The sequence below is a fragment of the Azospirillum doebereinerae genome (assembly GCF_003989665.1).
Classification (GTDB): Bacteria; Pseudomonadota; Alphaproteobacteria; order Azospirillales; family Azospirillaceae; genus Azospirillum; species Azospirillum doebereinerae.
The window spans coordinates 1-114083 of record NZ_RZIJ01000002.1 but is presented as its reverse complement, the minus strand read 5'-3'; the positions used below and the strand labels follow the sequence as shown (position 1 = coordinate 114083).

Below are 114083 nucleotides of genomic sequence, written 5' to 3'. Positions count from 1 at the left end.
GCGTTGTAGGGCGCGCGGCCCCGCGTGCCGCAGCTTTCCAGCAGCGAGGAGTGGAACCAGCCGCGATGCTGGTCGGACCCCTCAAGATAGAGGTCCGCCGGCCACGCCAGCTCCTCCAGCCGCTGCTCCAGCACGAAGGCGTGGGAGGAGCCGGATTCGAACCAGACGTCGACGATGTCCTTGACCTGCTCGTACTCGTCGGCGCGGTAGCCGTTGCCCAGGAAATCCTGCGGGTCGCGGGCGAACCAGGCGTCGGCGCCCTCGCGCTCGAAGGTATCGGCGATGCGGGCGAAGACCTCCGGATCGCGCAGGATGGCGCCGTCCTCCTTGCGGACGAACAGCGCGATCGGCACGCCCCAGGCGCGCTGGCGGCTGATGCACCAGTCCGGCCGGCTCTCGATCATCGAGCGGATGCGGTTCTCGCCCTGCTCGGGCACCCAGCGGGTGTCGGCGATGGCCTGCAACGCCGTCTTGCGCAGGTCGTTCGTCTCCATCGAGATGAACCACTGCGGCGTGGTGCGGAAGATCAGCGGCGCCTTGGAGCGCCAGGAATGCGGGTAGCTGTGCTTGATGCGGTTGCTGGCGAGCAGCGAACCGGCCTCCTCGAACTCGGCCAGCACGGCCTTGTTGGCCGGGCCGGGCTTGCCCTGGTCGGTGTAGACCGCCAGACCGGCGAAGAGCGGCACGTGGTCGTAGTAGCGCCCGTCCTCGCCGACCGTCTGCGGCACCTCGATGCCGTTGGCCTGACCGAGGTGGAAGTCGTCCTCGCCGTGGCCGGGCGCGATGTGGACGAAGCCGGTGCCGGCGTCGGTGGTGACGAAGCCGCCGGCCAGCAGCGGCACCTTGAAGTCGTAGCCCTTGCGGGTCAGCGGGTGGTGGCAGAAGGTGCCGGCCAGACGCGAACCGGGGAAGCGGTGCAACTGCTTCCACTCGGTGATGCCGGCCTCCTTGAACACCGATTCGGCCAGCGCGGTCGCCAGCACCAGACGCTCGCCGACCACGCCCTTGCTGCCCTCGGCGACGGCGGTCACCTTGAAGGTGGCGTATTCGATCTCGTCGCCGTAGGCGATGGCGCGGTTGGCCGGCAGGGTCCAGGGCGTCGTCGTCCAGATGAGGACGCTGGCGTCGTCGACCTCGGGCGTGCCCGATCCCCACACCGCGAAGCGCGCGAAGACGGTGGTCGAGGTGTGGTCGTGGTATTCGATCTCGGCGTCGGCCAGCGCGGTCTTCTCGACCACCGACCACATCACCGGCTTGGCGCCCTTGTAGAGGCCGCCGTTGGCCGCGAACTTGTGGATCTCGCGGACGATCTGCGCCTCGGCCGGGAAGGTCATGGTGGCGTAGGGCTGCTTCCAGTCGCCCTCGACGCCGAGCCGGCGGAACTCGGCGGCCTGGATGGCGACCCATTCCTCGGCGAATTGGCGGCATTCGGCACGGAACTGGATGAGCGGCACGTCGTCCTTGTTCTTGCCGGCCTTGCGGTACTTCTCCTCGATCTTCCACTCGATGGGCAGGCCGTGGCAGTCCCAGCCGGGGACGTAGTCGGCGTCGAAGCCCTGCATCTGCCGGGTGCGGACGATCACGTCCTTCAGGATCTTGTTGACCGCGTGGCCGATGTGGATGTTGCCGTTGGCGTAGGGGGGGCCGTCGTGCAGCACGAACTTCTTGCGGCCCTTGGCCCCGGCGCGCAGCTTGCCGAACAGGTCCATCTCGGCCCAGCGCTTGAGCAGCTCGGGCTCGCGGGTCGGCAGGCCGCCGCGCATGGGGAAGTCGGTGCGGGGCAGGAAGACGGTCGATTTGTAGTCGCGGGTCATGTCGGATCCCTGGGAGAAGGCGTCACCATCGGGCGGCGACGCTCCGCCACCCGACGCACATGGAGTCTCGATCCCGACCCTCCTCAGAGGGCCGGGCCGGTAATTCGCGCGTCTCGCGCAAGGATCCACGGTGAGTCGGTCATCGCGCGCGATATTAGCGGCGTGTGCGGTGCGGTCAAGGACGGCTCATGCCGCTCCTCCGTTCCTTCCTTCTATAAAAGGAGTGAAGGAGCGGCAGGCTGGCTTCTCAGCTCAGGCTTGTCTTGCCGCCATGGGCGGCCGACCAGCCCACCGGGTCGTTCAGAAACTTCTCGACCTCGGACAGGGTGTTTTCGTCGAAGTACCGGTTCTCGCGGGCGACCTTCAGCACGTCCCACCACGTGCACAGCGCGTGCAGGCGGACGCCGATGGCGTCCATGTTGACCTTGGACTGCGGGAAGATGCCGTAGTGGAAGATCACGAAGGTGTCGGTCACCTGGGCGCCGCCGTTGCGCAGCGCGGTGACGAAGTTCTCCTTGCTCTTGCCGTCGGTCGCCAGATCCTCGACCAGCAGCACGCGCTGGCCCTCGGTCAGCACGCCCTCGATCTGGGCGTTGCGGCCGAAGCCCTTGGGCTTCTTGCGGACATACTGCATCGGCAGTTCCAGCCGGTCGGCGATCCAGGCCGAGAACGGGATGCCGGCCGTCTCGCCGCCGGCCACCGCGTCGATCGACTCGTAGCCGATGTCCCGCTCAATGGTCTGCACCGCGAAGTCCATCAGCGCCTTGCGGGCGCGCGGGAAGGACACGATGCGGCGGCAGTCGGTGTAGACCGGGCTGGCCCAGCCCGAGGTGAAGATGAAGGGCGTCTGCGCGTTGAAGTGCAGCGCCTTGATCTCCAGCAGGATCTTGGCCGCGGTGGCGGCGATGGTCGCCTGATCGGGCAGGGTGGACATCGGGATGGCTCCGAAGGACGGGGATGCGGGATTTTCCCCTGTGTAGCGGCGCGGTCGGCGTTTCGCAACGGAGACGGCGGCGCGGACGCTTCCTCGCCATGGGTTTCGCGTTTAATGTCGGAGGGAAATTCAACCGGGAAGGAGCGTCGGGTGATCGTCTTGACTTGGAACATGCAGGGCGCGGGCAGCGGTACGGGAACGTCGAACGCGTCGGATGCGCTGAGCGCTCTTCGCAAAGGGGCCGATGTGCTGCTGCTTCAGGAGGCCGGCGGCGTGCCGGATTGGGGGCTCAAGAAAACCAGCTGCGGCGGCGTCAAGCTTCTCCATGGCTTCCGCAATTTCGGCAGCGACCGGAAAGCCATCGAGGCGCAGGTCATCTGGTTCGATTCGACCGAGAACACCAACGCCATGCACGATCGTTGCAGCATGGGCATCATCGCCACCAACTTTTCCGGCACCTACGGCGTCGTCACCCACAACAGCAACGGTTTGCGGCCGCTGATCGGCATTCTGACCAACGACGGCGTGTGGGTTTACAACATCCATGCACCTTCCGGAAACCACAAGGCCGCTTCCGGTGTCGCGGCGAACTTGCTGGGCCAGATCGGCGGCAAGGAGAAATTCATCTGCGCCGGGGACTACAACTGCACCCCGGCCGACATGATGCTGCGCGGATTCAAGGCGGTGTCGGGAGGCGGAGCCACGCACCAGAATGGCAACACTCTGGATTTCGCGGTCGGACAGAAGGTGACCGTTACACCCTATGTATCGATGTTCTCGACCATGCCGACCCTGGTTTCCGATCATTACAGCCAGTGTTTCAGCGTTCAGTGAACACAGGACTTCGCAAAGGAGGGCCCGCGCGTCCCATGCGGACGTCGCGGGTCTCCGGGAAGCGCTTCTGGCCGACCCGGAGCGGTTTGGGCGGCCGGTGCCGCGATTCGCTTTTTCCGGTCCGTTTTGACAGGGTGGGGAACGCTCAGACCGGAATGTTCCCGAACACCCGGCCTTCCACAGCCGCCGCCGCGCAGGGCGTCTCGTCGTCTCCCCGCAGCCAGCGGGCGAACTGGCGGTCGGCCGTGTTGATGTGCAGCATCAGCCATTGCGGCAGGAAGTCGGCGAGGTTCTCGCGCAGATCCTCCTCCCCACCTTTGCCGTCGAAGGCGTGGACCCGTTCCCAGGCCAACTGGTGCTGTTCGATGTGATCGTCGAGAAAGGGATAGCCGGCCTCGCCCATCACCCGCTGTTCGTCGGCGAAGTGGCTTTCGGTGTAGGCGACGGCGGCGGCCAGCGCGCGCCGCACCTCCTCGGCCGATCCGCCATCCCGCACGGCCCGCTCGTAAGCCTGGACGAGGGCGATCCACTCCTGGTGCTGGGTGTCGATCTCCTCGATCCCGAGAACCAGATCGTCGCTCCAAACCAGGGCTCCGTAATCGACGCCGTCGCTGTGCATGGTGGGAAGGGCATCCTGAAGATGAGGGGGCGGAACCCCGCACCTCTAGGATGCCCCGCGGCGGGCGGCAAGCGAACCCGTTGCTACGAATTGACGCGGCGTTCGCTCCGTGTCAGGCGCCGCTGCGGACGCCGGCCAGGAAGCGGTCCACCTGGGTGCGCAGCAGATCCGCCTGCTTCGACAACTCGCCCGACGAGTTCAGCAGCCGGGTGGCGCCGCCGCCCGTCTCCGACGCCGCGTGCAGCACGCCGTTGATCGACGACGACACCTCGTTGGTGCCGGCGGCGGCCTGTTGGACGTTGCGGGCGATCTCCATCGTCGCGGCGTTCTGGCCGTCCACCGCCGAGGCGATGGTGCCGACGATGGCGTTCACTTCGCCGATGGTGGCGGCGATGCTCTGGATCGCCTGCACCGCGTCGGCCGTCGCCCCCTGGATTTCGGCGATCTGCTGGGAGATGTCGCCGGTCGCCTTGGCGGTCTGGTTGGCGAGGCTCTTCACCTCGCTCGCCACCACCGCGAAGCCCTTGCCGGCTTCTCCGGCCCTGGCGGCCTCGATGGTCGCGTTCAGCGCCAGCAGGTTGGTCTGGCCGGCGATGCTGCTGATCAGGTTCACCACGTCACCGATCTGGTTCGCCTTGGCCGAGAGGCCGTCGACGATGCGGTTGGTGCCGTCGGCCTGATCGGCGGCCTGCTTGGCCTTGCGGGTGCTCTCGCCGATCTGCCGGCCGATCTCGGAGATCGAGGCGGCCAGCTCCTCGGCGGCGGCGGCGACGGTCTGCACGTTGACCGAGGCCTCTTCCGACGCGGCGGCGACGGTGGTCGCCTGGCTTTCGGTCTGCTGGGCCGTGGTGCTCAGCGTGCTGGCCAGCGCCCGCACCTCGTCCGAGGAGGAGGAGACGCTGTTCACCACGCCCTTCACCTGGGTCTCGAAGCGGTCGGCCAGCGCGTTCATCTCGGCCCGCTTGCGCGCCTCGGCGTCGTGCTCGGCGTCGGCTTGGCGGCGGCGGAAGGCGTCGGCCTCGATGGCGTTGGCCTTGAAGACCTCCACCGCGCCGGTGATCTGGCCGATCTCGTCCTTGCCCTCGGAATGCGGCACCGCGACCGTCAGGTCGCCCTTGGCCAGCACCGTCATCGCGTCGGTCAGGCGGCGCAGCGGGCGCAGCGCGTTGACCGTCCACAGCCCGAAGCCGATGGACAGCAGCGCGGCGACGGCGCAGAGCGACAGCATCAGCGTCTGGAAGCCGCGCGCCATGCCGCGCGCCCGCGCCGCGACCTCCTGGTTGCGGTGCTCTTGCAAGTCGATGAACTTGTTGATGCGGGCCAGCCATTCGGTGAAGACCGGGCGGGCGTCACGGGTCAGCGTCGCCTGGGCCTTGGCGGCGTCGCCGGCCTTGCGGGCGTCGACGACCGCCTTGGCGAACGGCATGGCCCGCGCTTCCGTCTCCTTGATGTCGGCGAGCAACGACCGCTCCTCGGCCGTGATGTCCGGGCGCTGGGCGAACATCGCGTCCAGCGGCTTGGCCGAGTCGGCGTAGAAAGCCGCCAGCCGGTCGATGTCGGCCAGCACGGTGGTCAGGGCGGCCCCGTCGGGCATCAGCACGACGTCGCGCAGCGCGATGGCGCGGTCGTGGACACTGCCCCGGAAATTGATGGCGTAGCGCTGCTTGACGCTGTTCACGTCATTGATGTGGGTGAGATCGGTGTCGATCTTCCTCACTTCGTTGACGCCGATGACCGTGAGACTCACGAGAAGCAACAGAACCGCGCCGAACCCCAGAAACAAGCGCGCGCGGATGGAGGCGTGCTGAAGCGTGGCCATTTTGGCTTTCCCGGCTAAGACATTTCGATGGGACACTAATCGAAAAACTCTACAAAATGTTTACCGCCGTCGCGCGTTCCGGAATGCCCCTGTCGCCTTCCGAAACGGACGGATCGGGCGGGATCGCCTTGCGCGTCGCCCGTGCCGCCGCAATATGCGGGCGGATCGTCCCCGTTCGAGAGTGTCTTCATGCCGTCCATCCGCCGCCCATCCCGTTCGCTGCCGTTGGCCGTGATGCTTCCCCTGCTGCTTGGCCCGGCGCCGGGCTGGGCGCAGGACCGCCACGAGCGCCCGGACCGGTCCGAGAAGGGGGATTCGGCGTCGGAAAAAGGGGGGGACGCCGCCTTCGACGCCCAGCGCAGCGTGACCCGCCACAGCTTGGCCCTGGCCGCCGGTCCGCTCGCCTATGGCGCGACCGCCGAGTTCCTGCCGCTGCGCGACGGCGCGAAGGAGGAGGTGGCGGCCCACGTCTTCGCCGTCTCGTACACCGCCGGCCCCGACTCCGCGCCGTCGAACCCGGCCCGCCCGGTCACCTTCGTGTTCAACGGCGGGCCGGGCGCCGCGTCGGCCTACATGCATCTGGGGGCGGTGGGACCGAAGGTGGTCGGCTTCGGGCCGAACGGCGCGCTGGCCGGGCCGCCGGCGCCGCTGCTCGACAACCCCGACAGCTGGCTGGCCTTCACCGATCTGGTGTTCATCGATCCGGTGGGCACCGGCTACAGCCGGGCGACCAAGACCGACGGCGACGCCGAGAAGCGCTTCTGGTCGGTCGAGGGCGACACCCGCTCGATGGCGGAGATCGTGCGGCTGTGGCTGACGCGGAACGGCCGTTGGTCGTCGCCGAAATTCCTGGCGGGCGAGAGCTACGGCGGGTTTCGCATCGCCAAGATGGCGGACGAGTTGATCCAGCGCACCGGCGTCGCCGTCAACGGGCTGATCCTGGTGTCCCCGGTGGTCGATTTCGCCGCCATCGACGAGGACAGCATCCTCGGTCCGGCGCTGAAGCTGCCGGCGATGGCAGCCACCGCCGCGGCGCTCGGCCGGGCGCCCGGCACCCCGCAGCAGGCGGCCGAGGCGGCGGAGCGTTTCGCCCTCGGCCCCTACCTGACCGGGCTGGCCGGGCTGGATTACGGGAAGCTCGGCGAATCCGCCGGCTTCTTCGGCGAGGTGGCCCGGCTGGTCGGGCTGCCGGCGGAGCAGATCGCCCGGCAGCGCGGGCGGGTGCCGATGAGCGTCTTCACGCGGGAACTGCTGCGCGACCAGGGGCGCGTGCTGAGCATCTACGACGGCACTTTCACGGCGCCCGATCCCGATCCGGGGGCGTCGCGGGTGCCCTTCGACGCGTTCCTGCGAGGGACCGTTCCGACCTACACCACCGCGTTTGCGGCCTACGCGACAGCGGAACTCGGGGTGCGCACCGAGGTGCCCTACCGCCTGCTCAGCGATCCGGTGAACCGGAGCTGGGAGTGGCCGCGCATGTCGGTGCCGAGCGCGGTGGAGTCGCTCCAGACGGCGCTGACCCTGCAACCGTCGCTGCGGGTGCTGATCGCGCACGGCCGCACCGACCTGATCACGCCCTACATGGCCTCGCGCTGGATGGCCGCGCGGCTGGAGTTGCCGCCGGCCGAGCGGGACCGCGTGCGGGTGACGGTGCACGAGGGCGGCCACATGATGTACACGCGGGAGAGCGGGCGCGCCTCGCTGGCCGCCGACGCCCGCGCCTTGGTGGAAGAGGCGTTGCGGGCCGCGAACCCACGCTGATTTGCCGTTCCCGCGAACACGTCCACCCCAAACGCGAACGGACGCCCCCGAAGGGGCGCCCGTCGACGCGGCACGTTTGCCGGGAAGGCTCCGGCCTTAGAACAGGCGCAGGATCGACTGCTGCGACTGGTTGGCCAGCGAGAGGGCGATGGTGCCGAGCTGCTGCCGGGTCTGCAGCATCAGCAGGCTGGCGCCTTCCTCGTTCTGGTCGGCCAGCGTCAGCTTGCTGGCACCTTCCGTCAGCACGTCGCTGAACTCCTTGGTGAAGGTCTCGCGGGTCGTGATGATGTTCAGGTTGGTGGACAGCTGCTGCGAGGCCGAACGGATCGTGGCCTTGGCGTAGTCGAGGCCGGCGACCGCGTTGTCGATGTCGGAGCGGTCGGTCCAGTCGTTCTGCGCCTCGTCCAACCGCAGGCCCTGGCCGCTGGAGGTCAGGTTCAGCGCCGTCACGCTGATCGAGTTGGTGTTGCGCTCGTTCAACTGCACGGTCAGATCGTTCGACGTGTTGGCGTCGGAGGTCTGCTTGGTGATGATGTTCGCCGCGCAGTTCGCCGAAGCCGCCAGCTTGATGGTCTTCTCGTCCAGCTTGAAGCGCACCGTGCCGCTGTCGAAGGCGAAGGATTGGTCGCCGTCGGCCAGCTTGCCCTCACCGCGCTTGGACATGCCGTCGCGGGTGATCTGCGAGCCGTTCAGGTTGGTGACCTGGACCTGGATGTCGACGTTCTTCTCGATGGTCGAGATGCCGTTGCCCTGGTTGTTGGCCGCCTCCAGCAGCGTGCGGTCGACGGTGAAGGACACCACCGTGCCCGAGGCGAAGCTTTCCGAGATGTGCTTGGTCAGCGCGTTGGTCGTGCTGGCCGACAGCGTCACCTCGCGGGCGGCGCCCGAGGAGGTGGCGCCGGTCAGGGTGATGGTGCCGTTCGCGCTGACCGAGATCGTGGCGAGATCCTTGCCCTGCAGACGGCCGCTGGCGCCAAGTGCCGTGCTGATCGACGCGCTGAGCTTCGTGGCGATGTTCGCCTTGCCGTTCTGACCGATCGCCACGTCCGCCGAGGTCGCGGTGTAGCTGAAGGTCTGCCCCTCGACCGTGATCGAGAAGATGTCGCCGGCTTCGATGGTGCCGCTGCCGACCGTGACGGTCGAGACCTGCGCCGTGCCCGAGGTCGCCGCCGTGGACAGGCTCGTCCCGATCGACTGGTTGTTGTCGAAGTAGCTGATCGTCCGGCTTTCCTTGCCGTCCGTGATGACGAAGGAGCGCTCGCGGCCGGTGGCGCCGCGCACTTCGATCTGCACGTCGGAGAAGCTGCCGGCGGTGGTGGACATCGTGCCCGACAGCTTCAGGCCGGTCAGGCCGTGCGCCGTCTCGGTCTTGGAGATGTCGCTGACCGAACCCTCGATCGACGCGTCGCCCTTGAAGCGGATCGAGTAGGTGTCGGACGAGACGACGTTGGTGACGCGGGCGTTGTCGACGCCCGCGATGGTGTTGACCGCCATGCGCGACGCGCTGGTGCTGTCCAGGCGCAGGCCGTTGCCGCCGATCAGGTTCTTGCCCTGGTAACCGCTGTCGCCGGCGAGCTTGTCGATCTGGGTCTTCAGCGTGTTGAACTGGCTGGCCAGCGACTTGCGGGTGGCGACCGACGCGGCGTCGGTGCCGAGCGCGGCGTAGGCGGCGGTGGTCAGGCCCTTGGCCTGGTCGATCATGCTGTCGATCGAGGTCAGGCCCTTGTCGGCCGCCTTGATGGTGCTGATCGACTGGCCCATCGCGTCCTTCAGCGACGAAAGGTCGCCGGCGCGCTGGGAGAGGCCTTTGGCCGCGAAGAACGCCGTGGGACCATCCAAGGCCGAATTGATCTTGTTTCCGGTCGAGAGGATGTTCTGCTTCTTGTCGATACCCGCCTGCGTGCTTTGCAGCTGGAGCAGGTTGGTCCGCATCGAGGCGGTCAGCGTCACTTCGTTGGCCATGGCTCCTAGTCTCCTTCTGAGGCTGTCCTCGCGGCTGGTCTTTGACCGAGCGAGGCAACGTGCGTTTGCGTGACACCCACCTTTCAAATGTCGTGCCAATTTTCAGAAAATCGGCTATCACATTGAAAAATAACGATAAAATAAGAAGTTTCCGCGCAAATGCCCCGCGTCCCCTTGGGAGTAGCCAAGGAGGGTGAAAAAGATTCCCGGAAAACTTTGCCGGGGTCGGACGGAACTGCCGGTGAGTCCGGTGGAGGATTCTTCCCATCGGCGGATCGGCGCGGCTATGGTCGCGGTAGCACCAACCACCCGAAACCCGCAACGGAACCAGGGATAAGGATCAGAATCATGACCGGTCGGATCGACGCGCGCCTCGCGGAGCTGGGAATCGAATTGCCGCAGGCGGCGGCCCCGGTGGCGGCCTATGTGGCCTACACGCGCTCGGGCAACACCCTGTACATCTCCGGCCAGATCACCGTCTGGAACGGCGAGCGCAAGTTCGTCGGCAAGGTCGGCCAGGATTTCACGGTCGAGCAGGGCAAGGAAGCGGCCCGCCTCTGCGCGCTGAACATCCTGGCGCAGGCCAAGGCCGCGTTGGGCGGCGACCTCGACCGGGTGACCCGCGTGCTGAAGCTCGGCGGCTTCGTCAATTCCGGCGCTGATTTCCATGACCACCCGGCCGTGATCAACGGCGCGTCGGAGTTGATGCAGGACGTGTTCGGCGACGCCGGCAAGCACGCCCGCGCCGCCGTCGGCGCGCCCTCGCTGCCCGGCAACGTCGCGGTCGAGGTGGAAGCGGTTCTCGAAGTGGCCTGAAGACCGGGACGGCGCTGCGCGTCTCGCGCTGGACGCGGCAGGGGAGCCTTGCCGCGGCGCGGCGCGAGACCCACGTCTTTCGGCGATGCAAGGGGGAAGACTTCATGCCCGACGGCCGTGACGCCATCACCGTCAAGATCCTGTCCGGGATCGGATTGGCGGACGCCCAGGCGTGGGACGCCTGTGCCGGACCCGGCAATCCTTTCCTCTCCCACGCCTTCCTGCTGGCGCTGGAGGAATCGGGGTCGGCCACCGGCAAGACCGGCTGGCAGCCCAGCCATCTGGCGGCCTACGACGCCGCCGGCCGCATGGTGGGGGCGGTGCCGGCCTATCTGAAAAACCATTCCTACGGCGAGTACGTCTTCGACCACGCTTGGGCCAACGCCTACGAACGGGCGGGCGGCAGTTACTACCCCAAGCTCCAGGTCGCGGTTCCCTTCACCCCGGTGCCGGGGCCGCGTCTGCTGGTGGCGCCCGGCGGCGGGGAGATGGTGGCTGCTGCCCTGATCGATGCGCTGGAGCAGGTCGCCAAGCGCTACGGCGTGTCCTCCGCCCACGTCACCTTTCCGGAGGAGGCCGACTGGGAACGGCTGGGCGAGGCCGGCTGGCTGCAACGCACCGGGGTGCAGTATCATTGGGAGAACCGGGGCTACGCGAGCTTCGACGCCTTTCTCGACACGCTCAACTCCCGCAAGCGCAAGGCGATCCGCAAGGAGCGGCGGGAGGTCGCCGACAGCAGCGTGCGCCTGCACACCCTGACCGGCGACGCCTTGATGCCGGAGCATTGGGACGCCTTCCACACCTTCTACATGGAAACCGCCGACCGCAAATGGGGCGGCGGCTATCTGAACCGGCGTTTCTTCGATCTGCTCGGGCGGACCATGGCCGACCGGGTCGTGCTGGTGATGTGCGAGGACGGCGGCGAATGGGTGGCCGGCGCCCTGAACCTGCTGGGCGCGGACACGCTCTACGGCCGCAACTGGGGCTCGGACGGGCGCTACCGCTTCCTGCATTTCGAGGCCTGTTATTACCGCGCCCTCGATTTCGCCATCGAGCGCGGACTGAAGCGCGTCGAGGCCGGCGCGCAGGGAGAGCACAAGATCCAGCGCGGCTATCTGCCGGTTCCCACCTACAGCGCGCATTGGGTCGCCGATCCGGGGTTCCGCCGGGCGCTGGACCGCCATCTGGCCGAGGAGCGCGCCGCCGTCGCCGCCGAGATCGAGGCGCTGGCCGGGATGTCCCCTTACCGCCAGGAGGGCGGGGCGGCCTCCGCCGGATGAGTCCTCATCGTAATTTCGCGACGTTTCTGGGCGAAATGCCGGGGAATTGTTTAGGAACGTGACATTTTGCAATGGGGACTTCCGCGTGTCCCCGAGTTTCGGGTATCCTGGCGCTCAGCGAGGCATTGTGTGGAGACGCCTCCATGACAGACCGCGCCATGGAGTTCCTGAAACAGGTGCGCGATCACCTGTTCTACCTGAAGCTGCGACCGGGCGGAATCCGGCTGCAAGCCAAGGGCGCGGATCTGTCGGGGTTGCGGCTGAGGGGGTTCACGCTGAAATCCTCGGTGCTGACCCAGGTCGATTTCACCGACGCGGAGCTGGAAGAGGTCAGCTTCGACATGTCCGACCTGTTCGGATCGAATTTCACCCGCGCGGTGCTGGTGGGGTCGCGCTTCGTGCGCGCCGACCTGCGGGGCGCCAATTTCCTGAAGGCCAACCTCCGCCGCACCGATTTCGAGGAGGCCGATCTGCGCCCCGGCCAGATCCTGAACTTCTCGTCGGGCAAGCAGGAAGTGCGGCAGCGCACCAGCCTCCAGGACGCCACGATGGAGGGGGTGAACTTCAAGAACGCCGATCTCAGCCACGCCGACCTGACCAACAGCGGCATGCGCGGCACCGATTTCGCCGGGGCCAACCTGTTCGCCGCCAATCTGGCCGGCGCCGACCTGCGCGAGGCGAACTTCACCGGGGCCAAGCTGAAGCGCGCGATCCTCAACGGCGCCGCGCTGGGCCAGTCCATCCTGCGCCACGCCGATCTGCGCGAGGCGGTGCTGCGCAACGTCGATCTGGCCGAAAGCGACGTGTACGGCGCCAATCTGGACGGCGCCATCTACATGAAGGGCGCTGGCAGCCTGCCACCCGAGGTCCGCCAGATGCTGGACGCCCACATCCAGTGGATCAACAGCGGCGGCCGGCAGGGGCTGCGCGCCGACTTCACCGGCATGGACCTGCGCGGCGTCGACTTGACCGCCGCCGATCTGTCGGGCGCGGTGTTCCGGGGCGCCCGGTTGAACGACGCATCGCTCGCCAACGCTTTCCTGTCGCTGGTCGATTTCGGCGGGGCGACGCTCTGCGGGGCGAAGTTGGATCAGGCGATCCTGACCGGCGCCAACCTGATGGACGCGGACCTGTCCGGTGCCCACGCGGGCGGCGCCGACCTCGGCATGGTCGAACTGCGCCAGCCCAACGGCGCGCCGACCGGCCGGATGTGGCCCGCCAACCTGTCGGGCGCGACGTTGACCGGCGCCGATCTGCGCGGCGCCCGACTGACCGGCGCCAAGATCGCCGGGGCGGTGTTCGAGAACGCCAACCTCGCCTCCGCCGATCTGCGCGGCTGCGACGAGAGTTCCGCCAATCTGACCCGCGCCTATCTCTCCGGCGTCCGCCGGGGCGCGTTGAGCACGCCGGCGCACACCGAAAAGCTGGCGCTTCTGGCCGTTTAGGCCGTTGTCCAGGCAGAAAGCACCGCCGCCGCGTCGCTTTCTCGCCACGCCTCGCGTCGCGGTGGGGGACCTCCATCGACGCGCAACCCCATCAGCGTTTCGACCAGCGGTTCCGGTCCCGGCGTGACGTGGATTTGCCCGCGCGCCGCGACGTGGGGGTGTGCGGCGATCTCGGCGATGGCAGGCAGCGCTTCGAAGCAGCAATCCACCGGGTCGAGCAAGTCTCTCCACGCCGCCAGCGTACGGTCGGCGAACAGCGTGTCCAACTCTGCGATCAGCGCGGTCTGGGGCAGGGCATCGGCCTGCCGGGCGGTCCAATCGGGGCGGCCGACCGCCTCGCAGAAGCCGCGCCAGAACTTTGGTTCCAGCGCCGACAGGGTGATGAAGCGCCCGTCCGCCGTCCGGTAGAGGCGGTAGCAGGCGACGCCGCCCGACAACAGCGCCGCGCCGCGCCCCGGCATTTGGCCGCGCGCGGCGGCGGTCAGGTTGAGGCCCTGCCAGCCCAGCACGGTCTCCATGATCGACAGGTCGAGGAAGCAGCCCACGCCGCTCCTCTCCCGTCCGAACAGCGCTGCCGCCACCGCCAGCGCCGTCTGCTGGGCCGAGGCGAAATCGGCGACCGGCAGATAGGAAATCACCGGCCGGTCGGGCAAACCCGACGCGTCCAGCCCACCGCCGACCGCCATGTAGTTCAGGTCGTGCCCGGCCCGCGTCGCGTAGGGACCGTCGTAGCCCCATCCCGACAGGCTGGCGTGGACCAATCGCGGGTTCAACGCGCGCAACCGCTCGCGCCCCAGCCCGAGCTTGTCCATAACGCCGGGGCGGTAGCTTTCGATTAGGGCATCGGCCTTGGCCAGCAGGGCTTCCAGCTTGGCGCGGCCGTCCGCCGTCTTCAGGTCGAGCGCCACGACGGTCTTGCCGGCGGTGAGGATCTTGTAGGCGGCGGTGACCCCGTCCGAATCGGTCGGCCCGAGGAAGCGGAGCGGATCGCCGTCGGGCGGTTCGACCTTCACCACCTCCGCGCCGAGGTCGCCAAGAAGCTGGGCCGCGTGCGGACCGGGCAGATACTGGCCGAGGTCGATCACGCGCAGACCGGACAGGAAAGGCAGGGGCATTGGAGACTCAGGAGGCTTGTCGGCGTTCGGCGGCAGTCCTCTCCCGTCAAAGGCGGGAGAGGGTTGGGGAGGGGGCTTCGTCAGCCGACGCTCACCCCCCCGTCACGCTCATGTGCCGGGGCACCGCCGGGCCGCTGTGGCGACGGTCGATGATGAAGTCGTGGCCTTTCGGCTTGCGGGTGATCGCCTCGCGCACCGCGTCGATCAGGGGGCCGTCCTCGTCGCTCAGCCGCATCGGCGTGCGCAGGTCGGCGGCGTCCTCCTGGCCCAGGCACATGTAAAGCGTGCCGGTGCAGGTCAGCCGCACGCGGTTGCAGCTTTCGCAGAAATTGTGAGTCAGCGGCGTGATGAAGCCGATCCGCTGCCCGGTCTCGGCGACGCGGACGTAGCGCGCCGGCCCGCCGGTGTTGTAATCGGTCTCGTCCAGCGTCCAGCGGGTCTGCAACTCCGCCTTCAGCATGCTCAGCGGCCAGTACTGGTCGAGCCGGGCGGTGTCGCCGATCTCGCCCATCGGCATCACCTCGATGAAGGTGAGGTCGAAGCCCTGCTCGCCGCACCACGCGACCATGCGGTGGATCTCGTCGTCGTTGACGCCCTTCAGCGCGACGCAATTGATCTTGATCTTCAACCCGGCCTCTTTGGCCGCCTGGATGCCGCCCAGGATCTTGTCGAGCTTGCCCCAGCGGGTGATCGCCTGGAATTTGTGCGGGTCGAGCGTGTCCAGCGACACGTTGATCCGCCGCACGCCCGCCTCGACCAGACCGGCGGCGTGCTTGAACAGCATGGTGCCGTTGGTGGTCAGCGTCAGCTCGTCGAGATCGCCGGACTTCACATGGCGGCCCAGCGCGTGGATCAGCCGCATCACGTCGCGCCGCACCAGCGGCTCGCCGCCGGTCAGCCGCAGCTTGCGGGTGCCGAGCTTCACGAAGGCGGAGCAGAGCCGGTCCAACTCCTCCAGCGTCAGCACCTCCGCCTTGGGGAGGAAGCTCATGTCCTCCGCCATGCAGTAGACGCAACGGAGGTCGCAACGGTCGGTCACCGACACGCGCAGATACTGCACGGCCCGGCCGAACGGATCGACAAGGGGGGCGGGATGCGCGGTGGTCATCGGGTTGCCGGCCATTGGTTGTTGTATCGGTCGCTGGGCTTGGTGGTTGGGTGGACGCATCATACAGAGATGGTGTCGCCTTGTCCCATGGGGGAGGGGGAGGGCGCCTTGATTCCCATCAAGTGGAAATCCGGCGGGCGGGGAAACTTTGCCGCCACCCTTGCCGTCGCGTCCGCGCGCCGCCAAACTCGGCCCATGAACACGCAGATCTTGGCGAATAGACCCGTGCCGATGAATGAACCGATCGTGGGCGTCCTGCTGGCCGGCGGCCTGTCGCGCCGCATGGGGGGCGGGGACAAATGTCTGCGCCGCCTGGGTGATCGGACGATCCTGGAGCGAATCGTCGCGACCCTGCGCCCGCAGGTTGGCCCGCTGGTGCTGAACGCCAACGGCGACCCGTCGCGCTGGGCCGGCTTCGGCCTGCCGGTTGCGGGCGACGTGGTGGAGGGCCACGCCGGGCCGCTGGCCGGGGTGCTGACCGGGCTGGACTGGGCACGGGATCACGCGCCGGACGCTCGCTGGGTCGCCAGCGTCGCCACCGACGCGCCCTTCCTTCCCGGCGATCTGGTCATCCGTCTGGCCGAGGCGCTGAAGCGCGAGGGCACCGATCTCGCCTGCGCCCGGTCGGGAGGGCGGGTACATCCGGTCTTCGCGCTGTGGCCGGTGCGATTGGCCGAGGATCTGCGCCGCGCGATGCTGGAAGAGGATATGCGCAAGGTTGGCGCCTGGACGGCGCGCTATCGGACGGCGGTGGTGGATTTCGCGGTCGAGCCTGTGGATCCCTTCTTCAACGCCAACCGCCCGGAGGATCTGAAGGAGGCCGAACGACTGCTGGAATCGGGAGTCGTGCGATGAGCGATTTCCTTGCCGAACGCCGTGCTGTGATCGACGCTTGCCTCGCCATGAACCGGCTGGGAATCAACCAGGGTTCGTCCGGCAACCTGTCCCTGCGGGTGGAGGACGGCTTCCTCGTCACCCCGACCAGCCTTCCCTACGACGAGACGACGCCCGAGGACATCGTCGCGATGGGGTTCGACGGCACCTATCGCGGCGCCCGGCGGCCGTCCTCGGAATGGCGCATCCACCGCGACATCCTGCGCGCCCGCCCCGACGTGGAGGTCGTGCTGCACGCCCACCCGACCTTCGCGACCGCGCTGGCGGTGCATGGGCGCGGCATCCCGAGCTTCCACTACATGGTGGCGCTGGCCGGTGGCGATTCGATCCGCTGCGCGCCCTACGCCACCTTCGGCACCCAGGAACTGTCCGACCACGCGCTGGCCGCGCTCGACGGCCGGCTGGCCTGCCTGCTCGCCAATCATGGCATGATCGTGTTGGGCCGGACGGTGAAGGCGGCGTTGGCGCTGGCCGTGGAGGTGGAGACGCTGGCCCGGCAGTACCTTTACGCCCAGCAGCTCGGTGAGCCGGTCATCCTGCCGCCCGACGAGATCGCCCGCGTGGCGGAGCGGATGCGGCGGATGAAGTACGGCCAGCCGCTCGACGACGGGGACGGACCCGAGGACACCGCCCGCCCGCGTTCAGCCTGACGCGGCCGGTCTGACCGGCTATTGGGTAAGCTGCGCGACCGGCTTGTAGGAGGCGACGCGCAGCAGCGGCTTGGCGTTGCCGACCGCCTCGACCTGCAACGGGCGCTCCTCCGCCGGGGGCTGGTAGACCGCCGGCAGGGTCAGGGTGATGCGGGTGCCCTGGCCGGGTTCGCTGGCGACCTCGATGTCGCCGCCCAGCATGGCGGTGTAATGCCCGACCAGCGTCAATCCCAGCCCGGCGCCGCGCCGCTTGCCGTTGGCGTTGGGGGCGCCGCCCTGGGCGAAGGGCTGGAACAGCCGCGCGGTCTGCGCGGTGGGGAAACCCTTCCCGGTGTCGGCCACGGTGAAGCGGAACCATGTGGCGCCGTCGCGCTCGATCTTCTCCGCCGACAGGATCACGGCGCCGCCCTGGGTGAACTTGCAGGCGTTGTCCAGCAGGTTCAGCAGCGCTTGGCGCACCTTGGTGAAGTCCGAATGCATGGCGCCAAGCCCGGCCGGCGCCGCCACGGCCAGCGAATCGCCGTAAAGATCGGCGGCGGGCAGCGAGCGTTCGCGCACCTCGATCAGCAGGCGGTTCACGTCGAAATCCTGGAGGCAGACGTCCATCGCCCCCGCCTCGATCTTCGCGTAGTCGAGCAGGGCGTCGACCAGCCCGGCCAACTGCTCGCCGGTCCACTGGATGTGCTCGACGTCGACCGCCAGCTCCTCGACGCCCAGCCGGTGCAGCTCGGTCATCAGCGCCTGGCTGGAGTTGACGATGTCGCTCAGCGGGCCGTGCAGCTCCTGGCCCATGTTGACCAGGAAGTTCGACTTGGCGTGGCTGGCCTTTTCGACTCGGTCCTTCTCGCGCAGCAGGCGGGCGTGCGCTGTCTCCGCCTCCTGGCGCTGGCGTTCGGTCTCCCCGGCGGTGGCGCGCAGGGAGTGGACCGCGCGGGCCATGGCGGCGATCTCGTTGTCGCCCTGCACCACCGGCAGCGCCACGTCGGTCCGTCCGGCGGCCAGCGCGGTGACGGCGCCGGCCATGGCGTGGACCGGGCGGGCGACGCTGCGCTGGACGAACCAGACCGCCAGCAGCCCGACCAGCAGCACGCCGCCGCCGACCCACAGCGCGACCTTGGTGTAGCCGCTCATCCCGTCGGCCAGCGCCCCGCGCAGCCCGACGGCCCCGGCGTCGGCGCGTCGGCGGATCTCGCCGATGTTGGCGGCGATGCCGGCGGCGTTGGGGGCCATCGTCTCGGCGCGGACCGTGTCCTCCTCGACCACCGCCGCCTCGGCCTTGCCGGCGGCGTCGGCGGCCTTGGTCAGCAGGTCGCCGACCTCGCCGATGGTCTGGCGGGTGCCGGGAACCCAGAGGTAGCGGTTCATCTCGCTCAGCTTGCCGCGCGCGGTGTCGAGTTGCGCGCGCATCGCGTCCGAATCCTGCGGGTCGCGGCGTTCGATGAAGCGGGACAGGTGTTCCTGCATCAGCAACACGGCGATGGCGGCGTCGCTGGCGAGCGCGGTCGAATCGACGCCCCCGGCGCTCTTCAACAGGCCGAGCTTCTCGCGGGTCTGCGCCACCACCGGTTCCAGCACGGTGATCAGCAGCGTGGCGCGCTCGTTGCGGAGCGCGATGGCGCGCTGGACCCCGGTCCAATACTCGTTCAGCGAGGCCTTCGCCTTGGTCACCGCCGTCACGTCGGCGGGGTCCGAGGCGCTTTTCGTCAGCGCGTCCAGCCGCTCCACCACGGTGTCGTGGCGCCACGTCGCGTCGAGCAGGCTCTGGTCGTCGCCGTAGGTCAGATGGTCGCGGACCGCGACCTCCAGGTCGCGGAAGCCGATGTCGGCGTCCGCCGCCGCCTGGGACATGTCGGCGCTGTTGGAAAAGGCGCCGACGTCGCGCGTCACCGCGTGGAACCAGCCGAGCCCGACCATGGCCAGGACCAGCACGAGGGCCAGGACGACGCCGAATCCGGCGGTGATCCGCGCCGCCACGGTCATTTCGCGGAATCGGGGCAGCCCGCCGCTCCGGGACAGAATGCCGCTCCGCTTCACGCCAACACCCGCACGCGCTGTCCAATCCGAAAGCCGCGCGGGCGAAAGGCCCGCCGCGCGGGCGGGATTGTAGCTTGGCGCGTCCGCACCGCAAACAGACAAGTGCGGGTCAGGCCGCGTCCGCCGCGTTGGAAAACGCGTAGGCCTGCATGCCCAGACTGCCATGCTCGAAGCCGGCGTGCAGCCGTTCGGCCCGCGCGCCCTCCCCGGCGGCGCCGAGCGCCACCGGCAGCGGCAGGAAATGCTCGTCGGTCGGGTGGGCGTGGCGGGCGTCGGCGCTGACGGTCAGCCAGTTCGCCACCGCGTCGGTGTCGCCGGCGGTCAGCGCGGCGTCGAGCCAGTCGGCGAAGCCGGTCGCCCAACGGGCGGTGCCGCCGGTGCCGTAGACGAACTCCCGCAGGTTGTGGACCGCGCCGCCGCTGCCGAGCACCAGAACGCCCTGGCGCCGCAGCGACTCCAACTGGCGGCCGAGCGCGATGTGGTCGGCGGCGCTGCGCCGGGGCTGCACCGCGAACTGGGCGACCGGGATGTCGGCGTCGGGGTACATCAGCATCAGGGGAACCCAGGCGCCATGGTCCAGCCCCTGGGCCGGGTCGATGACGGCGCCGGTCAGCGCGGCGACGCGGTCGGCCAAAGCCGGGGCGCCCGGTGCCGGGTAGCGCAGGCGGTAGAGTTCCTCGGGGAAGCCGTGGAAGTCGTGGACCGTCTCGGGCGCGGCGGCGCCGCTGACGGCGGGCTGGCGGGTGTTCCAATGGGCCGAGACGGCGAGCACCGCGCTGGGGCGGCCGAGTCGCGCGCCGAGCGTGGCGAGGAAGGCGCGGGCGGCGCTGTTCCTTTCCATCGTCAGGGTCGGGGCGCCGTGGGACACGAAGACGGACGGGAAGACGGGCATGAGGCGATACGGACTCCAGCCGGGCGGAAGGGCGGGGCGGTGGCGGTCCGTCATTCGACCAAAGAAAAACCCCGGCGCCTAGGCCGGGGTTTTCCAAAACTCCGTTGCTGTCCCCGCAACAAAGGCGGGGTCAACGCCGGTTCAGTGCAGGTGCTTGGGCAGCTCGGCGATCGACTGCTCGATCAGCCGGTCGGCCTGGACCGCCTGGAGACCGCCGGACAGGATGCGGCGGCTGGCGCCGATCGCAACGTCCACCGTCAGGTTGCGAACCTCGGTCACCGCCGCGGCTTCCGCCTGGGCGATGCGCTCCATCGCCTGGGCCTCGCGGCGCTTGAGCGAGGATTCGAGGTCGGTGCCGGCCTGGGCGCGGAGGCGGGCGGCCTCCTCGCGGGCGTGGGACAGGACGGCCTCGGCCTCCTTCAGCGCGTCGGCCTGACGGCGCTGGTAGCCGTTGAGCAGGGCCTGGGCGTCCTTGTGCAGACGCTCGGCCTCGTCCAACTCGGCGCGGATCTTCTCGGCGCGGCCGTCGAGGACGGAGCCGATGGCGGCCCCGGCCTTCTTCCAGACCAACGCCATGAAGATCACGAAGGAGACGAGAACCCAGAATTCAGGCGTGTTCATCCCTGGCGCTCCTCGATCACGGCCGCCACGGCGGCCTCGGCCTGGGCCTGATCGACGTCGATCCCGGCCAGACGGCCGGCGATGTCGCGGGCGATGTCGGCCGACGCGGTGCGGACGTTGGCGAGAGCCTGCTCCTTGGCCGTGGCGATGGACGCCTCGGCGGTGCGCAGACGCTCGGCGATGTCGGCGCCGAGCGCGGACTGGCGGGCCTGGTTGTTCGCCTCGATGTCCGCGCTGGCCTGACCGATCAGGGTCAGGGCCTCGGCGCGGGCGCCGGCGAGGGACGCCTCGACCTTGGCCAGGACGGCCTGGGCCTCTTCCTTCAGCTGCGCGGCCTTGGCGAGGTCACGCGAAATGCGCTCCTCGCGCGCCTCCAGAACCTCGGCCACGCGCGGAAGCGCTTTCTTGGACAGGAGGTAGTAGAGAACGCCGAAAGTCAGCGCCAGCCAGAAGATCTGGGTCGGAAAATTGGCGGGATTGAGCTGCGGCAGGCCGCCGGAAGCGTGCTCGCCGCCATGCGCCGCGTCCGGAGCGTGCTCCGCCGCAGCCGCCAGGACGGTGCCGGCCATCGTGGTGAGGGTGACGAGCGAAGCGCCCGCCACACCCGACCAGCGGGCCAGCCGGCCTTTGGCCAACAGGTTCGGCATGATCGGTCCCCCTAGGCAAAGGAGCGGCGCCGCAACTTCCGCGAAGAAGCCCGGCGCCGCGTCGTCAGAGCTGTTTTTTTGAAAAGCCGCTCTGGCCTTAGGCGAACAGGATCAGGAAGGCGATCAGCAGGGCGAACAGCGCGACGGCTTCCGTCAGCGCGAAGCCCAGAATGCCGATCGGGAAGACCTTCGGCTGGACGGCGGGGTTGCGGGCGATCGAGCCGATGAGCGTCGAGAAGATGTTGCCGATACCCATGCCGACGCCGGCGAGAGCGATAACGGCCAGACCGGCACCGATGTACTTTGCGGCTTCAGCTTCCATGGTACTCATTCCTCTAGGTAAGTATTGAACGCGATGGAACGGGGTGACGTCAGTCCGGAAGGCAGGGCTGCTTAGTGCAGTTCCAGCGCGTCGCGGATGTACAGGCAGGTCAGGATCGAGAAGACGTAGGCTTGCAGGAACGCGACCAGGAACTCGAAGCCGGTCAACGCGACGTTGATGGCGAGCGGAACCAGACCGGTGACGAAGCCCAAAGCGCCGAGACCGCTGATCATCATGACCGTGAAGCCGGCGAAGACCTTCAGCATCGTGTGACCGGCCATCATGTTGGCGAACAGTCGGATCGAGAGGCTGACGGGGCGCATCACGTAGGAGATCACCTCGATCGGGATGAGGATCGGGGCGAGCGCCACCGGCGCGCCGTGCGGCATGAAGAAGGAGAAGAAGTGCGTCCCGTGCTTGATCAGGGCCAGCACGGTCACGAACACGAACACCACAGCCGCCAGCGTGAAGGTCACGATGATGTGGCTGGTGAAGGTGAAGGTGTAGGGGATCATGCCGATCATGTTGCCGAAGAGGACGAACATGAAGATCGCGAACACGAACGGGAAATAGGGCTTGGCGTCGTGGCCGGCGTTGTCGCGCACGAGGTTGGCGACGAACTCGTAGAACATCTCGGCCGCCGATTGCAGGCGGCCCGGGACCATCGACTTGTTCGCCATGCCGACGACCAGCAGCGCATAGATCAGCGCCACGGCCACGACCATGAAGAAGGCGGATTTCGTGAACGAAACGTCGTAGCCGCCGAGGATGATCTGGAACCACGAACTGATTTGAAACTGGTGCAGCGGATCCAAGGTCGTCCTCGCTCAGTGTGCGTCGCCGTCTTGGCGCTCGTTGTCCCCAGTGGGCCGGCTGTAGCCGGCGGCGATGCCGAGGCCGGTGACGGCCCGGTAGACGTTCAGCACTCCCGCCGCCGCCCCGAGGAAGAACATGACGATCAGTCCCCAAGGCGCCGTGCCGAGCCAGCGGTCGAGCAGAAGCCCGCCGCCGACGCCGACGATCATGGCCGCGACCAGTTCGGTCCCGATGCGAAGGGCGGTGCCCAACACTCCCTGGGGGGGACGGTGGTATTTGCTACCAGGTCCGCCCGACCAGCCGCGTTGTCCATCACGCGCCTTGCGCAAACGGGCTTCGAGGTCTTCCAAGGGATCGGGGGGCGGTTTGTCGTTCATGCCGCCCTCATTTCCCTTGTCCCGCAGCCACGCGAAAGCGGCGAGACCATACGGTTGGGGCTCAACCCTGTCAAGTCGCAAAACCCTCTTGTTAAGTTATTGAAAGGATTGAAGAAGAAAGGAAATAACACGGTTTTCGCCGCAGTGCGGCGTGTTGTCCCGTTCCGGCTTGCAAAAAAAACGTGCGACGGGACCGCAAGCGAGGGCTTTTTCGGGTCATCCCGCGATGCGGGTGCCCAGATCCTGGGCGATGCGGTCGGCGGTGGTGCCGGCCGGATAGACGCCGACGAAACCGCCGTCCGGCCCCATCAGGTAGATGAAGCTGGAATGGTCCATCAGGTATTCGTCCGGCTTGCCGTCCTTCTGCGGCGCCTTGGCGTAATAGACGCGGTAGGCGCGCGCGGTGTCGCGGACCTGGTCCGCCGTGCCGGTCAGCCCGATCAGGCTGGGGTGGAACAGCGCGACGTAGTCGTTGAGGTGCGCCACCGTGTCGCGCTCCGGATCGACCGAGACGAAGAGCGGCTGGACCCTGTCCGATTGCCGGCCGAGCAGGTCCAGCGCCTGGGTCATCACGCCGAGTTCGGTCGGGCAGACGTCCGGGCAGTAGGTGTAGCCGAAATAGATCAGCAGGTATTTGCCGCGATAGTCGGCGTCGGTGACCGTCCTGCCCTTGTTGTCGGTCATGGTGAAGGGACCGCCGATGGGGACGGCGCTCTTCGTGGCGCCGGCCACCGTCTCGGTCATGTTGTTGACCTGCCACCAAGCGATGCCGGCGGACGCGGCAAGGGCCAGGACGGAGGCGGCGGCGATGCGGAGGAGTCTTGCCTTCATGATGCGACAGGAATGGGCCCGACCGCCGCCGGGGTCAAGGGGAGCGGCGCCGGCCGCAGGGCAACGGGTTCAGATTGACGAGGGGCAGGGGTTCGGATGAGGTGCTTTGAGACACGGATGAACACGGATATCCACGGATGAACACGGATAAGATTTTCTGTTCATCCGTGGGCCGGCACCGCCGGCATCCGCGTCAAAAATCCCCTCGCATGGATGTCCGGAGCGCGAATCACGCCGCGTGGCGCCGTTCGGCGAGGTGCTGGCCGATCCGCTTGTCGGAGCGCTGGATGTGTTCGAACAGCCAGTCGCGGACCAAGGCCAGCAGATCGTCGCCGATGGCGGATTCGCCCGTGTCCAGCCGGTGCTTCAGCTCGGTGACGCGGTCGAGCAGCGCGTCGTGCTGGGCCTTGTGGGCGGTCCGGTCGGGGTAGCCGCTGCTCTCCATCCACCGCTCCTCCTGCTCGAAATGCAGGATCGTGTAGGTCAGCAGGCGCCCGACGGCGTCGGCCAGCGCCGAGCGGTCGGCGCCGTCGCGGATGCGGGACGCGGCCTCGTTCAGCAGGGCGATCAGGATCATGTGGTCGGTGTCGATTCCCTCGTCGCCGACCGCCAAATCCTCGCTCCACGCCATGTAGACGGTGGGGCCGCCGGCGGCCGGATCGGTGTCGTGCAGCGCGGCGAGCGGGGCGGCGTTGATCGCCTCGACGTTGACCAGGAAGGCGTCCACCATCCCGCGCAGGGCGCCGGCCTGCCGCGACAGGCCGCCGGCCGCGCCCAGCAGGTCGCCGACGGAGCGTTCCGTCTCCAGCGCCGCCGCCGACACCGAATCGATGCTGGCCGAGACCTGCCGGGTGCCGTCCGCCGCCTCCGTCGCGCTGCGGGCGATCTCGCCGGTGGCGGCCCCCTGCTGCTGGACGGCGTCGGCGATGGAACTGCCGATGGCGTCGCTGCGGGCGACGATGGCGCCGATCTCGTGGATGGCGGCGACGGCGGTGCGGGTGGCGTCCTGGACCTCGGCGATGTGGTGGGCGATGTCCTCCGTCGCCTTGGCGGTCTGGTTGGCGAGCGTCTTCACCTCGCCGGCCACCACGGCGAAGCCCTTGCCCATCTCGCCGGCCCGTGCCGCCTCGATGGTGGCGTTGAGCGCGAGCAGGTTGGTCTGGCTGGCGATGCCGGCGATCAGGTCGGCGACCTCGCCGATTCGCCGCGCCGCGCCGCCGAGTCCATCGACCTGCGCGCCGGCCCGGTTCGAGGCCGCGACCGCCTGGGTCGCGATGGCCGAGGAGGCGACGGCCTGCTCGCCGATCATCGCGATGGAGCCGGTCAGCTGCTCGGCCGCCGCCGCCACGGTCTGCACGCTGTGCGAGGCCTGCTGCGAGGCGTCGGCGACGGAGGTCGCCTCGTGCCGGTTGCGGTCGGCGGTGGCCGACAGGGTGCGGGCGGTGCTTTCCAGCGTGCCGACGGCGCCGCCGACCGTGCGGATGGTCTCGGCCACGGTGGCGTCGAATCGGTCGGTCAGCCGTTTCAGGGCGCGGGCGCGCTGCTCGGTCACGCGGTGTTCGACCTTCTGGCGTTCCCAATGATGGGCGAGGTCGATCTGCTGGACCCGGAAGATCTCGACGGTGCGGGCCATCGCGCCGATCTCGTCGGCGCGGGCGGTGCCGGGCACCGCCACCGCGCTGTCGCCGCCGGCCAGCGCCTTCATCGCCCGCGCCATGCCGTCGAGCGGACGGACGATGGCCCGGCTGACCAGCAGCGCCACCAGGGCCGCCACCGCGCCGATCAGCAGGCCGACGGCGCCCAGCCGGAGCGCGGCGTCGCGGAAGGCCGCGTCGACGTCGTCGACGTAGACCCCGGATCCGATCAGCCAGCCCCAGGGCTGGAAGCCCGTCACGTAGGAGATCTTCGCCACCGGCGCCGCCGATCCGGGCTTGGGCCACAGGTAATCGACGAAGCCGGCGCCGTCCGCCTTCACCACGCGGACGAATTCGACGAACAGCGCCTTGCCGTTGGGGTCGGTGTTGCGCGACAGGTCCTGGCCGTCCAACTCCGGCTTGATCGGGTGCATGATCATGCGGGGGGACAGGTCGGTGACGAAGAAATACTCGGTGCCGTCGTGGCGCAGCGCTTTCAGGGCGGTCTTGGCCGCTCCTTGCGCCGCGTCGCGGGTCAGGGCGCCGCTGCGCTCCTGCGCCTCGTAATGGGCGACCAGGGTGTGGGCGACCTCCACCACGCTGCGGGTCTTCGCCTGCCGGTCGAGCATCATCTCGGCCCGCAGGCCCAGCAGGCTGACCGCCGCCACCAGGACCAGGCCGGCCCCGGCCGCCGCCAGGATCAACCCGATCTTGCCCTTGATGCTGATGCGTTCGAACAGGACGATGGTCGAGGTGGCGGTCGAGGTGGCGGTCAAGGCGGCGGTCCTCCGGTCACGGAATTTTTATTTCCATAAAAATTTCATGACTTCTTGCCCGGCACGTTTTGTTCGTCAAGACATATTGTTTGTGTCGCGGACTTTCATTTTGTCGCACAGGGAGCCGCGCGCCCCCGGCCGATGGGCCGGAGGCGCGCGGGGGCATGGTCGGAGACGCGGTTACAGTACGGTCAGCATGCTCGCCACCAGCGGATGGCGGACGATGTCCTTCTCGGTCAGGCGGGCGACGGCGATTCCCTCCACCGCCTCAAGCCGGCGGGCGATGTCGGCCAGACCGGACAGGTTGTCGAGCAGGTCGGTCTGGTCCGGGTCGCCGGTCAGCACCATGGTCGAGTGCCAGCCGAGCCGGGTCAGCAGCATCTTGATCTGCGAGTAGGTGCAGTTCTGCGCCTCGTCGATCACCACGAAGGCGTTGTTCAGGGTGCGGCCGCGCATGTAGCCGATCGGGGCGATCTCGATGGTGCCGTCCGCCATCAGGGCGCGCAGCCGCTTGGCCCCCATGCGGTCGGTCAGCGCGTCGTAGAGCGGGCGCAGGAAGGGCGCCATCTTCTCGTGCATGTCGCCCGGCAGGAAGCCGATGCTCTCGCCGGCCTCCAGCGCCGGGCGGGACAGGACGATGCGGTCGACGCTGCCCTCCTCCAGCGCCTCGACGGCGGCGGAGATCGCCAGATAGGTCTTGCCGGTGCCCGCCGGACCCAGCGCCATCACGAGGTTGTGCGCCTTGATGGCGTCCATCAGCAGCTTCTGGTTGGCGTTCTGCGGCTTGACGGTGCGGAGATAGCTCTGGTCACGACGCTCCTCGCCGCCCAACGGATCCCAGCCGGAGGCGGCGGGAAACAGCGGGTGAACCTTGGATTCGGTCGCTGTGGCGACAATGCCTTTGCTCGAACGCTTGGCCATGACGCATCTCCTCGAAGGGTGGGGGTGGCGCCGAACTCCGGACACAAAAAAGCCTCCCGCAAGGGGGAGGCTCGTAACGGTCGCGCGCCAGGATGAAGGTCGGGGCGGAGGCCGGGATGTGTGCCGGTTTCGGGTCTGCCGGTGCGGGCCGCAGACGGCCGGGCACCCAGGGATGGGGGCCGGTCGATCGTTCTGCGAAGGTCGGAACAAGGTGCAAGAGAACCTCGTCGTCGTTGGGAACCACGCACGCCAACAGTATCGTTTGCAACGCGAAACGTCAGGCGAAATTGCGGTCGGCACAAAATATTCATACAAGATGTGGTGTGGTTGCCGCAGGAGAGCCGCCCGCCCGGTCAGGCTACCCCAAGCTTCCAGAGGGATAGGAACGGAGCGGGGAAGCATCCCCTGCAAAGGTTCTAGGACCGGCGAAAGGCTTTGCCGCCGCCTGCCGCTTTGGTTACTATATCCTGTGGTCGGGGGATTCACGGACGCAACACGTTGCCTTGTCGGCCGATCGGGTGAGGAACCCGGTCCGGGGCGGTGGTGTGTGGCTTTCGAATGTCACCCCGGAGAACTGGATTCGCTTGTATCCAATGGGCACGGACGGCTAGAAGGCGCGGTAGGAACCGGCTTCATGCGCACCGCTCCGCCTTCCGCACCCGGCCGCCGGACGGGGTGAGGTCGGTCGGGCGACGCGGATCGGCAGAAACGAACGGGAAAGCAACGGTGAGCAGCGCCATTCAGGTTGCCGAACGGGACGCCCCGTTCCAGTTGCGGGGCAATTCCTTCACCATGATGGTGTTGAAGGTCAACGCCCCCGCATCCCCCGATTTCTTCACGCAGCTGAACGTCAAGGTTCGGCAGGCGCCGAACTTCTTCCGCAACGCGCCGGTCGTGCTCGATTTCGACGAATTGCCCGAGTCGGTGGTCTTCGACCTCGGCGCCTTCGTGGCGCAGGTGCGGGCGCATCACCTCTTGCCGGTCGGCTTCCAGGGCGGTCCCCGCCCGGTGCAGGAGGCGGCGCTGGCCGTCGGCCTGACGCCGATGCCGACCGGCCGGGTCGCGCGGCTGGAGGATGTGGTCAAGGGACCGGACCCGCGCGCCGCCGCCACGGCGACCGCGCCGCAGGTGATGGTCGAGGTCGTCCACCGTCCGGCGATGGTGGTGACCGAGCCGGTGCGGTCCGGGACCCAGCTCTACGCCGAGAAATGCGACCTGATCATCGCCGCCTCGGTGTCGCCGGGGGCGGAGCTTCTGGCCGACGGCAACATCCATGTGTACGGCGCGCTGCGCGGCCGTGCGCTGGCCGGCGTGTCGGGGGACACCACGGCGCGCGTGTTCTGCCAGAGCCTGGAGGCCGAGGTCGTTTCTGTCGCGGGTGTTTACCGCGTCAGCGAAGACATCGGCAGTGACTTTTTCAAGAAGCCGGTGCAGGTTTTCCTGCGCGACGGGGTTCTGCGCATGGAACCGTTGAAGACGGCCTAAAGGGAAGCGTGGTCCAAGGACAAGGGCTGGGCTTTCCGTTTCGGTGACGGCAACTTTGGGATTTAGGGGAGAGGCTCCGTTGAGCAAGATCATCGTCATGACCTCCGGCAAGGGCGGTGTCGGCAAGACGACCTCATCCGCCGCGTTCGCGACCGGGCTGGCCCTGCGCGGATTCAAGACGGTCGTCATCGATTTCGACGTGGGCCTGCGCAACCTGGACCTCGTCATGGGCTGCGAGCGGCGCGTCGTCTTCGACTTCATCAACGTCATCAACGGCGAAGCCAAGCTGAGCCAGGCGTTGATCAAGGACAAGCGGATCGACAACCTCTACATCCTCCCCACCTCGCAGACGCGCGACAAGGACGCGCTGACCCGCGAGGGGGTGGAGCGGGTGTTGAACGACCTGTCGAAGGAGTTCGACTACATCCTGTGCGACAGCCCGGCGGGCATCGAGCGCGGAGCGCTGATGTCGCTGTACTTCGCCGACCACGCGATCATCGTGACCAACCCGGAAGTCTCGTCGGTGCGCGACAGCGACCGCATCCTGGGCGTGTTGAACTCGCGCTCGCGCCGGGCGGAGCAGGGGCTGGAGCCGGTCTCCCAGCAGCTTCTCCTGACCCGCTACGACCCGGACCGCGTCGAGCGCGGCGAGATGCTGAAGGTCGACGACGTGCTGGAGATCCTGGCGATCCCGCTGCTCGGCGTGATCCCGGAAAGCCAGGCGGTGCTGCGCGCGTCCAACGTCGGCATGCCGGTGATCCTGGACGAGGCGTCGAACGCCGGCCAGGCCTACACCGACGCGGTCGGCCGGTTCCTGGGCGAGGAGATCGAGCACCGCTTCGTCAGCCCCCAGAAGAAGGGCCTGTTCAGCCGGCTCCTGCGGAGGAGCGCATGAGCATCTTCAGCTTCTTCCGTTCGGCTCCCCGCCCCTCGGCGGTCCAGGCCAAGGAGCGGTTGCAGATCGTCATGGCGCACGAACGCGCCGGCCGCACCGGTCCGGATTACCTGCCGATGCTCCAGCAGGAGCTTCTGTCGGTGATCGCCAAATACATCGACATCGACCAGAACAAGGTCGAGGTGAAGCTGGACCGTGGCGGCGACTGCTCCACCCTGGAGCTCAACATCGAGCTTCCGGCGCGCGAGCAGCTGAAATCGGCGATGGCCGCCGTCAAGGGCGCCAAGCCGGAGCCGAAGCCCGCCGACACGGCCGACGGGGAGGCCAAGCGCTCGGCCGCCAACGGCCCGCTGACCGACGGCGGCGTCAAGAAGCGGCACTGACGCCGCGCGTTCTTGACGCACCCGCGCGCTTCCGGCGCCGCCATGCCCTTGGGGTTGCCCAAGGCGCCGTGGCGGCCGCCCGTTTTTCCCGACCCTGCGCGCCCATCCCGTCACGGGCATAGGCCGTCCTCCCCCTCCGTCCGGGTTTACGCCCGGCGCGCGACGGGGTATCAACGAGGACAGAAGCGCCGCGAAAGACCAATTCCGCCAAGGATCTGCACCGCGCCGCGCCGCCAACGGGAAAAGAGGCTGTCCATGTTCCTCGATTGCTCGTCGCTGATCGCCGACAACCCGCCGCGTCTGTCGAACGGGATCGCGGTCACGGACATCGACGGGGACGGCGCGTTCGAGCTTGTGGTCGCCGGTCACGGCACCAACAACCTCGTCCTGAAATGGCGCGACGGCCAACTGGTGGACATCGCCGGGCCGCTGCTGGCCGACCCCACCGGGCACGCGGTCGGGCTGGCCGCCGCCGACGTCGACGGGGACGGGCGCGAGGAGCTGTACGTCGTCAACTCCGACCGGGCGACCGGGCCGAAGGACATGGCCGACCGGCTGTTCGCCTGCTTCGGCAAGCATTGGATCGACCTTCTGGCGCAGTCGGAGAACATCGGCGTCGCCAACCGGACGGCGGCGCGCTCCGTCGCGGCGCTCGACCGCTGGGGGCATGGCCGCTACGGCTTCGTGGTGGCGACCGACGGCGCGCCCCTGCGCCTCTACGAGCTGACCCGCCGCGGCCGGCTGGAGGACGCGGCGGAGGAGGCCGGGCTGGACGTGATCGCCGCCGTGCGTGGCTTGACCGCGCTGCCCATCGTGTCGGACCGCATGGATCTGGTGGCGATCAACGATTGCGGCCCGAACCAACTGTTCCGCAACTTGGGCGACGGGAATTTCGAGGAGATCGCCGAGGAGCGCGGCATCGTCGATTCGCGGCCATCGGGCCGGGCGGTCGTGGCGCTGGACGCCGAGGGTGACGGGTTGTTCGGCCTGCTGGTCGGCACTTGGGATGGGGCGCAGCGGCTGTTCCTGCAACGCTCCGGCGGCGGCTTTGTCGAGTCGGCGGGCAGCGAGCTGTCGATGCCGGGCAAGGTCTTCACCGTGGTGGTCGCCGATTTCGACAACGACGGCCACGAGGAGTTGTTCTTCCACACCCAGGGCGAGCCCAACCGCCTGTTCGGCTGGCGCCACGACCAGTGGCAGGAGCTGGACCTTGGCGACGCCGCCGAGCCCAAGGGCATGGGCACCGGCGCGGTGGCGGCGGACATCGACGGCGACGGCCGGCTGGAGCTGGTGCTGGCGCATGGCGACGGCACGGCGCAGCCGCTGTCGGTCTACCGCACGGCGGGCAACCACAACGGCTGGCTGCGGGTCCTGCCGCTGACGCCCTTCGGCGCCCCGGCGCGCGGGGCGGTGGTCATCTGCACGGCCGGCGGCCGTCGGCAGCGCCGGGCGGTCTGCGCCGGGTCGGGCTATCTGTGCCAGGGCGAGCCGGTGGCGCATTTCGGGCTGGGCGCCCTGCACGCGGTGGAGCAGGTCGAGGTGCGCTGGCCCGACGGCACCGTGGTGGTGGTGGAGAACCCGCCGGCCGACCGCCTGCTGACGGTCACCTACCCGCCGGAGTAGCGGTGCCCGCCGCCGTCTTTGCTGCGACGCACAATTCACAGGGCAGACATTTCAACGCATCAACCAGTTTGACCTTTTCTGTCGCCTCCGGTCTCTTTAGATTGAGGTTTCTTGCGCTGCCCGTTCTCTGCGAGTGGCGTGGGCGAACGAGGGAGCGTCTCCGTCCTCCCGTTCGCCGGCCGGCATCAGCAGGCGGACACCGGCGGCGCCAGCGCTGCCCGGCGCCCGCGGGGATCACCAAGCCTATGTCACGACGCGATGTGCCCCTGACGGGGGTGGAGCGGTTCTTCGAGCCGGACGAGGTCATCGTCTCCAAGACGGATCTCAAGGGGCGGATCACCTACGCCAATAGGGTCTTCCAGCGGGTCGCCGGCTACAGCGAAGCCGAGCTGATGGGCGCGCCCCATTCCATCGTCCGCCACCCGGACATGCCGCGCTGCGTCTTCAAGCTGCTGTGGGACACGCTGGAGGCGAAGCAGGAAATCTTCGCCTACGTCGTGAACCGCGCGCGCAACGGTGACCATTATTGGGTCTTCGCCCATGTCACGCCGAGTTTCGACGCATCCGGCCGCGTGATCGGCTATCACTCGTCCCGCCGGGTGCCGGAACGGTCGGCGCTGGACAAGGTCGTTCCGCTGTACCGCACGCTCCTGGACATCGAAAACAGCCACGCCGACCGCAAGCAGGGCATGGAGGCGGGGTTCGCGACGGTCGTCGGCCTGCTGACCGAAAAGGGTATCGGGTATGACGAATTCGTCTTCTCTCTCTAGGGCCGCGCTGGCGGTCGCCGTCGCCGGGGCGGCGACCGCCGCTCTGCTCGCCGTCGAGGCGGCGGGTTTGGGCGGTTCGGCGCTCCGCCTCGGGCTGGGCGCCGTGGATCTGGCGGCGCTCGCCGGGGCCGGGCTGTTCCTGCGCCGCGCCGGCGCCGCCGTGGACCAACTGGCCGAGGTCAACCGCGCCGTGGCGCGCGGCGATTTCGAGGCCCGCGTCATCGGCATCCGCGAGGGCGGGACGCTGGGCGAGGCGATGCACGCCGCCAACGACGCCATCGACCGCACCGACGCCTTCGTGCGCGAGGCCACCGCCTCGATGCATGTCGTGTCGGAGCACAAGTATTTCCGCCGCATCGTGCTGCGCGGGATGCAGGGCGGCTTCCTGCACGCCAGCCGCACCATCAACACGGCGACCGACAGCATTGCCGCGAAGGTCACCGGCTTCGCCGACGTGACCGTCCGTTTCGAGGGCCAGATCCGTCAGGTCTGCACCGAGGTCGCCGGCACCGCCCACAAGCTGGAGGTCTCCGCCCGGACCATGGAAACCGACGCCGACCAAGCCACCGGCAAAGCGTCGTCGGTCGCCGCGTCGGCGGCGCAGACCGGCTCCAACGTCGGCAGCGTCGCGGCGGCGACGGAGGAGCTGTCGACCTCCATCGCCGAGATCGCCCGCCAGATCGGCGAGGTCGCCAAGGTCGCCGAGGACGCGGCCGGCGAGGCCGAGCGGTCCAACGCGCTGGTTGCCCAGTTGTCGGGCGCCGCCCGCACGGTGGGCGACGTGGTCACCCTGATCAACGACATCGCCAGCCAGACCAACCTGCTGGCGCTCAACGCCACCATCGAGGCGGCCCGCGCGGGGGAGGCCGGCAAGGGCTTCGCCGTGGTGGCGCAGGAGGTCAAGCGGCTGGCCGACCAGACCGCCAAGGCGACCGGTGACATCGCCGGCCAGATCGCCGGCATCCAGCACTCCACCGACGAGGCGGTCGACGCCATCGTCGGCATCGGGCGCACCATCCAGACGATCAACGGCATCGCCGGCGGCATCAGCGCCGGGATCGAGCATCAGGGCACGGCGGTCCACGAGATCGTCGCCAACATGGAACAGGCCGCCGCCGGCACCCGCGCCGTGTCCGACGACATCCGCGACGTCACCGACGCCGCGACCCGCACCAGCGGCGCCGCCCACGACGTTCTGGCTGCGTCCGAGCGGATGGCCGCCGAGGCCGACCGCATGACCCGCGAGGTTCAGCATTTCCTGGATGAAATGCACCGTGTGGCCTGATCCGCGCCAGCTGCCCGGCGAATGAGCACACGCGCCGGGCGTGTCCAAGCTTCTCGGATTGATTGTGGCTTATTTCAGGCATTTCCTGAATTTTTGTTACGATTTTGTCTCGTAACTGTGTTACATCCCAACCATGTGAACGCGGCGTTCACACACCGTTGTCTGCCGGGATATCACACTGCTGTTTGTTTCAGCATGTTAACCGGCTGCGATCCCACAGGAAGACTACGGCCATAAACGGTCCCGCGAGCGAAACGCGCGGAAAGAGCGGACTTGAGCGAATTTTCGTCGGTTCGAAGGGGTTGGCACGGCTTTTGATGGGGCAAGGGGGGTAACGAGGCGGTCATGACGGGGGACACAAAGATGAGCATGGCGGGCACCGATCTGTTCGAGCTGTCGCGCGGCGTGCTGGATGTGGCGTCCAAGAAGGTGTCCCTGATCGAGGACATCACCCGCCGCACCAAGATGCTGGCGATGAACGCCCTGATCGAGGCGGCCCGCGCGGGCGACGCCGGCCGGGGCTTCGCCGTGGTGGCCAACGAGGTCTCGGAGATCTCGACCCAGGTGAACAGCATCACCAAGGAGCTGCGGTCGGAGATCGTCGCCCGCGTCGATCACCTGACCACCACCGGCAGCGCCATGGTGCAGGAGATGCACGGCAAGCGTCTGGCCGACCTGTCGCTCAACATGATCGAGATCATCGACCGGAACCTCTACGAGCGCTCCTGCGACGTGCGCTGGTGGGCGACCGACAGCGCGGTGGTCGATTGCGCTGTTTCCCCGACCGAGGAGGCACGCCGCCACGCCTCGCACCGGCTGGGCGTGATCCTGGAATCCTACACCGTCTACCTCGACCTGTGGATCGCCGACGCCAGCGGCAACGTGATCGCCAATGGCCGCCCCGACCGCTACCGCCACGCGCGCGGCGCCAACGTCTCGGACGAGCTGTGGTTCCGTCAGGCGATGGCGACGCGGGACGGCGGGGAGTTCACGGTGGGCGACGTGGCCCGCAACAACAAGCTGGACGACCGCGTGGTGGCGACCTACGCCACGGCGATCCGCCAGGGCGGCGAGGCCAACGGCGCACCGGTCGGCGTGCTCGGCATCTTCTTCGACTGGGAGCCGCAGGCGGCCGCCGTGGTCCAGGGCGTGCGGCTGGAGGAGAACGAGCGCGAGCGGTCGCGCTGCCTGTTGCTCGACGCCCGCCACCGGGTCATCGCCTCGTCGGACGGGCGCGGCATCCTGTCCGAGACGGTGCCGCTGCGGCGTGGCGGCGACGCCATGGGCTTCTACGCCGACCCGCAGGGCAAGCTGGTGGGTTACGCGCTGACGCCGGGCTACGAGACCTACAAGGGGCTCGGCTGGTATGGCGTCATCGTGCAGGACCGCTGAGTTCGGGACGGCTGAGTTCAGGACCGGCCAAGCCGGGGGTCGATTGACGAACGGGGCCGGGATACACTCCCGGCCCGTGTCGTTTCCAGGGTCCTGCCCACCATGCCCGCTCCCCGCCTCACGGTCCTCCGCGAGACCTTTCCGATTCGTGGCTCCTTCCGCATTTCGCGCGGCGCCAAGACCGAGGCCGCCGTCGTGGTCGCCGAGGTGATCGACGGCCCCCATCGCGGCCGGGGCGAATGCGTGCCCTACGCCCGTTACGGCGAGAGCGTGGAGGGCGTCGCCGCCGCGTTGGAGGCGATGGCCGGCGCGGTGGCCGGTGGGCTGGACCGCGCCGGGCTCGCCGCCGCGATGCCGGCCGGAGCGGCGCGCAACGCGCTGGACTGCGCGCTGTGGGATCTGGAGGCCAAGCGCTCGGGCGTTCCGGTCTGGCGCGCGGCCGGGCTGGCGGCGGCGCCCGGCCCGCTGACCACCTGCTACACGCTCAGCGTCGACGAGCCGGAAGCGATGGCGGCGGTGGCGCGCGAGCGGGTGGCGCGGCACCCGCTGCTGAAGATGAAGCTGACGGGGGAGGGCGACCTCGACCGCGTCCGCGCCGTCCGCGCGGCGGCCCCGGCGGCCCGTCTGGTGGTGGACGCCAACGAGGGCTGGACGCTCGACCAACTCGACCGCTTCGCGCCGGTGCTGGCCGGTCTGGGCGTCGAGATGATCGAACAGCCGCTCCCCGCCGGCCAGGACGAGGCGCTGCGCGGCGTGCGCGGCCCGGTGCCGCTGGGGGCCGACGAATCCTGCCACGGCCCCGAATCGCTGGAGCGGCTGCGCGGGCTGTACGCGGTGGTCAACGTCAAGCTGGACAAGACCGGCGGGCTGACCGACGCCCTGGCGATGAAGCGGGCGGCCGAGGCGATGGGCTTCGACGTGATGGTCGGCTGCATGGTCGCCACCTCGCTCGCCATGGCCCCGGCGATGCTGGTCGGGCAGGGCGCCCGCTACGTCGATCTCGACGGTCCGCTGCTGCTGGCGGAGGACCGCGCGCCGGGGCTGGTCTATGACGGGGCGGCCGTGCAGCCGCCCCGGCCGGAGCTGTGGGGGTGAAGCGGCGCCGCGCCTACGCCTTGCCCTGCACGTAGGGCGGCGGCTCCGTGCCGACCGAGGCCGGGACATAGGGGGCGTCGGCGATGCCGTTGACCTTGGCCGCCATCACGAAGTCGTTCTCGTGCAGGCCCTTGATCTTGTGGGTCCAGAACGCGACCGTGCAATGGCCCCAGCCGTAATGGATCTCGGCGTGATGGCCCTCCGCCTCGCACAGGTCGCCGACCTGCGCCGCGAAGGCCTGGGCCTGGGCGAAGTCGGGGAGGCGGAAATCACGCTCGATCCGCATGGGCTGGTCCTTCAGCGTCCAGCCGGGCACCTGGACCAGATAGTCCTCGGCCATGCCCCGGTCCATCGGGGGGACGCCGCCCCGGCAGGGCTCGCATCGCCGGGCGGCCAGATCCTCTTGCGCCATCGTCTGTTCTCCCTTGTTGGTCTGTCGGCCCGGACTGGGCTAGAACTGCTGGAGGAAACACGCTGGAGGAAACTTTGGGTTCGCGGCACCGGTTCGGCAAGCCGGACTCCCGTCCCTTCCGCACTAGCCCCCGGATGACCCGATGACCGACGCCGCTCTGCCCTTCGCCGATTACCAGTTCCCGACCAAGACGGTCTCCGGCCCGCGCCTGGCCATCGTCGGCGAGGCGCCGGGCGCCGAGGAGGCCAAGCAGGGCAAGCCCTTCGTCGGGCGCAGCGGCAAGCTTCTCGACGACTCGCTGGCGGCGGTGGGGATCGAGCGGGCGGAGTGTCTGGTCGCCAACGTCTTCCGCTACCAGCCGCCGGGCAACAAGGTCGGCCATTTCTTCGCCTCGCGCGCCCGCGCCAAGAAGGAAGGCCGGACCATCGACGAGCGCTGGGGGGCCTTCGGCACCTCGGACCGCCTGCTGGCCGAATACACCGCCGAGATCGAGCATCTGCGCGCGACGCTGGCCGCCTACGCACCCACGGTGATCGTGGCGCTGGGGCGGACGCCGACCTGGGCGCTGACCGGCGAGAACGGCATTCTTTCCCTGCGCGGCACGGTGCTGCCCTGCCGTCTGGTCGAGGGGGTGGAGGTCGTGCCGACCTTCCACCCCAGCTATCTGCTGCGCGGGCAACTGGTGGATCTGCCGGTTTTCCAGGCCGACCTGCGGCTCGCCGTGTCGCGGCTGGGGGGCTGATGGCGGAGCCGCGTTCCACTCCGGTGCGCATCGCTCCGCTCGACGCCCTGCGCGGGCTGGCCATCGGCATGGTGGTCGTCTCCCACGTCGCCGGGCCGCATCTGCCGGGCATCGGGATCGATCTGGGCAACAACGGACTGGGGACGGCGGGGGTGCTGCTGTTCTTCCTGCTCAGCGGCTATCTGATCCAGGGCAACCTCGAACGCCAGCCGCTGCCGGTCTTCCTGTCGCGCCGCCTGTTCAAGATCCTGCCGGCCTATTGGCTGAACGTCCTGGCCATCCTGGCGCTCGACGCGCTGGGGGTGGGGGGCGAGCGGTTCGCCGTCATCTCCTACGTCGCCAGCGCCTTGATGGTGACCGATCTGCTGGGGATCGACGCGGTCAGCGGCGTCTACTGGACCCTGCTGATCGAGGTGAAGTTCTACCTGTTCATCGCGCTCTACCATCGGGTCTTCGGCGAGCGCGGCATGGGTTGGGTGGTGCTGGGGTTGATCGCCCTGAACGGGCTGTCCTGGGGCTTGCGCGGCCATGGCAGCGCCCTGATCGTGTTCTTTCCCGCCTTCTACGTCGGCGTCGCGGTCCACCGCGCGGAGCGGGCGGGCTGGACCGGGCGGGCGCTGGCTCCGGTGCTGGGGGTGGTCGCGGCGCTGGCGGCCAGCCTGACCCTGTTCGCCGACCCGCATTTCGCCGGGGCCGGGCTGCTGCTGATCCTCGACACGACTCTGTTCGTCGGCGCCCTCCGGCTGGGGTTGTCGAGTCGGGTGCTGGAGTTCCTGGGGCGGACCTCCTACAGCAACTATCTGTTCCATCCGCTGATCGTGCTGGCGCTGCACGCGGCGTTCGGACGGGGGGAGACGCTGCTGGCCGACCTGCCCCGGATGGCGGCGGCGCTGGCGCTGTCGGTCGGGGTCGGGGCCGTGCTGCACCGTGCGGTCGAAGAGCCGATGGTGCGGTGGGGAAAGAGCCTGGAAGGCTGGCGGCTTCGACGTTCGGCGGCCTCCGCCGCGTGAGGCGGACCGTGACGGATGATTGATTGCCCGAGTATTCAGTTCGCACACGAAACCGTTGCTTGACAGTAAGCGGGGCTGGGCTAATGTCGGTTTTTGAAACCGACGGGTTCCATTCATGCCTCTGGATATGGAAGAGATGCCCGACTGGCGGGCCAAGCGGCGGGAAACCATCCTCACCGCCGCCGCCGAGCTGTTTGCCGGGCGCGATTACGCCGACGTGCAAGTCGATGAGGTGGCCAAACGCGCCGGAGTCGGCAAGGCCACCCTCTATCGCTATTTCCCGTCGAAGGAAGAGTTGTACCTGGAATCGCTGGAGCGCGCGCTGGGCGGGTTGGAGCAACGGCTCCACGGACACGCCGCGCCCGGCGCCACGGCGGTGACACGGTTGACGGTCATGGTGTCGGCGCTGATCGACACCTTGAGCGAACAATTGCCGACGCTGAAGCTGCTGGGCGGCGACCAGTCCGATCTGGCCGACCGCATGCGCCGCATCATCCGCCGCCGCAGCGAGCAGATCGCCGCAGCGCTGCGACGGGTGCTGGACGACGGCGTCGCCACCGGGGAATTCCGCGCGCTCGACACCGGCATGACCCCGGCGCTGATCATCGGGATGGTGCGCGGCGGCATCATGATGGCGGGGGATCGGCCGAGGGAGGCGCTGGAGAGCGCCGTGCTCGACATGATCCTCAGCGCCACCGCCGTGACCAACGTTGCCGCCACCATGACCACCCCCGCCTTCGCCCCCGCCCCCCACTTTGCGTCCGGGAGTTCGACGTGACGACGAGACGGATTCTTCTCCTGCTGCCGGTCCTGGCCGCCCTTGGCGCCGGGGGCTACTGGTACGCCCAAAAGGCTGGCGGCGAGGCGCAGACCGCGAAGGCGGCGTCGCCGGCCGGCGGGTCGCGCGCCATCCCCGTCGTGACCCGTCCGGCCGAAGCCCGTGCGGTGCCGGAGCGGATCGCCACCATCGGGTCGGTGCAGCCCATCGCCGCCATCGCCATCAAGGCGCGGGTCGATAGCGTGGTGGAAACGGTTCACTTCACCGAGGGGCAGGAGGTGAAGGCCGGCGACCCACTCTTCACGCTGGACGCTCGCGCGCTGGACGCTCAACTGCGCCAAGCCCAGGCCAATCTGGAGCGCGACCGCGCTAGCCTGGAAAAGGCCAAGGGCGACGTGAAGCGCTACGCGGAGCTGGTTCGCACCAGCGCCATCTCGCGCACCCAGTACGACGCCGCCGTCGGCACCGCCGACGCGCTGGAGGGCACGGTGAAGGCCGATCTGGCGGCGATCGAGGCGGCCAAGGTGTCGCTCAGCTTCACCCGCATCGCCGCGCCGATGGACGGCCGTACCGGCACGGTGAACGCCAAGCCCGGCACCATGGTCCGCGCCGCCGACGCCCTGCCGCTGGTGACGCTGACCCAGCTGCGCCCGATCAACGTCTCGTTCAACGTCCCGGAAAAGCGGCTGCCGGCGATCCGTCGCGCGATGGGCGAAGGCACGCTGGCGGTCGCCGCCGGCATCCCCGGCAGCCGCGACGCGGCGGCCGAGGGGCTGCTGACCTTCGTGGACAGCCAGGTCGACCAGCAGAGCGGCACCATCCTGGTGAAGGGCGAGTTCCCCAACACCGACACCCGGCTGTGGCCCGGCCAGTTCGTCGACACGGTGCTGACCCTGCGAGTCGATCCGCAGGCGGTGACCGTTCCCGACGTGGCGGTGCAGACCGGCCAGCAAGGCCGCTTCGTCTACGCCGTGAAGCCGGACAGCACGGTGGAGGTCCGCCCGGTGACGGTCGCGCGCAGCCAGGACGGGCTGACGGTGATCGCGTCCGGGGTCAAGGCCGGCGACCGGGTGGTGGTGGACGGCCAGTCGCGCCTCTACCCCGGCGCCAAGGTGGCCGAGCATAAGCCAGACGAGCACAAGGACGCGCCGGCGGCGAACGCCGGGGACAAGAAGACCGACGCGGGCGCCGCGCCGGGAGGCGCCTCGTGAACCTCTCCGAACTCTGCATCCGCCGTCCGGTGATGACCATCCTGCTGACGGCGGCGCTGGTGCTGGGCGGTCTGGCGGCCTACCGCCAGCTTCCGACGGCGGCGCTGCCGCGCGTGGACTTCCCGGTGGTCAGCGTCACCGCGACGCTGGCCGGCGCCGCGCCGGAGACCATGGCCGCCTCGGTCGCCAGCCCGTTGGAGCGCGAGTTCTCCACCATCGCCGGCATCGACACGATCACCTCGTCGAGCACGCTGGGCAACACCTCGATCATCATCCAGTTCGTGCTGGAGCGCGACATCGACGCCGCCGCCGCCGACGTGCAGGCGGCCATCGCCCGCACGCTGCGCCGCCTGCCGGCGGAGATGACGACCCCGCCCAGCTACCGCAAGGTGAACCCGGCCGACCAGCCGATCCTGTTCATCTCGCTGAACTCGCCGACGCTGGAGCTGTCGGCCCTGAACGAGATCGCCGAGACGACCATCCAGCCCAAGGTCGGCACGCTGCCCGGCGTCGCCCAGGTGCAGATCTACGGCTCGCAGAAATACGCGGTGCGGGTCCAGGTCGATCCCAACGCGCTGGCGGTGCGCGGCATCGGCATCGACGAGCTGCAGAAGGCGATGGCCGCCGCCAACGCCAACACGCCGGTCGGCACGCTGACCGGGGCGCGGCAGCAGCTCGTCATCGCCGCCAACCCGCAGCTTCCCGACGCCGCCGCCTTCCGCGACCTGATCATCGCCTACCGCAACAACGCGCCGGTCCGCCTCAGCGACGTGGCGCAGGTGCTGGACAGCGTCGAGAACAACCGCACGGCCAGCTGGCTGAACGGCACCCGCACCATCATGCTGGCGGTCCAGCGCCAGCCCGACGCCAACACGGTGGAGGTGGTCGACCGCGTCCGCGCCCTGATCCCGAATTTCCAGGCCCAGCTTCCGGCTTCGGCCAGCATCAAGATCGTCAACGACCGCTCGACCTCGATCCGCGAGGCGGTGGAGGACGTGCAGTTCACGCTCGGCCTGACCATCGCGCTGGTGGTGATGGTGATCTTCCTGTTCCTGCGCCGGCTGTCGGCGACGCTGATCCCGGCGCTGGCCGTGCCGATCTCGCTGATCGCGACGGCGGGCGGCATGCACCTGTTCGGCTTCTCCATCGACAACATCTCGTTGATGGCGCTGACGCTGGCGGTGGGGCTGGTGGTGGACGACGCCATCGTGATGATGGAGAACATCGTCCGCTACGTCGAAGAGGGGATGAAGCCCTTCGAGGCGGCCATCAAGGGCTCGCGGGAGATCGGCTTCACCATCCTGTCGATCACCCTGTCGCTGGTCGCGGTGTTCATCCCGATCCTGCTGATGGGGGGCGTGGTCGGGCGGCTGTTCCACGAGTTCGCCGTCGTCGTCACCCTGTCGATCGCCGCCTCGGCCTTCGTGTCGCTGACGCTGACGCCGATGATGTGCTCGCGCTTCCTGACCCACCATGCCCACGACGAGAAGGAAAACATCTTCGGCCGGGTGCTGGAGGGCGGGTTCAACGCGCTGCTCAACGGCTACGCCTCCAGCCTGCGCTGGACGCTGCGCCACCGGCCGCTGATGGGGCTGCTGATGATCGGCACGGTCGTCGCGTCGGTCCTGCTGTACCAGGCGATCCCCAAGGGCTTCTTCCCGACCGAGGACATCGGCCAGATCCAGGTGACGACCGAGGCCTCGCCCGACATCGCCTTCCCGTCGATGGCAGAAGGGCAGCAGCGGATCGCCGCCATCATGCAGGCCCACCCGGCGGTGGCCGACGTGACCTCCTCGGTTGGCGTCGGCGGCAGCACCGGCAACCAGGGCCGTATGTTCCTGGTTCTCAAGCCGCGCGACGAGCGTCCGGGCGCAGCCGAAGTCATCCAGCAGCTCCGCCGGCAGGTCAACGGTATCCCCGGCATGGCCGTCTTCATGCAGCCGGTGCAGAACCTGCGCATCGGCGGGCGTTCGTCCAAGGGGCTGTACCAGTACACCATCCAGGCGCTGAACCTCGACGAGCTGTACCAGTGGTCGGCGAAGCTGGAGGGCGTGCTGCGCGGCACTCCGTCCTTGCAGGACGTGACCAGCGACCTTCAGCTCAACAACCCGCAGGCCTACGTCCACATCGACCGCGAGAAGGCGGCGACGCTGGGCATCGGCGTCGATCTGGTGCGCTCGACGCTCTACAGCGCCTTCGGGCAGCGGCAGGTCTCGACCATCTACACGCCGTCGAACGACTATCAGGTGCTGATCGAGCTGGAGCCGAAATACCAGCAGGACGACGCCGCCCTGTCGCGCATCTACGTCCGCGCGGCGTCCGGCAAGCTGGTGCCGCTCGACGCCTTCGCGCGGGTGGAGCGGACGGCCGGCGCGCTGGCGGTCAACCACCAGGGGCAGTTGCCGGCGGTGACCCTCTCCTTCAACCTCGCCCCCGGCGCCTCGCTGGGCGACGCGGTGTCGACGATCCGCGTGGCGGAGCGCGAGCTTGGCATGCCGGCCAGCGTCTCGACCGGCTTCGCCGGCACCGCCCAGGTGTTCGAGGACGCGCAGGCGGGGCAGGCGCTGCTGCTGGCGGCGGCGGTGGTGGTGATCTACATCGTGCTGGGCGTGCTGTACGAGAGCTTCGTCCACCCGCTGACCATCCTGTCGGGCCTGCCGTCCGCCGCCATCGGCGCGCTGGCGACGCTGCTGGTCTTCGGGCACGAGTTGAGCGTCATCGCGATCATCGGCATCCTGATGCTGATCGGCATCGTGAAGAAGAACGCGATCATGATGATCGACTTCGCGGTCGAGGCGCGGCGCAACGGCACGCCGGCTCCCGAGGCCATCGAGCAGGCGTGCATCCTGCGCTTCCGCCCGATCATGATGACGACGATGGCGGCGATCATGGGTACGCTGCCCATCGCCGTGGCCCATGGTGCGGCGGCGGAACTGCGCCAGCCGCTGGGCCTCGCGGTGGTCGGGGGGCTGTGCGTGTCGCAGATCCTGACGCTCTACATCACGCCGTCGCTGTATCTCTACATGGAGGATCTGGGCAACGCCGTCGGTCGCCTGATCCACGGTCGTCCGAAAGCGGAGGTGCCGCCGGGCTCGATGCCGGCGGAGTAGTTTGCCCCACCCCTGACCTTACGAAAGGCGCTAACATGCCCCTCTCCCCTTGAGGGAGAGGAGGTGGGGTGAGGGGGAGCCGGCTTTAGCCGGCTGGAAACATCCTCGACCTTTCCGCCTTTACAGGCGGAATACCCCTCATCCCAAACCCTTCTCCCGCAAGGGGAGAAGGGCTTCCTTGCGCATGGGGGATGGCGTGGGGGCAAGCGGAGCCAAACCCACACAGCCCCGCCTAGACCCGCGCTTTGGCCAGCGCGGAGACCCGTTCAACTTCCTGTACCACGAGGTCGGGGTCGGCGTGATGCACCATGTGCCCGACGCCGGGCAGCCGGTGCAGCGTGCTCTGCCGGACCACCTCGTGCAGGCGGCTGCTCTGCCCCTCGGCCCCGACGACGCGGTCCTCGGTGCCGGTGAAGATGGCGACCGGCAGGGCCAGCGCGCCGTAGCGGTGCTGCATGGCGTCGGCGGAGGGGACCATCGTCACGCCGTCCTGGGAACTGGCGAGAATCTGGCCGGGCCGCACCGCCAGCGAGGCCGGGAACTGTTCCATGAAGTCGTCCGGCACCTCTCTCGGGGCGAACATCGTCTTCACGAGCAGCGGCAGGGACGCCGCGCCGAACGGCGGCGACAGCGTGTAGCGCAGCACGTCGCCCAGCACCGGGATGGCCGGCGGTGCGGCCAGGACCACGTCGATGCGCTTGGTCGGGAAGTAATAGCCGGCGAGCAGGACGATCCCGCCCAACGCGTCGGGATGATCGAGCGCCAGCGCCATCGCGACCGTCGCCCCAAAGGAATGGCCGACCACCACCGGGCGTTCGAGCCCCAGACGGCCGATGGCGTGCCGCAGCAGCGCGGCCTGCTCGCCCGGCGTCCAGGACGGGCCGCGCGGGCGCTCGCTGTGGCCGAAGCCGGGGCGGTCGATGGCGATGACACGGTGGGTCCGGCTCAGCCGCTCGAACACGCCGCTGATGAGAAAATCGTCGGAGGTCGACACGTTGCCGTGAATGAGGACGACCGGCGGTCCCTCGCCCTCCTCCAGATAATGCAGCCGGACGCCGTCCACCGTGAGGAACCGGCCCTTCGGCGGGTTGCGGCGTTCCGCCTCGCGGGCGGCCAGCACGTTGGCGGCGGCCAATCCGGCCAGCGCCGCCGCGGTGACGCCGAGCGCCAGCCCGACTCGGACGGCGGTCGAGCGGGGGGCCGCGCGGTGGCCCGCGGCCGAGGGGTAACGCTGTTCGAGGGTCATGATGCGGTAAGTCCTCTTCCGGCGGATTGGGCGGCGAACGGTTTACGTTGCGCCGCAGCATTGCCGGAAGAGAACCGGAGCCGGGGGAAAGCGTTCCTTCCCCTTGCGGCTTACTTCACGCTCTTCAGTTGGTCGCGGGTCAGCCAGAAGACCTCGCCGAAGCTGTTGGCCGTCTCCAGCCACAGGAAGTCGAGGTTGGGGTATTCGGCCTCCAGGATCTCGCGGCCGGTGCCGAACTCGCAGAGCAGCCCGCCTTCCGGAGTCAGGTGCTTGGCCGATTCCTTAAGGATGCGGCGGACGATGTCCAGCCCGTCGTCGCCGCCGGCCAGAGCCAGGGATGGTTCGTGGCGGAACTCGGCGGGCAGGGCGTCCATCGCCTCGGCGTCGACGTAGGGCGGATTGGTGATGATGACGTCGTATTTGCGGGTCTTCAGCGGCGCGAACAGGTCGCCCTGATGCAGCGCGATCCGGTCGCCGAAGCCGCTGTCGGCGACGTTGCGCTTGGCGACCTCCAGCGCGTCGGCGGAGAGGTCCACCGCGTCCACCTGCGCCTCGGGGAAGATGCGCGCGGCGAGGATGGCGAGGCAGCCCGACCCGGTGCAGAGGTCGAGCACCTTCTCGACCGAGGTCGGATCCTCCACCACCGTGAAGTCGTCGCCGCCGAACAGGTCGGAGAACAGCAGTTCCCCGATGAAGGAGCGCGGGATCAGCACGCGCTCGTCCACGTAGAAGGGGATGCCCTGGATGTAGGCCTTGTTCAGCAGGTAGGGCGCCGGCTTGCGGGTGTCGACGCGGGTGTGCAGGATCTCCGCCACCGCCTTGCGCTCCGCCGCCGTCAGCCGGGCGTCGAGGTAGGGATCGAGCTGGTCGATGGGCAGGTGCAGGGTTTCCAGCACCAGGAAGACCGCCTCGTCGAAGGCCGTGGTGGTGCCGTGGCCATAATCGAGCTCGGCGTGGTTGAACCGGCTGACGGCGTAGCGCAGGAAGTCGCGGATGGTGGACAGCTCGGCGGCGGCGGTCGCGGCGTTGAAATCGGTCACGGGGCGGTGTCTCCGGTGGCGGGGCGGCGGCTTGGAGGAGGCGGCTTAGAGGAGGTCGAGCACCGACTCCGGCGGGCGGCCGATCCGGGCGCGGTCGCCCTTCACCACGATGGGCCGCTCGATGGCGCTTGGGTTGGCGGACAGGGCGGCGACCAGCGCGGCGCCGTCCAGATCGGGGGCGATCCCGGCCTCGGCGGCCTCCTTGGCGCGGGTGATGTCGCGCGGCGCCTTGCCCAGCTTGGCGAGGATCGCGGTCAGCTCGGCGGGCGAGGGCGGGGTCTTCAGATATTCGACCACGGTCGGCTCGACGCCCTTTTCACGCAGCAGCTCCAGCGTCTGGCGCGACTTGGTGCACCGGGGGTTGTGGTATATGGTCACGTCGCTCATCGGATGCCCACGTCCTTGTTCTCCGACAGGGTTTCCCGACAGATACACCCAACCCGCGCCGCACGCCATTCCGGCATGCGAAAACGGTTGCGGCGGCGCAACATCGGTTGGGTGACAAGCCCTGGCTTTGGTATTATTTTGCGCGCTCGCTTTTCCGTGGCCCGACGCGACGCCCACACGCGTGGCGAGGGGGCCGATGACCAGGACGGATGCCGGCCGTGACCAAGCTCTCGCTCTCCAAGGACAAGATCAACATCCTCCTGCTGGAAGGTGTCCACGACAACGCCATCGACGAGCTGGCCCGCGGCGGTTACGCCTCCGTCGAGCGCCTGCCGCGCGCGTTGGACGAGGCGGAGCTGCTGGAGCGCATCGGCTCCGTCCACATCCTGGGCATCCGGTCGCGCACGCAGCTGACCGCGAAGGTGCTGGAGGCGGCGACCAGGCTGATCAACGTCGGCTGCTTCTGCATCGGCACCAATCAGGTCGACCTGAAGGCGGCGCGCCGTCTGGGCATCCCGGTCTTCAACGCGCCCTATTCCAACACGCGCTCGGTCGCGGAGCTGGTGATCGGCGAGATCATCATGCTGATGCGCGGCATCTTCGAGAAGTCGGCGCTGGTCCATGGCGGCGGCTGGATGAAGTCGGCCAAGGACTCTTACGAGATCCGCGGCAAGACGCTGGGCATCATCGGCTACGGCCACATCGGCACCCAGGTGTCGATCCTGGCCGAAGCCATGGGCATGCAGGTCCGCTACTACGACACCGTGCGCAAGCTGGCGCTCGGCAACGCGCGCCCCTGCGACTCGCTGGAGGAGCTGCTGTCGGTGTCGGACGTGGTGACGCTGCACGTTCCCGACACCCCCCAGACCCGCAACATGATCGGCGCGGCCGAGCTGGCGGCAATGAAGCCGCGCAGCCACCTGATCAACGCCGCGCGCGGGCAGGTGGTCGACATCGAGGCGCTGGCCGCCTCGATGAAGGCCGGCCACGTCATCGGCGCCGCCATCGACGTGTTCCCCAAGGAGCCCGGCTCCGACAACGAGGTGTTCGAGAGCGCGCTGCGCGGCATCAAGACCGCCATCCTGACCCCGCACATCGGCGGCTCGACGATGGAGGCCCAGGCCAACATCGGCACCGAGGTGGCGCAGAAGCTGATCGAGTATTCGGACAACGGCTCGACCGTGGGCGCGGTGAACTTCCCGCAGGTGGCGCTGCCGGTGCAGTTCGGCTGCACCCGCTTCCTGCACGTCCACGAGAACCGTCCGGGCATGCTGCGCAAGGTCAACGAGGTGTTCTCCGGCCGCAACCTGAACATCGCCGCGCAGTTCCTCCAGACCGACCCGGAGCTGGGCTACGTCGTGGTCGACGTGGACGGCGACGTGGATGAGTTGGAGGTCACCAACGAGCTGCGCGCCATCGAGGGCACGTTGAAGGCGCGCTTCCTCTTCCCCGGCAAGCGCTGAAGCGCAGGCGGGGTCTTGTCGGTGGGCGTCGTCGTCGCGACATTGGTCGCATGACCGTCCGCCGGCTGTTGCTTTCCCTGTTGGCCGCCGTGCCGGGGGCGCTGTTCGCGCTTCCGGCCGCAGCTCAAGGTATGGGCCAGGGCATGGAGTGCGGGGGTTTTCCGCCCGCGTCCCTTTCCCTCGATATCGCGGTGGCGCCGCTCCAGCGCAACGACGGCTTGGCGATCGCCCAGCTCACCCGGCTGCCGGGGCGCACGCCGGGACCGGCGGGGTCGGCGCGCGGCCATGTGCTGGGGCTGACCCTGGCGCGCTACGGCGAGCAGTCCCAGGTCTCGGCGCTGTTCCAGCGGCTCCCGGACGGAAGCTATTGCGCGTCGGCCAAGACGCTCAGCGTCTCCTTCGGTTACCAGGAGCGCACCGTGTTCATTGCCCGCGAATTGCCGGCGGGAAGCTGCGTCCATGGCGAGGTGCTGGCCCACGAGATGCGGCACGTCGCCGTGGACGAGGCGTTGCTGCGCGAGTTCGCGCCGGTGATCCGCCAACGCCTCGACGAGGCGGTGGCGCGCATGGCGCCGGTCCGCTCCCGCAGCCAGCAGCAGGCGATGGCGGCGGTCCGCCGCCCGCTGGAACAGGTGATGCGCGGCGTGATGCAGGAGTTCGGCCGCGAGCGCGACCGCCGTCAGGCCCAGGTCGACACCGTCGAGGAATACGCGCGCATCCGTCAGGTCTGCAACGGCGAGGTCACCAAATACCTGCCGCAACCGCCGGTGCGCCGGCGGGCGTGAGCTTGGTGCCTCACCGCCGCCGGCGCTTGTCCGTGGCGTGGCCGTCGACGAACTCCGGCGGCTTGCGCCGCACCCAGCGGATGAAGGCGGCGAGGTCGGGATGGCCGCGCAGGCTGTCCAGGTCGCGGTAATGGTCGCGCAACTGCTGTTCGGTGAGCACGGCGTGGATCTTGGCGTGGCAGATGCGGTGCATCGTCACCGTCTCGCGCCCGCCATAGGTGCGCGGCACCAGATGGTGCTCGTTGACGCTGGGGCCGGGCACCATCGGGCGACCGCAAAGGGGGCAGAGGGGCGTCGAAAGGGGCATGGCGTTCGGAACCCGGTGGGGCGGGGGATGTTGGATCCTGGGATGGATCAACAATCGATCTGGCAATCGATATGGTCCGCATCCCACGGGAGGTCACCATGAACGACCGGAACACCGACCCACCACCTCGACCGTCTCCGCAGCGACCCCAAGCCGATCGGCCGCAACCCGACGCCACCGACTACGGCCAGCCCGCCGGCTCTCCCGGCGGCCGGGGCGGCACCACCTGCTACGGCGGCATCCGCCGGGTCGCACCGCGCAACGCCGCGAAGGACACCCCGCCCACCGAAACATAAAGGGGGAAGCCGCAGCGCGACTTCCCCCTCTTAGCCTCAAGCGTGCTGTCCGGTGAGCCTTACGCGGCCGCCTTGCCGGCCATCAGTTCGACGAAGCGGTCGAACAGATAGTGGCTGTCCTGCGGACCGGGCGAGGCTTCCGGATGGTACTGCACCGAGAACACCGGCTTGCCCTTCAGGCGGATGCCTTCGTTGCTGCCGTCGAACAGGCTGACGTGGGTCACCTCGGCGTCGGCCGGCAGCGATTCGGGGATCACGACGAAGCCGTGGTTCTGGCTGGTGATCTCCACCCGGCCGGACGCCAGATCCTTCACCGGGTGGTTGGCGCCGCGATGGCCGAGCGGCATCTTGGTGGTCTTGGCACCCAGCGCCAGCGACAGCATCTGGTGGCCCAGGCAGATGCCGAACATCGGCACGCCGGTGTCGAGCAGCCCCTTGATGGTCGGCACGGCGTATGCACCGGTCGCGGCGGGGTCGCCGGGGCCGTTGGACAGGAAGACGCCGTCCGGCTTGTGGCGCATCACGTCCTCGGCCGTCGCGGTGCTCGGCACCACCGTCACCTTGCAGCCCGACGCGGCGAGGCAGCGCAGGATGTTGCGCTTGGCGCCGTAGTCGATGGCGACGACGTGGAACTTCGGCTGCTCCTGGGTGGCGTAGCCGGCGCCCATGGTCCAGCCGGCCTCGGTCCAGTCGTAGGTCTGGCGGCAGGACACGTCCTTGGCCAGATCCATGCCTTCCAGCCCGGCCCAGCCCTTGGCCTTGGCGATCAGCGCGTTCAGGTCGAAGTTGCCGTCCGGCGCGTGGGCGACGACGCCGTTGGGCGCGCCCAGGTCGCGGATGCGGCGGGTCAGGCGACGGGTGTCGACGCCGGCCAGACCGATCAGGTCGTGCGCCTTCAGCCACTCGTCGAGGCGGCGGGTGGAGCGCCAGTTGGACGGGTCGGTGATGTCGGCGCGTAGGATCAGGCCGCGCGCCGCCGGGGTCACCGTCTCGATGTCCTCCAGGTTGGCGCCGGTGTTGCCGATGTGGGGGAAGGTGAAGGTGATGATCTGTCCGGCGTAGCTGGGATCGGTCAGGATCTCCTGGTAGCCGGTCATGGAGGTGTTGAAGCACACCTCGCCCACGGAATCCCCCACGGCCCCGATGCCTCGGCCGCGGAACACCGTGCCGTCGGCCAGAACCAGCACGCCGGTGTGAACGGCATCCTCGGAGGGGGGGGTGGCGAGAGTCATTCCAATGGACCTTCCCAAAAACCGCGGCCGGCGACGGAACGGGCGATGCGGCGGAACGGCGACGGCCAAGCGTCCCACCGGGCGCGCACACGGACCCGCTCGCACCCCACCTCCGCCGGATGGGCGGTTGACGGGATCGAGTGGGCGGATCAGGGTGGGCCGGACACCGTATATGACGATTGGTCGCGCGATTTCCAGCAATAGCTTTGCAGGGCGGCCTTGCGGCGGGTCTTTTGGGGGAGGGGGTTGCCGGGAGCGGCGCGGCGTTAACCCTTTAGTCGTGGCAATCGGCCGGATTTTTCGGAATAGTCCGCCTCCGTCGGCAAGGGTTTCGCTTGCCGGCCTGACGATGAGGAACAGGAATATGCTGCGCACGCGGTTGAACGAGGCCCTGAAGGAGTCCATGCGCGCGAAGGACGCGCGCGCCGTCTCCACCATCCGCATGGTCCTGGCGGGTCTGAAGGACCGTGACATCGCGGCCCGCACGCGCGGCGTGACCGACGGCATCGACGAGCCGGAGATCCTGTCGATGATGCAGGGGCTGATCAAGCAGCGCAACGAGTCGGCCACGATGTACGACCAGGGCGGCCGTCCCGAGCTGGCCCAGCAGGAGCGCGAGGAGATCGCCGTCATCGAGGGCTTCCTGCCCAAGCAGATGAGCGAGGACGAGGTGAAGGCCGCGCTCGACGCCATCGTGGCGGAGCTGGGGGCGAGCAGCATCAAGGACATGGGCCGCGTGATGGCCGAGCTGAAGGCCCGCCACGCCGGCCAGATGGATTTCGCCAAGGCCGGCGGCTTGGTCAAGCAGACGCTTTCGGGCAAATGATGCGCTAAACGGTTGGCCGGCGAATCGGGACGATTCGCCGTCCGGTCGATGGGAGCGCCTGGAAGGCTGAAGCAAGGGAAGCTGGACTCCCTTCGCCGGAGTTCGTCCGTCCGGAGCCTTGGTGCGTCGGGCAGCGTTCTGCTATAGGCTTGCGCCCAACAGGAACCGGTGACGTTCGAAGCCATGGCCTTTCCCCCCCAATTCCTGGAGGAGCTGCGCAGTCGGCTGGCCTTGTCCGACGTGGTGTCCAAGCGCCTGCGCCTGATCCGTGCCGGCCGCGAGTTCAAGGCCCCGTGCCCCTTCCACAACGAGAAATCGCCCTCCTTCTACGTCAACGACCAGAAGGGCTTTTTCCATTGCTTCGGTTGCGGCGCCCATGGCGACGTCATCGGCTTCGTCATGCGCCACGACAATCTGGGCTTCCCGGAGGCGGTCGAGCATCTGGCCGGTGAGGCCGGGCTCGCCGTGCCGCGCCCGACCGACGAGGACCGCCACCGCTACGAGCGCCGCAAGACCCTGCATGATCTGGTCGAGCAGGCCGCCCGTTGGTTCGAGCAGCAACTTCACGGTCCCGCCGGCCGCGCCGGGCTGGAGTATTTCCGCCGCCGTGGACTCGACACCGACGCCATGGCGCGCTTCCGGCTGGGCTTCGCCCCCGGCGATTCCGGGGCGCTGCGCCAGCATCTGCTGAAGCTGAACTACGCCGAGGAGGACATGGTCACCGCCGGCCTCCTGAAACGGCCGGACGACGGGCGCACGCCCTACAGCTTCTTCCGCAACCGGGTCATGTTCCCGGTCACCGACCGGCGCGGGCAGGTCGTTGCCTTCGGCGGGCGCATCCTGGAGGGCGACGGGCCGAAATACGTCAACAGCGCCGAAACGCCGATCTTCCAGAAGGGCACGCTGCTCTATGGCCTCTCCCGCGCCCGGCAGGCGGCGGCCGACGGCAAGCCGGTGATCGTCGCCGAAGGCTACATGGACGTGATCGCGCTGGTCCGCGCCGGCTTCGAGGGCGCCGTGGCGCCGCTCGGCACCGCGCTGACCGAAACGCAGGTCCAGGAGCTGTGGAAGCTGATCCCGGCGTCGGAGAAGGTGCCGTTCCTGTGCTTCGACGGCGACAACGCCGGGCGGCGCGCGGCGTGGCGGGCGGTGGAGCGCATCCTGCCGCATCTCGCCCCCGGCCAGTCGGCCCGCGTCGCCTTCCTGCCCGAGGGGGAGGACCCCGACAGCCTGATCCGCGCGCAAGGCGCCAAGGCGATGGGCGCGCTGCTGGAGCAGGCGATCCCGCTGGCCGACGCCGTCTGGCGGATGGAGACGGAGGGCAAGCCGACCGACAGTCCCGAATCGAAGGCGGCGGTGAAGGCGGCGCTGGAGGCCCGCGTCGGCACCATCGGCGACCGCGACGTCCAGTCCTTCTACCGCACCGAGATGCGTCGGCGGATCGACGAGGCATTCGCCCCGCCGCCGCGCGCGCGCTTCAACCCAGGCCCCTGGCAGCCTGGCCGCAGGTTCGGTGAGCCGCCGCGCCGGCATGTGGCGGGAATGCCGGGGCGGATGACCTCCAAGCCGGCCGGCGAGGGGCGTGGGCGTGTGCAGCGGCTTCCCCCGGTGCGCGAACGCATCCTGCTGGCGACGCTGATCAACCACCCGGACCTGTTCGGTGAACTGGGCGAACCGCTCGGCCTGTTGCCGTTTGGCGACCCGGAGCTGGAAAAACTGCGCAGAGCCGTCCTGGAATGGCTGTCGGACGAGCGGAACGGCGACTCGACACTTGACGTGGCAGCCCTTTGTCGCCACTTGTCATCCGCCGGCCATGAGACAATGGTCAGCGCTTTGCTTGGCGAGTCGACCTATGTCCACGCCGGCTTCGCCCGCCCGGACGCCTCGACCGAGGATGCCCGGAAAGGGTGGTGGCCGACATGGCGGCATCTGCATCATCGGCAGATGCTCGACGACCTTAGGGAAGCGAAGGCGGCTTCGGCCCGTGACAATAACGAGGCAAACCTCGCGCGGGTCGTAGCTCTTCAACAGGAGGTCATAAAGTCCGGAATGGGAATGACGGATGACAGTGACTTTGACGAGTCCTGACTGTTCACACGGTCGGGGTCTCGGCGTTGAAAGGGCGGGTCGCATGGCGGTCGAGAGGGTTGGGGTACAGGGGTTACGGGGGCGGACGGTGCGGGTGACCGCGGCCGAGCGCTCCTTTCGTCTTTTTTCAATGGGGTAATGCGGGGGCACCGATCGCATGGCCACGAAAGCTGCGAACAGCGTGGAAGTTTCCGAAACGCGGGAGGAATCCGGCGACGGTCCTCTGATGGACGGCATGGGTCTTGCCGTCAAGAAGATGATCGCGCGCGGCAAAGAGCGCGGGTATGTCACCTATGACGAGCTGAACGCGGCTCTGCCCCAGGATTCGTCTTCGTCCGAGCAGATCGAAGACACGATGGCGATGCTGTCCGAGATGGGCATCAACATCGTCGAATCGGAAGAGCAGGATTCGGAGAACAACGCCGAGGCCAGCAACGACGGCGAAGGCCGCTCGTCGGGCAATCTCGACGACGACGACATCGGCCGCACCGACGACCCCGTGCGCATGTACCTGCGCGAGATGGGATCGGTGGAGCTGCTGTCGCGCGAGGGCGAGATCGCCATCGCCAAGCGCATCGAGGCCGGGCGCGAGATGATGATCGGGGCGATCTGCGAATCGCCGCTGACCATCCGCGCGATCCTTGAGTGGCACGACGCCCTCATGGAAGGGAAGATGCTGCTCCGCGACATCATCGACCTGGACGCCACCTACGGCGGCGGTCCGGACGGCGAGGAGATTCCGCCCGAAGCCCTGGCCGAGGTGGTCGAGGGCGCCGCCGCTCCGGCGGCCGCCGCTCCCCCTCCTGCCGGGGAAGAGGGCGACGAAGCGCCGCCGCCGCGTCCCGAAGGGGAAGGCGAGGGCGACGAGGGCGACGAGGAGGGCGACAACAGCCTGTCGCTTTCGGCCATGGAAGCCGCGCTGAAGCCGCAGGTCATCGAGACCTTCGAGAACATCAAGGCGACCTACGACAAGTTGCACAAGCTGCACGAATCGCGCATCGCTGCGATGCAGCGCGGTGAGGACATCACCAAGCAGACGGACAAGAAGTACGAGAAGCTGAAGCTCGAAATGGTCGAGCTGATGAACACCGTCCGCCTCAACAACCAGCGCATCGAGCAGTTGGTCGAGCAGCTCTACATCCTGAACCGCAAGCTGACCAGCTTCGAAGGCCGTCTGCTGCGCATGGCAACGGAATGCCGAGTCAAGCGCGAGGACTTCCTGAACCAGTATTTCGGCCACGAGCTGGACCCGAACTGGCAGGAGCGCATCCGTGGCCTGAACCCCAAGACTTGGGGCAAGTTCGCGGAAAAGTTCGACGCCGACATCCGCAAGGTGCGCGAGGGCATCTCCGGCGTCGCCGAGGAAGGCCGTCTGCCGATCGGCGAGTTCCGCCGCATCGTCTCCACCGTCCAGAAGGGCGAGAAGGAGGCGAGCCGCGCCAAGAAGGAAATGGTCGAGGCCAACCTGCGCCTCGTGATTTCCATCGCCAAGAAGTACACGAACCGTGGCTTGCAGTTCCTGGATCTGATCCAGGAGGGCAACATCGGCCTGATGAAGGCGGTGGACAAGTTCGAGTACCGGCGCGGCTACAAGTTCTCGACCTACGCGACGTGGTGGATCCGCCAGGCGATCACCCGCTCCATCGCGGACCAGGCGCGGACCATCCGCATCCCGGTCCACATGATCGAGACGATCAACAAGCTGGTCCGCACCAGCCGCCAGATGCTGCACGAGATCGGCCGCGAGCCGACCCCGGAAGAGCTGGCGGAACGTCTGATGATGCCGCTGGAAAAGGTCCGCAAGGTCCTGAAGATCGCCAAGGAGCCGATCTCCCTCGAAACGCCGATCGGCGACGAGGAGGATTCGCATCTGGGTGACTTCATCGAGGACAAGAACGCGGTGCTGCCGCTCGACGCCGCCATCCAGGCGAATCTGCGCGAGACGACGACCCGCGTGTTGGCCTCGTTGACGCCGCGCGAGGAGCGTGTGCTGCGCATGCGCTTCGGCATCGGCATGAACACCGACCACACGCTGGAAGAGGTCGGCCAGCAGTTCAACGTGACCCGCGAGCGCATTCGCCAGATCGAGGCGAAGGCGTTGCGCAAGCTCAAGCACCCGTCGCGGTCGCGCAAGCTGCGCAGCTTCCTGGACACCTGAAGTTCCAGGCAGTTTTCTAAGGGAAACGGGGGCCGCGCGGCCCCCGTTTCCGTTTTTGGACTTTGACAAAGGCACGACGAACGAGGGGTTGCAAATCCCCTGCGGTTTGAGCAAAGTGCGGCCCTTGGCTGGGCCTGTAGTTCAGTGGTTAGAACGCGCCGCTCATAACGGTGTTGTCGTCGGTTCAAATCCGGCCAGGCCTACCAAGCTTTCCACTGGGTTGACCGTCGGTGAAGTTAGATGGACGCCCGAATGGAAAAGCCGTGGGGAGCGCCTTTTCCTCCCATAGTGCCGTCTAAAATGCATTGGCGCGATGCGCCCGAGGCTTTTCACGCACCACCCTCGACTCCCTAAAGCTCAAGCTCGATACGGTTCGGCTGTTTTGCAACAATTGGGTGTTTATGGGGCGCCGCTTTGATTCGCGGGAGAGAGTTTCGTGGAAAACCCGATCTATATCGATGCCAACATTACCATCGCGCCTTCCTACACGGTGATTGCGGGCGCTACCTATCCCATTGATACGATACATTCCGTACGCATTGAAAAAATTTCGAGCGAAATCAATGTCGGTCCCATCGCGGTCTGTGTTGTCGGAGCCTCCATGGCTCTGTTTTCCATAGGTGGGTTTAGGAACGCCGATACAGCGGCTGCCACGGTCGTTCTCATGATTGGGGCTGTTCTTCTTGCTCTTGGCGCGCGGAAGCTTGGTCGGGGAGGAAAGTATGCGCTGGTCGTCTCGACGTCTTCCGGTGAACAGAAAATTCTTTTCGGGCGCCGTTACGATCAACTCGATATGATACGTCATGTTCTTGGAAATAACGTCATTTCAGCGCGGGAAAACGCGCTTGTCCAACGACTCTCCGATGACGACGCCAAGCCATGCCCGCGATGCGCGGAGACGATCAAAGCCAACGCCATGGTTTGTCGATTCTGTGGCCACGACTTCGCGATCGGCAAAAAGCCCGATGCTTCGCTTTCTTCCGGACCGTCCATCCCGGCTCCACGCCAAGCGGATGAACCTGATGTGGCGGACCAACTGCGCGATCTTAAAGTTCTGCTCAACAAGGATCTGATCACAAAGGCGGAATATGAGGAGCACCGGCGCACGCTCCTGTTGGAAAGCTTCAAAGCCCACCCATAGTCAGGAAAGGCGCCGGTTCTCTTGTCAGCGGGCCACGCTGTAGACGCCGTGGATGCCGAACTCCACGGTCTGGCCGGTCAGGTGCTTGGTCAGCAACGCCGCGACCTGAGCCGCCGCTGGGCGGCCGTCCAGCGCGGTCAAATCCTTTTGCAGGGCGGCCATCGGCTTGGGCGTGGCGATGGCGACGAAATGGTCGGCGCCGAAAGGCGGTTCCACCGTCAGTGCCAGCCGGTAAGGACCGCCGCGCGCGATCTGCGCCGGGTCCTTGCGATCGGCCAACGGGTACAACATGTTGACCGTCCCATCGGCCGCAAGGTTGATCAGGGTGAAATAGGTCCCCTCGTTTCCCCGGATATCGAGCGACACGGCCTCCCCCTGCCGGTAGCTTTGGTCGCCGGGCGAAACCGCCAGAGCCAGGGACCGGCGTTCCGCCGCCGTCTTGAGCCGTCCGACCAGCGACCATTTGTCGATGACGCCCTGGAGTTGCCGCTGAGTCTCGGGTGCCCGTGGATCGCCGGTCAGGCGGGCCACCACGTCGCCCGTCGCGGTCACGACATCGCCGGTTGCGCTGTCCCAGACCAGGGCGGCCGAATCGGCTTTTCCGGCCAGGGATACGCCCGCCAACCCCTTGGCGAGACTTTTCGCCACGGCGGGCTCGGCGAGGATGCGCAGGGTGAGCGGCGCCGCCGCGCCCAGAAGGGAAGGAGGTTTTGGCCGGCTTGCGACCGGATCGATCAGCGTGGTTTCGCCCCGGCCAGTGGGCAGCACCTGAGGATGCTGCCGCCCTTCCAGCGCCATGCGGACGCCCGACCGGATGTGGGTCTCCAGTTCGGCCTTCGTGATGATCCCGTCGCCGTTGCGGTCGGCGTTGCCGCGTAGCGCGTTGGCGAAGGCCCAGCTCAGCGCGCCGCGCGGCTGGCGGTCGATCAGCACCTCCGGCGCCAGCTCGTGCTCGGCGACGGCGGCGAAGAAGGTGACGTGGGGCTGGTCCTCCGCCTCGGCGGCCAGCGCCGCGCGGGTCGGGGGCGGCAACTCGTCCTCGGTGATCTCGTCGATGGCCAGCGCGCGGGTGCCGAGTTGGTCGGCCCGCGTGTCGAAACCGCGGGTCATGGTGCCGGAATGGCAGGAGTCGGAGACGAAGATCACGCGACGGGGCGCCGCCTCCTTCAGCAGGAGGGCGAGTTCATCGTCCACCAGACGCTGCGCGGTGCCGGGGCCGCGTGGGGCGAAGCCGGCGAGCACCAGGAACTCGTCCTTGCCATCGGCCTCGTTGCCGGGGACCCGCTCGGGCTGCTGCGCGCCGTGGCCGGCGTAGGTCAGGATCAGGGTCGCGTCGGGGGAGGTGGTGGCGATCAGCTCGCGCCACGCCTGGATGATCGGTCCGCGTTGCGCGTCGCCGTCGAGGAACAGGCGGATGTCCTTGGCGCCCAGACTCTTCAGGGCGGCGGCGATGTCGCGGGCATCGTTGACCGCCCCCTTCAGCGAGCTGACGTATTGGTACTCGTCGATACCGATGACCAGGGCCGCCGTTTCCGCCCGTGCCGATGCGCCAGCCGCACCGAGCAGGGCCAAAGCGCCCGCCATTGCCAATCCGGTCTTTCCGATCCTGGCCATCGTCCCGAAATCTCCCCACCAACGGTTGCCGGCTTGCCCCTGGTTCACGCCAGTCGCTTATGCCGGCTATGACCCTACACTTGGTTGAAGAAAGGTTAAAGGTCATACGCCCGTATAACTTACCTCCGCTTTCGCAGCCGTCCTCGCTGTGGCAGGGTTGTGCCCGAGATCGCCGAAGCGGTTTTTGACAACCGTTGGTCCGTTCGTTGTTCGACTCGGACTGTCAAGAAACGCCTATCAAGAAACTCAACAAGGATGACGTTATGGGCATGAACCGCCGCCGCAGCACCAACCTCGTCGCTGTCGCCGTTGCCGCCTCCGTGCTTCTGAGCGGCTGCGTCACCACCCAGCAGGACCGCATCGGCTCCAACGACGGCACGGACGCCTGCTATCAGTACCGGGTTGCGCTCGACTCGACCGGCAACTTCTACGCCGAGGACATGCTGAAGGGCGCCGCGATCGGGGCCGGCGTCGGCGCCGTGTCCGGCGGGCTGATCGGCGGGAACCTGAAAGGCGCGCTGATCGGCGCCGCCGCCGGGGCCGCCGTGGGCACGCTGGGCGGCTATTGGAGCGCCAAGATGCAGCAGGGGCGCGATCAGGCCATCACCGGCGTGATGAGCGATCTCGACACCGAGAACCAGAATCTGAACCGCACGCAGGTCGCGCTCGACCAACTGGTCAACTGCCGCCGGGCGGAGATCACGCGCGTCAAGGCCGACTACAAGGCCCAGCGCATCGGCAAGCCGGAGGCGGAACAGCGTCTGGCCGCCATCCGCGCGCAGTTGGACAAGGACTACGCCATCGCCAGCACGATCAACCAGAACATCGTAAAGCGCCGCGACGAGTATCTGGTGGCCGTCGACAACATCCAGCCGGGGTCCGCGGACAAGATCCGCGCGAAGAACGCCTCGGCCAAGAAGACCACGAAGCCGACCAAGCCGACCACCTCGGCCAAGGGCAACTCGGCGACGCAGGTCGTCGACCGGACGAACACGGCCTTCGAGACGTCGGAGCGCATCGGCAACTCGACCGCGGCGATCCAGCAGATGGCGCAGAAGGAGGCGACGCTCGACGCGGTGTGACAACGCGTCTTGCGACCTTGTGTCGTGCGAAAGGGGGCGTTGCCGCCGGCGCCCCCCATGGCACACTGAACGGCGGCTCCACGGGCCGTCCTCAGGCCAACAACGCAAGCGGAACGGGTTCATGGTCGGTTGTGTCTTCCGCTTCGGACGCCGGGTCACCCGGCGGACCATCCCGGCGGTGGCCGTGCTTGTCGGTGCGGTTCTGGCCGCCCTGTGCGTCCCGGCCGCGCCGCTCTTCGCCGGGGATGCGTCCTCCGGTGCCTTCCTGCGAATCGAGACCGGGCGTCACACCGCGCGTGTGAACCGGCTGGCGACCGATGCGGAGGGGCGGCTGATCGCGACCGTGTCGAACGACAAGACCCTGCGCCTGTGGTCGCGCGACGGCGGCGAACCGTTGGGCGTCCTGCGCGTTCCCATCGAATCGGGCGACGAGGGCGCGCTCTACGCCGTGGCCCTGTCGGCCGACGGATCGTTGGCGGTGGCCGCCGGCAACACCGGGTCGAGCTGGGGCGACGGGGTCACCCTCTACCTGTTCGACGTCAAGGGGCAGCGCTTGAAGGCGCGTCTGCCCGGCCAGCCTCATGTGGTGAACGATCTGGCGATCTCGCCCGATGGGCGTTTCGTCGCCGGGGCGTTCGGCGGCAACGCGGGCTTGAGGGTTTGGGACAGCGGCAATTTCCGTCTGTTGGCCGAGGACACCGCCTATGAGGGACGGAGTTCGGCGCTGGCCTTCGCTCCGGACGGGCGGCTCGCCACCGCGTCCTACGATGGCAACATCCGGATTTACGATTCAGGGTTCAAGCAGGCCAAGCCGGCGGTCAAGCGCAAGGCGCCCGGCGGCGCGTCCCCCTATTCGGTCTCCTTCTCGCCCGATGGCTCCCTGCTGGCGGTCGGCTACGCCGACGCGCTGCGGGTCGACGTGCTGTCGGCCAAGGATCTGAAACTCGCCTACAGCCCGAAGACCACCGGCCTCGTCGGCGGCAGCCTCGCCGCCGTGGCCTGGGACGGGACGGCCCTGGTCGCCGCCGGCACCGCCAGCCCGGACGGGACGCGCAACGTCCTGCGGCGCTGGGTGTCGGGCGGCAAGGGGGCTTCGTCCGACACCCCGCTGGCCCGCGATTCGATCACCCAGCTTCTGGCGCTGCCGGACGGCGGGGTGGCCTTCAGCGCCGCCGATCCCTCCTGGGGCATGGTCGATCCGGCCAAGCGAATCGCCTACGCGCGGTCGGGGGACGCCGGAGATTTCCGCGACGTCCAGCAGGGCAGCTTCGCGCTGTCCGACGACGGACTTGTCGTCGATTTTGGGCTGGAGCAGGGCGGCAAGCGGCCGATGCGGTTCGACGTGCTGGCCCGAAGCCTGACCGAAGGCGCGGAGGCGCGCTCCGGCATGACCCGTCCCTCGGCCGAGGGGCGCGACGTGATCGTGACGGACTGGCGCAACAGCCGGGCGCCCAAGGTTAACGGCCATCCGGTCAAGCTCGACACCGGGGAGTGGGCGCGCAGCGTCGCCGTCCTGCCGCCTGGAGCGGGCGGCGCGGCGCGGGTGCTGTTGGGCGGGGAGTTCAGCCTGCGCCTTGTCGACGCGCGCGGCGCGGAGGTCGCCCGCGCCGACGCGCCAGCCGCCGTCTGGGGCGTCATGGCCTCGGCCGACGGGCGGCTTGCCGTGGCGGCGCTGGGGGACGGGACCCTGCGCTGGTACGCGCTGTCGGGCGGCGCCAAGCCGCTGGAGGAATTGGCCGCGCTGTTCCCGCACCGCGACGGGCGCCGCTGGGTCCTGTGGACGCCGGAAGCCTTCTTCGACCATTCGGAAAGCGGCGGCGAGACGCTGGTCGGCTTCCACCTGAACGACCCGAACAAGAAGGGCACCCAGTGGCTTGAGTTCAAGCAGGTCTACCGCGTCTTCCAGGCTCCGGAACTGGTGCGTGGCAAACTGCGCGGTACGGCGCAGGCGGAGATCGACGCCCGGCTCGCCGCCATCGGCGACATCCGGCTGCTGAACCAGCGACGGCCCAAGATCGCCTTGCTGGAGTATTGCGCGGTCCCGCGCGCCAGCCGGGGGCTGGCGCTGGGCACCGGAGCGACCGACACGGTTCCCGCCGTCCCTTCCGCTCCCGTCGCCGTGGAGGCGGCCGAGACCTGCCTGCCGCTCGACGCAACGCCGGTCAGCCGGGCCTTCGCCCGCGCCAAGGAACCGGCGCCCTCGACACCCGTGCCATCCGTTGCCAAGGCGGTCGCTTCCAAGGGCACCACGCCGGAGGCTCCTGAGGAGGAGCCGCGCGTCACCATCAACCTGCCGGCGGGAACCGGAAGCGTGCGGTTGCGCTACCGGGTGGAAGACAATGGCGGCGGCATCGGTTCCGTCGATCTGTTCCGCAATGGCCGCAACGTCAGCGGCGAGGAGGCGTCGCGCGGCTTCGCGCGGGCCAAGCCGGCGCCGGAAACTCCGACAGCCCCGGCCGTGTCCGCGCCAACCGTCTCCGGGCCGGTCGCCCCCGCTTCTCCCGCCGCGCCGCCGGTCGCTACGGAGCGCACCAGCGCGGTTCGGGTCGAGGCGAATTCCAACCGCATCCAGATCCGCGCCTACAACGGGTCGGACGCCATCTACGAACGCTCGCCGATGGTCGATTTCGTGGTTCCGGCCGAGCAGCCGGCCGCCATGGCCGCGACCACGGAGCGGGCGGCGCCGTCGAAGCCGCGGTTGATCACCTTCGTCGTCGGCATCAACGCCTACCGCCCGGCCGGCGCGCAGCTGCGCTTCGCGCGGGCCGACGCCGAAGCCTTCGCGGCCACGATGCGGCAGCGTATTCCGGACAGCTACGACCGGGAACAGTCCCTGGCGCTCTCGACCACGCTCTACGACGAGCAGGCCAGCCGCTCCGCCATCGTCGCCGGGCTCGAGGCGTTGGCGGCGGAAGCGCGGGAGGACGACACGGTCCTGCTCTACCTCGCCGGCCATGGCCTGATCCAGCCCTCGGCGAAGGACCCTTCGGTGAAGCTCTACCACTTCATCACCCAGGACGTGACCGCCGCGACGGCCGAGGCGGTGAACGCCCAGGCGTTGTCGGAGAAGGAGTTGAACCGGCTGGTCAGCGGCATCGCCGCCCGCAACATGCTGGTGCTGCTCGACACCTGCCATTCGGGCGCGGTGTCGGCGGGCACGGTGGACAAGCTCTACCAGGACATGGGCGGGCGCTACCTGCTGGCGGCCTCGTCGGAGGAGCAGGAGGCATTGGACAGCTACAACGGCCGCAACGGCATCTTCGCCCATGCGGTGCTGGAGGGGCTGGGCGGAAAGGCCATGCTGCCCGGTGACGAGGCGATCTACAACCTGACATTGGGCCAATACGTGAACCGCGCCGTTCCCCGGCTGGCCAAGGAAAAGCAGTGGAAGCAGTCGGCCATCTTCAAGACGGGCGGCAACGAGTTGAGCCCCTTCGCTCTGGCGGGGCCGGCGGGGGCGGCGCAATGATCGGCGTGTCATGCGGGCGGCAGGGGCTAAACCGATAAGCCTCCGTCTTAAGGCCTATTCCACGGCCGATTGATTTTCCTCGATGATCTCGCCCACACTCGCGGGCGATTCACGATCCGGTGCTTTGAGGTGGCGATGCAGGGCGGCGATCAATTCGGCGGCGCGCCGGACCAGGAACCCGAACGGACGGTCTTCGTTCCGACACCGGGTGGGCGCCGTCCGCCGGGAGCGGGCGCCGAGGCGCGTCCCGCCGCGCCGCGCGCCGGTTCGGCCGATGGTGCCGCCGGGCATCCGGCGCTCGGGGGCGCCGGCTTCACCGCCCGCAGCCCGCTGGTCGCCGCCGCCTCGCCGGTGCTGCTGCTGGCGACCCGATTGAACGAGGCGTCCTCGGTTCCCGACATCGAAGGCCTGCGCCAGCGCGTGGTCTCCGCCCTGCGCGATTTCCAGCACTGGGTGACGCAGTCCGGCCTCGATCCGGCGATCCAGGCCACCGCCCATTACGCGCTGTGCGCGCTGATCGACGACATCGTTCTGAACTCCGCCTGGGGCAGCCACAGCTCCTGGACGCGGCAGAACGTCACCAGCATGTTCCACAAGAACGTGGTCGGTGGGGACCAGTTCTTCGACCGGCTGGCGGTCGCCCGCCAGGACCCGGCGACCTACGGCGACCTGCTGGAGTTGATGTATCTCTGCCTGTCGCTGGGCTTCCGCGGGCGCTACCGGGTCGCCGGCCGGCAGGACAGCGAGCACGCCCGCATCCGCGAGGACGTCTACAACATCCTGGTCCGCCATAGCGGCGCCGCCGACCGCATCCTCTGCCCGGACGCCGCCGCGCTGGCCGTCGCCTACCAGCCGCCCAAGAGCACGCTGCCGGTCTGGGTCGCGGGGGCCGGGACGCTGGTGTTCCTGCTGCTGCTGTATCTGGGGCTGAGCTTCCTGCTGAACGGCGCGTCGGACCGGCTGTTCGCCGGGCTGGCCGGGCTGCCGCCGCACGGGGCCACCGTGATCGAGACGCTGGCGCCGATTCCGGCCGCCGTCGCGGCGCCGTTGCAGGTCCCGGTTATCGAACCGGCCCCGCCGCCGCAGACCTCGCAGGTCCAGCGCGTCCGCAAGTTCCTGGAGCCTGAGATCGCCGAGGGTCTGGTCGAGGTGACGGAGGACGCGTTGTCCGTCACCGTCCGCATGCGCGGTCAGAGCCTGTTCGCCAGCGGCAAGGCCACGCTGAACCCGGCGGTGGACAAGGCGGTGGGGCGCGTCGCCCGCGCGGTGGCCGAGGAGCCGGGCGCGGTGCTGATCACCGGCCACACCGACAACGTGCCGATCACCGGCGGCGGCCGTCTGCGCTTCCCGTCGAACTGGCACCTGTCGAAGGCGCGGGCCGACGCCGTCCGCGACGCGTTCGACCCGCTCTTCGCCAACAAGGCCCGCCTGCATGCCGAGGGGCGCGCCGACACCGAGCCGGTCGCGCCCAACGACACGGCGGAAGGCCGGTCGGCGAATCGCCGGATCGACATCATCCTCAAGAAGTGAACCGGCCGACCGGGCCAAGGACAGGGGTGCTGGTATGGGGCGGCTGATCGCGATCTTGCGTTCTCCTGCGGTGTTGGGGTTCCTGGGCGCCGTGTTCGCGGCGGCGCTGATTGCCTTGCTCGGGCCGCTCGCCGGGCTGGACCTGCCATGGCTGGCGGTCGCCGCCGCCGTGCCGTTCCCGCTCTGGGGCGTCGCGTTGGTCCTGATGCGGCGCCGCGCGGCGGCGGCCGAGCGGCGCATGGTCGAGGGCGTGACCGGCGGCCTCGACGCCCGCGCCGCCGACGAGGAGGTCGCCGGGCTGCGCCAGACCTTCACGCAGTCGCTGGCCCTGCTGAAGGCCGGGCGGAAGGAGCGGGGCTTAGGCGACGGCTATCTCTACGGCACGCCCTGGTACGTCATCATCGGTCCTCCCGGCGCCGGCAAGACCACCGCTCTGGTCAAGAGCGGGCTGAACTTCCCGCTGGCCGGCGGCGAGGGCGCCGCCGCTCCGCTGAAGGGCGTCGGCGGCACCCGGCAATGCGACTGGTGGTTCGCCGACGAAGCAATATTCCTGGATACCGCCGGCCGCTACACCACCCAGGACAGCCACGAGGCGGTGGACCAGACCGGCTGGGGCGCCTTCCTGAAGCTGCTGAAGGATTCGCGGTCGCGCCAGCCGATCAACGGCGTGCTGGTCGCCATCGCCGTTCCCGATCTGGCGAGCGCCGACCCGGCGGAGCGCCTGGCCCACGCCGCCGCCATCCGCCGTCGCCTGCGCGAGCTGTACGAGGAGCTGAAGGTCAAGGCGCCGGTCTACCTGCTGCTGACCAAGTCCGACCTGATCGCCGGCTTCAACGAGTTCTTCCACGACCTGAACCGCGACGAGCGCAAGCAGATCCTGGGCGTGACCCTGCCCGCGACGCCGGTCGAACTGGACGACGGTGGCATGGCCCAGCTCGGCGCCGGGTTGGACGGCATCGCCACCCGCCTGTCCGCCCGCGCGGTGGACCGCATCCAACAGGAGAGCGCGCAGGAGCGCCGGGGCGCCATCTTCGCCTTCCCGTCGCAGATCGCCTCGCTGAAGGAGCCGATCCTCGATTTCGTCGGCGCCGCCTTCAAGGCCAACCGCTACGAGCCGGCCCTGCGGCTGCGCGGCGTCTATTTCACCAGCGGCACCCAGGAGGGGACGCAGATCGACCGGCTGATCGGCGGCCTGTCGGAAAGCTTCGGCATCCCCGCCGCCCCCTTCCGGGGCGGGGCGGGCGCGGCGGCGCAATCGCGCAGCTATTTCCTGGGCAACCTGCTGTCCGGCGTGGTGTTCCGCGAGGCCAATCTCGTCGGCTTCGATCCGGGGGCGGAGCGGCGCCGGCTGTGGATCCCGCGCATCGTCTACAGCCTGCTCGCGCTGGTGACCGTGGGCGCCACGGCGGCCTGGGTGGCGGGCTATCTCGACAACAGCGGCCTGATCGACCGCCAGCAGCGGAGCGTCGACGCCTACCGCCCGAAGGCGGAAAGCCTGACTGCCGGCACGCTGGCCGACGACGATTTGCGGCGCGTGCTGCCGGTGCTGAACGAGCTGCGCACGCTTCCCGCCGGGCACGACACGCTGGCGGCCAAGCAGCGGCTGGCGCTCGATTTCGGTCTCTATCAGGGCGACAAGCTGGAGGAGGCGGGCGATACGCTCTACGTCCGCGCGGTGAACGGGCTGATGGTGCCGCGCCTGCTGGTGCGGGTGCAGCGCGACCTGCGCGATCGGCTCCAGGCCGACGACGCACCGGCCGTCGAGGCGCTGTTGCGGCTCTATCTCGGGCTCGGCGGCGCCGGGCCGGTGGTGGCGGACGAGGTCACGCCGTGGCTGGCCGGCTGGCTGCGCCGGGTGACGCCGCCGCTCTCCATCGACGAGACCCGGCAGGCGCAGGAGCATCTGGCCGCCGGTCTGGCGGCGCCGTCCGGCCTGCCCAAGGCCAACCTCGACGCCGGTCTGATCCGGCAGGCGCGCGAGGTGCTGCTGCGCACGCCGCTTCCGGCGCGGGCCTACGCCGCCATCGTCGCGTCGGCCGCCGCCAAGCAGCTTCCCGAATGGCGCCTGTCCGATCAGGCGGGGCCGGAGGGCGACCGGGTGTTCCGCCGCCTGTCGGGCGCGCGGCTCAGCGACGGCGTTCCCGGCCTCTACACCTACCAGGGCTTCACCACCGTGGTGCTGCCGGCGCTGCCGGGCGCGGCCCGGTCGGTGCGCGACCTGTCCTGGCTGCTCGGTCCGCCACGCGGCGAGGAAACCGGGGCGGAGTTGGAGACGGAGGCGCTGACCCTCTATCTGCGCGACTACGCCACCCGCTGGGACGCGCTGCTCAACGACCTCGCCTTGGTCACGGCGGCCAACCCGCAGCAATTGGGCGAGCAGGTCAACATCCTGTCGGGGCGGACCTCGCCCCTGCAGCGGCTGCTCGCGGCGGTGACCGGCGAGACCACCTTGCAGCGCATGCCCGAGGCTCCGGCCGGGGCGGCGGCCGCCGTGCCCGCCGCTGCCGTGCCCGCCCCGGTGGCGGCGCTGGCCGGCGCGCTGGGCGACACGAAGACCGCGAAGCTGGTCTCGCAGATGGTCGACGACCGCTTCCGCGCGCTGAACGACTTCACGCGCGGCGCCAGCGGCGCCAAGCTGGAGGAGTTGCTGCGCAGCCTCGAATCGGTCCACGCGGTGCTCAGCCGTCTGGCCTTCGGGCAGGGCGCGAACCAAAAGCTGTTCGACGCGGCGGCGAGCGGTGGCGGGGAGGTCTTCCAGCGCCTCGCCACCGACATGGCCTATTACCCGCAGCCGGTGCGCCGCTGGACGAGTGAACTGGTCCAGCAGGGCACCGAGCGCACCCTCAGCGGCGCCCGCGCCCAGATCAGCGCGGAGTGGCAGAGCTCGGTCCTGCCCTGGTGCAAGCGGGCGCTCGACAACCGCTACCCCTTCACGCGCGGGGCGGGATCGGACGTCGGGCTGGACGATTTCGCCCGGCTGTTCGCGCCGGGCGGCCTGATCGACGGCTTCTTCACCAACCGGCTGCGGCCCTTCGTCGACACGACCAAGGAGCCGTGGCGTTGGCAGGCGGGAAGCGGCGACCTGGGAATCCCGGATTCGGTGCTGCCGGTGTTCCAGCACGCGGCGATGATCCGCGACGCCTTTTTCCCCGACGGCGGTAGGGTGCCGTCGCTGCGCTTCGAACTGCGCCCGACCTATCTGGGCGCCGGGGTCGAGCAGGTCGATCTCGACGTGGACGGCCAGCGCCTGACCTTCGCCCGCAACGCCACGCTGGCCCAGGCGGTGCAATGGCCCAAGCCCGGCGGGGCCGGCGATCTGCGGGTGACCTTCACCGGCCTGCCGCCCGAGTTGCCGGAGATGACCCAGCGCACCGGCTCCTGGGCGTGGTTCCGCACGCTCGACGCCAACCGGGGGCGCAAGGGCGGGGTGCCCGACCGCATCCCGGTGTCCTTCGGGGCCGGCGGCAAGTCGGTCGGCTTCGACGTGCGGATGACCAGCGCGGTCAATCCCTTCTCGATCCGGGATCTCAAGGAGTTCCGATGCCCGGATTCGCTGTGACCGGCTGTTTCGGCAAGCTGCCCGCGCGGGGGGATTTCCTGCTGCGCGGGCTTCCGCGCGATTTCGCCGACCCCTGGCACGACTGGTTGGCCAACGGCATCCACCGCAGCCGCGAGGCGTTGGGAAGCGGCTGGATGCCGGCCTATCTGAACGCGCCGATCTGGCGCTTCGTCCTCCAGCCCGGTGTTTGTGGCACGCAGCCGGCGGCGGGCGTGCTGATGGCGAGCGTCGACAAGGCCGGGCGCCATTTCCCGCTGACCATCGTGGCGCTGCTGACCGGCGGCGCGCGGGTGGAGCAGGAGAGCGGCTGGTTCGACGCGGCGGAGGATCTGGCCTTCGCCGCGCTTGCCCTGGATCTGGACGTGGAGGGCTTCGTGCGCGATGTCGCGGCGTTGGTTCCGGCGCTGGCGGTGGACGATTCGAAGGGCGGTCCGGCGGGGGCTGCCGCGCGCTGGTGGACCCTGGGTGGCGAGGGGGTGGCGGCGCAAGGCCTCGTGACCGACAGGCTTCCCGATCCTGCCGCCTTTGGCGGCTTCCTGACCGGCTTCCCGCAATTTTCCGGCGATGGGACGACGCCATGATCCAGTTCATCCAGGACGACCGTCTGCTGTCGCTGGAGACCCCGGCCGGTCCCGACGTGATGCTCATCGAGCGGGTGAGCGGCTTCGAGGCCCTGTCGACGCCCTTCCTCTACCGGGTCGACGCGCTGGGGCCGATCGACCCGCTGACGCCGGAGACCATCGTCGGCAACAGCGTCAACATCGGTTTCCGCCAGTTGGACGGCGAGCGGCATTACGTCAACGGCATCGCCCGCTCGCTGGGGGTCGGCATCCCGGTCGGGCGCGACCACCGCTTCTACACGATCGAGGTGGTGCCCTGGCTGTCGCTGTTGTCCTACACCAGCGATTGCCGCATCTTCCACAGCCTGGGCAACGGCGGGCCGATGGCGGTGCCGAAGATCGTCGAGACGATCTTCCAGGAATTCGGCTTCTCCGCCTTCGAATTCCGTGGCATGACCGGCAGCTACCAGCCACGCGAATACTGCGTGCAGTACAACGAGACCTACCTCGACTTCATCCACCGGCTGCTGGAGGAGGAGGGGATCTATTATTACTTCACGCATGAGCGTGGCCGGCACAAGATGATCCTGTCCGACAGCGCCCCCGGCTACACCAAGCTGACGCCGCCGGGCACGCTGCGCTTCATGCCGAGCGGGCAGTACGCCGACCAGATCGCGCGCTGGGAGCGGGTCTACGCCATCGCCCCAGGCCGCTGGGCGGCGAAGGACTATGATTTCCAGGCCCCCCGCCTAGCGCTCGACGCCAAGGAGGTCTCGGTGTCGAAGGTCCCGGTCTCCACCAAATACGAGATGTTCGAGTACCCCGGCCGCTACGCCACCCGCGACGCCGGCTCCCTGACCGCGCGGCGGCGGATGGAGACGGAAGAGCGCGGGCTGGAGGGCGTGCGCGGATCGGGCGCCTGCCGCACCCTGCACCCCGGCGTGACCTTCGCCCTGACCGACCACCCGACGGCGGCGGAGAACAACCAGCCGGTTGTGGTGGCGGAGTTGGAGTTCGAAGCCTGCAACGACGCCTTCCTGCCGGGAGACACCCGCAAGGCGTCCTTCGTCAACAGTTTCCGCGCCCTCCCAGCCAAGGCGGTGGTCCGGCCGCCGCGCCGCACGCCCAAGCCCTCGGTGCGCGGCATCCAGACCGCTTTCGTCGTCGGCCCGGCCGGCGAGGAGATCCACACCGACAAGTTCGGCCGGGTGATGGTGCAGTTCCATTGGGACCGCCGGGGCCGCTCGGACGAGAAAAGCTCCTGCTGGATCCGGGTGGCGCAGAGCTGGGCCGGGCATCAGTGGGGCATGCAGACCCTGCCGCGCGTCGGCATGGAGGTGCTGGTCGACTTCGTCGACGGCGACCCGGACCGGCCGCTCGTCATCGGTGTGGTCAACAACGCCGATGCCCTGCCGACCTACGCCCTGCCGGAGCACAAGACCCGTTCCGGCATCAAGACGCGCAGCTCGCCCGGCGGCCAGGGCTTCAACGAGATCCGCTTCGAGGACAAGGCCGGCAAGGAACAGATCTTCCTGCACGCCCAGCGCGACTATGACCTGCGCGTGGCCCGCGACAGCCGGACCTCGGTCGCGGCGGGCCGGCATCTCAGCGTCGGCGGGGGCCTGTGGGAGTGGGTCGGCAAGAACCACCACGCCACCGTGGACGGCGACCGGGTCGAGGCCATCGGCGGCGGCGTGTCCCGCAAGGTCGGCGTCGATGTGCACGACCAGATCGGCACGAATCTCGCCATCGACGCCGGGGCCAACATCTGCCTGGAGGCCGGGGCGTCGCTGACGCTGAAGGTGGGCGGCAACTTCATCACGCTGAGCGCCGCCGGCATCGCCATGAATGGCACGATGGTGATGATCAACAGCGGCGGCGCGCCCAACGGGCTGTCCGCCTCGCCATCCTCGCCCGACAAGCCTACCCCGGCCGACAAGGACAAGGGCGGCACGCTGGCCGCTCCGCCCAAGGCCGCGCTGCCGCGCCCGCCGCAGAGCCACAGCCCGGTCGCCGCCGCCCAGGCGCAGGTGATGCGCAACGCGGCGGCGGCCAACACGCCGTTCTGCGAAATCTGCGGCTGAGGGAACACCGCATGGCCAATCTTCCGACGCCGCGCCGCGACATCCCCGGTGCTCTCGCCCATCACCTCTGGCCCGACGGCGGGCGGCGCGCGCTCTACATGCTGGTGGACGCGGCCCGCGATCCGGGCCTCTACCCCGGCCTGCTGGCGCATGAGGACGGGGCCGAGATGCTCTCGCTCTACCAGGGCGACAAGGCGAGTGAACTGGCGGCCGTCGCCCCCTACATCGTCCGGCTGGAGCGGGGCAGCGCCGCCACCGCTTGGCTTCTCGGCGAGGGCTGGGGGCGGGGCTGGGGGGTGCTGGTCCAGGCCGAGGGCGACATCGAGACGGTGCGGCGGCATTTCCGCAAGTTCACCATCGTCAACGGCGAAGGCGGGGAGACCTACCTGTTCCGCTTCTACGACCCGGCGGTGCTGGCGCTGTTCCTGCCGACCTGCGACGCGGCCCAGCGCGCGGCGTTGTTCGGCCCGTCGATCCGGTACATGATGGAGGACGCCGGGGCCGACGCCTTGGTGGCGTTCGAACTGGTCGAGGGCGATCTGCGCCGCGCCGTGATTCCCGTCGCGGCGAAGCCCGCTGCCCTCTGATCCACCATGGTTCCCGCGTCCGACGCGGCCCCGCAGGAGGAGAACCCCATGCCCCCCGCCGCGCGTCTGACCGACATGCACACCTGCCCGATGTCCACCGGGCCGGTTCCCCATGTCGGCGGTCCCATCGTCAGCCCCGGCGTGCCGACCGTGCTGATCGAGTTCCTGCCGGCGGCGGTGGTGACCGACCTGTGCGTGTGCGCCGGGCCGCCCGACGTCATCGTCAAGGGATCGGCGACGGTGGTGGTCGGCGGGCGTCCGGCGGCGCGCATCGGCGACCGCACCGCCCATGGCGGGGTGATCGTGGCCGGCGCCCCGACCGTCGTCATCGGCGATTGAACAGGGCAGGGACCGCGTCATGCTGAGGCTGAGGATCGTTTCCGACCACCGTGCATCGCTGGGCAGCCGCGCCGAGAAGACGCTGCACGCCGGGGATCTCACGGTCGGGCGGGGGCCGGAGAACGGCTGGGTCCTGCCCGACCCGGACCTGCTGCTGTCGCGCCAGCACTGCGTGTTCGAGAAGGCCGGCGAGCGCTACCGCGTGATCGACACCAGCACCAACGGCGTCTTCCTGAACGGGTCCGAACTGCCGCTCGGCCGCAACGCGCCCGCCGTCCTGTCGGGCGGGGACCGCGTCCGCATCGGCCGCTTCATCATCGAGGCGACCATCGAATCGCTGGACGCGCCGTCCTTCACCGAGATCGCCGGGGCGTTCCGTGGTCAGAGCCCCGGCGGGGCGGAGCCCGAGCGGTTCGGCGACGATCCGTTCGCCAGCCCCGGCCGTGGCGCGCCACCGCCGCTGCCGCCGTTCGATTTCAACGACGGCCCGCCGATCCAGCCCTTCGGGGGGGAGCCGTTGCGCGGCGACCGGGGGGCGTTTCCGGCTTGGTCGGCAGACGACGCGTCGCCGCAGGAGCCGCCCTTCGGTGCGCCGCAGGGCGAGGATTGGCGCTTCGGGACCGTGGACGACCACGCGCCGGCGCTGAACCAGTCGCTCCGGGTCACGCCGTCGGAACCGGCGGCGCCGGTGGCCCCGTCGTCGTCCTCCTCGCTCATTCCCGACGATTGGGACGATCTGTCCCCGCCAATCCCCGAGCCCCCGGTTGCCAAGCACCCGGTGGCCGCGCCGGACCTGCCGGCCGTTCCGCCGATGAAGGTTCCCGCCTTGCCAGAGGATTGGGATCTCGACGATCCCCTGGCGGACGAGCGCGCGCCGGAGCCTCCCAGGGCGGCGGCGTTTTCCCCGATGGCGGCTCCGTCCGTTCCGCCGCCCTTGCCTCCGTTGCCGGCACCGGTCGTTGCACCGCCTCCCCTCGCGCCCGCGCCGGCCGTGGTGCCCGTGGTGCCCGTGGAGGCGGGGAGCGGAGCGGGGGTTGCCGCCTTCCTCGCCGGGTTCGGCGCGCCGCTGCCGCCCGGTGGGGTGGCGGATGGGGACGCCTTCCTGCGCGGCATGGGCGAGGCGCTTCGCGTCAGCCTCGGGGCCTTGCACGCCTCGCTTCAGGCCCGCTCGCACTTCAAGGACGAGTTCCATCTGGAGCAGACCAGTTTCCGCCCGGCCGGGGAAAACCCGTTGAAGCGCTGCGCCGATCTGGGCGAGGCGGTCGAAGTCCTGGCCGACCCCGGCCGGCGCGGCTTCCTGCCGATGACCGAGGCGGTGCGGGAGGCGGCGAGCGACGTTCAGATCCATCATCTGGCCTACGCCGCCGCGCTGCAAACCGCGTTGAAGCAGGTCGTCGCCAAGTTCGACCCGCAGGCGCTCAGCCAGCGGTTGGAGACCCGGCTGCTCGACAGCCTCGTTCCGGGCGCCCGCAAGGCCCGCTACTGGGACCAGTACGAGGCGCTGTACAAGGATCTCGTGGCCGAGCTGGCGGAGGATTTCGACCGGGTGGTCGGCGATTCCATCGCCGCCGAATACGACCGCCATGTCCGGTCGGGTGGGAAGGGCGGCGGTGGCGACCCGCCGTGACCCGGTGTGGTACAAAACCGCCGGCCCCGCTCCTGACATCGATCAACAACCGGACACCACCCCATGGCCCAGCCGCCCGTCGACCCTTCCGAGCCCACCGAGCTGCGATCCGGCGGCGATCTGGAGGCGACGCGGTTGACCCAGCCCGGACCGGCCCCCGAACGGACGCTGCCGCCCCCCTCCGTTTCGGGCGTCGCGGGCACGGGCGGCCCCCGTCCGGCTCCCAGTCCCATCGGGCCGGGCACGCTGCTCAGCCACACCTATCTGGTCGAGGGGCTGATCGCGCGCGGCGGCATGGGCGAGGTGCATCGCGCCCGCCATGTCGATCTCAACACATGGCACGCCGTGAAGGTGATCCGGCCGGAACTGGTCCAGGACGCCAAGATGGTCGAGCTGTTGCGGCGCGAGGCCTCCGCGCTGCGCGACATCCGGCACGAGGCGGTCGTCGCCTATGACGGCGTCTTCCGGGACGAGTTCGGCCGGCTGCTGCTGTCGATGGAGTATCTTGACGGGCCGTCGCTGCACGAGGTGCTGAAGGGCGGGCCGCTGGCGCCCGACGATGTGGCGCTGCTGCTCGACCGCGTGGCGTCGGGGCTGGCGGCGGCGCACCAGCGCGGCATCATCCACCGCGACATGTCCACCGACAACGTCATCCTGCCCGGCCGCCGGGTGGCCGACGCGACGATCATCGACTTCGGCATCGCCAAGCAGACCGCGCCGGAGGCCGGGACCGTCATCGGCGACGCCTTCGCGGGGAAATACGGCTACGCCGCGCCGGAGCAACTCGGGCTGTTCGGCGGGGGGACCGGGCCGCAATCGGACATCTACAGCGCCGGTCTGGTGCTGGCCGCCGCCGCGCTCGGCCGACCGCTCGACATGGGGCGGACGCCGCAGGCGATGATCGAGCGGCGGATGGCCGTTCCCGACCTCGGCGCGGTGGCGGAGCCGTTGCGCGGCGTCCTGGAGTCGATGCTCGCCCCCGACCCGAAGGACCGGGTCAAGACCATGGCGGAACTGGTCGGCGCGCTGACCCGTCCCCCCACCATCACCCCTTTCGATGCCACGCCGTTTCCCGCCACTTCCGCCAAGCTGTCTTCAACCCCGCCGCCCACGGCGGTGAAGGCCGGAGGAGTGGAGAAGCCGAGAAAGGCACCGGTCGGCCTCATCGCCGCCGTCGCCACGGCCGTGGTGGCCGCTGGGGTCGGGGGCTTCGTCGTCGTCAACCGCCAGCCCGCGCCGGACACGCCCGTCGCGGTGGTTTCGACGCCTCAGGCCGTTTCGCCGCCCGCTTCCCAACCCACCTCATCGGCCACCGAACCATCCGCCGCACCGTCTGTCGTCGCGGCTGCACCCTCCCAGCCAGCCAAAGCTGAAACGCCGGTACCGCCCCCGGAAACCAAGCCTCAAGCGCAGACGGCGGCACCGGTGACGCCGCTTCCCGTTCCGACGCCGGTCGGCCCGGCCGTTGAGCTGCAAGTCGCTGCGGTGACGCCTCCGCCCGCTCCGCCGGACATGGCGGTCGTCCGTCGGCAGGTCGAAACGATGATCAGCGGCCTGTCCTGCGCCGGGGTGCGGACGGCGGATGCCGGGGGGAACCTCCTGCGTTTGACCGGCTATGTCGGCCGGGAGGAGGATGCGCAAAAGCTCCGGGCGCTGGCCGGCGGGCTACCGGAGCCGGTCCGGCTCGACAGCCGGGTGGCGGTGCGGCCCTGGCCGCTTTGCGAGACCCTTGGTGTCGCGGGTTTGCCCGAGCGTGCGGAGAGTTTGGGAGCGAACGGTGTCGCTCTGGCTCTCAACAACCCCTCGCAACGCTACCGGCAGGGCGAAAAGCTGGTGGTCACGGTCAAGGCCGGAGCGGCGGGCGGGCATTTGACCGTCGATTACATCGACCTCGAAGGCAACGCCATCCACATGGTGCCGATGCCGCTGCGCCGGGATGGGCGCGTGTCGCCCGGCCAGACGGTCACGCTGGGCGTCGCGGCAACGGACAAGGAACGCGACTACACGATCTCGCCCCCCTTCGGCGCGGCGATGATCCTGGCCGTGGTGACCCGCGACCCGCTCTTCTCCGCCGACCGGGCGGAGGTCGAACCGGCGTCCGACTATCTGCCGAAACTGCGCTCGGCTCTGGCGGCGGCGGACAAGGACGGCGGCGTGGCGGTGCAATCGGCGTTCTTCACCACCGTGGCCGATTAGGCATGGCGGGGTCGCGGTCGGGACGGTGGCTTCCGCTGGCTCTGCTGGCGGGAAGCGTGGCGGTCGGCGGGCTTATCGGCGTCGCCTATCACCGGCTGACAGCTCCGTCGCCGGGCGTGCCGTCGGCGGTGGCGGTGGTGACCGTCCCTCCGCCGCAAGAGGTCCTGTCCATCGCGCCAGCGCCCGCTGTGCCGACGCCGGCCACGCCGACGCTGAGCGTGCCGATACCGGTCGCGCCTCGGTTGACCGCCGTGGCCTGTCCCGATGAGGCGGGGATGCCAGGGCCGGCGCCACGCTGTGCTGTGCTTCGGGTGCCTTCGGACCGGCTGCGGCCGAATGGCCCTCCGGTCGACCTGTTCGTTCTGACCCTGCCGGCACTCGCGCCGACGCCGGCCGCCGATCCCGTCGTGGTGTTGAGTGGCGGGCCGGGGCAGGGCGGTAGCGACGACCTCCATGGGGCCGTCGCCATTTTTGGCGCGATGCGGGAGCGGCGCGACGTCATCCTGGTCGACCAACGTGGCACCGGCCGGTCGCGCCCGTCTCTGCACTGCCCGGCGCTGGACCCGCTGCGGTTCTGGTACGGCGGCGTGACGGCGGAGGATGCGACGGGCTGTCTGTCCCCCTTGAGACGCGAGGGGTTCCGCCTGGAGAGTTTTGATACGGGTGAAAGCGCGTCGGATCTGCGGGACTTGCGCGTGGCGTTGGGGGTGGAGCGCTGGAACGTGGTGGCCACGTCCTATGGAGGGATTCTGGCGCAAACCCTGTTGCGGGTGGATGGAGAGGCGGTGCGCAGCCTTGTCCTCAATTCACCGGCCATGCCGGACGCGACGTGGCTCGATTTCGACCGGCTGACGGCGATCCGCGAGACTTACCGGCGCCTCTTTGCCGATTGCGCGGCCCAGCCGGACTGTGCCCATGCTTTTCCCAATCTGGATGGGACGGTGGAGCGCATCGCCGCCGGTCTGGAACGGCAGCCGTTGGAGACCCGTTTGCGCGCGCCCAGTTCCGGGCGGGAAGCGGCGTGGCGCTTCACTTGGCCGATGGTGGCGTCCACCCTGTCGTTCCGGTTGGGCAGCGGCGGCGGCATGGCGGCGCTGCCGGCGCAGTTGGATCGGCTGGACCGGATGGTGACGGGCCGGCAGCCGGCCGACGAAAGGACCCTGGCGGCCCTTCTGATGCCCGATCTGTTCTGGAACGTGTCCGACACGCTGGCCTATGGGTTGAACCTGACCATCGGGTGCCGGGAGAACCGGCCCCGGATCGACGCGGCCGACGCCCGCCGCGCGGCCCAAGGGCTCCGCCCCTATGTGATGGCGGACACGGTCGAGACCGACTACGACGCGGCCTGCCCGGCCCTGTCCTTGGCGCCTGTGGAGAGCGGATTCTACCGGCCGGTGGTATCGGAGGTGCCGACGCTGATTCTGACGGGGGTCTACGACACGCTGACCGTGCCCGCGCGGGCCGAAGCCTTGAAGAACACGCTGCGGCGGGCGGTCGTTCTGCCGTTCCGTGGCGTCGGGCACGACGTGCTGGGCGCCAGCTTGTGCGCAAGGACGCTGGCGGCCCGCCACGTCGACCTCCTTGGGGTGGGGAATGCCGGCGATTGTCCGGAGCGCTTTCTGCCGCCAGTCTTCGTGACGATCCTTCCGACGCTTGCCACCCGGCCGTAACCGGCCGGGGTTCGGCCATCCAGGCTCTGCGTCAGCTTCCCAGGTTGGTGATCTCGACCCGGCGGTTGACGCCGCTGGTACGGTTGACCGGATCGAGAAGCCGCTGGGACCCGTAACCGGCTGTCGTCAGCGTCCTGGAAGGGATTTGGAAAGTGGTCGTCAGGTAATCGCGGACCGAGGCGGCGCGCCGTTTCGACAGAGTGAGGTTGTGCTCCGTCGAGCCGGTGACGTCGGTGTGCCCGGCCAGTTCGAACCGGAAGCCGGCCAGTTCCGGCGCCGTCAAGGCGCGCCCGAGCTGGTCGAGGATTTTGCGGGCCTTCGGGGACAGCGTGGCGGAATTCCGTTCGAACTCGACCTGGAAGTTGACGCTGGGCCGTTGCGCGGCGGCCGGCGAAGGGGTGGACGGCGGCGGGGCGGGCGGCGCTGCCGGGACGGATACCGGGGTTGGCTGGGGCGCCACGTCGCCCGTGCCCAGCGACAGGCCGCGCGTTCGCAATGGAGCGCTTTCAACCGCTGGGGCGGCGGACGCCGGGGCGAGGGACAGCCCCTTGATGAAATCCTCGCTGGTCGTCGCCATGCCCGCTGGATCGGCGGCCATGGTGGCGGCGGCGCACAGCACCGTCGCGCTGGTGAAAAGACCGAGAATGGCGGCTCTGATCACGACCACGGCTGGTTCACCATATCTTCTGTGAAGGCAGAAATATCGTTTGGCGAGTATAGGGATCGGCCGCCTCCGCCGCAACGGCGATGCCGGCCGCCGCTTCCCTGAAGTCCCGGCGCGCAACCGGGAGTTTTCCGGATTTCCTGGGGCTGGAAGCTCGGCTCGCCATACCATAAGGGTATATTATCCGAAAAATAGGATTAAAAATCCAATTTGGATTGACGGCGTGCATGTTTTCCGGCATGGTTTCGCTACCGTGGCAATCGATGTCACCGGGCGCATCGAGCAAGCAGCCGACTTCGATGGGCTGCCTTCCGGCCGCCCGGCGGGGGCCGGAGCATCGCCGCCCCCGGCTTCGCACGGGCCTCATGACAGGGAAGCCACCATGCATCCAAGAACCGCCATTCGGCACGCCTTGGTCGCCCATCTGGGCCAGCCGGTGCCGGGCATCACACCGCCGAGTTATCGCACGGCGGCCAGGGACAGTGTGTTTTCCAAACGCTCCGCTTCTCCTCCGGCGGGTGCCCTGCCGCTCCTGATCGTGTCCACGGACGAGGACAAGCGGGAGGCCGGCGATCCGGCCAGCGGTGGTGGCCCGCTGCGGCGCCAACTGACCGTCATGGTGGAAGGGAGTGCGGCGGGGGAGGGGGCCGGGAACGCGGTCGACGCCCTGTCCCTGGAGGTCGAGGACGCCGTGTTCGCCGACCCCACCCTGGGCGGCCTGCTGGAAAGCCTGCGCTGGGAAAAAACGCTCGTCGAGGGTGTCGACGAAGACACCGGGGTGACGGCACGAATGACCTTCTCTGCCGTCTATCATTCCCACCTTCCGCCTGAAGGCGGCCCGCCATTGCCCACCAGGATCTATGGCTCCTGGGAGCCGGACACCGGCCCGTCGCATCTGCCGGACTACCGGGAGATGTCGGACGGGCGCCCACCGGAGATCGTCTGATGATGCGCGCGCCGGACACGGATCGCCGCCTGTCCAACCTTGTGCATTACGGCACCGTGGAGAACGCGGACTACGCCAAGGCCCGCGTTCGGGTCCGCATCGGTCCAAACGTCACCGCCTGGATACCCTGGTCCACCAGCCGGGCCGGCGGCGACCGGTCGTGGCATCCGCCGGAAATCGGCGAGCAGGTGGTGCTGGTCGCTCCCGGCGGCGACCTCAACCAAGCCTGCGTCATCGGTGCCGTTTATCAGGAACAACATCCGGCGCCCGCCAGCAAGGCCACCGTCTCCCGCATGGAATGGGAGGACGGCGCCTGGATGGAGTACGACCGTGAAACCCACGGCTACAGCCTGAATGTGCCGTCCAGCGGCAAGATTACCCTGCGCTGCGGGGCGTCCACGCTGGAGATCGGCAACGAAGGCATCGTGCTCAAGGCCCCACGCATCGATCTGAATCCATGAGGTATGCCCATGCCGGCCGTCGCCCGCCTGAACGATAAATGCACCGGACACGGCTGCTGGCCGGCCCGGACGAACGTCGAGGCCAGCACCAATGTGTTCGTGAACGGTCGTGGTGCCCACCGGGTCGGTGATGCCTGGGGTGCGCACACCTGCCCGACCATTCCGGAGACGCACGCAGGCTTCCAGTCGGCTGGGGCGTCATCGGTCTATGTGAATGGCCGCCGGCTCGCACGCGTCGGCGATGCGGTGTCCTGCGGGTCGACCGTGTACGAAGGGTCATTGAACGTCAACTGCGGCGACAACGCACCGGTGCCCGTTTCGCTTTCCAGTGGGGAAATGGACGTGTGCAGCGTCGAAATCGTACCGGCGATCATGCATAATAAAGGATGGCACAAAGCAGCAGCGTTGATGGAGCGTTGGTTTGCCGGTCCGCCAAACGAAAAAGCTGTCGATGGTGTGCCCGATACGCAGACGATATCGCTGGACTGGGTGTTGTCTTTTCCTCGCGTTTATATAGAATATCAGAATTTATTGTTTGAAATGTTGACTGGACCGGCATGGTTTACGACAAAAGCAAAGGATATTTTGAGGGATCGATTAAAGGAAAATAACCTTTGGGAAGGGGGTTCATTCAATCCATTCACTCTACCGCTTCCTGAGGCGCACAAACTTTGGCACATCCAAACATATTACTTTAATGATGGAATTTCACCTCTTTTAAATTTGGATGAAATGTCTGCTGCATTGCATAATTTTTCTTTCCATATTTTTCCTGTGGGATACGTGAATGTGTCAGAAAACGGAAGAAGAGACGTAACTGTTACTGGAGCAGGAATATATTTGCGAGACAATTTTGATTTCCATGATGCTCCAAATTCTAAAACTCAGCCGCTCGGGAATTGGTATTTACCAGACCAAGTAAATATTTTTGGAAAAGGATGTGAAATGAGCAACGAGAAATTTCAATATTGGCGCCTGCGTCATGGTCGTGGTCACGATTACATAATATATTCTGATGTTCGCTATATTGTCGATGGTTTGCCGAGAAAAGTTCAATTCAGCGCATAATACATATGTAAAACCTCCGCGTGATATTGAGGTAAAAGTAAAAATGGTATTGAGTTCACCAATTTCCATAACTTGATGCACTGTGATTGCAAGCGTTGGTATTTTGTGCCGCTACCCTGCCGGCCAGCGTGGTCATGAGCATTCAATGCCCCCTATGCGCCAACCTTAACCGGCGCCCTGCATCCTCCATCGTAAAAGGAGCTTCCCATGCGTGGCATGAACGCTGCGAACGGCGCCCTTTTGTCCGGGCTGGACCACCTGCGGCAAAGCGTCCGCGACATTCTCAACACCCGTGTGGGCACGCGCGTGATGCGCCGGGCCTACGGTTCCGAACTCCCCGCCCTGGTGGACCGGCCGATGAACCCGGCCCTCGCCATGGATCTGTACGCCGCCACCGCCAAGGCGCTGCGGCGGTGGGAGACCCGCTTCCGCCTGCGCCGCGTGGCCATCGCCGAGGCCGCGCCCGGCCGCGTGGTCCTGTACCTCGAAGGGCTTTACCTGCCGGACGGCCGGGAAGTCACCCTGGATGGAGTGGTGGTGCAATGACGACCTCCATCGACCTGTCCCGTCTGCCGCCGCCCACCATCCTGGAGTCCCTGTCCTACGAGGCCATCCTTTCCGAGATGAAGGTGGATCTGAAGACCCGCCTTCCGGAATGGACGGCGGATCTGGAAAGCGACCCGGTCAACAAGCTGCTGGAGGTCTGCGCCTACCGGGAGACCATTCTGCGGCAGCGTGCCAACGAGGTGGCGAGGGCCAACCTCCTGGCCTTCGCCGCCGGCGCGGATCTGGACCATCTGGCCGCGTTCTACGGGGTGAGCCGGCTGGACGGGGAAACCGACACGGCCCTGCGCTTCCGTATCCAGAATCGGGTCCAGGGCTGGGCCAACGCGGGCGGGGCGGCCCATTACCGCTATTGGGCCTTGTCCGCCGACCCGAACATCCAGGACGCCGCCGTGTCCAGCCCGTCCGCTGGCCGCGTCCGCATCGCGGTCCTGTCCCGCAGCGGGACCGGCGCGCCGGACGCGGCCCTGCTGGACAGCGTCAAGGCGGTGGTCCTGCGGGACGACGTGCGGGTGCTGACCGACACCGTCGAGGTGGTCGGCGCCACCATCAAGCCGGTGACCGTCGCGGCGCGGCTGTGGCTCTACCCGGAAACTCCAGAGGCGGTGTTCGTCGAAACCGTGGCCGCTTTCTCCACCGCCTTGGCGGAGGCGCGTGGCCTCGGCTGGGACCTCACCCGCTCCTGGATCGTCGCCCGCCTGCACGCGGGCGGGGTGCATCGGGTGGAGGTGGACAGGCCGCTCGCGGACGTGCCTTGCGCCCCGGACGAGTGCGTGGCCCTGGGGACCGTGTCCATCACGCTGGAGGGCCGGAACCGATGACCGTCACGCTTCTGCCGCCCAGCGCCAGCGGTTTCGAGCGGGCCGTGGAAGCGGCCACCGCCGCTGACGACCGGTTTCCCAGCCTGGCGCCGCTGCGCCGGGCCAAGCTGGGGGCGGCCGCCCCCCTGGTGCCCTGGCTTCTGTGGGAATACGGGTTGGGGGAGGTCACGCCCTATCTGGAGGATCCGCAGCGGGCGATCCGGGAGGGCGTGCTGTGGCAGCGCATCCGCGGGACGCCCGCCGGCTTGCGGGTGGCCTTCGGCTGGCGCGGCCTGGACAGCGTCCTGGTGGAGGAGAAGGGGCCGGGCGTCCATTTCGCGGAGTTCATGGTGGATCCGGGGCTGGTGCCCGATCCCCGCGCCGTGCTCGACCTGATCGGGCTGGCGCGGCTCGCCTCTCCGGCCCGGTCCCGGCTGGCCCGCATCTTCCACGGTTACGACATCCGCCGCTTCCGTCTGGACAAGTCCGGGTTGGACGGCGGCGGTCTGCTGTCCGATTGCAGCGGCGTGGCCGGTCCGGACGGTGTCCAACTTTCCTTCGGCCGCCGTAGTCCAGGGGGGGCGCTGCTTGGCGTCGCGGGGGTGGATGCCGCCGTAGCGCCCGTCCACGCCGCCCACACCGCTTATGTCACCGGGTTCCGGCTGGATCGCAGCGCCATGGACGGGGCCAAGCCGCGCCTGTGGCCCCTCCTTCAGCACACCCGTCTCGTCACCGGCGCCACCGTTTCGGGCGTGCCGGAGCCGAGTGGCCTGCGTCCGGCCCGCCGCTTCACCAAGGCGCAGGTCGTCTTGTCCGATGGCCCCCGGTTGGGCAACGTCAACGCCTGCACCCAGCCGTTCCGGCTGGTCCAGGAGGGACCGCGCCTGATCCTGTCCGGCGGCGCCCAACTGTCCGGCCCGCCACGCCGGCTCGTCCGCGTGCCGGTGTTCGAACGGCTTCTCCGCGTCACGGCGCAGGACGCGCCGGCTTACGACGGCCTGGGAGCCGCCGTTGCCTTGCGCCACGCCGGGCATTCCAGCCTTGCGGTCAACGGCGGCGTGTCCGGCGGCATCGACCGGACGGAAACTGGCCGGGCCTCCTCGGCCGCGTACCGAGGGCAGCATTGGTCCGCCACGGCGTGGCCCCGGTCCCGCTGGTCCGGCACCCGCGAAATCATCGGCGCCTCGCACGCCACCACCGCCTGAAACACTTCGGAGCTTCGGCCATGGCCATTCTCACGCGCAGCGGTCGCGCGGCGCTTGCCGCTGCCATCAAGGCGCAACCCCTGCACATCGCGCTGGGCGAGGGCAACCCGGATTGGGACACCACCAAATCCGGCGCCTTCACCTTCACCTCGGACACTCTGGTGTTGCCCCATCACGGGCTGTCCGCCGTCTCGGTCACCTCTCCCGGCTATGTGCCGGGCACGGTGGACGAGGCCGGCAACCCGGTGACGCCGCCCGAAGGCACGCTCTATGCGGCCGGCGTCGATTACACGCTGGACGCCGCCGCCGGCACCCTGATCCGGCTGGCGGGGGGCGCCATCGTCGCCGGCGCCCAGATCCACGCGACCTACCGGGTGGACCGCCCGGCGGAGGATCCCGCCGCCACCGCCCTGCGCGCCGAGGTGGGCCGCCGGCTGGTCGAGGAGGTGGCCTTCGTCACCCCCGATCCCGACGGAGGGATCGTCGTTCCGACCGGGCGCTACGCGGTGTCCACCAATCCGACCCAGCATCTGTTCGTCCGGGTCCGCTTCGATTTCGCGGACGCGGCCACCGCCACGGTGCGCGAGCAGGCCTTGTTCGTCGGCTCCCTGACCGACCCGGCGCTGCCAGCCGGCCAGCGCTACTTCAGCGCGGCGGAGGTGGAGGAGCCCGGCATCCTGCTGCTGCTCCAGCACTCCGTTCCCATCGTCCGCCAGCCCTCCACCCGCGAGACGTTCGAATTCGTCGTGACGTTCTAAGGAACCCGCCATCATGACCCTGGACCGTTACTACAACCTGTTCGACGCGACCAAGCGTCACGAGGAAATCCTGTTCCTGGCCGGCGACGGCCTGCAGGCCCGCGAACTGAACGAGCTGCAATCGATCCTGGGGAACCGCATCGCGGGCCTGGGCGGCGCCATCTACAAGGAAGGCGACCCGGTGAAGGGCGCCGGCATCATGGTCGATCCCGACACCGGCGCCGTGACGCTGGAGTCGGGCGAAGTCTTCCTGCGCGGTGCCATCCGCCCGGTGCCGGCCGGTGCCTTCACCATTCCCGTCGAGGGGCGCGTGGCCGTCGGCGTCCGCTACACCGAAAGCGTCGTCACGGCCTTGGAGGATCCCAGCCTGCGCGACCCGGCGGTCGGCACGGACGGCTATCTGGAGCCCGGCGCCGCGCGGCGCACGTTCGCCCTGGCCTGGGGCTGGGAGGGCGGCGCGTCCGGCGACGGCGGCGGCGGGGCGTTCCACGCCATCTACACCGTGACGAACGGCGTTCTCGACAACCGCGTCACCCCGCCGGCGATGGACGCCGTCGCCAGCGCGCTGGCCCGCTACGACCGTGAGGCCAACGGCGGCTTCTACGTGGTGTCCGGCCTGAGCGCCGCCTATCTGGAGACCAGCAACGGCGAGCACGTCTTCTCCCTGGCCGAGGGGCGCGCCAACATCAACGGTTACAAGGTGGAGCGCGTCCACGGTGCCCGCCTGCGCTATCCGGTGGATCCGGACCTGCAAAGCGTGGAATCGGAGCCGCACGTCTTCACCAACGCCGGCGGCGGGTCGATGCGGATCACCCTGAACCGGGGGCCGCTGTCGGTCGTGCGCGACGTGAAGGTAACCAAGGAGAAGACCGTCACCGTCACCCATGGCGCCTACACCGGCGCGGTGGACACCCTGCCGGACAGCAGCGTGGTCCAGGTCGTGTCGGTGACCCAGGCCGGCACGACCTACGCGCCGGGCACCAGCTACACGGTGTCGGGCGACGAGATCGACTGGAGCCCCGGCGGCACCGAGCCGGCGCCCGGCAGCACCTACACCGTGACCTACCGCTACATCGACAGCGCCGTGTGGAGCGCCGCCGACGACGACGGCTTCACGGTGTCGGGGGTGGTCAACGGCACCACCGTCTACGTGGACTACGCCTGGAAGATGCCGCGCGTCGATCTGCTGGCGATGAACCAGAACGGCGAACTGTCGCGGCTGAAGGGCGTGTCCCGCACCCGCCAGCCCGCCGCACCCCTCCCGCCGTCCGACGCGCTGGCGCTGGCGACCGTCACCCACGACTGGAGGGCCGCCAACCGGCCGGTGGTCGGCAACATCGCCGTCCGCGCCATCCCGGTCTCCGACATCGAGGACATGCGCGGCCAGATCATGGAGCTGTACGGCCTGTGGGCCACCTCCAACCTGCGCACCGACGCCAGCATCCGCGAGGCCGGTGCCAAGAAGGGCGTCTTCGTGGATCCCTTTGTGGACGGCAGCGGCCGGGACGCGGGCGTGGTGCAGTCGGCGGCCATCGTCGGCGAGATGCTGACCCTGCCCATCGGGGTCAACGGCATCTACACCTCGGCGTCGGGCTTCACCACGCTGGACTACGCGCTGGTGCCGATGCTGGAGCAGATCCAGCGCACCGGCTCGATGAAGGTGAACCCCTACCAGGCGTTCGAGCCGGTTCCGGCGAAGATCACCCTGTCGCCGGCGATCGACGAGTGGACCGTCACCAACACGGTCTTCACCGACGACGTCACGGAACGCTTCGTCATCACCGGCCATTTCGTGCCGGGCGTGTCGCGCGTCACCTCCACCCGGTCGGAGCTGTCCGACGCCTTCGTGTCCACCAGCGCCGCGTCGGCGCAGTTCCTGCGCCAGCTGACCGTCCAGTACACGGCGGAGAACTTCGACCCGGCCGAGACGCTGGACTACGTCAAGTTCGACGGCATCGACCTGACGCCGGGCGTCCGCCCGGTCGCCAGCAGCCTCGGCGTGCTGAACGGCTCCTTCGCCATCCCGGCGGGCATCCCCGAGGGTTCCAAGCGGGTGGAGCTGCGCGGGCGGAACGGCAGCTACGGCGTGACCAGCTACGTCGGGCGCGGCGTCATCACCACGGAGACGCGCCGCCGCATCGTCACCATCTTCGAGGACCACACCGATCCGCTGGCCCAGACCTTCGTCCTGCCCGACACCCGCGTGCTGCACGCGGTGGATCTGTGGTTCACGGCGAAGGGCGGGCCGTCCCCGGTCATCGTGCAGATCCGCGAGACGGAGAACGGCGTCCCCACCCGCACCGTGCTGACCGAGGGCCGCGTCGCGGCCTCGGCCATCGTCACGGGCGGCGGGCACACCCGCGTCACCTTCGACCCCTTCGTGGCCCAGGGCGGCCAGGACTACGCGCTGGTGATCCTGACCGACGACGCCGACCACGCGGTGGCGGTTGCGGAGCTCGGAAAGTACGACCCGGTCAACGGCTGGGTGACGCGCCAGCCCTACCAGATCGGCGTCCTGCTGTCCTCCAGCAACGCCGTCACCTGGACCCCGCACCAGGAGAAGGACCTGACCTTCCGCCTGCTGGCGGCCGAGTATTCGAGCACCCCCAAGGAGATCACGCTCGGCACCTACAGCGTCACCGCGGTGTCGGACATGATCGCGCTGGCGGCGGTGGAGCGCCCGGCGGCCAGCACGGACGTGGAGTTCGTGGTGGTCGACGCCTCGGGCCGCATCCACACCCTGACGGAGATGCAGCCGCTGAACCTGTCGGACGCCATCACCGGCAACGTGACCGTCAAGGCCCGGCTGACCGGCGGCGGCAGCGTGTCCCCGGTGCTGTACCCGGCCGCCAAGACGGCGATGGGCAAGCTTGAGGTGACGGCGGACTACGTGTCGCGGCGCTTCCCGGCGGGCACCGGCTTCGCGCTGACCGTGGCGCTGGAATGCATCCTGCCGGGCACGGCCACCGTCGCCGTCTACGCGGAAAGCGCCACCACCGGCAACTGGGTTCCGGTGCCGTTCGCCAGCGGCAGCCCGGTCGGCGATGGCTGGGAGGAGCGCGTGTTCAAGGCCACCGGGCTGACGGGGGTCGGCACCGACAAGACCACCCGCCTGCGGCTGGTGCTGAACGGCTCCCCGGCCAACCGGCCGTACCTGCGCAAGCTGACGGGCATCGCTCTTTGACGGGAGGTTCGGCATGGCCGTTCCACACGACGACCGGACGGGGAGGGGGTACCCGCTTCCCCATCCGGACAATTTCCTGCACGACGACGCCAACCCGGCGGACGGCGATGTGATGCGCCTGCGCGAGACCATCGCGCAGGTGGACGCGGACATTACTGAACTGGACGGCCGAACGGATAGCCTAGAAGATCGGGCGAACAACCTAGAAGATCGGGCCGTCGCTTTGGAAAACGGAAAGGCTGCAAAAGACCTTTCGAACATCGACAACCCCACGTTCAAGGCCAAGGCATCCGCCGCAGGGGTGGGGAGTCCGCTGGTACGTGCACCGGCCATCGCCGCACCGTCCAACAGTGCAACAGCGGTGACGCGAGCCCCCAGCATTACAACGACAGCGTATGGGAGCCTGTACGGCATAGCGCAGGCCGCCCTGCGGGTGCAGATTGCCACCGATGCGGCATTCACCACCTTGGCCGCCGACAGCGGGGAGGCTGCGCCGGCGACAACGTGGGTTGCGCCCCTGCTGAACAGCAGCACCGCCTATTTCGTCCGTGCCTACCACAAGGATGGGGATGGCGTGGTGTCTGAGTGGTCCCCGGTTTCGACCTTCACCACGCGGTACGAAAGCGTGGACGCACCGGCGTTCGCCGGCTCCAGCCCGGCTGAAGGCGCCACCAACCAAAACAACCTGCTGACTTTCCAGACGGCCGCCATGACGGTGACCAACGGCACGGACACGCACGCTGCGACCGATTGGGAGTTGCGCACCGGTCCGGCCGGCAGCGGCACGCTGGTTTGGTCTTCCATCAACGACGCCACCAACAAAACGTCCACCGCCCCGCCTCCTGGCACCTACGCCACGTCCACCAAATATCACCTACGGGTCCGGTACAGGGGCATGAAGTATGGATACGGGCCTTGGTCCGGTGATCGCTCCTTCACCACCACCAACAATTTTGCCAAATCTGTGACGATGAAGATTTGGGGGGCTGGGGGAGGCGGCGGCTATCAACCGGCGGGGGGAGGTGGCGGTTACACCGAATACGCCGACACGTTCGCACCGGGTGTATCGCTGACCATCGTTGTGGGTGGCGGCGGTGGTGGCGGTTCTGGTGGCGGTGGTGGCGGCTACTCAGGCGTATTCAGCGGAGCACCCTCGCAAGTTACGGCTATCGCAATGGCGGGAGGAGGAGGTGGTGGTGGATTCACTGATAGCTCTGCTGGTGGTGCGGGTGGCGGCGACAGTGGCGGAAACGCCTCGGGCGGGTACAACCAGTTCGCAACAGGGGGCACGCAGACCGCTGGTGGCGTGCCTAGTACCTCCCCGGCAGACGCGGGAGCCGCCATGCAAGGTGGTCGTGCGGGGACGGGTATAGGCAGCAACCGGGGGCTTGGAGGCTACGCAGGCGGCGGTAACGGTGCGGGCGGTGGTCAACAAGGGCTCGGAGAAGACATCTACTCCGGCGGCGGCGGCGGTGGTTACTTCGGGGGAGGCGGCGGCCCGGTGGGTAATGGCAACGGGTTTGTCCGTTGCTCTGGTGGCGGCGGAAGCGGGTTCCGGAAGACCCCGGCCAAAGGCGCCACTGCGGTGGGGGCCGGCCAGAATCCGGCAAATCCTTCAGACGCGGAACGCAACGGTGCGGGTACTGGCGGCGCCCCCGGCACGGGCGGTGCCAACGGCCGCGTGGTCCTGATTGTGGAAGGGCAGGTGTACCGTTTCGGTTACACCGGCGGACTGCAATCGCTTACCATTCCATAACGGAGGCATCGCTTGTTCAAAATAGATTTGGCCGGCCTCACCGTGCTGGGATGGTTCGCGTCGCTTCCCCCGGATGTGGCCGAGCTGCCTCTCTCCCGTTTGGCGGATTTGGGGGACGGTACCGGGTTTTGGCCGATGGACCGGCAGGTGGTGGGATTCGACCCCCGTACCCACCGGCTGGCCGAACCGGTGCCTCAACCTGACGCGTTGCGCCGGGTGGTGGTGGTCCGCCCCACCCCCGTGCCGCTGCCCGCTGAGGAAGTAGCGGCGGAAGAGGTTGCCGAACTAAAACGGCGACAGGCAGAAGCCATCGCAGTGGTGAACCAAGACGCGGGCAAAGCCCGCGCACGGTTCATTACTGTGGCTATCGGACAGGAAGGGACATACATCGAAAAGGACCGTGAAGCGCGGGCCTTCCAGGCGGACCCGGCCCCCGATCCCGCCAGCTATCCTTATCTGTCGGCCGAGGCCGAGCATACGGGCCAAACGATTACGACGATTGCCGCACTAATTGTCGGCACCGCTGCGGCCTGGACACCCGTCAACGCCCAGATCGAAGGGCTGCGGCAGGGCGCCTTGAAAACTATCCGGGACGCAAGCACTCCTGCGGCCGTGGCCACTGTCTTCCCGATCGACTGGCCGGCCCCCTGATGGGCATGGACCGCTTCATCCAGAATATGCTGGTGGCGGTGGATAAACTATTGGAAACCCGCTGGCCGGCGGGGCACCCGACGAAACAATGTCCAACCGCTTGGACAAGGCTCGGCGACTATGGCTCCACCGTGGCGTGAATGACCGCGCCCCTGCGGTGGGCCGTGGCCGCGGTGTTCCGCATGCTGTTCGGTCCGCCGGACCACTCCACCGTATCCATCGAACCGGACGAAGGTGCCCGCGACCTGCTGCACCGATACGTCAACCTGATCCCCACCCCTTTCCCGGCCCGCCCCTGTGCGGGCCGCCTTCGTTTCAACCTCGACTAGGAACCCCCCATGCCCGAACAGTTCCTTCACGGAGTGGAAGTTGTCGAGATCGACAACGGCCCCCGCCCGATCCGCACCGTCAAATCTTCCATCATCGGCCTCGTCGGCACCGCCCCGCAGGCGGACGCCACTGCCTTTCCGCTGAACACGCCGGTCCTCGTCGCCGGCTCCCGCGCGCAGGCGGCCAAGCTGGGCGACACCGGCACCCTGCCGGCGGCCGTCGACGGCATCTTCGACCAAGCCGGCGCCATGGTGGTGGTGATCCGCGTGGCGGAGGGGACCGGGGCGGACGACTCCGCCAAGGCCTCCGCCACGCTGGCCAACGTCCTGGGTGGGGTGGACGGCGCCACCGGCGCCTACGAGGGCGTCCACGCGCTGCTCGCCGCCCGCACGGTGCTGGGGCTGACCCCGCGCATCCTCTGCGCGCCGGGCTTCACCCACCAGCGCACGGTGGGCGGCGTCACCGGCATCGCCGTGGCGGCGGGCGGCAGCGGCTACACGGCCGGCACCACCACCGTCGCCATCACCGGCAACGGCACCGGGGCGGAGGCCACGGTCACCGTGCTGGACGGCGCCGTCACCGGCATCACCGTCACCAAGCCGGGGCGCGGCTACACCAACGCCAGCGCCACCGTCACCGGGGCCGGCAGCGGCGCCACCGCCACCGTCAACCTCGGTGACGTGGCCAACGCGGTGGTCGCCGAACTGCTCGGCATCGCCGAGCGCACCCGCGCCGTCATCATCGCCGACGGCCCCGGCAGCACGGACGAGGCGGCGGTCGCCTACCGCGGCGACTGGGGCTCGCCGCGCGTGTTCGTGGTGGATCCCTGGGGGCTGGTGACGGCCGACGGCGTCCCCGCCGCCGAGCCGCTGTCGGCCCGCGTCGCCGGGCTGATCGCCCGGATGGACAACGACCGGGGCTTCTGGTGGAGCCCGTCCAACCAGACCATCAACGGCATCGTCGGCACCTCGCGCGCGGTGGACTTCATCCTGGGCGACGCGAACTGCCGGGCCAACTACCTCAACGAGCACGAGGTCGCCACGGTCATCCGCGAGGACGGCTTCCGCCTGTGGGGCAACCGCAGCTGCTCGTCGGATCCCAAATGGGCCTTCCTGTCGGTCCGCCGCACGGCCGACATGATCAACGACAGCCTTCAGCGGGCGCATCTGTGGGCGGTCGACCGCAACATCACCCGCACCTACCTGGAGGACGTGACCGAGGGCGTCAACGCCTACCTCCGCAGCCTCACCGCGCAGGGCGCCATCCTGGGCGGCCGCTGCTGGCCCGACCCCGACCTCAACAGCGCGGCCAACATCGCGCAGGGCAAGGTCTTCTTCAACTTCGACTTCACCCCGCCGTACCCGGCCGAGCACATCACCTTCCGCTCGCATCTGGTGAACGACTACATCGCGGAGATCCTGTAATGGCCATTCAATTTCCCCGCGTCCTGAAGAACATGAGCCTGTTCGTCGACGGTTCCGGCTACGCCGGCCGCGTGGACGTGCTGACGCTTCCCAAGCTGGTCCTCAAGACCGCCGAGCACAGGGCGGGCGGCATGGACATGACGGTCCTGCTGGACATGGGCATGGAGAAGCTCGAAGCCATTCTGAAGCTGTCCGATTTCGATCCGGATCTGTTCCGGTCCTTCGGCCTGCTCGACACCGTCGGCATCCCCGTCACCCTGCGTGGCGCCTTCCAGGCCCAGGGGAGCGCCGAAGTCTCCTCCGTGGTCGTCAGCCTGCGCGGCGGCTGGGTGGAGATGGACGCGGGCGAGTGGAAGATGGGGGGCGAGAAATCCACCCTCACCGTCAAGATGGCCGTCCGCTACTACAAGCTGACGATGAACGGCGACGATCTCGTGGAGATCGACGCCGTCAACATGGTGCGCACCATCGGCGGCATCGACCAGCTCGCCGTCCAGCGGGCCGCCATCGGCCTCTGACCGGCCCACCCCTATCCCAGCACTCCAGCATTGATGGCACGGGCCGGCGGGGCGCGACGCCCCGGACGGCTCGTGCCGTTTTTTCACACGGCAATCGGAAAGGACGGATCAGGACATGGACAACGCGCAGATCATCGGGCCGCGCCGGCTGGCGCTGGCGGCGCCCTTCACGGTCAACGGCCTGGAGGTTTCGGAACTCACCCTGCGGCGCCCCAAGGTCGCGGATCTGCGGCGCATGGACGCCGTGAAGGGCGGCGACCTCGCCAAGACGCTGTGGATGATCGGCCAGCTCGCCGGCCTGTCGCCCCAGGAGGTCGACGAGATCGACGCCGGGGATCTGGAGGCCATCGCGGAGGTGGTGGCGGGTTTTACCGGGAAGGGGCGGGACTAGCCCCCGACGCCCTGTGGGCGGCGATGGCCGATCTGGCCGCTGTCTTTCATTGGCCCCCGTCCGAAATGGACGGAATGGATCCGGCGGAACTCCTGCGCTGGCACGAGCTGGCGCGGGAACGCGGATCCGTGAGCGGAGGCAACCGTGGCTGAACAGAACCTCACCCTCAGCGGCGCCTCCGAGGTGAGCCGGCTGACGGAAACCTTCGCGTCGATGAGACGGACGGTGGACGCGCTGACGGAGCCCTTCGCCCGGCTGTCCCAGTCCGTGGCGAGGCTGGAAGACGGTGGCGCCGCCGTCGTCACGCTGGGAACCCATTTCAAGACGCTGGGCGGCCACATCCAGACGGTCAACGGCCATGTCTCCACCCTGCGCGGCGCCCTCGTCGGCATGGGAACGAAGGGCTTCTCCTTCCTGCTGGAGGGGGCCGCCAACGTCGTCGAGGCCTCGGCGGAGTTCGAGCGATACAAGACCATCCTCACCAACGTCACCGGGTCGCAGGACAAGGCCCAGGCGTCGATGGATTGGCTGTCAGATTTTGCGAAACAGACGCCCTACGATCTGAAGGCCGCAGCGGAAGCCTTCGTGTCGCTGAAGCTTCAGGGCATCGATCCGATGAGCGGCACCTTGCAGAAGCTGGGCGACGCCTCCTCCGCGCTCGGCAAGCCGTTGAAGGAGACCGTGGCGGCGTTCTCGAACGGTCTTTCGGGCAACATGGACGGCTTGAAGTCGTTCGGCGTCACGTCCAAGACCAAGGGCGACACGGTCACCCTGAGCTTCACCGACAAGGACGGGGTGGAGAAGACGCTCAAGGCGGCCAAGACCGACGCCGAGGCGTTGCAGAAGGCCATGCTCGGCGTCTTCGAGGCCAAGGGCTTCGACGGCGCGATGGGCCGGATGTCGGACACCTGGGACGGGATGTGGGAACGGTTTCAGGAAAGCATATCCGATTTCTGGGGGATGATCGGCGACGCCGGCGTCTTCGAAACCCTGAAGGGCAAGCTCAAGACCATCCTGGAGTTGATCGAAGGTTGGCAGGACAACGATAAGCTCAATGCCTGGCTCAAGCAGACCGCCAAAGACTTCGACGAAACCCTCAACGGCATCGAAACCTGGCTGCGCGGCGTCGATTGGACCAAGGCCTGGACGGATCTCTCCGACAGCGTCACCAAGGCCGTCACCACGCTGAAGAGCGCCGTCGACGCCGTGGGCGGATGGGAGCGCGCGGCCGTCATCCTGATGGTGGTGATGAACGGCTCGCTGATTGCATCCGTGATCAACCTGGGCGTGGCCCTGGGCGGGGTGGCGTTCGGGATCGGACGGATCGCCCTGGGCATGGTCACCCTCGCGGGCGGGGGCGTCGTGTCGCTGGCCGCCGCCTTCGTGCGGTTGAACGCCGCCATGGCGGTCAGTGCGGGGCGGATGGCGGTGATGATGTTCGCGCCACTGGTCAAGTACATCGGGGATGTCGTCTTCGCCCTGCGCGCCGGTTACGGCGCCATGACCGCGTTCAATCTCGCGATGGCGGTCAACCCGATGGGTATGGTCATCGCCGGCCTGGTGGCTTTGATCGCCGGGGCGGTGCTGCTCTACCAGAACTGGGACGGGATCGCCGGGTGGTTCTCGGGGCTGTGGGAATCGGTGCGCGCGGCCTTCGACGAGGGATTTGTCCAGGGGGTCCTGGCCCTGCTCACCACCTTCTCTCCCGTGGCGCTGGTGGCGCGGGCGGTGAACGACCTCATCGCCTATTTCACCGGGGTGGACCTCTACGCCGTCGGCGTGGACTGGATCGGTGGCTTTCTCGACGGGTTCAAGGGGGAATGGGAGAGCGTGAAGCTCTTCATGGCGAAGGCGATGGCCGATCTCACCGGTTGGATGCCCGAATGGGCCAGGGAAAAGCTCGGCATCACGATACCCAAGGCGGAACCGGAAGGCCCGGCCGGCGCTCCGGTGGCTTCGCTGAGCGAGGAGCGGGCGGCGCGGCAGGCCAGGAGGCTGGCCTCCGCCGCGTTGGTGGCCGGCGCCGTCGCCGCCGTGCCGGCGGCGGCCTCGCCATCGGCCGTCCAGGCGGTGGCGAACCCGATCCCGGTCGTCCTGCCGCTGCCGGGGGTGGAGGCGGTGGCCCAAGCGGGGCAGGTCCAGACCATGCCTTCGGCTTCGACCATGGCTCCGCCCTGGAAACCGACGTTCCAGCCCGGCGCCTCCCCATCGTTGTCGGCAAAGGCGGCGGGTTTCGCGGGCGGCGGTGGCGGGACGGGCTCCGGCATGGCGTCATCGCCCTTCGCCGCGCCGGGCCGCGCGTCCGGGGCGATCCACGCCCCCGTCACGGTGTCGATCACCGTCAACGGCGTGGCGGAACTGGACGTCCTCCGGCAGGAGGCGGAAGGCGCCGTCCGCCGCGCGCTCGACGAGTGGACGGCCCGCCAGCAATCGGACGCCGATGCGTCCTTGTACGATCCTTATTGACGGAGGCCGGCGGTGGCGGAACGCATCATGTTGGGTTTGGGGGATTTCCGTTTCGAGGTAGGCACCGCCGCGTATCAGGCGATGCAGCGGAACCAGCTTTTCCGGTGGGCGAAGCAGGACCGGATCGGCCGCTTGCCGGCCCTCCAGTTCACCGGCCCGGATCTGCAGACCGTGACCTTGAACGGCGTGATCTTCCCGGCCTTTTCGGGAGGGCTGGGCCAGATCCCCGCCATGCGGGAGATGGCCGCCCGAGGCGAGCCGCTGGAGTTGGTGGCCGGCACCGGTGCGGTGCTGGGCCTCTGGTGCATCCTGAAAGTGGAGGAAAAGCAGGGGGAGTTCCTGGGCGACGGCCGCCCCCGGCAGGTGGACTTTACGCTGGAACTCCAGGAATACGGGGACGACGCCCCGCCCGGCGCCCCGTCCGAAGACCGAATCCGATGACCGAACGCGTGGAGGATCAGCGATGGCGTTTCAATACGTGACCAAGGCGGGCGACGTGGCGGACTGGATCGCCTGGAAACAGTACGGTACCCGGTCCGGCGCCACGGAGGCCTTGCTGGACACCAACCCCGGTCTGGCCGACGCGGGGACCACGCTTCCCGCCGGGCTGACCATCACGCTGCCGGATCTTCCGGCGGCACCGGCGCGGGCGACGATCCGGATTTGGGGGTGATCCATGCGGCCAGTCTTCCGGTTGCTGGCGGGCGGGGTGGACATCACCGCCAACATCCAGGACCGCCTGCTGTCCCTGACCTACAAGGACGAGGCGGAAACCAAATCCGACAGCCTTTCCATCAAGCTCGACGACCGGCCGGACCGCGAGACCGGCGCCCATGTCGCCCTGCCGGTGGTGGGGACCAGGCTGGACCTTTCCCTGGGCTACGCGGAGACCGGTCTGGTCGCCATGGGGGCCTTCACCGTGGACGAGATCAAGCACAGCGGCCCCACGGCCGTGCTGGAGGTGGGCGCCAAGGCGGCGGACATGGCCGGGCCGTTCCGCTCCCCCACCTGCAAATCCTGGGACGGCACCACGCTCGGCGCCATCGCCCAGGAGATCGCCGAGTCCCATGGCTACACGGCCAAGACCGATCCGAAACTGGGCGCCGTGCGGGTGGAGCACGAGGACCAGACCAACGAAAGCCCAATGGCCTTCCTGAACCGTCTGGCGGCCAAGCACGACGGCATCGCCAAGCCGGTCAACGGATTCCTGGTGCTGGCCCCGAAGGGAACAGCCAAATCCGTGACCGGGCAGTCCTTGCCGGCCCTGTCCCTGCGCCCGGAGCGGCTCTCCACTTGGCAGATCAGCTACTCTGCCCGCAAGGAGGCGGGGGAGGCCGCCAAGACCGAGACCCCCGCCGCCGGCAGTGGGGGAGGGGTGCGGACCGCCTATTGGGACAAGGACGCGGCCCGCATGGTGGAGGTGACGGAGGGTGGCCCGCCCTACCAGAACACCCGCTTCGCCTGCGCCGACGCCAAGGCCGCCAAGGCCGAGGCGGCGACCGTGAAGAACGGGCAGGACCGGCAGAAGGCCAAGCTCACCATCGCCTGCATCGGGGATCCCGCCTTCCAGGCCGAGCAGCGGCTGACCCTCGCCGGCTTCCGGCCCGGCCTGCCCACGGATTGGCGGGTGACCAAGGTCGAGCACAAGCTGGAGAAGGGCGGCTACTCCTGCGCCATCGAAGCCGAAGCCTTTCATGAAAATCAAGCCGACGTGGCCAGCAAAAGCCGGGAATGACCCGGATGGCGGCGTCGCGCGGCCCCGGCCGGCTCCCTTTGCAACGAGGCGCCGCGCCGCGCCGTCCAGGAGTTCACGATGGACAACAGAAGCGCCTTTCTCGAACTCGCGGTGAACGGGGCGGTCGCCTCCTTCGGCGCCATGGCCAATTACCTCTACGCCCACATCGCCAAGAACGTGCCGCTCAACTGGCTGCGTTTCCTGAGCACCATCGGGCTCGGGTTCTTCATCGGGCAGGTCGTCGGCGATTTCCTGCCGACGGACTTCGCTTACCGGGACGGAACCCTGCTGATCGCGGGGTTCTCCGTCTATCCGCTGTTGCAAATCCTCGAAATCAAGGGCGTGGAGTTCGTGGGCCGGCATCTGGGCGTCGGCCCGCTGACCGCCCCCTCCGCCCGCAAGCGCAAGGACGGCTCCAATGCCTGACATCGCCAAGCTGAAGGCGGATCTGATCCGCGACGAAGACCTGCGGCTGAAGCCCTACCGCTGCACCGCCGGGAAGATCACCATCGGGGTGGGCCGGAACCTCGACGACGTGGGCGTCACCAAGGCCGAGGCGCTGATTCTTCTCGACAACGACGTGGCCCGTGTCACCGCCGATCTCGACCGGACTCTGCCGTGGTGGCGGAAATTGGACGAGCCGCGCCGCCGCGCCCTGGCGAACATGGCCTTCAACCTGGGCATCGACCGTCTGCGCGGGTTCCGCAAGATGCTGACCGCCCTGGAGGCCGGGGATTACGCCCGCGCGGCGGCGGAGGCGCAGGACAGCCTGTGGGCCTCCCAGGTCGGGGGCCGTACCGCCCGCATCGTCCAGACGTTCCGCAGCGGCGTGTGACGCCGCCATCCCTCATCCAATGCGAAAAAGAAAGGAGCAAGCATGCCGCTCAACGTCATCCTGCGCGCCTTGTCGCAGCCCTCGACCTACGCCGGGCTGTCCGGCGTGGCCGGCGCCGTGGGGCTGTCGGCCCCGGAGTTCCAGGCCGTCGCCTCGCTGCTGGCGGCCCTGTTCGGCGTCGCCGCCATGGTCCTGAACGAGCGGGGCACTTGAGCCGCCCCGTGCCTTACCGATTCCCCCTGCCCCCGGCGCTTCGGCGCCGGGGGCTTTTTGCGTTCCGTCCCCGCGCTGGAACCCGATCGGAACTCCGCCGTTTCACAGGCGCGGGGAATGCGGATATCGTGCAGGCTCCGTTTCGTCGAGACCGCTGCCGAGGTGCCGTTTTGGGTTGGATCGTCAAAACGCTGGTGTTGTGCTTCGTGGTCGGCTTCATCCTGTCGGTCCTGCGGATCGACCCGGCCAGCATCCTCACCAACAGCTGGGAAACCATCAAGGACATCGTCGATCTGATGCTCGACGCCGGGCACTGGGCGCTGCCCTACATCCTGGTCGGCGCGGTGATCGTCGTTCCCTTGTCGGTGATCGGCGCCTTGCTGCGCTGGTCGCGCTCGCGGCCCCGCTCCTGATCCTTCCCTCCGGGCAAAAAAATAGGAGGCCCGTTTCCGGGCCTCCCAACGAAACAGGGAGGGTATAAGAGACAAGCCAAGGAATAGGCCTGTTCCGGACGTCTTGCCTTGATCCACATCAATGGTGCGCGAAGAGAGGCGATCCGGACAGAAAAAAACCGGAGACATCCAGGGATGCTCCGGTTCAGTGAATACAGGGAGGGTTAGAGATGGCGAAACCCTAACCGAACCGCATAAGCCTTTCGTTGATCTGCATCAAATTAAGCGAAAATTCTTTGCTTCCCGTCTCAGCCGTGGCTGTGGCCCTGATGCCCGTACAGCACGCTGGGGTCGGTCTCGACCTCCTGGATCACCTCCAGCGTTCCGTCGCGCCACGCGCGGTAGAAGCAGCTGCGCCGGCCGGTGTGGCAGGCGACGCCGTCCTGCTCCACGACCAGCAGCAGCGTGTCGCCGTCGCAATCGACGCGGAAGTCCTTCAGGCGCTGAACCTGGCCGGAGGTCTCGCCCTTGCGCCACAGCCCGCCGCGCGAGCGCGACCAGTAACAGACCCGGCCGGTGGTCAGCGTCTCGACGACCGCGTCGCGGTTCATCCAGGCCATCATCAGAATCTCGCCGCTGCCCTCGGCCTGCGCGATGGCCGGAACCAGCCCGTCCGCCGTGAAGCGGATGGCGTCCAGCACCGCGTCGAACGCGTTCGCGTCCGTCATGCCCTGTCTCCTGAAAAGTGGACGCCCGTCACAGGGCGTCGTTGAAGCGGCGGAACGCGTTGTCGAGGTCGCGGATCAGATCGTCGGGATGCTCCAGCCCGGCGTGCAGGCGCAGCACGATCCCCGGATCGGTCCAGCGGGTGGCCGACCGCACGGCGGCGGGACGGGCCGGCAGGATCAGGCTTTCGAAGCCGCCCCAGGAATAGCCCATGCCGAACAGTTCCAGATCGTCCAGCATCGCGGCCAGCGCGGCGCGCGGCGCCGGCTTGACAACGATGGAGAACAACCCGCTGGATCCGGTGAAGTCGCGCTTCCACAGGGCGTGGCCGGGGAAATCGGCGCGCGCCGGGTGCAACACGCGGGTCACCTCCGGGCGGGCGGCGAGCCAGTCGGCGAGGATGAGCGCGCTCTCCTGGTGCTGGCGCATGCGCACGGCCAGGGTGCGCAGGCCGCGCAGGCCGAGGAACAGGTCGTCCGGCCCGGCGCAGGTGCCGAACCGAGTCGCGGCCTTCTTGACCGTGGTCCACAGCGCCTCGTCGCGGCAGGTGACGACGCCCAGCATCGCGTCGGCGTGGCCGACCATGTATTTGGTCGCGGCGTGGATCGAGACGTCGACTCCATGGTCGAAGGGGCGGAAGAAAAGCGGCGTCGCCCAGGTGTTGTCCAGCAGCACGGTGGCGCCGACCGTCCTGGCGGCCGCCGCGATCGCCGGGACGTCCTGGATTTCGAAGGTCAGCGAGCCCGGCGATTCGAGGAAGACGACGCTGGTGTTCGGCTTCAGCAGCGACGAAATCCCGGCGCCGACGGTGGGGTCGAAGAACTCGACCTCCACGCCGTAGGGGATCAGCGTCTCCTTAACGAATCGGCGGGTCGGACCATAGGCGCTGTCGGTGATCAGCACATGGTCGCCGGTCTTGGTGAAGGCGGTCAGCGCGGTGGCGATGGCGGCGAGGCCCGAGCCGGTGTTGACCGACCGGTAGCCGCCCTCCAACTCGGCCGCCGCCTTTTCGAAGGCGAAGGTGGTCGGCGTGCCGATGCGCCCGTAATTGACGATGTCGTGGGGGTTGCGGTCGCCTTCCTCCAGCGCGTCGAGCGTCGGGAACAACACGGTCGAGCAATGGTAGACCGGCGGATTCACGATCCCGTGGTTGGCGCGCGGGTCGCGGCCGGCGTGGACGAGAATGGTGTCCTTGGTGACGTCCTTCATCGACTGTCCATCTTTGCTGGAGGCTGTTCAAAACCTGTTCAAATCGGGCCGAACATCTTGTCACCGCAGGGCGCTTCCCGCCATCGCGGATTCAGCGGAACGGCCGCTTTCCCGTCGTCTTGTTCTGGTAACACCATCGACGCACAGAGGATTCGACAAGTCGGATCAAGTTGATGCACTCTTGTCACGCGCGCATGGCTGCATCGCGATCCGGGCAGGTCCCGGAGGGCGGGGTGGCCGGGCGCGTCGTCAGACCGCTCAAACGCGGATAACGCAAGAACAGGGTGGAGCTTAAAAAGATGAAATCGGAACTCCTGGCCGCCGCCGCGGCGGCCGTGGTTGTCACCGTCGCCGCCGGTGCCGGCGCCGCCACGCTCGACACCGTCAAACAGCGCGGTTTCGTGCAGTGCGGCGTCAACGCCGGCCTCCCCGGCTTCGGCAACCCGGACAGCGCCGGCAACTGGACCGGCCTGGACGTTGATTTCTGCCGTGCCGTCGCGGTCGCGGTCTTCAACGATCCGAACAAGATCAAGTTCACCCCGTTGTCGGCCCAGCAGCGCTTCCCCGCCATCCAGTCGGGCGAAGTCGACCTGCTGTCGCGCAACACCACCGTCACGCTGACCCGCGACACCTCGGTCGGCCTGAACTTCGCCCCCGTCACCTACTACGACGGCCAGGGCTTCATGGTGAACAAGAAGCTTGGTGTGAAGAGCGCCAAGGAGCTGAACGGCGCCACCGTCTGCGTCCAGTCCGGCACCACCACCGAGCTGAACCTCGCGGACTACTTCCGCGCCAACAACATGAGCTACAACCCGGTCGTCATCGAGTCGAACGACGAGGTCAACGCGGCCTACTTCGCCGGCCGCTGCGACGTTCTGACGACCGACGTGTCGGGCCTCGCCGGCACCCGCGCGGGCGTCGCCCCGGTTCCCGACGACCACGTCATCCTGCCGGAGGTTATCTCCAAGGAGCCGCTGGCCCCGGCCGTCCGCCACGGCGACGACCAGTGGTTCGACATCGTCAAGTGGACGGTCAACGTCACCATCCAGGCCGAGGAGTTCGGCATCAACTCCAAGAACGTCGACGAGTTCGTGAATTCCAAGAACCCGGACATCCAGCGCTTCCTCGGCACCTCGCCCGGCATGGGCAAGGCGCTCGGCCTGGATGAGAAGTACGCCTACAACGTGATTAAGAAGGCCGGCAACTACGGTGAGATCTTCGACCGCAACGTCGGTCCGGGCACGCCCCTGAAGCTGGAGCGCGGTCTGAACGCGCTGTGGACCAAGGGCGGCCTGCAGTACTCCGCTCCGTTCCGGTAAGCCGATCGGCGAGGGCCGCCCGCCACAACAGGGGGCGGGCGGCCCTTCAAGGGTCTAGGGCGACCGCGAAGGGCGTCATCGAAGCGCCCGCGCATCACGTCGCATTTGGGAGACATGTCGCCTCCGCCGGTGTGGGAAAAATCCGGAAGCACGTCCGGGAACGCGTGGACACCGCACGGAGCGCGATGGTTGGGGGAGTTAGTCCGTGGCGACCGAGACCCGGACCACCCAGGGTGCGCCCGCACCCGGTGGCACATCGTTTTCCCTCAGCGACCCGACGTTCCGCGCGATCGTCTACCAGATCCTGGTGGTCGGCGCGGTCGTTCTGGTCGGCTGGTTTCTGATCTCCAACACGCTGGACAATCTGGCGCGGCGGTCCATCGCCACCGGGTACAGCTTCCTGGAGCGCGAGGCGTCGTTTGGCATCGGCGAGTCGATCATCGACTATTCGCCCAAGGACACCTACGGCCGCGCGTTCCTGGTCGGCGTGCTGAACACGCTGAAGGTGTCGGTGATCGGCATCCTGCTGGCGACCGTGATCGGCACGCTGATCGGCGTCGCCCGGCTGTCGAGCAACTGGCTGATCGCCAAGCTGGCCTCGACCTACGTCGAGATCATCCGCAACATCCCGCCGCTGCTCCAGCTGTTCTTCTGGTACGCGCTGGTGTCGGACAGCCTGCCGCCGGTGCGCAACGCGCTCAACCCGCTGCCGGGCGTCTTCCTGTCCCAGCGCGGCCTGTGGGTGCCGGGGCTGTCGCACAGCCCGGTGTGGACCATGATGGCGGTCGCCTTCGCGGTCGCGGTGGTGGGGACCTTCGCGCTGAGCCGCTGGGCCAAGGGCCGGCAGGCGCGCACCGGACAAATCTTCCCGATGGCCCGCGCCGGCCTGGGGCTGCTGATCGGGCTGCCGCTGCTCGCCTACATCCTGGGCGGGATGCCGACCGCGCTCGACATGCCCAAGCTGACCGGCTTCAACTTCGTCGGCGGCAAGGCGCTGTCCCCGGAGTTCTTCGCGATCCTGACCGGCCTGACCGTCTACACCTCCGCCTTCATCGCCGAGGTGGTGCGCAGCGGCATCGTCGCCGTGAACTGGGGCCAGACCGAGGCGGCCCGCGCGCTGGGCCTGCCCAGCGGGCCGACGCTGCGTCTGGTGATCCTGCCGCAGGCGCTGCGCGTGATCGTGCCGCCGCTGACCAGCCAGTACCTGAACCTGACCAAGAACAGCTCGCTGGCGCTGGCCATCGGCTATCCCGATCTGGTGTCGATCGCCAACACCACGCTGAACCAGACGGGGCAGGCGATCGAGGGCGTGACGATGATCATGGGCACCTACCTGACCATCAGCCTCAGCATCTCGATCTTCATGAACTGGTACAACAAGCGCATCGCGCTGGTGGAGCGCTAACGGATGACCGACACCGTCAAACACGTCGGACTGCCGGACGAACGTCCGCCGTCCAACATCGTCGGCCCCGTCGCGTGGCTGCGGAACAACCTGTTCAACACCTGGTACAACGCGATCCTGACCGTGCTGGTCCTGCTGCTGCTGGCCACGGCGGTCCCGCCCTTCATCACGTGGCTCTTCGTCACGGCGCACGGCTTCGACGCCACCTCGCAGGAATGCCGGGCCGGCGGCGGCGCCTGCTGGGGCTTCATCGGGGAGAAGCTGCGCTTCATCCTGTTCGGCACCTTCCCCTATGACGAGCAGTGGCGGCCGCTGCTGACCATCGTCATCTTCATCGCGCTGCTGGTGGGGAGCTGCGACCGCCGCTTCTGGAAGCCGTGGCTCGGTCTCGTCTGGGCCGTCGGTCTGACGGCGGTCGGCATCCTGATGTGGGGTGGGGTGTTCGGCCTGACCCCGGTCGAGAACACGCTGTGGGGCGGTTTGCCGCTGACGCTGATCCTGTCGGTGATCGGTCTGGCGGTGGCGTTCCCGGCGGCGATCCTGCTGGCGCTGGGCCGGCGGTCGAACATGCCGGCGGTCAAGGTGCTCTGCGTCACCTACATCGAATTGATCCGGGGCGTGCCGCTGATCAGCCTGCTGTTCATGGCCTCGGTGATGTTCCCGCTGTTCCTGCCCAACGGCGTGTCGGTGGACAAGCTGCTGCGCGCCCAGGTCGCCTTCATCATGTTCGCCGCCGCCTACATGGCCGAGGCGATTCGCGGCGGTCTCCAGGCGATCCCCAAGGGCCAGTACGAGGCGGCCGATGGCTTGGGCCTCAGCTACTGGCAGAAGATGCTGAAGATCATCCTGCCGCAGGCGCTGGCCATCGCCATCCCGCCGCTGGTGAACACCTTCATCAGCTTCTTCAAGGACACCTCGCTGGTCATCATCATCGGTCTCTACGACCTGCTGGGCGCCGGCAAGGTGGCGCTGTCCGATCCGTCCTGGCGCGGTTTCTACCGTGAATCCTATCTGTTCGTCGGCGTGATCTACTGGGTCTTCTGCTTCAGCATGTCCAAGTACAGCCAGAAGCTGGAACGCGACCTGAACCGCAGCCATCGCCGTTAAGGGAGAGCATCATCATGTCGCAGGCCGCCCATCAGGCCCAACACGTTCTCAGCGGCGAAGAGATCATCCGCTGCACGGGCGTCAACAAGTGGTACGGCGAGTTCCACGTCCTCAAGAACATCGACCTCAGCGTCCAGAAGGGCGAGCGCATCGTCGTCTGCGGCCCATCGGGTTCCGGCAAGTCGACGATGATCCGCTGCCTCAACCGGCTGGAGGAGCACCAGAAGGGCACCATCGTCGTCGACGGGATCGAGCTGACCAACAACCTGAAGAACATCGAACTGGTGCGCCGCGAGGTCGGCATGGTGTTCCAGCACTTCAACCTGTTCCCCCACCTGACGGTGCTGGAGAACTGCACGCTGGCCCCGATCTGGGTCCGCAAGAAACCCAAGGCCGAGGCCGAGGACATCGCCATGCGCTACCTCAAGCGCGTGCGCATCGCCGAGCAGGCCCACAAGTACCCCGGCCAGCTCTCCGGCGGGCAGCAGCAGCGCGTCGCCATCGCGCGGTCGCTGTGCATGAGCCCGAAGGTGATGCTGTTCGACGAGCCGACCTCCGCGCTCGACCCGGAAATGGTTAAGGAGGTGCTGGACGTCATGATCGGGCTGGCCGAGGACGGCATGACGATGCTCTGCGTGACCCACGAGATGGGCTTTGCCAAGAGCGTCGCCGACCGCGTGATCTTCATGGACCGGGGCGAGATCGTCGAGCAGGACACGCCGGACAGCTTCTTCACCAACCCGAAGTCGGACCGCACGCGACTGTTCCTCAGCCAGATTCTGAATCACTGATCGCCTGAAACAAAAGGCGCTTTTTCCCGGCGTGCGGCGCAATGAGCAGTGGCGATGCACGCCGGTTTCAGGTTCAATCTTGTCCCGTTACGCGCTGTCGGCTGCAACGCACAACGGAGACCCTGCCTCATGGATCTGCTCAGCCCCCGCCCTGGCGTCGTACAGATCAAGCCCTACCGGGCGCAGAGGCCGCCCAAGGACGGGCGCCGCTGGATCGATCTGTCGCTGACCCAGAATCCCCTGGGGCCGAGTCCGGCGGCGCTGGCCGCCTACCGCAACGCCGCGTCCCACATCCACCGTTATCCCGACTGGGGCCAGGACGCGCTGCGCCACGCCATCGCGCGGCGGCATTCCGTCGACGTCGACCACATCGTCTGCTCCGCCGGGTCGGAGGAACTGATCCATCTGGTCACCCAGGCCTTCGCCGGGCCGGGCGACGAGGTGCTCTGCCACGAGCATGGCTATCGCGGTTTTCTCAAGGCGGTCCGCGCGGCGGGCGCCACGGCGGTGATCGCGGCGGAGCGCGACATGGTGGTCGACGTCCAGGCGATGATCGACCGCGCCAACGAGCGCACCAAGCTCTGCTTCCTGGCCAACCCGAACAACCCGACCGGGACCTACATCCCCATCGAGGCCGTGCAGCGCCTTCGCGCCGGCCTGCCGTCGCACACGCTGCTGGTGCTCGATTCGGCCTACGCCGATTACTGCCGGCGGCCCGACTACAGCGACGGCACGGAGATCGTCGAGACCTCCGACAACGTGCTGATGATCCAGACCTTTTCGAAGATGCACGGTCTGGCGGGGCTGCGGGTCGGCTGGGGCTACGGCCCGGCCGGGGTGATCGAGGCGATCAACGCCATCCGCAACGCCTTCAACGTCGGCGCCCCGGCCCAGGCCGCCGCGACCGCCGCGCTGACCGACCGCGACCATGAGGACGCGACCTACGCCCACAACGCCGTGTGGCTGCCTTGGCTGTCCCGAGAGTTGGAGCGGGTGGGGCTGCGGGTCTACCCCAGCGTCTGCAACTTCGTGCTGGCCCGCGTGCCGCCGGACCCGTCGATGGGCGTTCAGGCGGTGATCGACCATCTGGCCGGGCGGGGCATTTTGGTGAAGCCCGTCGCCGATTATGGCCTGCCGGACTGCCTGCGCATCACGGTCGGGCGCGAAGAGGAAAGCAAGGCGCTGATCGCGGCTTTGGCCGAGATATTGGGCTGACGGCGGATTGGATCGTTGTTAAAAGGCAAAGGTCCTAATGCTTGACGCAGATGAACGCAGATAGACACAGATGAATTTCGGATGCTTATGTCCGGCAAAAGAGCCGGTAGGCATCATTCTTAATCTGTGTCTATCTGTGTTCATCTGCGTCAAAAATAAAAATCTTACTTAGTCTTCACTCCACGATGGGAATGTGCGACCCCGCGCTCTTCGGCAGCGGCCCGCCGATCCGGGGATCCGGGATCTCGCGCACCACATGCCGGACCGGGACGAAGCCCATGCTCTGGTAGAGGGGCAGTGCCTTGGGGTGGTCGAAGCTGCAGGTGTTGACCACAAGCTTCCGCGTCCGCCCCTGCCACGCCAGCCGGATCGCCGTATCGAGCAGCCAGGGGCCGAGCTTCAACCCGATGAAGTCCGGGATCAGGCCGAAATAGGCCAGATCGGTCGCCGCGTCCCGCCGGTCGATCTCGGCGTAGCCGGCGGGCGTGCCGTTCACGTAGAGAACCCAGACCTCGACGCGCGGGTCCTCGATGCTGCGCTCCAGCTCCTTGCGGGGCAGACGGCGGCGCTCGTGCCACAGCCAGGGCTCGCCGACCGTGTCGTAGAGGTAGCGGTAGAAGGACCAACTCGGCGGGTTTGCGCGGACCAGCGCCAGATCGCCCTTGGGCCGGGCCACCGGCTCGCGGGTCGGCGGGGCGGTCATCTCCAGATAGGTGACGATGACGGACAATTGCCCCGGCTTCACGGCCTTGGGCAGAGCGGGGCGCATCAGGGAGAAGGTTTCGTCAGCCATTTCTGCATCATCGTAGCGGGCGATCTGGCATAGCCCAGCGTTTCGTAGAAGGCCAGCACCCGTTGGTTGGTCTCGCGGACCAGAAGCTGGACCTTGGGCATGCCGGCCTCACGCAGCCACGCCTCGGCGGCCTCGACCATGCGCCGGCCATAGCCGTGTCCCTGTTGGGCGGGATCGACGGCGACGTAATAGATCCAGCCCCGGTGCCCCTCCTGCCCGGCCATCGCGCTCGCCACGATCCGGCCGTCCAGCGTGCCGAGCAGGATCGTGGCGTTCGGCTTGGACAAGGCCAGCGCGATGTCGGCGAACGGGTCGTTCCAGGGAACGACCAGCCCGCAGGCGGTCCACAACGCCGCCACCGCGTCGCTGTCCTCCGGAACGCAGTCGCGGAGGAGGAGCGGCGCGTTCACGCCGTCCTCGGCCCGGTTTCCATCGGCAGGTCCGTGCGCAAGCCCCATTCGGCCCAGGAGCCGTCGTAGATCGCCACGTCGGTCTTGCCGGCCGTCGCCAACCCCAGCGCGATCACGCAGGCCGTGATGCCGCTGCCGCAGGACGCCACGACCGGCCGGTCGAGGTCCAGCCCGGCGGCCTCCGCCTTGGCCCGGATGGCCTCGGGCGGCAGCAGGGTCTTGCTGGCCGGGTCCATCAGGTCGGTGTGGGGCAGGTTGAAGCTGCCGGGGATCCGCCCGCTGCGGCGGCCGGGCCAGGGCTCGGCGGCGTTGCCCTCGAAGCGGGCTTGCGCGCGGGCGTCGGCCACTTGGTCGGCCTTGCGGTCGATGTTGGCGAGCACGTCCTCGACGCTGCGGACCAGTTCGGGGCGCAGGCGGGCGGTGAAGCTCCTGGGCTCGGCGGCCGGGGCGGTGCCGGCTTCGGTCGCGCGATCCTCGGCAAGCCATTTCGGGAAGCCGCCGTCCAGCACCGCGACCTTGTCGTGACCGAACAGCCGGAACATCCACCACACCCGCGCCGCCGCCGTGGCGATGCCGGCGGTGTCGTAGGCCACCACGGTGTCGCCGTCGCCGATGCCCAGCGCGCCGATCTTGGCGGCGAAGGTCGCCTCGTCCGGCACCATGTGGGGCAGGGGATGCGTGTCCGGCGCCGAGATGTCGTCCACGTCGACGAATCGCGCGCCGGGAATGTGGCGCTCGGCGAACTCCGCCTGGGTGTCGCGGTTCTGCGCGGCGAAATACCAAGAGGCGTCCAGCAGCTTCAGACCCGGACGGCCGAGGTTGCGGGCCAGCCATTCGGTGGAGACCACGGGGCCGGGCAGAGCCTCGACGGGGGTGTCGGTCATGACGGCGTTTCCTTCCTCAATCCTTCAGCGCGATGACGACGCGCCGGTTCTGTTTGCCCTTGTTCTCGATCTTGGTGACCTCGATGCCGCCGATCTCGCCGGTGCGGGCCACATGGGTGCCGCCGCAGGGTTGGAGATCGACGCCCTCCACGTCCAGCAGCCGCACCCGGCCGGAGCCGGTCGGCGGCTTCACCGACATGGTGCGCACCAGATCGGGGGAGGCCGCCATCTCGTCGTCGGTGATCCAGCGGGTACCGATGGAGGTGTTGGCGGCGATCAGCGCGTTGATGGCGGCGGTGATGGCGTCCTTGTCCAGGCTCTCGGCCGGAACGTTGAAATCGAGCCGGCTCTTGTCCGCCCCGATCTGCCCGCCGGTGACGGAGCCGGGAACCACCGCGCAGAGCAGGTGCAGCGCCGTGTGCATCCGCATGTGGCGGTGGCGGCGCTCCCAGTCGAGCACCGCCTCCACCTCGGCGCCGGGAGCGGGGAGGGCGGCGTCTTCCTCCGGCACGTGGATCACGTCGTCGGGGCCACCGTCGCCCTTCATCGTGTCCCTGATTCGGATCTCGGCACCGCCGACGCGCAGCACCCCGGTGTCGCCGGGCTGCCCGCCGCCGGTCGGGTAGAAGACCGTCCGGTCGAGCCGGATGCCGCGCTCGTCCACCGCCGTGACGGTGGCGGTGCAGCTTCGGGCGTAGGCGTCGTCGCGGAAAAGCGCGTCCATCGTGAAGAACCCCGTGGAAGGAATCAGGCGAGCCAATCGGGCACGGGGAGATTCTTCTCACGGAGGAACTCGGGATTGAAGAGCTTCGATTGATAACGCTGCCCCCCGTCGCACAGAATCGTCACGACGGTGTGGCCCGGCCCCAGATCGCGCGCCACGCGGATGGCGGCGGCGATGTTGATGCCCGACGACCCGCCCAGCACCAGACCCTGTTCCTTGATCAGGTCGAAGATGATCGGCAGCGCTTCCTCGTCGGTGATCTGGAGCGCCTGGTCGATCGGCGCGCCTTCCAGATTGGCGGTGATGCGTCCCTGGCCGATGCCCTCGGTGATCGAGCTGCCTTCCGCCTTCAACTCCCCATAGGCGTAGTAGTTGTACAGCGAGGCGCCCATCGGGTCGGCCAGCGCGATGCGGATGTTCGGGTTCCGCTCCTTCAGCGCCAGCCCGATGCCGGCCAGCGTGCCGCCGCTGCCGACCGCGCAGGTGAAGGCGTCGATGCGGCCCTCGGTCTGCTCCCAGATCTCCGGGCCGGTGGTCAGGCGATGGCCCTCGCGGTTGGCGACGTTGTCGAACTGGTTGGCCCAGATGGCGCCGTTCGGCTCGGACTTCGCCAGTTCCTCGGCCAAGCGGCCGGAATAGCGCACGTAGTTGTCGGGGTTGGAGTAGGGGACCGCCGGTACCAGACGCAGATCCGCGCCGATCAGGCGCAGCATGTCCTTCTTCTCCTGGCTCTGGGTCTCCGGCATGACGATGACGGTGCGGTAGCCCAGCGCGTTGCCGACCAGCGCCAGCCCGATGCCGGTGTTGCCGGCCGTGCCCTCGACGATGGTGCCGCCGGGGCGCAGCAGGCCGCGCCGCTCGGCGTCCTGCACGATGGCCAGCGCCGCGCGGTCCTTCACCGACCCGCCGGGGTTCAGGAACTCCGCCTTGCCGAGGATGTCGCACCCCGTCGCCTTCGAGGGGCCTTCCAGGCGGATCAGCGGCGTGTTGCCGATGGCGCCGATGAAGCCGTTGCGGATGTCCACGGCAAGCTCTCCTGATGTCGGATGATGTTTCGCATCTCTACTATCGGGGGATAACCGCCTCCGTTCAAGACGGGGTTGTGGAACCCAGCATTGAACGGCTTTTTCTCGTGAAAACTACGCCCCTTCGCCGAGCCAGCGCTGGCGCAGCGAGGCGCGATGGCGGGCCAGCCAGCCGACCGCGATGATGGCGACGGAGTTGCGCAGCCGGTTCTCGTCCATCATGCGGATCACCTCGTCGGCCGGCAGGACCATGATGCGGATGTCCTCGTGCTCCTCCTCCAGCCCGCCGGTCTCCTTGAGGCCGCGGCTGTCGACCCGGCCGCAGAAGACGAAGACCTGCTCGGTGAAGGCGCCGGGGCTGACGAAGTAGTCGCCGATGGATTCCATCTCTGCGATGGCGCAGCCGGCCTCCTCCATCGCCTCGCGGCGGGCGACCTCGTCCGGAGTCTCGCCGTCGCCGACCATGCCGGCGACGATCTCGGTCATCCAGGCGGGGCCGCCGGCGGCGGCGGAGCCGACGCGGAATTGCTCGATCATCACCAGCGCATCACGTTCCGGGTCGTAGAGCAGCACGCCGACCGCCGGCCCCCGGTCGCAGACTTCGCGAGGCGGCAGCACGTCGGTCCAGCTTCCGTCGAACTTCTTGTGGCGCAGGCGGTAGACGTCGATGGTCAGAAAGCCTTTGTAGGCGGTCTTCTTGTCCACGATCTCGATGTCGGGGTGGTTCATGGTGCGCTGGCTCCCTGAGGCGGGACGCGAAGGTCCGGCTCCCCAGGGTTTACCGCATCCCGGTCGCTCTACAAGGTGGGATTCAGACGCAGGAAGCGCACGCGGTCGGCCGACGGCACCGACACCGGCGCCAGCGTCGCGCCGCGCAGCAGTTCCAGCGGCACCACCACCCCGGCCGGTCCCAAGCCCCAGAGCTTGCGGTAGAAATCGGCCAGACCGCTGAAGCGCTGCCCGCCGACTCCGACGATCTGGTCGCCCGGCCGCACCCCCGCCGATTCGGCCGGGCCGCGCGGCGACACCCGCTCCACCACCAGCCGGCCCTGCTCCTCGCGCAGCGTCACGCCCAGCCAGGGGCGCGCCGGTTCCTGCCGCTTGCCGTAGGCCAGCAGGTCGGCCAGGATCGGCTCCAGCGCCGAGACGGGGACGAACATGTTGCCGGGCAGGCCGCGCCCCTCCATCGCCTGGGCGACCAGCAGGGAGCCGACCCCGATCAGCCGGCCGCCGCTGTCCACCAGCGCCGCCCCGTTGAAGGCGCGAATCGGCGGGAAGGTGAAGAGCGCCTCGTCCAGCAGATACTCCCAATAGCCGGCGAACTCGCGCTTGCCGACCACCTTGACCGCCGCCGCCGAGCGGGCCTTGCCACCGCTCAGGGCCAGCAGGGCGTCGCCCTCCGACACCGCCTTCGAGTCGCCCAGCCGTATCCAGGGCGATTCGAATCCCAGCCCGGCGCGCAGCAGGCTCAGCCCGCTGACCGGGTCGTAGGCGGCCAGGGTGGCCGGGTATTCCTTGCCTTCCAGCGTGGTGACCCGGATTTCCGAGGCCTCCATCACGGTGTAGCCGATGGTCAGAATCAGGCCGGAGCCGTCGATGACGATGCCGCTGCCCTCGCGCTCGGTCCCCAAATTCCGGGAGCTTTGGGTGTCGGGCGGGGCCACGGCGGACACGCCGACCACGGCGCGCATCAGCCGTTCGGCATCCAGGCCCGTCAGGCCCTCGGCCCGGCCGGGCGGCGCGGCCCATAGCATCGTGAAAAACAGAAGAAGCGCGGCGCATCGCGACGCGCGCGTGGCTGTGACGACGACCCGCATGCTGCCGCCCTCCCGCAAGCGCGATCCCGACGCCGGGGCCGCTCCTCTTCACATTGCGCGCGAGTCGCGCTGCATCAAGGCGTGACCGGAACCGGCCGTATGAAACATTGCCGGCCCGGCGGGTGTTGTTCCCGGCAAGCACGTCGCAACCGGACAGGAGAAGCCACCATGCCCATCGCCAGCGAGCAGGATCTGGAGCGCGCCATGGACGAATTCCAGCGCTTGACCGACGCGCCCGAGGATTCCGAGCAAGGCGAACGACGCAGGGTTCTGGACGCGGACATCAAGGCGTATTACGCCCAACATTCCGACGAGCTGAGGCCCGGCAAGCCACGCCACGAGTGAGGGTGCCGTTCTCCCTCGGGCGCCGCCAATGAACCAGAGGGGATCGGTCCGCGATGAAGCGATTAGACACCTGCTACACCTGCCGCTTCTGGGAGGGGCAGGGACTGCGCCAGCGCGGACCGAAGGGCATCTGCCGCCGCTTCCCGCCGGTGGTCACCCCGCGCAATCCCGAGGGCGCCTTTCCCATCACCCTGTCCACCGACTGGTGCGGAGAATGGAAACGGGTGGCGTCGCAGGCTGTCGAATCGGATCCCGACAGCACCATCTACGACGACCTCGTCAGCTAGAGAGGCTGTCTGGAAGGCGGCCGGACCGTTCAACGGGGCAGGGGAGCGATGATCATCATCCGGGTCGCCTCCGGCAGAGGCCGGACACCGTCCTCCGCCGTCATGGCCGCCCAATCCGCGCTCAGCACCGCCAGGGCCGCCATGGTGGCGACGGCGAACAGGAGGACGGCGCTGACGCAATCGCGTGGCCGCATCGGCGCGTTGACGGAGGGGGAGTCCACGGAACGATCGGTGGATCGGCCCAAGGCGTGAGGCAGGGAGATCGGCAGAAGCATGGCGTCCTCCAACGGGGGAGAATCGGCCGAGCGACGACTCGGTTGTGATCTGCCTGGAAGTTTAAACCTATAGGCCCGCGTGCGGCAGTTCGCTTCCGGCAGGGCAGCGCCGTCTTTTGGGCGTAGCCGAAGGCCCTAGGCTGAAATCGCCTGTGCTTTCGTGAAGGAGTGGGGAAATGAAAGAAGGCCGGATGATAAAAGCATCCGGCCTTCTTTGATCTGGCTCCCGGTGCTGGACTCGAACCAGCGACAAGCGGATTAACAGTCCGCTGCTCTACCAACTGAGCTAACCGGGATCGGAGACCCGCATTGGGGCCGCCGTTGTTGGCGTGGGCGGGTGTATAGCGAAACTTCTTCGGTCTGCCAAGCCCTATTGCTCAGAAAAATTCATGATCTTGCCCGTTCATCTCTCGCAACGCTTTCGGAGCGCGCTACGGTCGGCGCGGCGCCGCGCGTTTTGCCACGTCGCCGTTGGCATGGAAAATGCCTATTCCTCTCTATGACTTTCGGAGGGGATGCCGATGTTGGATGCCAGACTGATTTCGGGAAGCGCCGCCAGGAACGACGAGCGGCGGGACGAAACCTATTGGCTGGAACGCCTGTCCCAAACCAAAGCGGTTCTTGTGGGAAAGGATACGTTCCCTCTCGAATTTGCGATCCTGCTGTTCAATCTGGATTACGCGGATCTGCGGGTTTGCGGTTGCAGCATGCTGATCGAGATCCTGCCGGCGGGCCTTGCCGCGCTCCAGTCGCGCCGGACCTTTCCCGAACAAGCCCAAAGGGTCGCTTCGCATTTTGCACCATGAGCGTCGTATCGACTTTCCTTTTGCGAGGGGTAATCACAATTCGCTGAAGCTCGTTTCAAGGAAAATATACAGCAAAATTAATGGTAATTCGCCTTTCCGGGCGCTTCCGATTTGGAAGCGTGACGGCATCCATCGGGCCTGACGCCGTTCGTCACGGCCGCCAAGGCCCGACCGCTGCCATCGCCCGATTGGACGACAGGCCGGATGATCGGGTCGGGGAGGATCAGCGCCGCCGGATCATCGTGACGCCACCCACCGTCCGGTCGAGGAAGGCGATCACCGCCTCCGGCTTGGTGCCGACGGTCGACGCGGCGCAGGACACCCACCACCGCGCCATGGCGGTGGTCCAGCCGTAACGGTCGGCGACGGCGTCTATGTCCAGGGGCGCGGTCCTGGCGGCGATGGCAACGGATGGAACGGGATCGGCGCCGGTGCTCTCAATGGGCTGGAGATGTCTCATGGTCGTCTCGCTGAGAGGGGGGCGTCCGCTGAGGCGGAGCTTGCTTCCCAACAGTCGAGCGGGCCAAATCGAACGGCTGACCAGAAGGATAGTTCGCCGATTCTTTCAGGAGGCCGTTTTCCCGTTCTCGCAGGGCGGCAGGCCGGAAGAGACGTGTGAAGCCAAGAAAAGGGCAAGACCGACGATGATCTTGTCAGGACAACCGGATTTTGGGACGTTGACGGCCTGATCGGGCTTCAGGGGAAGAACGCTCCCCTTGCGCTTGGGATGGAGGCACGGGCGGGAATCGAACCCACGTACACGGATTTGCAGTCCGCTGCATCACCACTCTGCCACCGCGTTTTCCTAAGGAAATCAATGGTCTAAGCCGCCCAATAGCCCCCTCGCTCCTTGGGAGCAAGATGGGAGCAAAATGGCTTACGTCGAGAAACGGGGGCAAAGCCTGCGGGTGGTCGTGCGGGTCCGGGGCAAGGTCGAGGCCCAACGGACTTTCCCCCTGGAAGCCGTCGAGGAAGCCCGGAAGTGGGGCGAGGAACAGGAAGCCGCCCTTGGAGTCGTGGGGAGGGGCAGGGGAGGCAAGCGCGAGTCCGTGGCGCCCCGTAGGACGCTTCAGGATGCACCCGAACCGAAACCGGCCGTCGATCTACCGGCCAGCGCCACAGGCTACCCTCTGACGCTTCGCGAGGCCCTTACCCGCTATCTCACCGAAGAGAGTCCGAAGAAGAAGGGCCACGAACAGGAAAAGGGCCGGATCGGCTCTTGGCTGGCTCTCCCTCTGGCCGACAAGCGCATGGTGGATATAACCACGGTGGAGCTTGTGGAATGGCGGCAGGCTGAAGAACAGCGGAAAGGCTGTCGAGGGCTTCCGATTTCCCCGTCAACGATCCGTAATAAGCTGGCAATCCTGTCCGCTATCTACCAACACGCCCGTAGCGAATGGGCGATGCCTGATCTTCAGAACCCTGTCCGCGGTGTGAAACTCCCGAAGAACCGGAAAGGGCGCGATGTCCGCCTTACGACAATCCAGCGTGAGGAACTGTGGAAGGAGCTTCGTAACCCAATCCGCAAACCCTACCTGTATTATATCGCCTGCCTTGCGGCTCTAACAGCAATGAGGCAGGGGGAGCTTTGGCAAATTGCACGTTGGGAGTGCTGGGATAAGGCGAACGTAATTCACCTGACGGACACGAAGAACGGCGATAACCGGGACGTTCCCCTTTCCACAGAGGCTGTGAAGGTTCTGCGGGAATGGTGGGTTGAACAAGGTAGGCCGACTACTGGCCCTCTGTTTCCCGACGTGATGCGCCCCGGCACCGTTGTTCGCTCTTACCAGAAGGTCATTAGGGCAATCCGCAAAAGAAACCCTAGCTTTCCGCACATCACATTCCATGATCTTCGCCATATCGCGGCAACAGACCTAAGCAAGCGGCTTTCCAACGTGCTTGAATTGTCGGCTGTGACAGGGCGCCGCAGCATTCAGGTGTTGAAGCGTTATTATAACCCAGACGCCTCAGAACTTGCATCTAAGCTAGGCTGACAGCGGGTGAGGGGCTTTGTCCCCTCCCTTGCTTGCTGTTGGCTCTCGCAACGTTTACGGAACCTCTTAGCGCCTCCCTTGACGTGCGGTGCGATTGATGTTGGTGCCTCCGCCTCCGCCTCCGCCTCCGCCTCCGCCTCCGCCTCCGCCTCCGCCTCCGCCTCCGCCTCCGCCTCCGCCTCCGCCTC

General features: G+C 68.2%; 106 protein-coding genes and 2 tRNA genes (1 of these 108 running past the window's edge). 71 read left to right on the top strand and 37 right to left on the bottom strand.

The features are described 5' to 3' along the window. Both ileS and EJ913_RS03765 read right to left on the bottom strand, forming a co-directional pair. Positions 1-1814 carry the 5' portion of an isoleucine--tRNA ligase gene (gene ileS / locus EJ913_RS03770; protein WP_126994943.1) on the bottom strand. It extends 1018 nt beyond the left edge of the window, so the window shows 1814 of its 2832 coding nt (coding positions 1-1814); its start codon is at positions 1812-1814; its stop codon lies beyond the left edge, outside the window. Positions 1815-2061: 247 nt separating this feature from the next. Next, entirely contained in the window at positions 2062-2748 is a 687-nt protein-coding gene (locus EJ913_RS03765) for an orotate phosphoribosyltransferase (RefSeq protein WP_126994941.1), read from the bottom strand. A gap of 150 nt (positions 2749-2898) precedes the next feature. Between EJ913_RS03765 and EJ913_RS03760 the strand changes: the two genes are divergently transcribed. Then, entirely contained in the window at positions 2899-3582 is a 684-nt protein-coding gene (locus EJ913_RS03760) for an endonuclease/exonuclease/phosphatase family protein (RefSeq protein ID WP_126994939.1), read from the top strand. A gap of 145 nt (positions 3583-3727) precedes the next feature. Here EJ913_RS03760 and EJ913_RS03755 read toward each other — a convergent pair whose 3' ends face one another. Both EJ913_RS03755 and EJ913_RS03750 read right to left on the bottom strand, forming a co-directional pair. Further along, positions 3728-4201, bottom strand: coding sequence for a bacteriohemerythrin (locus tag EJ913_RS03755; RefSeq protein WP_126994937.1), 474 nt, complete (start codon positions 4199-4201; stop codon positions 3728-3730). Positions 4202-4313: 112 nt separating this feature from the next. After that, positions 4314-6020: a methyl-accepting chemotaxis protein gene (locus tag EJ913_RS03750; protein ID WP_126994935.1), complete on the bottom strand. Its 1707-nt coding sequence runs from the start codon at positions 6018-6020 to the stop codon at positions 4314-4316. Between the two features lie 189 nt (positions 6021-6209). On the opposite strand from EJ913_RS03750, the gene EJ913_RS03745 reads away from it, so the two are divergent. Further along, the gene (locus EJ913_RS03745) at positions 6210-7781 is read left to right on the top strand and encodes a S10 family peptidase (RefSeq protein WP_126994933.1); all 1572 of its coding nucleotides are present in this window, start codon (positions 6210-6212) and stop codon (positions 7779-7781) included. 96 nt (positions 7782-7877) lie between these two features. Here the strand turns inward: EJ913_RS03745 and EJ913_RS03740 are convergent, their stop codons facing one another. Continuing rightward, complete coding sequence (locus EJ913_RS03740; RefSeq protein ID WP_126994931.1) at positions 7878-9743, bottom strand: flagellin N-terminal helical domain-containing protein; 1866 nt, start codon at positions 9741-9743, stop codon at positions 7878-7880. Positions 9744-10091: 348 nt separating this feature from the next. Between EJ913_RS03740 and EJ913_RS03735 the strand changes: the two genes are divergently transcribed. The 3 genes from EJ913_RS03735 to EJ913_RS03725 all read left to right on the top strand — a co-directional run bounded on the left by EJ913_RS03735 (position 10092) and on the right by EJ913_RS03725 (position 13284). Further along, positions 10092-10559: a RidA family protein gene (locus EJ913_RS03735; RefSeq protein ID WP_126994929.1), complete on the top strand. Its 468-nt coding sequence runs from the start codon at positions 10092-10094 to the stop codon at positions 10557-10559. Positions 10560-10663: 104 nt separating this feature from the next. Beyond that, positions 10664-11839, top strand: a complete 1176-nt coding sequence (locus tag EJ913_RS03730; RefSeq protein WP_126994927.1) for a GNAT family N-acetyltransferase — start codon at positions 10664-10666, stop codon at positions 11837-11839. Positions 11840-11982: 143 nt separating this feature from the next. After that, complete coding sequence (locus EJ913_RS03725; protein ID WP_185909675.1) at positions 11983-13284, top strand: pentapeptide repeat-containing protein; 1302 nt, start codon at positions 11983-11985, stop codon at positions 13282-13284. Here the strand turns inward: EJ913_RS03725 and EJ913_RS03720 are convergent. Both EJ913_RS03720 and moaA read right to left on the bottom strand, forming a co-directional pair. Continuing rightward, positions 13281-14399 (bottom strand): CaiB/BaiF CoA transferase family protein, encoded by a 1119-nt coding sequence (locus EJ913_RS03720; RefSeq protein ID WP_126994923.1) that lies wholly within the window; start codon positions 14397-14399, stop codon positions 13281-13283. The genes EJ913_RS03725 and EJ913_RS03720 overlap by 4 nt on opposite strands. A gap of 91 nt (positions 14400-14490) precedes the next feature. Next, entirely contained in the window at positions 14491-15522 is a 1032-nt protein-coding gene (moaA, locus tag EJ913_RS03715; protein ID WP_244939227.1) for a GTP 3',8-cyclase MoaA, read from the bottom strand. 216 nt (positions 15523-15738) lie between these two features. Between moaA and mobA the strand changes: the two genes are divergently transcribed. Beyond that, positions 15739-16362, top strand: a complete 624-nt coding sequence (mobA, locus tag EJ913_RS03710) for a molybdenum cofactor guanylyltransferase MobA (protein ID WP_126994921.1) — start codon at positions 15739-15741, stop codon at positions 16360-16362. After that, positions 16359-17051, top strand: a complete 693-nt coding sequence (locus tag EJ913_RS03705) for a class II aldolase/adducin family protein (RefSeq protein WP_126994919.1) — start codon at positions 16359-16361, stop codon at positions 17049-17051. The genes mobA and EJ913_RS03705 overlap by 4 nt, the downstream gene beginning before the upstream one ends. An 18-nt stretch (positions 17052-17069) precedes the next feature. Here the strand turns inward: EJ913_RS03705 and EJ913_RS03700 are convergent, their stop codons facing one another. From EJ913_RS03700 to EJ913_RS03655, 10 genes are all read right to left on the bottom strand, one after another. Next, on the bottom strand, positions 17070-19031 hold the full coding sequence (locus EJ913_RS03700) for a sensor histidine kinase (protein ID WP_244939226.1): 1962 nt from the start codon (positions 19029-19031) through the stop codon (positions 17070-17072). A 163-nt stretch (positions 19032-19194) separates the two neighbouring features. After that, complete coding sequence (locus EJ913_RS03695) at positions 19195-19977, bottom strand: dioxygenase family protein (RefSeq protein ID WP_126994915.1); 783 nt, start codon at positions 19975-19977, stop codon at positions 19195-19197. Positions 19978-20118: 141 nt separating this feature from the next. After that, positions 20119-20598, bottom strand: coding sequence for a F0F1 ATP synthase subunit B family protein (locus tag EJ913_RS03690; RefSeq protein ID WP_126994912.1), 480 nt, complete (start codon positions 20596-20598; stop codon positions 20119-20121). Further along, complete coding sequence (locus EJ913_RS03685; protein WP_126994910.1) at positions 20595-21245, bottom strand: F0F1 ATP synthase subunit B family protein; 651 nt, start codon at positions 21243-21245, stop codon at positions 20595-20597. Before EJ913_RS03685 ends, EJ913_RS03690 begins: the two co-directional genes overlap by 4 nt. 97 nt (positions 21246-21342) lie before the next feature. Then, positions 21343-21567 carry an ATP synthase subunit C family protein gene (locus tag EJ913_RS03680; protein WP_126994908.1) on the bottom strand — a complete coding sequence of 75 codons (225 nt, stop codon included), beginning with the start codon at positions 21565-21567 and terminating at the stop codon, positions 21343-21345. Between the two features lie 71 nt (positions 21568-21638). Beyond that, positions 21639-22382: a F0F1 ATP synthase subunit A gene (locus EJ913_RS03675; protein ID WP_126994906.1), complete on the bottom strand. Its 744-nt coding sequence runs from the start codon at positions 22380-22382 to the stop codon at positions 21639-21641. A 12-nt stretch (positions 22383-22394) separates the two neighbouring features. Further along, positions 22395-22634 (bottom strand): AtpZ/AtpI family protein, encoded by a 240-nt coding sequence (locus tag EJ913_RS03670; RefSeq protein WP_238519935.1) that lies wholly within the window; start codon positions 22632-22634, stop codon positions 22395-22397. Between the two features lie 342 nt (positions 22635-22976). Continuing rightward, a complete protein-coding gene (locus EJ913_RS03665) occupies positions 22977-23591 on the bottom strand; it encodes an SCO family protein (RefSeq protein WP_126994902.1) in 615 nt (204 codons plus the stop codon). Between the two features lie 229 nt (positions 23592-23820). Continuing rightward, positions 23821-26001, bottom strand: coding sequence for a bacteriohemerythrin (locus EJ913_RS03660; protein WP_238519936.1), 2181 nt, complete (start codon positions 25999-26001; stop codon positions 23821-23823). Positions 26002-26181: 180 nt separating this feature from the next. Beyond that, positions 26182-26922 carry a PhoH family protein gene (locus EJ913_RS03655; protein ID WP_126994900.1) on the bottom strand — a complete coding sequence of 247 codons (741 nt, stop codon included), beginning with the start codon at positions 26920-26922 and terminating at the stop codon, positions 26182-26184. Positions 26923-27648: 726 nt separating this feature from the next. Here EJ913_RS03655 and minC point away from each other — a divergent pair. The 8 genes from minC (at position 27649) to dgcA (ending at position 35850) form a co-directional block, all read left to right on the top strand. After that, on the top strand, positions 27649-28407 hold the full coding sequence (minC, locus tag EJ913_RS03650; RefSeq protein ID WP_238519937.1) for a septum site-determining protein MinC: 759 nt from the start codon (positions 27649-27651) through the stop codon (positions 28405-28407). 79 nt (positions 28408-28486) lie between these two features. After that, a complete protein-coding gene (gene minD / locus EJ913_RS03645) occupies positions 28487-29302 on the top strand; it encodes a septum site-determining protein MinD (protein ID WP_126994896.1) in 816 nt (271 codons plus the stop codon). Further along, on the top strand, positions 29299-29685 hold the full coding sequence (minE, locus tag EJ913_RS33205) for a cell division topological specificity factor MinE (RefSeq protein WP_126994894.1): 387 nt from the start codon (positions 29299-29301) through the stop codon (positions 29683-29685). Before minD ends, minE begins: the two co-directional genes overlap by 4 nt. 255 nt (positions 29686-29940) lie before the next feature. Continuing rightward, complete coding sequence (locus EJ913_RS03635) at positions 29941-31308, top strand: CRTAC1 family protein (RefSeq protein WP_126994892.1); 1368 nt, start codon at positions 29941-29943, stop codon at positions 31306-31308. A 245-nt stretch (positions 31309-31553) separates the two neighbouring features. Further along, on the top strand, positions 31554-32078 hold the full coding sequence (locus EJ913_RS03630) for a PAS domain-containing protein (RefSeq protein ID WP_126994890.1): 525 nt from the start codon (positions 31554-31556) through the stop codon (positions 32076-32078). Next, complete coding sequence (locus EJ913_RS03625; protein WP_126994888.1) at positions 32053-33363, top strand: methyl-accepting chemotaxis protein; 1311 nt, start codon at positions 32053-32055, stop codon at positions 33361-33363. Before EJ913_RS03630 ends, EJ913_RS03625 begins: the two co-directional genes overlap by 26 nt. Positions 33364-33708: 345 nt before the next feature. Continuing rightward, the gene (locus tag EJ913_RS03620; RefSeq protein ID WP_238519940.1) at positions 33709-34755 is read left to right on the top strand and encodes a methyl-accepting chemotaxis protein; all 1047 of its coding nucleotides are present in this window, start codon (positions 33709-33711) and stop codon (positions 34753-34755) included. A 102-nt stretch (positions 34756-34857) separates the two neighbouring features. Further along, complete coding sequence (dgcA, locus tag EJ913_RS03615) at positions 34858-35850, top strand: N-acetyl-D-Glu racemase DgcA (protein ID WP_126994886.1); 993 nt, start codon at positions 34858-34860, stop codon at positions 35848-35850. 13 nt (positions 35851-35863) lie between these two features. On the opposite strand, the gene EJ913_RS03610 is transcribed toward dgcA, so the two are convergent. After that, positions 35864-36262: a 4a-hydroxytetrahydrobiopterin dehydratase gene (locus tag EJ913_RS03610; RefSeq protein WP_126994884.1), complete on the bottom strand. Its 399-nt coding sequence runs from the start codon at positions 36260-36262 to the stop codon at positions 35864-35866. A 142-nt stretch (positions 36263-36404) separates the two neighbouring features. Between EJ913_RS03610 and EJ913_RS03605 the strand changes: the two genes are divergently transcribed. The 5 genes from EJ913_RS03605 (at position 36405) to EJ913_RS03585 (ending at position 43113) form a co-directional block, all read left to right on the top strand. After that, on the top strand, positions 36405-37004 hold the full coding sequence (locus EJ913_RS03605; protein WP_126994882.1) for a uracil-DNA glycosylase: 600 nt from the start codon (positions 36405-36407) through the stop codon (positions 37002-37004). Then, positions 37004-38014 carry an acyltransferase family protein gene (locus EJ913_RS03600; RefSeq protein WP_126994880.1) on the top strand — a complete coding sequence of 337 codons (1011 nt, stop codon included), beginning with the start codon at positions 37004-37006 and terminating at the stop codon, positions 38012-38014. Before EJ913_RS03605 ends, EJ913_RS03600 begins: the two co-directional genes overlap by 1 nt. A gap of 136 nt (positions 38015-38150) precedes the next feature. After that, entirely contained in the window at positions 38151-38792 is a 642-nt protein-coding gene (locus tag EJ913_RS03595; protein WP_244939225.1) for a TetR/AcrR family transcriptional regulator, read from the top strand. Beyond that, positions 38789-40003 carry an efflux RND transporter periplasmic adaptor subunit gene (locus EJ913_RS03590; RefSeq protein ID WP_126994876.1) on the top strand — a complete coding sequence of 405 codons (1215 nt, stop codon included), beginning with the start codon at positions 38789-38791 and terminating at the stop codon, positions 40001-40003. Before EJ913_RS03595 ends, EJ913_RS03590 begins: the two co-directional genes overlap by 4 nt. Further along, complete coding sequence (locus EJ913_RS03585; RefSeq protein WP_126994874.1) at positions 40000-43113, top strand: efflux RND transporter permease subunit; 3114 nt, start codon at positions 40000-40002, stop codon at positions 43111-43113. The genes EJ913_RS03590 and EJ913_RS03585 overlap by 4 nt, the downstream gene beginning before the upstream one ends. Positions 43114-43345: 232 nt before the next feature. Here the strand turns inward: EJ913_RS03585 and EJ913_RS03580 are convergent, their stop codons facing one another. The 3 genes from EJ913_RS03580 to arsC form a co-directional block, all read right to left on the bottom strand. Then, positions 43346-44359 (bottom strand): alpha/beta fold hydrolase, encoded by a 1014-nt coding sequence (locus tag EJ913_RS03580; RefSeq protein ID WP_126994872.1) that lies wholly within the window; start codon positions 44357-44359, stop codon positions 43346-43348. 110 nt (positions 44360-44469) lie between these two features. After that, the gene (gene prmB / locus EJ913_RS03575; protein WP_126994870.1) at positions 44470-45399 is read right to left on the bottom strand and encodes a 50S ribosomal protein L3 N(5)-glutamine methyltransferase; all 930 of its coding nucleotides are present in this window, start codon (positions 45397-45399) and stop codon (positions 44470-44472) included. A gap of 45 nt (positions 45400-45444) precedes the next feature. Further along, positions 45445-45786: an arsenate reductase (glutaredoxin) gene (gene arsC, locus EJ913_RS03570; RefSeq protein ID WP_126994868.1), complete on the bottom strand. Its 342-nt coding sequence runs from the start codon at positions 45784-45786 to the stop codon at positions 45445-45447. A gap of 218 nt (positions 45787-46004) precedes the next feature. On the opposite strand from arsC, the gene serA reads away from it, so the two are divergent. After that, positions 46005-47249: a phosphoglycerate dehydrogenase gene (gene serA, locus EJ913_RS03565; protein ID WP_126994866.1), complete on the top strand. Its 1245-nt coding sequence runs from the start codon at positions 46005-46007 to the stop codon at positions 47247-47249. Between the two features lie 50 nt (positions 47250-47299). Beyond that, positions 47300-48034, top strand: coding sequence for a hypothetical protein (locus tag EJ913_RS03560; protein ID WP_126994864.1), 735 nt, complete (start codon positions 47300-47302; stop codon positions 48032-48034). Positions 48035-48044: 10 nt separating this feature from the next. On the opposite strand, the gene EJ913_RS03555 is transcribed toward EJ913_RS03560, so the two are convergent. Next, positions 48045-48299 (bottom strand): HNH endonuclease, encoded by a 255-nt coding sequence (locus tag EJ913_RS03555; protein WP_126994862.1) that lies wholly within the window; start codon positions 48297-48299, stop codon positions 48045-48047. 140 nt (positions 48300-48439) lie between these two features. On the opposite strand from EJ913_RS03555, the gene EJ913_RS03550 reads away from it, so the two are divergent. After that, the gene (locus tag EJ913_RS03550; RefSeq protein ID WP_126994860.1) at positions 48440-48637 is read left to right on the top strand and encodes a hypothetical protein; all 198 of its coding nucleotides are present in this window, start codon (positions 48440-48442) and stop codon (positions 48635-48637) included. A gap of 59 nt (positions 48638-48696) precedes the next feature. On the opposite strand, the gene carA is transcribed toward EJ913_RS03550, so the two are convergent. After that, on the bottom strand, positions 48697-49869 hold the full coding sequence (carA, locus tag EJ913_RS03545; RefSeq protein WP_126994859.1) for a glutamine-hydrolyzing carbamoyl-phosphate synthase small subunit: 1173 nt from the start codon (positions 49867-49869) through the stop codon (positions 48697-48699). Positions 49870-50233: 364 nt separating this feature from the next. Here carA and EJ913_RS03540 point away from each other — a divergent pair, with 364 nt between their 5' ends. From EJ913_RS03540 to EJ913_RS03520, 5 genes are all read left to right on the top strand, one after another. Beyond that, positions 50234-50695 carry a GatB/YqeY domain-containing protein gene (locus EJ913_RS03540; protein ID WP_126994857.1) on the top strand — a complete coding sequence of 154 codons (462 nt, stop codon included), beginning with the start codon at positions 50234-50236 and terminating at the stop codon, positions 50693-50695. 168 nt (positions 50696-50863) lie between these two features. After that, positions 50864-52783, top strand: coding sequence for a DNA primase (dnaG, locus tag EJ913_RS03535; protein WP_244939224.1), 1920 nt, complete (start codon positions 50864-50866; stop codon positions 52781-52783). 157 nt (positions 52784-52940) lie between these two features. After that, positions 52941-54941, top strand: coding sequence for an RNA polymerase sigma factor RpoD (gene rpoD, locus EJ913_RS03530; protein WP_126994855.1), 2001 nt, complete (start codon positions 52941-52943; stop codon positions 54939-54941). A gap of 130 nt (positions 54942-55071) precedes the next feature. Continuing rightward, positions 55072-55147, top strand: a tRNA-Met gene (locus tag EJ913_RS03525). 230 nt (positions 55148-55377) lie between these two features. After that, positions 55378-56082, top strand: a complete 705-nt coding sequence (locus tag EJ913_RS03520; protein ID WP_126994853.1) for a DUF6232 family protein — start codon at positions 55378-55380, stop codon at positions 56080-56082. Between the two features lie 24 nt (positions 56083-56106). Here EJ913_RS03520 and EJ913_RS03515 read toward each other — a convergent pair whose 3' ends face one another. Then, positions 56107-57696 carry a caspase family protein gene (locus EJ913_RS03515; RefSeq protein WP_126994851.1) on the bottom strand — a complete coding sequence of 530 codons (1590 nt, stop codon included), beginning with the start codon at positions 57694-57696 and terminating at the stop codon, positions 56107-56109. A 269-nt stretch (positions 57697-57965) separates the two neighbouring features. On the opposite strand from EJ913_RS03515, the gene EJ913_RS03510 reads away from it, so the two are divergent. The 11 genes from EJ913_RS03510 (at position 57966) to EJ913_RS03460 (ending at position 76399) form a co-directional block, all read left to right on the top strand. After that, complete coding sequence (locus EJ913_RS03510; RefSeq protein ID WP_244939223.1) at positions 57966-58778, top strand: YMGG-like glycine zipper-containing protein; 813 nt, start codon at positions 57966-57968, stop codon at positions 58776-58778. A gap of 121 nt (positions 58779-58899) precedes the next feature. Then, positions 58900-62247 carry a caspase family protein gene (locus EJ913_RS03505; RefSeq protein ID WP_126994847.1) on the top strand — a complete coding sequence of 1116 codons (3348 nt, stop codon included), beginning with the start codon at positions 58900-58902 and terminating at the stop codon, positions 62245-62247. 135 nt (positions 62248-62382) lie between these two features. Next, positions 62383-63777, top strand: a complete 1395-nt coding sequence (gene icmH / locus EJ913_RS03500; protein WP_126995425.1) for a type IVB secretion system protein IcmH/DotU — start codon at positions 62383-62385, stop codon at positions 63775-63777. A gap of 34 nt (positions 63778-63811) precedes the next feature. After that, entirely contained in the window at positions 63812-67336 is a 3525-nt protein-coding gene (gene tssM / locus EJ913_RS03495) for a type VI secretion system membrane subunit TssM (RefSeq protein WP_126994845.1), read from the top strand. Beyond that, positions 67318-67917, top strand: a complete 600-nt coding sequence (gene tagF, locus EJ913_RS03490; protein WP_126994843.1) for a type VI secretion system-associated protein TagF — start codon at positions 67318-67320, stop codon at positions 67915-67917. Before tssM ends, tagF begins: the two co-directional genes overlap by 19 nt. Continuing rightward, the gene (locus EJ913_RS03485) at positions 67914-69980 is read left to right on the top strand and encodes a type VI secretion system Vgr family protein (protein ID WP_238520196.1); all 2067 of its coding nucleotides are present in this window, start codon (positions 67914-67916) and stop codon (positions 69978-69980) included. The genes tagF and EJ913_RS03485 overlap by 4 nt, the downstream gene beginning before the upstream one ends. Before the next feature lie 11 nt (positions 69981-69991). Continuing rightward, the gene (locus EJ913_RS03480) at positions 69992-70567 is read left to right on the top strand and encodes a DUF4123 domain-containing protein (protein WP_126994841.1); all 576 of its coding nucleotides are present in this window, start codon (positions 69992-69994) and stop codon (positions 70565-70567) included. A gap of 48 nt (positions 70568-70615) precedes the next feature. Beyond that, entirely contained in the window at positions 70616-70906 is a 291-nt protein-coding gene (locus EJ913_RS03475; RefSeq protein WP_126994839.1) for a PAAR domain-containing protein, read from the top strand. 19 nt (positions 70907-70925) lie between these two features. Further along, positions 70926-72533 carry a type VI secretion system-associated FHA domain protein TagH gene (gene tagH, locus EJ913_RS03470; RefSeq protein WP_126994837.1) on the top strand — a complete coding sequence of 536 codons (1608 nt, stop codon included), beginning with the start codon at positions 70926-70928 and terminating at the stop codon, positions 72531-72533. Positions 72534-72596: 63 nt separating this feature from the next. Next, positions 72597-74729 carry a serine/threonine-protein kinase gene (locus tag EJ913_RS03465; protein WP_126994835.1) on the top strand — a complete coding sequence of 711 codons (2133 nt, stop codon included), beginning with the start codon at positions 72597-72599 and terminating at the stop codon, positions 74727-74729. Between the two features lie 2 nt (positions 74730-74731). After that, positions 74732-76399: an alpha/beta fold hydrolase gene (locus tag EJ913_RS03460; protein WP_126994833.1), complete on the top strand. Its 1668-nt coding sequence runs from the start codon at positions 74732-74734 to the stop codon at positions 76397-76399. Positions 76400-76430: 31 nt separating this feature from the next. Here the strand turns inward: EJ913_RS03460 and EJ913_RS03455 are convergent, their stop codons facing one another. Then, positions 76431-77066 (bottom strand): OmpA family protein, encoded by a 636-nt coding sequence (locus EJ913_RS03455; protein ID WP_238520192.1) that lies wholly within the window; start codon positions 77064-77066, stop codon positions 76431-76433. Between the two features lie 379 nt (positions 77067-77445). Between EJ913_RS03455 and EJ913_RS03450 the strand changes: the two genes are divergently transcribed. The 23 genes from EJ913_RS03450 to EJ913_RS03340 all read left to right on the top strand — a co-directional run bounded on the left by EJ913_RS03450 (position 77446) and on the right by EJ913_RS03340 (position 96781). Next, positions 77446-78009, top strand: coding sequence for a hypothetical protein (locus EJ913_RS03450; protein WP_126994831.1), 564 nt, complete (start codon positions 77446-77448; stop codon positions 78007-78009). Continuing rightward, complete coding sequence (locus EJ913_RS03445; RefSeq protein WP_126994829.1) at positions 78009-78470, top strand: phage baseplate assembly protein V; 462 nt, start codon at positions 78009-78011, stop codon at positions 78468-78470. The genes EJ913_RS03450 and EJ913_RS03445 overlap by 1 nt, the downstream gene beginning before the upstream one ends. A 9-nt stretch (positions 78471-78479) precedes the next feature. Next, on the top strand, positions 78480-79538 hold the full coding sequence (locus EJ913_RS03440) for a DUF6402 family protein (protein WP_126994827.1): 1059 nt from the start codon (positions 78480-78482) through the stop codon (positions 79536-79538). 207 nt (positions 79539-79745) lie between these two features. Next, on the top strand, positions 79746-80084 hold the full coding sequence (locus tag EJ913_RS03435; protein WP_126994825.1) for a GPW/gp25 family protein: 339 nt from the start codon (positions 79746-79748) through the stop codon (positions 80082-80084). Next, complete coding sequence (locus tag EJ913_RS03430) at positions 80081-80923, top strand: baseplate assembly protein (RefSeq protein WP_126994823.1); 843 nt, start codon at positions 80081-80083, stop codon at positions 80921-80923. The genes EJ913_RS03435 and EJ913_RS03430 overlap by 4 nt, the downstream gene beginning before the upstream one ends. Then, positions 80920-82107, top strand: coding sequence for a phage tail protein (locus tag EJ913_RS03425; RefSeq protein ID WP_126994821.1), 1188 nt, complete (start codon positions 80920-80922; stop codon positions 82105-82107). The genes EJ913_RS03430 and EJ913_RS03425 overlap by 4 nt, the downstream gene beginning before the upstream one ends. 20 nt (positions 82108-82127) lie before the next feature. Continuing rightward, positions 82128-82865, top strand: a complete 738-nt coding sequence (locus EJ913_RS03420) for a BW3TFN family phage tail fiber component (protein ID WP_126994819.1) — start codon at positions 82128-82130, stop codon at positions 82863-82865. A gap of 13 nt (positions 82866-82878) precedes the next feature. Then, positions 82879-86049, top strand: a complete 3171-nt coding sequence (locus EJ913_RS03415) for a DUF4815 domain-containing protein (protein ID WP_126994817.1) — start codon at positions 82879-82881, stop codon at positions 86047-86049. Between the two features lie 13 nt (positions 86050-86062). Continuing rightward, positions 86063-87805, top strand: a complete 1743-nt coding sequence (locus EJ913_RS31515; RefSeq protein ID WP_185909674.1) for a hypothetical protein — start codon at positions 86063-86065, stop codon at positions 87803-87805. A 12-nt stretch (positions 87806-87817) separates the two neighbouring features. Further along, positions 87818-88456, top strand: coding sequence for a hypothetical protein (locus EJ913_RS03400; RefSeq protein ID WP_126994811.1), 639 nt, complete (start codon positions 87818-87820; stop codon positions 88454-88456). A gap of 140 nt (positions 88457-88596) precedes the next feature. Continuing rightward, on the top strand, positions 88597-88785 hold the full coding sequence (locus EJ913_RS03395; RefSeq protein ID WP_126994809.1) for a hypothetical protein: 189 nt from the start codon (positions 88597-88599) through the stop codon (positions 88783-88785). Between the two features lie 9 nt (positions 88786-88794). Beyond that, a complete protein-coding gene (locus tag EJ913_RS32925; protein WP_126994807.1) occupies positions 88795-90210 on the top strand; it encodes a phage tail sheath C-terminal domain-containing protein in 1416 nt (471 codons plus the stop codon). Then, entirely contained in the window at positions 90210-90728 is a 519-nt protein-coding gene (locus EJ913_RS03385) for a phage major tail tube protein (RefSeq protein WP_126994805.1), read from the top strand. Before EJ913_RS32925 ends, EJ913_RS03385 begins: the two co-directional genes overlap by 1 nt. A gap of 115 nt (positions 90729-90843) precedes the next feature. Then, positions 90844-91119 carry a phage tail assembly protein gene (locus tag EJ913_RS03380; protein WP_126994803.1) on the top strand — a complete coding sequence of 92 codons (276 nt, stop codon included), beginning with the start codon at positions 90844-90846 and terminating at the stop codon, positions 91117-91119. A 23-nt stretch (positions 91120-91142) separates the two neighbouring features. Continuing rightward, the gene (locus EJ913_RS32920; protein ID WP_126994801.1) at positions 91143-91271 is read left to right on the top strand and encodes a GpE family phage tail protein; all 129 of its coding nucleotides are present in this window, start codon (positions 91143-91145) and stop codon (positions 91269-91271) included. Further along, positions 91264-93585, top strand: a complete 2322-nt coding sequence (locus tag EJ913_RS03370) for a tape measure protein (protein WP_126994799.1) — start codon at positions 91264-91266, stop codon at positions 93583-93585. Before EJ913_RS32920 ends, EJ913_RS03370 begins: the two co-directional genes overlap by 8 nt. A 12-nt stretch (positions 93586-93597) precedes the next feature. Next, a complete protein-coding gene (locus EJ913_RS03365) occupies positions 93598-94026 on the top strand; it encodes a phage tail protein (protein ID WP_211098868.1) in 429 nt (142 codons plus the stop codon). A 22-nt stretch (positions 94027-94048) separates the two neighbouring features. After that, a complete protein-coding gene (locus EJ913_RS03360) occupies positions 94049-94258 on the top strand; it encodes a tail protein X (RefSeq protein ID WP_126994798.1) in 210 nt (69 codons plus the stop codon). A 3-nt stretch (positions 94259-94261) separates the two neighbouring features. Next, positions 94262-95320, top strand: coding sequence for a phage late control D family protein (locus tag EJ913_RS03355; protein ID WP_126994796.1), 1059 nt, complete (start codon positions 94262-94264; stop codon positions 95318-95320). Positions 95321-95398: 78 nt separating this feature from the next. Further along, on the top strand, positions 95399-95746 hold the full coding sequence (locus tag EJ913_RS03350; protein ID WP_126994794.1) for a hypothetical protein: 348 nt from the start codon (positions 95399-95401) through the stop codon (positions 95744-95746). After that, positions 95739-96155: a glycoside hydrolase family protein gene (locus tag EJ913_RS03345; RefSeq protein ID WP_126994792.1), complete on the top strand. Its 417-nt coding sequence runs from the start codon at positions 95739-95741 to the stop codon at positions 96153-96155. Before EJ913_RS03350 ends, EJ913_RS03345 begins: the two co-directional genes overlap by 8 nt. 42 nt (positions 96156-96197) lie before the next feature. After that, positions 96198-96368 carry a hypothetical protein gene (locus EJ913_RS31510; protein WP_185909673.1) on the top strand — a complete coding sequence of 57 codons (171 nt, stop codon included), beginning with the start codon at positions 96198-96200 and terminating at the stop codon, positions 96366-96368. Between the two features lie 170 nt (positions 96369-96538). Next, complete coding sequence (locus tag EJ913_RS03340; RefSeq protein WP_238520176.1) at positions 96539-96781, top strand: DUF6460 domain-containing protein; 243 nt, start codon at positions 96539-96541, stop codon at positions 96779-96781. Between the two features lie 287 nt (positions 96782-97068). Here the strand turns inward: EJ913_RS03340 and hisI are convergent, their stop codons facing one another. Together hisI and metC are read right to left on the bottom strand one after the other, a co-directional pair. Further along, positions 97069-97488: a phosphoribosyl-AMP cyclohydrolase gene (gene hisI, locus EJ913_RS03335; RefSeq protein WP_126994788.1), complete on the bottom strand. Its 420-nt coding sequence runs from the start codon at positions 97486-97488 to the stop codon at positions 97069-97071. Between the two features lie 28 nt (positions 97489-97516). Continuing rightward, the gene (gene metC / locus EJ913_RS03330; protein ID WP_126994786.1) at positions 97517-98695 is read right to left on the bottom strand and encodes a cystathionine beta-lyase; all 1179 of its coding nucleotides are present in this window, start codon (positions 98693-98695) and stop codon (positions 97517-97519) included. A 299-nt stretch (positions 98696-98994) separates the two neighbouring features. Between metC and EJ913_RS03325 the strand changes: the two genes are divergently transcribed. The 5 genes from EJ913_RS03325 (at position 98995) to EJ913_RS03305 (ending at position 104532) form a co-directional block, all read left to right on the top strand. Next, a complete protein-coding gene (locus EJ913_RS03325) occupies positions 98995-100014 on the top strand; it encodes an amino acid ABC transporter substrate-binding protein (protein WP_126994784.1) in 1020 nt (339 codons plus the stop codon). 205 nt (positions 100015-100219) lie between these two features. Continuing rightward, positions 100220-101419 (top strand): amino acid ABC transporter permease, encoded by a 1200-nt coding sequence (locus EJ913_RS03320; RefSeq protein WP_126994782.1) that lies wholly within the window; start codon positions 100220-100222, stop codon positions 101417-101419. 3 nt (positions 101420-101422) lie between these two features. Further along, on the top strand, positions 101423-102526 hold the full coding sequence (locus tag EJ913_RS03315) for an amino acid ABC transporter permease (protein WP_126994780.1): 1104 nt from the start codon (positions 101423-101425) through the stop codon (positions 102524-102526). Positions 102527-102540: 14 nt separating this feature from the next. After that, positions 102541-103317, top strand: coding sequence for an amino acid ABC transporter ATP-binding protein (locus tag EJ913_RS03310; RefSeq protein ID WP_126994778.1), 777 nt, complete (start codon positions 102541-102543; stop codon positions 103315-103317). A 129-nt stretch (positions 103318-103446) separates the two neighbouring features. After that, entirely contained in the window at positions 103447-104532 is a 1086-nt protein-coding gene (locus EJ913_RS03305) for a pyridoxal phosphate-dependent aminotransferase (RefSeq protein WP_126994776.1), read from the top strand. 175 nt (positions 104533-104707) lie between these two features. On the opposite strand, the gene EJ913_RS03300 is transcribed toward EJ913_RS03305, so the two are convergent. From EJ913_RS03300 to EJ913_RS03270, 7 genes are all read right to left on the bottom strand, one after another. Continuing rightward, positions 104708-105325 carry a GNAT family N-acetyltransferase gene (locus EJ913_RS03300; RefSeq protein WP_126994774.1) on the bottom strand — a complete coding sequence of 206 codons (618 nt, stop codon included), beginning with the start codon at positions 105323-105325 and terminating at the stop codon, positions 104708-104710. Continuing rightward, positions 105301-105735, bottom strand: a complete 435-nt coding sequence (locus EJ913_RS03295) for a GNAT family acetyltransferase (RefSeq protein WP_211098867.1) — start codon at positions 105733-105735, stop codon at positions 105301-105303. The genes EJ913_RS03300 and EJ913_RS03295 overlap by 25 nt, the downstream gene beginning before the upstream one ends. Beyond that, entirely contained in the window at positions 105732-106619 is an 888-nt protein-coding gene (locus EJ913_RS03290; RefSeq protein ID WP_126994770.1) for a rhodanese-like domain-containing protein, read from the bottom strand. Before EJ913_RS03290 ends, EJ913_RS03295 begins: the two co-directional genes overlap by 4 nt. A gap of 16 nt (positions 106620-106635) precedes the next feature. Next, positions 106636-107343, bottom strand: coding sequence for an alanyl-tRNA editing protein (locus EJ913_RS03285; protein ID WP_126994768.1), 708 nt, complete (start codon positions 107341-107343; stop codon positions 106636-106638). A gap of 23 nt (positions 107344-107366) precedes the next feature. After that, on the bottom strand, positions 107367-108368 hold the full coding sequence (locus EJ913_RS03280; protein ID WP_126994766.1) for a cysteine synthase A: 1002 nt from the start codon (positions 108366-108368) through the stop codon (positions 107367-107369). Positions 108369-108482: 114 nt separating this feature from the next. After that, positions 108483-109097, bottom strand: a complete 615-nt coding sequence (locus EJ913_RS03275) for an NUDIX domain-containing protein (RefSeq protein ID WP_126994764.1) — start codon at positions 109095-109097, stop codon at positions 108483-108485. A gap of 68 nt (positions 109098-109165) precedes the next feature. Then, entirely contained in the window at positions 109166-110185 is a 1020-nt protein-coding gene (locus tag EJ913_RS03270; protein ID WP_126994762.1) for a S1C family serine protease, read from the bottom strand. Between the two features lie 168 nt (positions 110186-110353). Here EJ913_RS03270 and EJ913_RS31505 point away from each other — a divergent pair, with 168 nt between their 5' ends. Next, entirely contained in the window at positions 110354-110530 is a 177-nt protein-coding gene (locus tag EJ913_RS31505; RefSeq protein ID WP_185909672.1) for a hypothetical protein, read from the top strand. 53 nt (positions 110531-110583) lie between these two features. Continuing rightward, positions 110584-110817, top strand: coding sequence for a hypothetical protein (locus EJ913_RS03265; RefSeq protein ID WP_126994760.1), 234 nt, complete (start codon positions 110584-110586; stop codon positions 110815-110817). Positions 110818-110846: 29 nt separating this feature from the next. Here EJ913_RS03265 and EJ913_RS03260 read toward each other — a convergent pair whose 3' ends face one another. Together EJ913_RS03260 and EJ913_RS03255 are read right to left on the bottom strand one after the other, a co-directional pair. After that, the gene (locus tag EJ913_RS03260) at positions 110847-111038 is read right to left on the bottom strand and encodes a hypothetical protein (protein ID WP_126994758.1); all 192 of its coding nucleotides are present in this window, start codon (positions 111036-111038) and stop codon (positions 110847-110849) included. A 274-nt stretch (positions 111039-111312) separates the two neighbouring features. Next, positions 111313-111388, bottom strand: a tRNA-Asn gene (locus EJ913_RS03255). A 219-nt stretch (positions 111389-111607) separates the two neighbouring features. On the opposite strand from EJ913_RS03255, the gene EJ913_RS03250 reads away from it, so the two are divergent. Then, a complete protein-coding gene (locus EJ913_RS03250) occupies positions 111608-111898 on the top strand; it encodes a hypothetical protein (protein WP_126994756.1) in 291 nt (96 codons plus the stop codon). Positions 111899-112121: 223 nt separating this feature from the next. Here EJ913_RS03250 and EJ913_RS03245 read toward each other — a convergent pair whose 3' ends face one another. Beyond that, positions 112122-112358, bottom strand: coding sequence for a hypothetical protein (locus EJ913_RS03245; protein ID WP_126994754.1), 237 nt, complete (start codon positions 112356-112358; stop codon positions 112122-112124). 412 nt (positions 112359-112770) lie between these two features. On the opposite strand from EJ913_RS03245, the gene EJ913_RS03235 reads away from it, so the two are divergent. Next, positions 112771-113895 carry a tyrosine-type recombinase/integrase gene (locus EJ913_RS03235; protein WP_126994752.1) on the top strand — a complete coding sequence of 375 codons (1125 nt, stop codon included), beginning with the start codon at positions 112771-112773 and terminating at the stop codon, positions 113893-113895. Positions 113896-114083: the final 188 nt, after the last annotated feature.

Bases quoted from the DNA above. Each gene is read 5' to 3' on its own strand.
- EJ913_RS03765 (WP_126994941.1), bottom strand. From the start codon at position 2,748: ATGTCCACCCTGCCCGATCAGGCGACCATCGCCGCCACCGCGGCCAAG.
- EJ913_RS03755 (WP_126994937.1), bottom strand. From the start codon at position 4,201: ATGCACAGCGACGGCGTCGATTACGGAGCCCTGGTTTGGAGCGACGAT.
- EJ913_RS03750 (WP_126994935.1), bottom strand. From the start codon at position 6,020: ATGGCCACGCTTCAGCACGCCTCCATCCGCGCGCGCTTGTTTCTGGGG.
- EJ913_RS03745 (WP_126994933.1), top strand. From the start codon at position 6,210: ATGCCGTCCATCCGCCGCCCATCCCGTTCGCTGCCGTTGGCCGTGATG.
- EJ913_RS03740 (WP_126994931.1), bottom strand. From the start codon at position 9,743: ATGGCCAACGAAGTGACGCTGACCGCCTCGATGCGGACCAACCTGCTC.
- EJ913_RS03735 (WP_126994929.1), top strand. From the start codon at position 10,092: ATGACCGGTCGGATCGACGCGCGCCTCGCGGAGCTGGGAATCGAATTG.
- EJ913_RS03730 (WP_126994927.1), top strand. From the start codon at position 10,664: ATGCCCGACGGCCGTGACGCCATCACCGTCAAGATCCTGTCCGGGATC.
- EJ913_RS03725 (WP_185909675.1), top strand. From the start codon at position 11,983: ATGACAGACCGCGCCATGGAGTTCCTGAAACAGGTGCGCGATCACCTG.
- EJ913_RS03720 (WP_126994923.1), bottom strand. From the start codon at position 14,399: ATGCCCCTGCCTTTCCTGTCCGGTCTGCGCGTGATCGACCTCGGCCAG.
- moaA (WP_244939227.1), bottom strand. From the start codon at position 15,522: ATGGCCGGCAACCCGATGACCACCGCGCATCCCGCCCCCCTTGTCGAT.
- mobA (WP_126994921.1), top strand. From the start codon at position 15,739: ATGAATGAACCGATCGTGGGCGTCCTGCTGGCCGGCGGCCTGTCGCGC.
- EJ913_RS03705 (WP_126994919.1), top strand. From the start codon at position 16,359: ATGAGCGATTTCCTTGCCGAACGCCGTGCTGTGATCGACGCTTGCCTC.
- EJ913_RS03700 (WP_244939226.1), bottom strand. From the start codon at position 19,031: ATGACCGTGGCGGCGCGGATCACCGCCGGATTCGGCGTCGTCCTGGCC.
- EJ913_RS03695 (WP_126994915.1), bottom strand. From the start codon at position 19,977: ATGCCCGTCTTCCCGTCCGTCTTCGTGTCCCACGGCGCCCCGACCCTG.
- EJ913_RS03690 (WP_126994912.1), bottom strand. From the start codon at position 20,598: ATGAACACGCCTGAATTCTGGGTTCTCGTCTCCTTCGTGATCTTCATG.
- EJ913_RS03685 (WP_126994910.1), bottom strand. From the start codon at position 21,245: ATGCCGAACCTGTTGGCCAAAGGCCGGCTGGCCCGCTGGTCGGGTGTG.
- EJ913_RS03680 (WP_126994908.1), bottom strand. From the start codon at position 21,567: ATGGAAGCTGAAGCCGCAAAGTACATCGGTGCCGGTCTGGCCGTTATC.
- EJ913_RS03665 (WP_126994902.1), bottom strand. From the start codon at position 23,591: ATGAAGGCAAGACTCCTCCGCATCGCCGCCGCCTCCGTCCTGGCCCTT.
- EJ913_RS03655 (WP_126994900.1), bottom strand. From the start codon at position 26,922: ATGGCCAAGCGTTCGAGCAAAGGCATTGTCGCCACAGCGACCGAATCC.
- minE (WP_126994894.1), top strand. From the start codon at position 29,299: ATGAGCATCTTCAGCTTCTTCCGTTCGGCTCCCCGCCCCTCGGCGGTC.
- EJ913_RS03635 (WP_126994892.1), top strand. From the start codon at position 29,941: ATGTTCCTCGATTGCTCGTCGCTGATCGCCGACAACCCGCCGCGTCTG.
- EJ913_RS03630 (WP_126994890.1), top strand. From the start codon at position 31,554: ATGTCACGACGCGATGTGCCCCTGACGGGGGTGGAGCGGTTCTTCGAG.
- EJ913_RS03625 (WP_126994888.1), top strand. From the start codon at position 32,053: ATGACGAATTCGTCTTCTCTCTCTAGGGCCGCGCTGGCGGTCGCCGTC.
- EJ913_RS03620 (WP_238519940.1), top strand. From the start codon at position 33,709: ATGACGGGGGACACAAAGATGAGCATGGCGGGCACCGATCTGTTCGAG.
- dgcA (WP_126994886.1), top strand. From the start codon at position 34,858: ATGCCCGCTCCCCGCCTCACGGTCCTCCGCGAGACCTTTCCGATTCGT.
- EJ913_RS03610 (WP_126994884.1), bottom strand. From the start codon at position 36,262: ATGGCGCAAGAGGATCTGGCCGCCCGGCGATGCGAGCCCTGCCGGGGC.
- EJ913_RS03605 (WP_126994882.1), top strand. From the start codon at position 36,405: ATGACCGACGCCGCTCTGCCCTTCGCCGATTACCAGTTCCCGACCAAG.
- EJ913_RS03600 (WP_126994880.1), top strand. From the start codon at position 37,004: ATGGCGGAGCCGCGTTCCACTCCGGTGCGCATCGCTCCGCTCGACGCC.
- EJ913_RS03595 (WP_244939225.1), top strand. From the start codon at position 38,151: ATGCCCGACTGGCGGGCCAAGCGGCGGGAAACCATCCTCACCGCCGCC.
- EJ913_RS03580 (WP_126994872.1), bottom strand. From the start codon at position 44,359: ATGACCCTCGAACAGCGTTACCCCTCGGCCGCGGGCCACCGCGCGGCC.
- arsC (WP_126994868.1), bottom strand. From the start codon at position 45,786: ATGAGCGACGTGACCATATACCACAACCCCCGGTGCACCAAGTCGCGC.
- EJ913_RS03560 (WP_126994864.1), top strand. From the start codon at position 47,300: ATGACCGTCCGCCGGCTGTTGCTTTCCCTGTTGGCCGCCGTGCCGGGG.
- EJ913_RS03555 (WP_126994862.1), bottom strand. From the start codon at position 48,299: ATGGTGCCCGGCCCCAGCGTCAACGAGCACCATCTGGTGCCGCGCACC.
- EJ913_RS03550 (WP_126994860.1), top strand. From the start codon at position 48,440: ATGAACGACCGGAACACCGACCCACCACCTCGACCGTCTCCGCAGCGA.
- carA (WP_126994859.1), bottom strand. From the start codon at position 49,869: ATGACTCTCGCCACCCCCCCCTCCGAGGATGCCGTTCACACCGGCGTG.
- EJ913_RS03540 (WP_126994857.1), top strand. From the start codon at position 50,234: ATGCTGCGCACGCGGTTGAACGAGGCCCTGAAGGAGTCCATGCGCGCG.
- rpoD (WP_126994855.1), top strand. From the start codon at position 52,941: ATGGCCACGAAAGCTGCGAACAGCGTGGAAGTTTCCGAAACGCGGGAG.
- EJ913_RS03515 (WP_126994851.1), bottom strand. From the start codon at position 57,696: ATGGCCAGGATCGGAAAGACCGGATTGGCAATGGCGGGCGCTTTGGCC.
- EJ913_RS03510 (WP_244939223.1), top strand. From the start codon at position 57,966: ATGAACCGCCGCCGCAGCACCAACCTCGTCGCTGTCGCCGTTGCCGCC.
- EJ913_RS03505 (WP_126994847.1), top strand. From the start codon at position 58,900: ATGGTCGGTTGTGTCTTCCGCTTCGGACGCCGGGTCACCCGGCGGACC.
- icmH (WP_126995425.1), top strand. From the start codon at position 62,383: ATGCAGGGCGGCGATCAATTCGGCGGCGCGCCGGACCAGGAACCCGAA.
- tssM (WP_126994845.1), top strand. From the start codon at position 63,812: ATGGGGCGGCTGATCGCGATCTTGCGTTCTCCTGCGGTGTTGGGGTTC.
- tagF (WP_126994843.1), top strand. From the start codon at position 67,318: ATGCCCGGATTCGCTGTGACCGGCTGTTTCGGCAAGCTGCCCGCGCGG.
- EJ913_RS03485 (WP_238520196.1), top strand. From the start codon at position 67,914: ATGATCCAGTTCATCCAGGACGACCGTCTGCTGTCGCTGGAGACCCCG.
- EJ913_RS03480 (WP_126994841.1), top strand. From the start codon at position 69,992: ATGGCCAATCTTCCGACGCCGCGCCGCGACATCCCCGGTGCTCTCGCC.
- EJ913_RS03475 (WP_126994839.1), top strand. From the start codon at position 70,616: ATGCCCCCCGCCGCGCGTCTGACCGACATGCACACCTGCCCGATGTCC.
- tagH (WP_126994837.1), top strand. From the start codon at position 70,926: ATGCTGAGGCTGAGGATCGTTTCCGACCACCGTGCATCGCTGGGCAGC.
- EJ913_RS03465 (WP_126994835.1), top strand. From the start codon at position 72,597: ATGGCCCAGCCGCCCGTCGACCCTTCCGAGCCCACCGAGCTGCGATCC.
- EJ913_RS03460 (WP_126994833.1), top strand. From the start codon at position 74,732: ATGGCGGGGTCGCGGTCGGGACGGTGGCTTCCGCTGGCTCTGCTGGCG.
- EJ913_RS03450 (WP_126994831.1), top strand. From the start codon at position 77,446: ATGCATCCAAGAACCGCCATTCGGCACGCCTTGGTCGCCCATCTGGGC.
- EJ913_RS03445 (WP_126994829.1), top strand. From the start codon at position 78,009: ATGATGCGCGCGCCGGACACGGATCGCCGCCTGTCCAACCTTGTGCAT.
- EJ913_RS03440 (WP_126994827.1), top strand. From the start codon at position 78,480: ATGCCGGCCGTCGCCCGCCTGAACGATAAATGCACCGGACACGGCTGC.
- EJ913_RS03435 (WP_126994825.1), top strand. From the start codon at position 79,746: ATGCGTGGCATGAACGCTGCGAACGGCGCCCTTTTGTCCGGGCTGGAC.
- EJ913_RS03430 (WP_126994823.1), top strand. From the start codon at position 80,081: ATGACGACCTCCATCGACCTGTCCCGTCTGCCGCCGCCCACCATCCTG.
- EJ913_RS03425 (WP_126994821.1), top strand. From the start codon at position 80,920: ATGACCGTCACGCTTCTGCCGCCCAGCGCCAGCGGTTTCGAGCGGGCC.
- EJ913_RS03420 (WP_126994819.1), top strand. From the start codon at position 82,128: ATGGCCATTCTCACGCGCAGCGGTCGCGCGGCGCTTGCCGCTGCCATC.
- EJ913_RS03415 (WP_126994817.1), top strand. From the start codon at position 82,879: ATGACCCTGGACCGTTACTACAACCTGTTCGACGCGACCAAGCGTCAC.
- EJ913_RS31515 (WP_185909674.1), top strand. From the start codon at position 86,063: ATGGCCGTTCCACACGACGACCGGACGGGGAGGGGGTACCCGCTTCCC.
- EJ913_RS03395 (WP_126994809.1), top strand. From the start codon at position 88,597: ATGACCGCGCCCCTGCGGTGGGCCGTGGCCGCGGTGTTCCGCATGCTG.
- EJ913_RS32925 (WP_126994807.1), top strand. From the start codon at position 88,795: ATGCCCGAACAGTTCCTTCACGGAGTGGAAGTTGTCGAGATCGACAAC.
- EJ913_RS03385 (WP_126994805.1), top strand. From the start codon at position 90,210: ATGGCCATTCAATTTCCCCGCGTCCTGAAGAACATGAGCCTGTTCGTC.
- EJ913_RS03380 (WP_126994803.1), top strand. From the start codon at position 90,844: ATGGACAACGCGCAGATCATCGGGCCGCGCCGGCTGGCGCTGGCGGCG.
- EJ913_RS32920 (WP_126994801.1), top strand. From the start codon at position 91,143: ATGGCCGATCTGGCCGCTGTCTTTCATTGGCCCCCGTCCGAAATGGAC.
- EJ913_RS03360 (WP_126994798.1), top strand. From the start codon at position 94,049: ATGGCGTTTCAATACGTGACCAAGGCGGGCGACGTGGCGGACTGGATC.
- EJ913_RS03355 (WP_126994796.1), top strand. From the start codon at position 94,262: ATGCGGCCAGTCTTCCGGTTGCTGGCGGGCGGGGTGGACATCACCGCC.
- EJ913_RS03350 (WP_126994794.1), top strand. From the start codon at position 95,399: ATGGACAACAGAAGCGCCTTTCTCGAACTCGCGGTGAACGGGGCGGTC.
- EJ913_RS03345 (WP_126994792.1), top strand. From the start codon at position 95,739: ATGCCTGACATCGCCAAGCTGAAGGCGGATCTGATCCGCGACGAAGAC.
- EJ913_RS31510 (WP_185909673.1), top strand. From the start codon at position 96,198: ATGCCGCTCAACGTCATCCTGCGCGCCTTGTCGCAGCCCTCGACCTAC.
- hisI (WP_126994788.1), bottom strand. From the start codon at position 97,488: ATGACGGACGCGAACGCGTTCGACGCGGTGCTGGACGCCATCCGCTTC.
- metC (WP_126994786.1), bottom strand. From the start codon at position 98,695: ATGAAGGACGTCACCAAGGACACCATTCTCGTCCACGCCGGCCGCGAC.
- EJ913_RS03325 (WP_126994784.1), top strand. From the start codon at position 98,995: ATGAAATCGGAACTCCTGGCCGCCGCCGCGGCGGCCGTGGTTGTCACC.
- EJ913_RS03315 (WP_126994780.1), top strand. From the start codon at position 101,423: ATGACCGACACCGTCAAACACGTCGGACTGCCGGACGAACGTCCGCCG.
- EJ913_RS03310 (WP_126994778.1), top strand. From the start codon at position 102,541: ATGTCGCAGGCCGCCCATCAGGCCCAACACGTTCTCAGCGGCGAAGAG.
- EJ913_RS03305 (WP_126994776.1), top strand. From the start codon at position 103,447: ATGGATCTGCTCAGCCCCCGCCCTGGCGTCGTACAGATCAAGCCCTAC.
- EJ913_RS03300 (WP_126994774.1), bottom strand. From the start codon at position 105,325: ATGGCTGACGAAACCTTCTCCCTGATGCGCCCCGCTCTGCCCAAGGCC.
- EJ913_RS03290 (WP_126994770.1), bottom strand. From the start codon at position 106,619: ATGACCGACACCCCCGTCGAGGCTCTGCCCGGCCCCGTGGTCTCCACC.
- EJ913_RS03285 (WP_126994768.1), bottom strand. From the start codon at position 107,343: ATGGACGCGCTTTTCCGCGACGACGCCTACGCCCGAAGCTGCACCGCC.
- EJ913_RS03275 (WP_126994764.1), bottom strand. From the start codon at position 109,097: ATGAACCACCCCGACATCGAGATCGTGGACAAGAAGACCGCCTACAAA.
- EJ913_RS03270 (WP_126994762.1), bottom strand. From the start codon at position 110,185: ATGCGGGTCGTCGTCACAGCCACGCGCGCGTCGCGATGCGCCGCGCTT.
- EJ913_RS31505 (WP_185909672.1), top strand. From the start codon at position 110,354: ATGCCCATCGCCAGCGAGCAGGATCTGGAGCGCGCCATGGACGAATTC.
- EJ913_RS03265 (WP_126994760.1), top strand. From the start codon at position 110,584: ATGAAGCGATTAGACACCTGCTACACCTGCCGCTTCTGGGAGGGGCAG.
- EJ913_RS03250 (WP_126994756.1), top strand. From the start codon at position 111,608: ATGCCGATGTTGGATGCCAGACTGATTTCGGGAAGCGCCGCCAGGAAC.
- EJ913_RS03245 (WP_126994754.1), bottom strand. From the start codon at position 112,358: ATGAGACATCTCCAGCCCATTGAGAGCACCGGCGCCGATCCCGTTCCA.
- EJ913_RS03235 (WP_126994752.1), top strand. From the start codon at position 112,771: ATGGCTTACGTCGAGAAACGGGGGCAAAGCCTGCGGGTGGTCGTGCGG.